General features: G+C 44.5%; 100 protein-coding genes, 4 tRNA genes and 1 pseudogene (1 of these 105 running past the window's edge). 55 read left to right on the top strand and 50 right to left on the bottom strand.

Going from position 1 to position 115,343, the window contains the following annotated elements; translation table 11 throughout:
* Positions 1-150, top strand: partial view of a GFA family protein gene (locus A3IE_RS0107615; RefSeq protein ID WP_020395011.1) — the end only. Its footprint begins 264 nt before the window's first position; only the last 150 of its 414 coding nucleotides appear in the window; the start codon falls outside the window, past its left edge; it ends in the stop codon at positions 148-150.
* On the opposite strand, the gene A3IE_RS0107610 is transcribed toward A3IE_RS0107615, so the two are convergent.
* Positions 147-947, bottom strand: a complete 801-nt coding sequence (locus A3IE_RS0107610; protein WP_020395010.1) for a DODA-type extradiol aromatic ring-opening family dioxygenase — start codon at positions 945-947, stop codon at positions 147-149. The genes A3IE_RS0107615 and A3IE_RS0107610 overlap by 4 nt on opposite strands.
* Before the next feature lie 81 nt (positions 948-1,028).
* Here A3IE_RS0107610 and A3IE_RS0107605 point away from each other — a divergent pair, with 81 nt between their 5' ends.
* Together A3IE_RS0107605 and mutS are read left to right on the top strand one after the other, a co-directional pair.
* On the top strand, positions 1,029-1,574 hold the full coding sequence (locus tag A3IE_RS0107605; protein WP_020395009.1) for a GNAT family N-acetyltransferase: 546 nt from the start codon (positions 1,029-1,031) through the stop codon (positions 1,572-1,574).
* Positions 1,575-1,758: 184 nt separating this feature from the next.
* Positions 1,759-4,335 (top strand): DNA mismatch repair protein MutS, encoded by a 2,577-nt coding sequence (gene mutS, locus A3IE_RS0107600; RefSeq protein WP_020395008.1) that lies wholly within the window; start codon positions 1,759-1,761, stop codon positions 4,333-4,335.
* Positions 4,336-4,337: 2 nt separating this feature from the next.
* On the opposite strand, the gene A3IE_RS20175 is transcribed toward mutS, so the two are convergent.
* From A3IE_RS20175 to mtnA, 8 genes are all read right to left on the bottom strand, one after another.
* The gene (locus A3IE_RS20175) at positions 4,338-5,231 is read right to left on the bottom strand and encodes a Rossmann-like and DUF2520 domain-containing protein (protein ID WP_020395007.1); all 894 of its coding nucleotides are present in this window, start codon (positions 5,229-5,231) and stop codon (positions 4,338-4,340) included.
* 88 nt (positions 5,232-5,319) lie between these two features.
* Positions 5,320-5,406: transfer RNA gene (locus A3IE_RS0107590), tRNA-Leu, on the bottom strand.
* Between the two features lie 19 nt (positions 5,407-5,425).
* A tRNA-Cys gene (locus A3IE_RS0107585) sits at positions 5,426-5,499 on the bottom strand.
* 14 nt (positions 5,500-5,513) lie between these two features.
* Positions 5,514-5,588, bottom strand: a tRNA-Gly gene (locus A3IE_RS0107580).
* Positions 5,589-5,649: 61 nt separating this feature from the next.
* Positions 5,650-5,724, bottom strand: a tRNA-Gly gene (locus A3IE_RS0107575).
* Positions 5,725-5,837: 113 nt separating this feature from the next.
* Positions 5,838-6,599 (bottom strand): DsbC family protein, encoded by a 762-nt coding sequence (locus A3IE_RS0107570; protein WP_020395006.1) that lies wholly within the window; start codon positions 6,597-6,599, stop codon positions 5,838-5,840.
* A gap of 182 nt (positions 6,600-6,781) precedes the next feature.
* On the bottom strand, positions 6,782-7,129 hold the full coding sequence (locus A3IE_RS0107565; protein ID WP_020395005.1) for a Rieske (2Fe-2S) protein: 348 nt from the start codon (positions 7,127-7,129) through the stop codon (positions 6,782-6,784).
* The gene (gene mtnA, locus A3IE_RS0107560; RefSeq protein WP_020395004.1) at positions 7,130-8,179 is read right to left on the bottom strand and encodes an S-methyl-5-thioribose-1-phosphate isomerase; all 1,050 of its coding nucleotides are present in this window, start codon (positions 8,177-8,179) and stop codon (positions 7,130-7,132) included. It abuts the gene before it with no gap.
* Between the two features lie 47 nt (positions 8,180-8,226).
* Between mtnA and A3IE_RS0107555 the strand changes: the two genes are divergently transcribed.
* From A3IE_RS0107555 to A3IE_RS0107540, 4 genes are all read left to right on the top strand, one after another.
* The gene (locus A3IE_RS0107555; RefSeq protein ID WP_020395003.1) at positions 8,227-9,540 is read left to right on the top strand and encodes a TRZ/ATZ family hydrolase; all 1,314 of its coding nucleotides are present in this window, start codon (positions 8,227-8,229) and stop codon (positions 9,538-9,540) included.
* Positions 9,537-10,235, top strand: coding sequence for a bifunctional 2-polyprenyl-6-hydroxyphenol methylase/3-demethylubiquinol 3-O-methyltransferase UbiG (gene ubiG, locus A3IE_RS0107550; RefSeq protein ID WP_020395002.1), 699 nt, complete (start codon positions 9,537-9,539; stop codon positions 10,233-10,235). Before A3IE_RS0107555 ends, ubiG begins: the two co-directional genes overlap by 4 nt.
* Before the next feature lie 4 nt (positions 10,236-10,239).
* Positions 10,240-10,860 (top strand): hypothetical protein, encoded by a 621-nt coding sequence (locus tag A3IE_RS0107545; RefSeq protein WP_211206805.1) that lies wholly within the window; start codon positions 10,240-10,242, stop codon positions 10,858-10,860.
* 109 nt (positions 10,861-10,969) lie between these two features.
* A complete protein-coding gene (locus A3IE_RS0107540) occupies positions 10,970-11,545 on the top strand; it encodes a hypothetical protein (protein WP_020395000.1) in 576 nt (191 codons plus the stop codon).
* Here the strand turns inward: A3IE_RS0107540 and A3IE_RS0107535 are convergent, their stop codons facing one another.
* The 8 genes from A3IE_RS0107535 to A3IE_RS0107500 form a co-directional block, all read right to left on the bottom strand.
* A complete protein-coding gene (locus tag A3IE_RS0107535; protein WP_020394999.1) occupies positions 11,546-12,313 on the bottom strand; it encodes an amino acid ABC transporter ATP-binding protein in 768 nt (255 codons plus the stop codon). It lies immediately after the preceding gene.
* A 25-nt stretch (positions 12,314-12,338) separates the two neighbouring features.
* Positions 12,339-13,439 (bottom strand): amino acid ABC transporter permease, encoded by a 1,101-nt coding sequence (locus tag A3IE_RS0107530; protein WP_020394998.1) that lies wholly within the window; start codon positions 13,437-13,439, stop codon positions 12,339-12,341.
* 1 nt (position 13,440) lies between these two features.
* Positions 13,441-14,649: an amino acid ABC transporter permease gene (locus tag A3IE_RS0107525; RefSeq protein WP_020394997.1), complete on the bottom strand. Its 1,209-nt coding sequence runs from the start codon at positions 14,647-14,649 to the stop codon at positions 13,441-13,443.
* Positions 14,650-14,776: 127 nt separating this feature from the next.
* The gene (locus A3IE_RS0107520) at positions 14,777-15,793 is read right to left on the bottom strand and encodes an amino acid ABC transporter substrate-binding protein (protein WP_020394996.1); all 1,017 of its coding nucleotides are present in this window, start codon (positions 15,791-15,793) and stop codon (positions 14,777-14,779) included.
* Between the two features lie 499 nt (positions 15,794-16,292).
* Entirely contained in the window at positions 16,293-17,369 is a 1,077-nt protein-coding gene (gene alr / locus A3IE_RS0107515) for an alanine racemase (protein ID WP_020394995.1), read from the bottom strand.
* A gap of 54 nt (positions 17,370-17,423) precedes the next feature.
* Complete coding sequence (locus tag A3IE_RS0107510; RefSeq protein ID WP_020394994.1) at positions 17,424-17,807, bottom strand: RidA family protein; 384 nt, start codon at positions 17,805-17,807, stop codon at positions 17,424-17,426.
* 14 nt (positions 17,808-17,821) lie between these two features.
* Complete coding sequence (locus A3IE_RS0107505) at positions 17,822-19,105, bottom strand: D-amino acid dehydrogenase (protein WP_020394993.1); 1,284 nt, start codon at positions 19,103-19,105, stop codon at positions 17,822-17,824.
* A gap of 203 nt (positions 19,106-19,308) precedes the next feature.
* The gene (locus A3IE_RS0107500) at positions 19,309-21,090 is read right to left on the bottom strand and encodes a SulP family inorganic anion transporter (protein WP_020394992.1); all 1,782 of its coding nucleotides are present in this window, start codon (positions 21,088-21,090) and stop codon (positions 19,309-19,311) included.
* 928 nt (positions 21,091-22,018) lie between these two features.
* On the opposite strand from A3IE_RS0107500, the gene A3IE_RS0107495 reads away from it, so the two are divergent.
* The 4 genes from A3IE_RS0107495 to A3IE_RS0107480 are packed head-to-tail and all read left to right on the top strand — an operon-like array spanning position 22,019 to position 34,776.
* Positions 22,019-25,207: a BRCT domain-containing protein gene (locus A3IE_RS0107495; RefSeq protein ID WP_020394991.1), complete on the top strand. Its 3,189-nt coding sequence runs from the start codon at positions 22,019-22,021 to the stop codon at positions 25,205-25,207.
* A gap of 9 nt (positions 25,208-25,216) precedes the next feature.
* Complete coding sequence (locus tag A3IE_RS0107490; protein ID WP_020394990.1) at positions 25,217-31,663, top strand: HEAT repeat domain-containing protein; 6,447 nt, start codon at positions 25,217-25,219, stop codon at positions 31,661-31,663.
* Positions 31,660-33,483 carry a hypothetical protein gene (locus A3IE_RS0107485; RefSeq protein WP_020394989.1) on the top strand — a complete coding sequence of 608 codons (1,824 nt, stop codon included), beginning with the start codon at positions 31,660-31,662 and terminating at the stop codon, positions 33,481-33,483. The genes A3IE_RS0107490 and A3IE_RS0107485 overlap by 4 nt, the downstream gene beginning before the upstream one ends.
* A gap of 3 nt (positions 33,484-33,486) precedes the next feature.
* Positions 33,487-34,776: a reverse transcriptase domain-containing protein gene (locus tag A3IE_RS0107480; RefSeq protein WP_020394988.1), complete on the top strand. Its 1,290-nt coding sequence runs from the start codon at positions 33,487-33,489 to the stop codon at positions 34,774-34,776.
* Positions 34,777-34,856: 80 nt separating this feature from the next.
* Here A3IE_RS0107480 and A3IE_RS22820 read toward each other — a convergent pair whose 3' ends face one another.
* The 3 genes from A3IE_RS22820 to A3IE_RS0107465 all read right to left on the bottom strand — a co-directional run bounded on the left by A3IE_RS22820 (position 34,857) and on the right by A3IE_RS0107465 (position 36,778).
* Entirely contained in the window at positions 34,857-35,357 is a 501-nt protein-coding gene (locus A3IE_RS22820; protein ID WP_020394987.1) for a DUF333 domain-containing protein, read from the bottom strand.
* Between the two features lie 76 nt (positions 35,358-35,433).
* Positions 35,434-35,628 (bottom strand): Alvin_2107 family globule sulfur oxidation protein, encoded by a 195-nt coding sequence (locus A3IE_RS0107470; RefSeq protein WP_020394986.1) that lies wholly within the window; start codon positions 35,626-35,628, stop codon positions 35,434-35,436.
* A 37-nt stretch (positions 35,629-35,665) separates the two neighbouring features.
* Positions 35,666-36,778, bottom strand: coding sequence for an anthranilate phosphoribosyltransferase (locus tag A3IE_RS0107465; protein ID WP_020394985.1), 1,113 nt, complete (start codon positions 36,776-36,778; stop codon positions 35,666-35,668).
* Positions 36,779-36,982: 204 nt separating this feature from the next.
* On the opposite strand from A3IE_RS0107465, the gene A3IE_RS0107460 reads away from it, so the two are divergent.
* Positions 36,983-37,960 (top strand): hypothetical protein, encoded by a 978-nt coding sequence (locus A3IE_RS0107460; protein WP_157832849.1) that lies wholly within the window; start codon positions 36,983-36,985, stop codon positions 37,958-37,960.
* A gap of 337 nt (positions 37,961-38,297) precedes the next feature.
* Here the strand turns inward: A3IE_RS0107460 and rraA are convergent, their stop codons facing one another.
* The 3 genes from rraA to mqo form a co-directional block, all read right to left on the bottom strand.
* Positions 38,298-38,786: a ribonuclease E activity regulator RraA gene (gene rraA / locus A3IE_RS0107455; RefSeq protein WP_020394983.1), complete on the bottom strand. Its 489-nt coding sequence runs from the start codon at positions 38,784-38,786 to the stop codon at positions 38,298-38,300.
* Positions 38,787-38,897: 111 nt separating this feature from the next.
* Positions 38,898-40,205, bottom strand: a complete 1,308-nt coding sequence (aceA, locus tag A3IE_RS0107450; RefSeq protein ID WP_020394982.1) for an isocitrate lyase — start codon at positions 40,203-40,205, stop codon at positions 38,898-38,900.
* Positions 40,206-40,571: 366 nt separating this feature from the next.
* Positions 40,572-42,068 carry a malate dehydrogenase (quinone) gene (gene mqo, locus A3IE_RS0107445; protein ID WP_020394981.1) on the bottom strand — a complete coding sequence of 499 codons (1,497 nt, stop codon included), beginning with the start codon at positions 42,066-42,068 and terminating at the stop codon, positions 40,572-40,574.
* A 445-nt stretch (positions 42,069-42,513) separates the two neighbouring features.
* On the opposite strand from mqo, the gene A3IE_RS0107440 reads away from it, so the two are divergent.
* Both A3IE_RS0107440 and A3IE_RS0107435 read left to right on the top strand, forming a co-directional pair.
* Positions 42,514-44,088 (top strand): hypothetical protein, encoded by a 1,575-nt coding sequence (locus tag A3IE_RS0107440; protein ID WP_020394980.1) that lies wholly within the window; start codon positions 42,514-42,516, stop codon positions 44,086-44,088.
* 50 nt (positions 44,089-44,138) lie between these two features.
* Positions 44,139-44,555: an FUN14 domain-containing protein gene (locus A3IE_RS0107435; protein WP_020394979.1), complete on the top strand. Its 417-nt coding sequence runs from the start codon at positions 44,139-44,141 to the stop codon at positions 44,553-44,555.
* A 48-nt stretch (positions 44,556-44,603) separates the two neighbouring features.
* Here the strand turns inward: A3IE_RS0107435 and A3IE_RS0107430 are convergent, their stop codons facing one another.
* The 10 genes from A3IE_RS0107430 to A3IE_RS0107390 form a co-directional block, all read right to left on the bottom strand.
* Complete coding sequence (locus tag A3IE_RS0107430; protein ID WP_020394978.1) at positions 44,604-45,215, bottom strand: 2OG-Fe(II) oxygenase; 612 nt, start codon at positions 45,213-45,215, stop codon at positions 44,604-44,606.
* 51 nt (positions 45,216-45,266) lie between these two features.
* The gene (locus A3IE_RS0107425) at positions 45,267-46,304 is read right to left on the bottom strand and encodes an HD-GYP domain-containing protein (RefSeq protein WP_020394977.1); all 1,038 of its coding nucleotides are present in this window, start codon (positions 46,302-46,304) and stop codon (positions 45,267-45,269) included.
* 2 nt (positions 46,305-46,306) lie between these two features.
* Positions 46,307-46,828, bottom strand: a complete 522-nt coding sequence (locus tag A3IE_RS0107420) for a Rab family GTPase (protein ID WP_020394976.1) — start codon at positions 46,826-46,828, stop codon at positions 46,307-46,309.
* A 29-nt stretch (positions 46,829-46,857) separates the two neighbouring features.
* Complete coding sequence (locus A3IE_RS0107415; RefSeq protein WP_020394975.1) at positions 46,858-48,558, bottom strand: OmpA family protein; 1,701 nt, start codon at positions 48,556-48,558, stop codon at positions 46,858-46,860.
* A gap of 12 nt (positions 48,559-48,570) precedes the next feature.
* The gene (locus A3IE_RS0107410) at positions 48,571-49,134 is read right to left on the bottom strand and encodes a hypothetical protein (RefSeq protein ID WP_020394974.1); all 564 of its coding nucleotides are present in this window, start codon (positions 49,132-49,134) and stop codon (positions 48,571-48,573) included.
* Between the two features lie 306 nt (positions 49,135-49,440).
* Positions 49,441-49,854: a trimeric intracellular cation channel family protein gene (locus tag A3IE_RS21625; protein ID WP_020394973.1), complete on the bottom strand. Its 414-nt coding sequence runs from the start codon at positions 49,852-49,854 to the stop codon at positions 49,441-49,443.
* A 30-nt stretch (positions 49,855-49,884) separates the two neighbouring features.
* Entirely contained in the window at positions 49,885-50,070 is a 186-nt protein-coding gene (locus A3IE_RS21975; protein WP_020394972.1) for a TRIC cation channel family protein, read from the bottom strand.
* A gap of 118 nt (positions 50,071-50,188) precedes the next feature.
* Entirely contained in the window at positions 50,189-51,007 is an 819-nt protein-coding gene (locus A3IE_RS20160; protein WP_020394971.1) for an ATP-binding cassette domain-containing protein, read from the bottom strand.
* 2 nt (positions 51,008-51,009) lie between these two features.
* Positions 51,010-52,062 (bottom strand): ABC transporter permease, encoded by a 1,053-nt coding sequence (locus A3IE_RS0107395; protein WP_020394970.1) that lies wholly within the window; start codon positions 52,060-52,062, stop codon positions 51,010-51,012.
* A 116-nt stretch (positions 52,063-52,178) separates the two neighbouring features.
* The gene (locus A3IE_RS0107390) at positions 52,179-53,195 is read right to left on the bottom strand and encodes a sugar ABC transporter substrate-binding protein (RefSeq protein WP_020394969.1); all 1,017 of its coding nucleotides are present in this window, start codon (positions 53,193-53,195) and stop codon (positions 52,179-52,181) included.
* Positions 53,196-53,389: 194 nt separating this feature from the next.
* On the opposite strand from A3IE_RS0107390, the gene A3IE_RS0107385 reads away from it, so the two are divergent.
* The 17 genes and pseudogenes from A3IE_RS0107385 to A3IE_RS0107305 all read left to right on the top strand — a co-directional run bounded on the left by A3IE_RS0107385 (position 53,390) and on the right by A3IE_RS0107305 (position 70,221).
* Positions 53,390-54,664 (top strand): ROK family transcriptional regulator, encoded by a 1,275-nt coding sequence (locus A3IE_RS0107385; RefSeq protein WP_020394968.1) that lies wholly within the window; start codon positions 53,390-53,392, stop codon positions 54,662-54,664.
* A gap of 111 nt (positions 54,665-54,775) precedes the next feature.
* Positions 54,776-55,654, top strand: coding sequence for a glucose-1-phosphate thymidylyltransferase RfbA (gene rfbA / locus A3IE_RS0107380; RefSeq protein WP_020394967.1), 879 nt, complete (start codon positions 54,776-54,778; stop codon positions 55,652-55,654).
* The gene (gene rfbC / locus A3IE_RS0107375) at positions 55,651-56,199 is read left to right on the top strand and encodes a dTDP-4-dehydrorhamnose 3,5-epimerase (protein ID WP_020394966.1); all 549 of its coding nucleotides are present in this window, start codon (positions 55,651-55,653) and stop codon (positions 56,197-56,199) included. The genes rfbA and rfbC overlap by 4 nt, the downstream gene beginning before the upstream one ends.
* Positions 56,196-57,083 carry a dTDP-4-dehydrorhamnose reductase gene (rfbD, locus tag A3IE_RS0107370; RefSeq protein ID WP_020394965.1) on the top strand — a complete coding sequence of 296 codons (888 nt, stop codon included), beginning with the start codon at positions 56,196-56,198 and terminating at the stop codon, positions 57,081-57,083. Before rfbC ends, rfbD begins: the two co-directional genes overlap by 4 nt.
* Positions 57,080-58,147, top strand: coding sequence for a dTDP-glucose 4,6-dehydratase (gene rfbB, locus A3IE_RS0107365; protein ID WP_020394964.1), 1,068 nt, complete (start codon positions 57,080-57,082; stop codon positions 58,145-58,147). The genes rfbD and rfbB overlap by 4 nt, the downstream gene beginning before the upstream one ends.
* Positions 58,147-59,103 (top strand): methyltransferase domain-containing protein, encoded by a 957-nt coding sequence (locus A3IE_RS0107360; protein ID WP_020394963.1) that lies wholly within the window; start codon positions 58,147-58,149, stop codon positions 59,101-59,103. The genes rfbB and A3IE_RS0107360 overlap by 1 nt, the downstream gene beginning before the upstream one ends.
* A 2-nt stretch (positions 59,104-59,105) precedes the next feature.
* On the top strand, positions 59,106-59,558 hold the full coding sequence (locus A3IE_RS0107355; RefSeq protein ID WP_020394962.1) for a glycosyltransferase family protein: 453 nt from the start codon (positions 59,106-59,108) through the stop codon (positions 59,556-59,558).
* Positions 59,555-60,031 (top strand): glycosyltransferase, encoded by a 477-nt coding sequence (locus tag A3IE_RS0107350; protein ID WP_020394961.1) that lies wholly within the window; start codon positions 59,555-59,557, stop codon positions 60,029-60,031. The genes A3IE_RS0107355 and A3IE_RS0107350 overlap by 4 nt, the downstream gene beginning before the upstream one ends.
* Positions 60,028-61,302, top strand: coding sequence for an oligosaccharide flippase family protein (locus tag A3IE_RS0107345; protein ID WP_020394960.1), 1,275 nt, complete (start codon positions 60,028-60,030; stop codon positions 61,300-61,302). The genes A3IE_RS0107350 and A3IE_RS0107345 overlap by 4 nt, the downstream gene beginning before the upstream one ends.
* Before the next feature lie 59 nt (positions 61,303-61,361).
* Complete coding sequence (locus A3IE_RS0107340; protein WP_020394959.1) at positions 61,362-62,567, top strand: O-antigen ligase family protein; 1,206 nt, start codon at positions 61,362-61,364, stop codon at positions 62,565-62,567.
* An 18-nt stretch (positions 62,568-62,585) separates the two neighbouring features.
* Positions 62,586-63,005: pseudogene (locus A3IE_RS0107335) on the top strand (acyltransferase); the annotation flags it as partial.
* A gap of 62 nt (positions 63,006-63,067) precedes the next feature.
* Complete coding sequence (locus A3IE_RS0107330) at positions 63,068-63,991, top strand: glycosyltransferase family 2 protein (protein WP_020394957.1); 924 nt, start codon at positions 63,068-63,070, stop codon at positions 63,989-63,991.
* Positions 63,992-64,831, top strand: a complete 840-nt coding sequence (locus A3IE_RS0107325; RefSeq protein ID WP_020394956.1) for a glycosyltransferase — start codon at positions 63,992-63,994, stop codon at positions 64,829-64,831.
* 307 nt (positions 64,832-65,138) lie between these two features.
* Positions 65,139-66,530, top strand: a complete 1,392-nt coding sequence (locus tag A3IE_RS0107320; protein WP_020394955.1) for an undecaprenyl-phosphate glucose phosphotransferase — start codon at positions 65,139-65,141, stop codon at positions 66,528-66,530.
* Positions 66,531-66,547: 17 nt separating this feature from the next.
* Positions 66,548-67,642: an acyltransferase family protein gene (locus tag A3IE_RS21970; protein WP_020394954.1), complete on the top strand. Its 1,095-nt coding sequence runs from the start codon at positions 66,548-66,550 to the stop codon at positions 67,640-67,642.
* 122 nt (positions 67,643-67,764) lie between these two features.
* Positions 67,765-69,714, top strand: coding sequence for a GumC family protein (locus A3IE_RS0107310; protein ID WP_033406672.1), 1,950 nt, complete (start codon positions 67,765-67,767; stop codon positions 69,712-69,714).
* Positions 69,715-69,720: 6 nt separating this feature from the next.
* On the top strand, positions 69,721-70,221 hold the full coding sequence (locus A3IE_RS0107305) for a hypothetical protein (RefSeq protein WP_020394952.1): 501 nt from the start codon (positions 69,721-69,723) through the stop codon (positions 70,219-70,221).
* 58 nt (positions 70,222-70,279) lie between these two features.
* Here the strand turns inward: A3IE_RS0107305 and ilvN are convergent, their stop codons facing one another.
* The 4 genes from ilvN to A3IE_RS0107285 all read right to left on the bottom strand — a co-directional run bounded on the left by ilvN (position 70,280) and on the right by A3IE_RS0107285 (position 73,828).
* Positions 70,280-70,795: an acetolactate synthase small subunit gene (gene ilvN, locus A3IE_RS0107300; RefSeq protein WP_020394951.1), complete on the bottom strand. Its 516-nt coding sequence runs from the start codon at positions 70,793-70,795 to the stop codon at positions 70,280-70,282.
* 3 nt (positions 70,796-70,798) lie between these two features.
* Complete coding sequence (gene ilvB / locus A3IE_RS0107295; RefSeq protein WP_020394950.1) at positions 70,799-72,499, bottom strand: biosynthetic-type acetolactate synthase large subunit; 1,701 nt, start codon at positions 72,497-72,499, stop codon at positions 70,799-70,801.
* 95 nt (positions 72,500-72,594) lie between these two features.
* Positions 72,595-73,503: an AEC family transporter gene (locus A3IE_RS0107290; RefSeq protein ID WP_020394949.1), complete on the bottom strand. Its 909-nt coding sequence runs from the start codon at positions 73,501-73,503 to the stop codon at positions 72,595-72,597.
* A 55-nt stretch (positions 73,504-73,558) separates the two neighbouring features.
* On the bottom strand, positions 73,559-73,828 hold the full coding sequence (locus A3IE_RS0107285) for a hypothetical protein (RefSeq protein WP_020394948.1): 270 nt from the start codon (positions 73,826-73,828) through the stop codon (positions 73,559-73,561).
* 131 nt (positions 73,829-73,959) lie between these two features.
* Here A3IE_RS0107285 and recJ point away from each other — a divergent pair, with 131 nt between their 5' ends.
* The 9 genes from recJ (at position 73,960) to A3IE_RS0107240 (ending at position 81,128) form a co-directional block, all read left to right on the top strand.
* Positions 73,960-75,690 (top strand): single-stranded-DNA-specific exonuclease RecJ, encoded by a 1,731-nt coding sequence (gene recJ, locus A3IE_RS0107280; protein WP_020394947.1) that lies wholly within the window; start codon positions 73,960-73,962, stop codon positions 75,688-75,690.
* 104 nt (positions 75,691-75,794) lie between these two features.
* Positions 75,795-76,457 carry a lipoprotein intramolecular transacylase Lit gene (locus tag A3IE_RS0107275; RefSeq protein WP_020394946.1) on the top strand — a complete coding sequence of 221 codons (663 nt, stop codon included), beginning with the start codon at positions 75,795-75,797 and terminating at the stop codon, positions 76,455-76,457.
* Positions 76,458-76,527: 70 nt separating this feature from the next.
* Positions 76,528-77,634 carry a bifunctional 3,4-dihydroxy-2-butanone-4-phosphate synthase/GTP cyclohydrolase II gene (ribBA, locus tag A3IE_RS0107270; RefSeq protein ID WP_020394945.1) on the top strand — a complete coding sequence of 369 codons (1,107 nt, stop codon included), beginning with the start codon at positions 76,528-76,530 and terminating at the stop codon, positions 77,632-77,634.
* A gap of 10 nt (positions 77,635-77,644) precedes the next feature.
* Entirely contained in the window at positions 77,645-78,121 is a 477-nt protein-coding gene (gene ribH / locus A3IE_RS0107265; RefSeq protein ID WP_020394944.1) for a 6,7-dimethyl-8-ribityllumazine synthase, read from the top strand.
* Positions 78,122-78,138: 17 nt separating this feature from the next.
* Entirely contained in the window at positions 78,139-78,636 is a 498-nt protein-coding gene (nusB, locus tag A3IE_RS0107260) for a transcription antitermination factor NusB (RefSeq protein ID WP_020394943.1), read from the top strand.
* A gap of 93 nt (positions 78,637-78,729) precedes the next feature.
* Positions 78,730-78,942, top strand: a complete 213-nt coding sequence (locus tag A3IE_RS0107255) for a hypothetical protein (protein ID WP_020394942.1) — start codon at positions 78,730-78,732, stop codon at positions 78,940-78,942.
* A gap of 14 nt (positions 78,943-78,956) precedes the next feature.
* On the top strand, positions 78,957-79,751 hold the full coding sequence (locus A3IE_RS0107250; RefSeq protein ID WP_020394941.1) for a thymidylate synthase: 795 nt from the start codon (positions 78,957-78,959) through the stop codon (positions 79,749-79,751).
* Between the two features lie 3 nt (positions 79,752-79,754).
* Positions 79,755-80,375: a LysE family translocator gene (locus A3IE_RS0107245; protein WP_020394940.1), complete on the top strand. Its 621-nt coding sequence runs from the start codon at positions 79,755-79,757 to the stop codon at positions 80,373-80,375.
* Between the two features lie 39 nt (positions 80,376-80,414).
* Positions 80,415-81,128, top strand: coding sequence for a DUF3581 family protein (locus A3IE_RS0107240; RefSeq protein ID WP_020394939.1), 714 nt, complete (start codon positions 80,415-80,417; stop codon positions 81,126-81,128).
* 43 nt (positions 81,129-81,171) lie between these two features.
* Here A3IE_RS0107240 and A3IE_RS0107235 read toward each other — a convergent pair whose 3' ends face one another.
* The 4 genes from A3IE_RS0107235 to A3IE_RS20150 all read right to left on the bottom strand — a co-directional run bounded on the left by A3IE_RS0107235 (position 81,172) and on the right by A3IE_RS20150 (position 85,635).
* Positions 81,172-82,803: a DUF945 family protein gene (locus A3IE_RS0107235; RefSeq protein WP_020394938.1), complete on the bottom strand. Its 1,632-nt coding sequence runs from the start codon at positions 82,801-82,803 to the stop codon at positions 81,172-81,174.
* A 43-nt stretch (positions 82,804-82,846) separates the two neighbouring features.
* Positions 82,847-84,403 carry a murein biosynthesis integral membrane protein MurJ gene (gene murJ, locus A3IE_RS0107230; protein WP_026154830.1) on the bottom strand — a complete coding sequence of 519 codons (1,557 nt, stop codon included), beginning with the start codon at positions 84,401-84,403 and terminating at the stop codon, positions 82,847-82,849.
* A gap of 81 nt (positions 84,404-84,484) precedes the next feature.
* Positions 84,485-85,081 carry a glutathione S-transferase N-terminal domain-containing protein gene (locus tag A3IE_RS0107225; protein WP_020394936.1) on the bottom strand — a complete coding sequence of 199 codons (597 nt, stop codon included), beginning with the start codon at positions 85,079-85,081 and terminating at the stop codon, positions 84,485-84,487.
* A gap of 71 nt (positions 85,082-85,152) precedes the next feature.
* The gene (locus A3IE_RS20150) at positions 85,153-85,635 is read right to left on the bottom strand and encodes an RDD family protein (RefSeq protein WP_020394935.1); all 483 of its coding nucleotides are present in this window, start codon (positions 85,633-85,635) and stop codon (positions 85,153-85,155) included.
* A gap of 199 nt (positions 85,636-85,834) precedes the next feature.
* On the opposite strand from A3IE_RS20150, the gene A3IE_RS0107215 reads away from it, so the two are divergent.
* Positions 85,835-87,055 carry an argininosuccinate synthase gene (locus A3IE_RS0107215; RefSeq protein ID WP_020394934.1) on the top strand — a complete coding sequence of 407 codons (1,221 nt, stop codon included), beginning with the start codon at positions 85,835-85,837 and terminating at the stop codon, positions 87,053-87,055.
* A 35-nt stretch (positions 87,056-87,090) separates the two neighbouring features.
* Here A3IE_RS0107215 and A3IE_RS0107210 read toward each other — a convergent pair whose 3' ends face one another.
* Genes A3IE_RS0107210 through A3IE_RS0107195 form a run of 4 tightly spaced genes read right to left on the bottom strand, consistent with a single transcriptional unit; the run spans position 87,091 to position 91,778 of the window.
* Positions 87,091-87,846 carry a helix-turn-helix domain-containing protein gene (locus tag A3IE_RS0107210; protein ID WP_020394933.1) on the bottom strand — a complete coding sequence of 252 codons (756 nt, stop codon included), beginning with the start codon at positions 87,844-87,846 and terminating at the stop codon, positions 87,091-87,093.
* Positions 87,847-87,879: 33 nt separating this feature from the next.
* A complete protein-coding gene (locus A3IE_RS0107205; protein ID WP_020394932.1) occupies positions 87,880-89,892 on the bottom strand; it encodes a transglutaminase TgpA family protein in 2,013 nt (670 codons plus the stop codon).
* Positions 89,885-90,856 carry a DUF58 domain-containing protein gene (locus A3IE_RS0107200; protein ID WP_020394931.1) on the bottom strand — a complete coding sequence of 324 codons (972 nt, stop codon included), beginning with the start codon at positions 90,854-90,856 and terminating at the stop codon, positions 89,885-89,887. The genes A3IE_RS0107205 and A3IE_RS0107200 overlap by 8 nt, the downstream gene beginning before the upstream one ends.
* Positions 90,837-91,778 (bottom strand): AAA family ATPase, encoded by a 942-nt coding sequence (locus tag A3IE_RS0107195; RefSeq protein WP_020394930.1) that lies wholly within the window; start codon positions 91,776-91,778, stop codon positions 90,837-90,839. The genes A3IE_RS0107200 and A3IE_RS0107195 overlap by 20 nt, the downstream gene beginning before the upstream one ends.
* A gap of 151 nt (positions 91,779-91,929) precedes the next feature.
* On the opposite strand from A3IE_RS0107195, the gene moeA reads away from it, so the two are divergent.
* The 5 genes from moeA to modC all read left to right on the top strand — a co-directional run bounded on the left by moeA (position 91,930) and on the right by modC (position 96,155).
* On the top strand, positions 91,930-93,174 hold the full coding sequence (gene moeA / locus A3IE_RS0107190) for a molybdopterin molybdotransferase MoeA (RefSeq protein ID WP_020394929.1): 1,245 nt from the start codon (positions 91,930-91,932) through the stop codon (positions 93,172-93,174).
* A 61-nt stretch (positions 93,175-93,235) separates the two neighbouring features.
* Positions 93,236-93,577 carry a winged helix-turn-helix domain-containing protein gene (locus A3IE_RS0107185; RefSeq protein WP_020394928.1) on the top strand — a complete coding sequence of 114 codons (342 nt, stop codon included), beginning with the start codon at positions 93,236-93,238 and terminating at the stop codon, positions 93,575-93,577.
* A gap of 41 nt (positions 93,578-93,618) precedes the next feature.
* Positions 93,619-94,398 carry a molybdate ABC transporter substrate-binding protein gene (gene modA / locus A3IE_RS0107180; protein ID WP_020394927.1) on the top strand — a complete coding sequence of 260 codons (780 nt, stop codon included), beginning with the start codon at positions 93,619-93,621 and terminating at the stop codon, positions 94,396-94,398.
* Positions 94,399-95,082: a molybdate ABC transporter permease subunit gene (gene modB / locus A3IE_RS0107175; RefSeq protein WP_020394926.1), complete on the top strand. Its 684-nt coding sequence runs from the start codon at positions 94,399-94,401 to the stop codon at positions 95,080-95,082.
* Positions 95,079-96,155 carry a molybdenum ABC transporter ATP-binding protein gene (modC, locus tag A3IE_RS0107170; RefSeq protein WP_020394925.1) on the top strand — a complete coding sequence of 359 codons (1,077 nt, stop codon included), beginning with the start codon at positions 95,079-95,081 and terminating at the stop codon, positions 96,153-96,155. The genes modB and modC overlap by 4 nt, the downstream gene beginning before the upstream one ends.
* A gap of 1 nt (position 96,156) precedes the next feature.
* Here modC and A3IE_RS0107165 read toward each other — a convergent pair whose 3' ends face one another.
* The 5 genes from A3IE_RS0107165 to A3IE_RS0107145 all read right to left on the bottom strand — a co-directional run bounded on the left by A3IE_RS0107165 (position 96,157) and on the right by A3IE_RS0107145 (position 103,287).
* Positions 96,157-98,667 (bottom strand): sugar-binding protein, encoded by a 2,511-nt coding sequence (locus A3IE_RS0107165; RefSeq protein WP_026154829.1) that lies wholly within the window; start codon positions 98,665-98,667, stop codon positions 96,157-96,159.
* A gap of 207 nt (positions 98,668-98,874) precedes the next feature.
* Positions 98,875-100,101, bottom strand: coding sequence for a TFIIB-type zinc ribbon-containing protein (locus A3IE_RS0107160; RefSeq protein ID WP_020394923.1), 1,227 nt, complete (start codon positions 100,099-100,101; stop codon positions 98,875-98,877).
* Between the two features lie 21 nt (positions 100,102-100,122).
* Positions 100,123-101,208: an SPFH domain-containing protein gene (locus A3IE_RS0107155; RefSeq protein ID WP_020394922.1), complete on the bottom strand. Its 1,086-nt coding sequence runs from the start codon at positions 101,206-101,208 to the stop codon at positions 100,123-100,125.
* 1 nt (position 101,209) lies between these two features.
* Positions 101,210-102,385, bottom strand: a complete 1,176-nt coding sequence (locus A3IE_RS0107150) for a toxic anion resistance protein (protein ID WP_020394921.1) — start codon at positions 102,383-102,385, stop codon at positions 101,210-101,212.
* Between the two features lie 41 nt (positions 102,386-102,426).
* Positions 102,427-103,287 (bottom strand): 5-bromo-4-chloroindolyl phosphate hydrolysis family protein, encoded by an 861-nt coding sequence (locus tag A3IE_RS0107145; protein WP_020394920.1) that lies wholly within the window; start codon positions 103,285-103,287, stop codon positions 102,427-102,429.
* Positions 103,288-103,535: 248 nt separating this feature from the next.
* Between A3IE_RS0107145 and A3IE_RS0107140 the strand changes: the two genes are divergently transcribed.
* From A3IE_RS0107140 to A3IE_RS0107100, 9 genes are all read left to right on the top strand, one after another.
* Positions 103,536-104,546, top strand: a complete 1,011-nt coding sequence (locus A3IE_RS0107140) for a hypothetical protein (protein ID WP_020394919.1) — start codon at positions 103,536-103,538, stop codon at positions 104,544-104,546.
* A gap of 38 nt (positions 104,547-104,584) precedes the next feature.
* Positions 104,585-105,751: a nucleotide sugar dehydrogenase gene (locus tag A3IE_RS0107135; RefSeq protein WP_020394918.1), complete on the top strand. Its 1,167-nt coding sequence runs from the start codon at positions 104,585-104,587 to the stop codon at positions 105,749-105,751.
* A 77-nt stretch (positions 105,752-105,828) separates the two neighbouring features.
* A complete protein-coding gene (locus A3IE_RS0107130) occupies positions 105,829-106,650 on the top strand; it encodes a tyrosine-protein phosphatase (RefSeq protein WP_020394917.1) in 822 nt (273 codons plus the stop codon).
* A gap of 95 nt (positions 106,651-106,745) precedes the next feature.
* Positions 106,746-107,429 carry a polysaccharide biosynthesis/export family protein gene (locus tag A3IE_RS0107125; protein ID WP_169333052.1) on the top strand — a complete coding sequence of 228 codons (684 nt, stop codon included), beginning with the start codon at positions 106,746-106,748 and terminating at the stop codon, positions 107,427-107,429.
* A 27-nt stretch (positions 107,430-107,456) separates the two neighbouring features.
* Positions 107,457-110,126, top strand: coding sequence for a polysaccharide biosynthesis tyrosine autokinase (locus A3IE_RS21965; protein ID WP_020394915.1), 2,670 nt, complete (start codon positions 107,457-107,459; stop codon positions 110,124-110,126).
* A gap of 78 nt (positions 110,127-110,204) precedes the next feature.
* Positions 110,205-112,427, top strand: a complete 2,223-nt coding sequence (locus A3IE_RS0107115; protein ID WP_020394914.1) for a serine/threonine-protein kinase — start codon at positions 110,205-110,207, stop codon at positions 112,425-112,427.
* Complete coding sequence (locus tag A3IE_RS0107110; RefSeq protein ID WP_020394913.1) at positions 112,417-113,733, top strand: tetratricopeptide repeat protein; 1,317 nt, start codon at positions 112,417-112,419, stop codon at positions 113,731-113,733. Before A3IE_RS0107115 ends, A3IE_RS0107110 begins: the two co-directional genes overlap by 11 nt.
* Positions 113,726-115,102 (top strand): O-antigen ligase family protein, encoded by a 1,377-nt coding sequence (locus tag A3IE_RS0107105; RefSeq protein ID WP_020394912.1) that lies wholly within the window; start codon positions 113,726-113,728, stop codon positions 115,100-115,102. Before A3IE_RS0107110 ends, A3IE_RS0107105 begins: the two co-directional genes overlap by 8 nt.
* 45 nt (positions 115,103-115,147) lie before the next feature.
* Positions 115,148-115,343: IS1/IS1595 family N-terminal zinc-binding domain-containing protein (locus A3IE_RS0107100; protein WP_020394911.1), on the top strand; the 196-nt coding region annotated here is incomplete at its 3' end.

Raw genomic sequence — 115,343 nt, 5'->3', positions numbered from 1 at the left:
TCAGATCATCAACTGGTTGAATTTTCGCTAGGCACGCTCGACACAGCTATCGAACAACGCCCTGATGCGCATATCTACACGAGTTACAAAGCCGACTGGAGCAGTATCTGCGACGGCTTAAAGCGCTATCCGGAAGAACGCACTGATTAGCCAAAACGAAAACTGGATACAGTAATACCGCCAAAGAAATCATTTTGGTAGTAAACACATTGCCCTTTATCGTGCTCGGCCGCACCAACCGCCACCATTAACGGCACTAAGTGGTCTTCACGCGGATGCGCTAAGCGTGCTGCGGGCGCTTCTTGCCAATGTAATAAACGTTTTGTGCGTTGCTCTGGCGCAGTATGCAATAGCGTCTCTTGTAGCCAATCATCAAACTGGCGCGAAGGCTGCTCTGCATTGCGATTGAATTGACGCAGGTTGTGATAACTCAAGCCGCTGCCAATAATCAATACACCCTGTTCGCGTAAGGGTGCCAATGCGCGTCCCATCTTGAGATGAAAGTCAGGATCATAGTTCTGCTGAATCGAGAGCTGCACGACCGGAATATCCGCCTCCGGATATAGTGGATACATCAAACTAAAAGTGCCATGGTCAAAACCACGTTCAGCGTCCAATTCAACTTCAAAGCCAGCAGTTTTTAGCAAACCTTGGACTTCAAGCGCTAAAGCTGGCTCACCGGGCGCGGGATACACCACATGGTAGGTATAATCTGGAAAACCATAATAGTCATAAACCATCGGTGGATTGGCTGAAGCGGAAAGCTTGAGCGTATCAGTTTCCCAATGCGCCGTAACCACTAATACAGCCTTGGGACGTGCCCCTAATTGCTGTGGAATCGCCTTGAGCGACTTCTCTAGCGCATCATAAGTCGTGCCCATTTCAGCTTTCATATAAGGCCAAGGACCACCGCCGTGGGAGAGAAAATAAGTAGGTAAACGCTGCATCACCAGCTCCAAAATATGGATTAGATTAATCCGCTAATATGGGGTAGTTTCTTGGAAAAAGTAGAGAGCACTCAAATTTTCATGCCAATTATTCAAACCCAACGTCTCATCCTACGGCCATGGCAAACCCGCGATCACTTAGCTTTTGCTGAACTTAATGCTGATCCTGAGGTTATGCGCTTTTTTCCCAAAACCTTATCCTCTCAGGAAAGTGCTAGCTTACTTGAATACATTGATAACCACCTAACGAGCCATGGCTGGGGCATTTGGGCGGTGGAACTTAAACAAACACAATCATTTATTGGCTGTGTTGGTCTACATAAAACGAGCGCAACACTACCCTTTCCACCCAGCATTGAAATCCTGTGGCGCTTAGCAAAAGATTATTGGGGATTTGGCTATGCCACAGAAGCCGCTCGTGCAGTCATGAGCGTTGGCTTTGACTCCTTGAGTTTAGCTGAGATTATAGCGTTTACTGCGTTAGTGAATAAACCATCACAAGCAGTCATGGAACGTTTGGCAATGCAGCGTGATGAAAATACCTTTGAACATCCTAGCCTAGTTGAAGGACATCCTTTGCGCTCGCACTGTTTATATCGCATGGCGCGAACTGCTTGGCTGCTTTAGTTCATTAAAAAACCATGCTTACTCTCAATCCGGTAAAACTGCCCCTCCTAAACCACTGCAAACCAGCACTTCATGAGATTCAGCTCAATTACTTGAGAAGGGCGAAAAGCGCTAGGCATTAGTATATAATATTCCGCTCAAACCGCCCTGACGCCGTTCTGACTACAAACCACAGCCCTCGCACATGACTGATTTAAACACTATTGGCCATCACACCCCGATGATGCAGCAATACCTGCGGCTTAAAGCCGAGTACCCTGAAATTCTGCTGTTCTATCGCATGGGCGATTTTTACGAGATGTTTTATGAGGATGCGAAGCGGGCAGCGCAATTATTGGACATCACCCTGACCGCGCGCGGCAATTCAGCGGGCGAACCTATTCCAATGGCGGGTGTCCCTTATCATGCGGTGGAGCAATATTTAGCGCGTTTATTAAAGGCTGGCGAATCGGTGGCGATTTGTGAGCAGATTGGTGATCCGGCGAAATCAAAGGGGCCAGTGGAACGCAAGATTACCCGCTTACTCACCCCAGGGACGCTGACTGATGATTATTTGCTGGAAGATCGCCGCGATAACCTATTGATTGCGCTACATCAAGATAGAGAGCAATTCGGGTTAGCAGCCATTGATTTAAGTAGTGGACGCTTTACGGTACAGCAAATTGATAGCTTAGCTTCATTACAAAATGAAATCGAGCGCTTGCAACCGGCTGAAATTCTGCATCAGGAAGATTGGCGTTTGGATTTTATTCGCGGGCGAGTCACGACAGCGCGCCCCCTATGGCATTTTGATTTAGAAACTGCCACACGCTTATTGCTTAAGCAGTTTGCAGTGCATGATTTAAGTGGGTTTGGCTGTGAAAATCTCCCGTTAGCCATTGCTGCTGCGGGGGCTTTGCTCAATTATGTGCAAGAAACCCAGCGCACAACCCTGCCCCATTTGAATAACCTTAAAGTCGAACAAAGCGAGGATGGGATTATTCTGGATGCGGCGAGTCGGCGCAATTTAGAACTGGAACATAGTTTAAGCGGTGAGCATAAAAATACCTTGGTGTCGGTGCTGGATAAAACCTCCACTAGCATGGGCAGTCGTTTATTGCGCCGTTGGTTGAATAAACCGCTGCGTAATCGTCATGAATTGCGCCTGCGCCATCAGGCTGTTGGCACACTACTCGACAATTATCGCTACGAAGCTATTTTAGCTACGCTACGCAGCGTGGGTGATATGGAGCGCATTGCCTCACGTATTGCCTTAGGTACGGCGCGCCCACGCGACTTATCAACCTTGCGTGATTCGCTTGCCGTCTTACCACAACTTCATTCAGCCCTTGTACCCTTGGACGATCTAAAGCTCGCGCAATTACAACGCCAACTCGATACGCACCAAGCACTGCATGAGTTATTAAAACGCGCCATTATTGAAAATCCGCCCGTGGTGATTCGCGATGGTGGCGTAATTGCCGACGGTTATGATGCCGATTTGGATGAATTGCGTCATTTAAGCGAGAACGCCGATCAATATTTATTGGACTTGGAAACCCGTGAAAAACAGCGCACCGGCATAGATAAACTTAAAGTCGCCTACAATCGTGTGCACGGATATTATGTGGAAATTCCACAAAGCCAATTGCATCGCATCCCTGCAGATTATATTCGCCGCCAAACCTTAAAAGGGGTGGAGCGATTTATTCTGCCTGAGCTAAAAAAGTTTGAGGATAAAGTCTTGTCGGCGCGTGAACGTTCCTTGGGGCGCGAAAAAGCTTTATATGAATTGTTGTTACAGCAATTAGCGGAGCATCTGATTCCCCTGCGTCAAACCGCGCAAGCCGTCGCTGAATTGGATGTACTCGCCAATTTCGCCGAACGTGCCAACACCTTGAATTACAACTGCCCAAAATTGGTGGAAGGTGCGGGTATTGAAATCATTGGCGGCCGCCATCCAGTGGTAGAGCGCACGCTGGATGCTCCTTTTGTACCAAATGATCTGTACATGGATGCACGGCGCCGCATGTTGATGATCACCGGGCCGAATATGGGCGGCAAATCCACCTATATGCGCCAAGTCGCGTTAATTGTACTGATGGCGCATATTGGCAGTTATGTGCCCGCCGAATCCGCGCGCTTAGGCAATATCGACCGCATTTTTACCCGCATTGGCGCACATGATGATTTGAGTACGGGACGCTCCACCTTCATGGTCGAGATGACTGAAGCGGCAAATATCCTGAATAACGCCACGGCACATAGTCTAGTCTTAATGGATGAAATCGGGCGTGGAACCAGCACCTTCGATGGCCTATCACTCGCTTGGGCTTTTGCTGATTACCTCGCACGCGAACGCAAAGCGTTTACCCTATTCGCCACCCACTACTTTGAACTTACTCACCTTGCTGAACAGATCAGCACGATTGCCAATGTACATATTGATGCGGTCGAGCATGGCGACAAAATTGTATTTTTACATGCAGTAAAAGACGGTCCGGCTAATCAAAGCTATGGTTTGCAAGTCGCACAATTAGCCGGTGTCCCCAAAACGGTCATCGCACAGGCCAAGAAAAAGCTTATTTCACTCGAAAAAAACTCAGCGAATACACCCCAAGTCGGACAAAGCTTAGCATTGCAGTTCGGTACGCCAACAGAACTGAAAGATGAAATAGCGTTAAAAGTGAAAGCGGCTTTGCAAGCACTGGAGCCAGATGAAATGACGCCACGACAGGCTTTGGAAGAACTTTATCAGTTGCATAAATTACTAAAAACCTAAGCTTATTTTTTGTCAGCTAGTATTTGTTGCACTTGCTGTAAATAGCTTTCTGGTGTTTTACCACGCTGATAAGCCAAACTTAATGCTTCCAAGCCGAGCAAGCGATAAAGCTCGGCATCTACGCCATTCTTAGCCTGCAGGGCTGCTAATTGCTTAGCCACTACTGCCGCATCGCCACGCGCAATCGGCCCTGTTAAGGCTTTGGCAGGTCCTAGTGTAAATAGATTAGCTAGCGTTTCTTGCACCATCGGCTGAATAATTTTAAGTGCTAAGTCTTGCCCAACCCCAGCCTCATTAAAAGCTCTTAGGCTAATACTTTGCAAAGCCACCACATAATTACAAGCTATGACGCTGGCGGCGTGGTACAAAGTTTTCTGCTTGGCATCAAGCGCAAAGCAAATTCCACCAATCCCCTCGAACAAAAGTTTAAGCAGCTCTAAGGCAACTGGGTCACCCTCGACACCACAATAAGTAGGTTGAAACGAGTGAATAGCACGCATTGGATCAGCAAAGCTTTTCACGGGATGCACACTGGCAATCAATGCTCCTTGCACTTTGAGTGACTTAAGGATTTCAGAGCTAATCGCCCCACTACAGTGAAATACAATATCATTTTCACGTAATAAATTGGCTGAGGCTAAGGCTGCACTACATACTTCCAAGGCTTTATCGGGGCAAGCTAATAAATAAATATCGGCGACTTGCATGTCATTAATGGAACTAATCGCTTGCCCAGCCCCAATAAACTCCACAGCAGTTTGGCCACTCGCTAAAGAGGTATTTAGTACCTGAGCTACTTCAACTGAACCCTGCTTAGCCCACAAATACGTTAGAGTTTGGCCAACGTGACCGCAGCCGATGATGTTTAAGCGTAGTTTGGATAAAGACTGACCCATCACCATACCTAGAGTTGGAATACAAATAGTGAATATGAGGGTGAAGTAAAAAAAATAGCTTAGAAGAAGTTTATAGGGAAAATATAAGTGGTGCCCAGGGCCGGACTCGAACCGGCACAGTATTACTACCGAGGGATTTTAAGTCCCTTGCGTCTACCAATTTCGCCACCTGGGCAGGTGGAATAGTTTTAAAATGGAGGCTAGGGTCGGAATCGAACCGGCGTAGACGGATTTGCAATCCGCTGCATGACCACTCTGCCACCCAGCCTAAACCTAAAACATTGGAGCGGGAAACGAGATTCGAACTCGCGACCCCAACCTTGGCAAGGTTGTGCTCTACCACTGAGCTAATCCCGCTCTGTCGGCATGTTGCCGGATAAAAAAAGCCCCACAGGATTTGGAGCTTTTAGCAATTTTTTGGAGCGGGAAACGAGGCTCGAACTCGCGACCCCAACCTTGGCAAGGTTGTGCTCTACCACTGAGCTATTCCCGCGTAACAGGCTGCGAATATTAATAGCGCTGCTAAGTTCTGTCAAGCATAAATCTATAATCCTGTAAGCGAAGATGATGACTTTATCAAATTGGCCGATAAAGCCATGCGACAACCTAGTTAACGGCGGTTGCTGCGCTCTTATCGCCCGCTTTAATATCATCAAGAATCTTCACTAACTCCGCCGCTGTGCGATAGCCCGGAATCATAATCCCAGCATCGGTCACTAATGCGGGCGTTCCATTCACGCCAATGCGTTGGCCTAACTCAAACTCTTTTGCCACTGGATTGTCACAGTCTTTTGTGGCAACCGTTTCGCCACGCTTAGCTTTGGTCATGGCCTCTTGGCGATTATCGGCACACCAAATATTGACTAACTTTTTATAGCTAGCGGTGCCAATACCAGAGCGCGGATAGCCAAAATAACGCACTGTAATACCAGCTTCATTTAGCTTAGGAACTTCGTTGTGAAGCTTAACGCAAAACGGGCAATCAACATCGGTAAAGACACTTAATACATGTTTTTCTGTGCCCTTAGCCTTAAACTCCACCGTATCACTAGCATTGACCTTAGCCATCTCTGACTTGCGACCTTCAGTACGGGCATTTTCGGTTAAATTTGTGCGTGTTTGACCATCAATCAAGTCACCGCTGAAGAAATAACGGCCATCTGCACTCACATACAATGTTTCAGGGCCAAAATTGACCTCATAAATACCAGCCACGGGGCTTGGTTTAATACTGTCCGGTTTGTCACCAAAAATCGGTTTCAACTTGTCACCCAAAGCAGCTACCTCGGGGGAAGCTGCGGTTTCAGCGAAGCTAGAAGTCGCAAATACAGCGCTAATCAGTGCGCCTAAGATAATTTTTTTATACATGACTACAGGATTTCCCGATTAATAACATAACAATACGCTAACATTAGCGCCTATATTGCACTAAATACGCCAATTTTTTAGACAATAGCATAAAAAGAATTATACGCCCATTGCCCACACTGGGTGAGCCAAGTGCGTGCTCTTAGCATTAGAAACGAATTGAATCAGAAAGTTGCTAGGTATTAAGCGTTAGTAGGGTCAAACCATACCTGTACCTGCTCAGCCTCAAGACGTATGGGTAGGCCTTGAAGGCTTTGGCCACGACAAGGGCCATACATACAGAGTCCATTTTGGGGCTGAAATAAAGCACCGTGCATTGAGCACATTAAAAATTCACCTTTAATATCCCAAAACTGATGCGGCTTCCAATTTAGTGGTGCATCACGGTGTGGGCAGTGATTTTGGTAAGCGTAAAGCTGTTCTTCTTTAGCCACCACAAATCCTTCTAAAGCTTCATCTTGGTACTCTAAAACGAAACCATAAGCACCTTGTTGCTTAAGCGCTTGCCAAGCAATCAAGCTATGCCACATTTAGATCACACCCTGCATCAAAGCGGCCAGCTTTTCTGCGTCAGGCCGTAGAATAACGCCCTTTTCGGTCACCAAGACATCGACTAATTTAGCCGGTGTTACATCAAAAGCAGGATTCCAAGCTTGCACATTTGGTGCCGCAATACGGTGATTATTGACACTTAATACTTCGTCCTGCGCACGCTCTTCGATCGGAATAGCAGCGCCTGTAGCGGTCTTCATATCAATCGTACTGGTAGGTGCAACAACCATAAACTTTACGCCATGGTAGCGTGCATTCACGGCCAAACTATAAGTGCCAATTTTATTGGCAACATCGCCATTAGCCGCAATCCGATCCGAGCCAACAATCGCCCAAGAAACTTTGCCGGACTGCATTAAATGTGCAGCGGCGCCTTCGCATAATAGTTGCACAGGAATTTTGTCACGCTGTAATTCCCACGCGGTTAAGCGTGAGCCCTGCCACCAAGGACGCGTTTCATCCGCATATACTTGAGTGACTTTACCTTGCGTAAACGCACTGCGAATAACCCCTAAAGCCGTACCATAACCACCCGTTGCCAAGGAGCCAGTATTGCAGTGGGTAATAATGCCATGCGGGACTTTGATCAAGGCACTGCCAAGCTTGCCCATTTCATAATTCGCTTCAATATCTTCTTTATGAATGCGATCGGCTAAAGCACTCAGCAAGGCAATCGGATCTGCTACTTCCTCATGCGCTGCGCGCATCATGCGCTCTAAAGCCCAATGCAAATTGATGGCGGTAGGGCGAGATTCGGCAAGCACATTCTTTTCAGCAATCAGACGGCTACGCCAATCATTCGGATATTGTTTATAGCATTTGCGTGCTGCCATCAATAAGCCGTAAGCAGCGGTGATGCCAATAGCAGGTGCTCCTCGCACTACCATGTTGCGAATGGCTTCAGCGGTATCATCTGCACCATAAAGCTCAACATATAGCTCAGCTTGTGGTAATTTGCGCTGATCTAGCAACACCAGATGATTGTCTTTCCATTGTACCGCACGGATTGTATCGTGTTGGCTCATCATGTGATTCAGGCTTATTGTGTTCAAATTAACAATTTTACAGCACTCTTATGAAAATTGAATTATTAATTAAACCGCGTTGGATCATTACCGTAAATGCCACGAATCAAGTGCTTGAAAACCATGCCATCGTGATTCACCAAGGGCAAATTATCGATCTATTACCCGCCACAGACAGTCAGCGCTATCAGGCTGAACAAGTCGTGGAGTTAGCCGATCATGCGTTGATGCCCGGCCTGATTAATGCCCATACTCACTCAGCTATGGCTTTATTAAAAGGTTTAGCCGATGACCTGCCGTTGATGGAATGGCTGCAAGAGCATATTTGGCCTGCGGAAGCGCGCTGGGCCGATGCAAACTTTGTGTATGACGGAACCCAACTTGCGATTGCCGAAATGATTCGCTCCGGCACGACCTGCTTTAATGATATGTATTTCTTTACTGACGCCAGCCTCAAAGCGGTACAAAAAGCGGGAATTCGTGCTGCTTTAGGCATGATCTTGATTGATTTCCCTACAGCTTATGCGAATGACCCTGATGAGTACCTTGCTAAAGGTCGCGCCTTACACGATAGCGTACAGGATTTACCCTTAATCACCACCCTCTTCGCACCCCATGCCCCTTATACCGTTTCCGATCAGCCTTTATTAAAGCTACACGCGCAGGCGCAAGCGCTAAATGTACCGATTCATATGCATGTCCATGAAACTGCGCACGAAGTGATGCAGGCGCTGACTGAACAAGGTGAACGTCCTTTAGCACGCTTAAACCGCTTAGGCGTACTGGATAATCACTTTCTCGCCGTACACATGACACAATTAGACACCAGCGACATTACACTACTCGCTAACAAAGGTGTGCATGTGATTCATTGCCCTGAATCCAATTTAAAGTTAGCCAGTGGTTTTTGTCCGGTCGCAGACCTGCTAGAAGCAGGTGTGAATGTGGCCTTAGGCACGGATGGGAGTGCCAGTAATAATGATTTAGATATGTTAGGCGAAATGCGTACAGCTGCTTTAATTGGCAAAGCAGTGGCTCACAATGCTAATGCGGTTTCAGCCACACAAGTCTTGCGTATGGCCACCATTAATGGAGCAAAAGCCTTGAACTTAGCTGAGGTTACTGGCTCTTTAGAAGTAGGCAAATCAGCCGATATGATTGCGATTGATTTAGGCAGTATCGAGGCTTTGCCCGTCTACGATCCAGCCTCACATATTGTCTACTGTACCACTCGTGATCAAGTACGCTCGGTTTGGGTAGCTGGAAAATGTCTTATGAATGAGCGTAAACTGCTGACCCTTAATGAAACTGAGCTTAAAGCAACTGCCAAAGCATGGCAGCTTAAAATTGGAGAGTTTGCATGATTAATGCTGACCCACAAGAATTACGCAAATTTGAAGCCATTGCGCATCGTTGGTGGGATACCCATAGCGATTTTAAACCGCTCCATGCGATTAATCCATTGCGCTTGAATTACATTGATGAACGTGCCGCCTTGCGCGGTAAACACGTGCTGGATGTTGGTTGTGGTGGCGGCATTTTGTCAGAAAGTATGGTGCGACGCGGTGCAAATGTACTAGGTATTGACTTGGGCGAAGCTCCCTTATCGGTCGCCAAATTACATGCTTTAGATACACAAATTGACATCCACTATCGTTGCATTAGCGTAGAAGATTTAGCGCAAGAAATGCCAGAGCAATTTGATGTCGTCACTTGCATGGAAATGCTTGAGCATGTGCCTGACCCAAGCTCTGTCGTACGGGCCTGTGCTAATCTAGTCAAGCCTAATGGGCATGTGTTTTTTTCTAGCATCAACCGCAATCCCAAGGCCTTTCTGATGGCCATTGTCGGTGCAGAATATGTGATGAATATGTTACCGCGCGGGACACACGAATACGCGAAATTTATCAAGCCCTCCGAGCTAGAATTTGCCGCGCGTCAGGCACAACTCACAATCCGTGACGTTAGTGGCTTGACTTATAACCCGATATTCCAGAATTATCGGGTCGGTAAAGATATTGATGTTAATTATATGATGCATTTCACAAAGGAAGCTTAAAACAATGAATCTTTCGGCACGACTACTCATGACTGCCAGTCTTGCTTTAGTGCTTGCGGGTTGTACCGTACAAACTGCTCCGGTCATGATGCGACCCGATGGCCGACCACAACTCTATAGTATGAAGCCAAGCATGGATCGTGACATCCAAACTTTAGCAGCAGCTTTAATGACGTTGGGGCCGAATATTAATCGCCAAGAAGCTATTGATGTGGCACATGATGCTTATGTCTATCCCCTGTATTTAGCTAAACAGTGGAATTTAACATGGCCGCCTTTAATGCATAATGTACTGCGCAATGCCAAGATGCGCCCCAAAGGCTTATGCACGGACTGGGCCAGCGCTATGATTGAAATCATGCGTCATAAGAGCTTGAAAAGCTTCGATCTTTATTGGGGCGTATCCAATAAAGGGAATCCTTGGCGTGAGCATAGTACCTTGGTGGTGACAGCCAAAGGCTCTCCCTTTGAAACCGGTATTATTCTCGATCCATGGCGTAATTCTGGCGAATTATATTGGGTGCGTCATCTCGAAGACCCTACCTATAAATGGAACTATCATGCAGGTCCGTTTGGCCCCCTACCTCCCATAAAAGCGCCCTTCCAACGCTTACCGGGGTATTAAAAAATACTGCACCTACTAACAAACTTAGTAGGTGTATCCCCTTCGCCTAGTCGTATTCCCCACGCAGCGTTTTTATACTAAGTCTTGCTTGATCAATAAAGGACACGCGATGCGCATTCGTCTCAAAACTAAATGGAATAAACAAGAACGCGAGGTTTCATTGGAAGATACTGTCAGCGTTCTCGCGTTTAATGCGTGGAAAATTGGCATGCAAGCTCTATTAGAGATTGAAAAGCAGAATTTCCAAGTCGATACCCAACTGCAACGGGTTGCCATTATTGAAGAAATTATGGCCTTCTTAGTCCATGTTTTAGACCGTATTAGCTACGAAGCCTTAAATGAAGCAGATCGCGGCCAATTAATTGCTAGTTTTGCTTTAAAGCTTGCGGATCATGTACAGGACAATGCGCGTGATTTTGCAGGCGCGGGCGACTACCGCAACCCTTTCATTAATAAGCTCAATGCCCGTATGGAAAATTACGCGGAAGATGGCTGGACTAGCATCGAACAAGAACCCGCTTTTTCCATGAGCTTAAATTTTGGTAACTTTATTGCGGCTGCCTTGGGGCCTCGCGATCAACAGTGGGTATTAGATTATATCCAGCGCGTATTGATGCCCGAGATTTTAAAAACGTATAAAAGCGTGCTGGGGCGCTTAGGATTTTTAGCGCCCCGTGCAGCGTGATTAATGTCCCAAAATCTGACTCAGGAATAGTTTTGAGCGCTCGTGTTGTGGATGATTAAAGAACTCATCCGGCGTATTCATTTCAATAATTTGACCCGCGTCCATGAAAATCACGGAGTCGGCTACGGTTTTCGCAAAGCCCATTTCATGCGTCACGCACAACATGGTCATACCACTTTCGGCCAACTCAATCATGGTATCCAAAACCTCCTTGATCATTTCAGGGTCAAGGGCTGAAGTGGGTTCATCGAACAACATAATCCGTGGCTTCATGCACAAACTGCGCGCAATCGCCACGCGCTGCTGTTGACCGCCGGACAGTTGCCCTGGATATTTCTTAGCTTGATGCGGAATTTTAACCCGCTCTAAGTATTCCATGGCAGTCGCTTCCGCCTGCTTACGTGGAATTTTTCTGACCCACATCGGCGCTAAACAGCAGTTTTCCAACACGGTTAGGTGCGGGAATAAATTAAAGTGCTGAAATACCATCCCCACTTCACGGCGGATTTGGTCGATATTTTTCAGGTCATTATTTAACTCAATGCCGTCCACAATAATCTGCCCCGCTTGGTGTTCTTCCAAACGATTAATGCAGCGAATCATGGTGGACTTGCCTGAACCGGAGGGGCCGCAAATAACAATCCGCTGCCCACGCTCTACATCAAGATTCACATTTTTCAACACATGAAATTCGCCATACCATTTGTTGACATCACGTAGGCTGACCGCAATTTCTGGTTTTGCATTCGTAGCGTTAGCGTTTTCCATACAATTCCTCAATCTGTTAGGCTGGTTAGTGAGTGGTTTTCAGACTGCGTTCTACATGTTGGCTGTAACGTGACATGCCAAAGCAGAAAATCCAGTAAACCAACGCGGCGAATAAATACCCTTCAATCGCATAACCTAACCATTTCGGATTAGAGAATGCGCCTTGAATAGTTGCCAACAAATCAAACAAGCCAATGATTAATACTAAGGAGGTATCTTTAAATAAAGCGATAAATGAATTCACAATACCTGGGATAACGATCTTTAGGGCTTGTGGCAAGATGACCTTATACATGCCTTGCCAATAGGTTAAGCCTAAGGCATTGGCAGCTTCAGTCTGGCCTTTAGGAATGGCTTGTAGACCACTGCGCACCACTTCCGCTAAATAGGCCGCTTGGAATAAAGTAATGCCGACCAAAGCCCGCAATAGTTTGTCGATTTCCATCCCTTCCGGTAAGAACAGCGGTAACATCACCGACGACATGAATAACACGGTGATTAATGGCACGCCGCGCCACACCTCAATAAACACCACACAAATTGCTTTCACAATGGGCATGGAAGAACGCCGCCCTAAGGCTAACAAAATGCCTAAGGGGAAAGCAGCCACAATACCTACAATCGCAATCACCAAGGTCAACAGTAAGCCGCCCCAGAAATTAGTTTCAACATGCGGCAAGCCAAAATAACCGCCTGACAGTAGAACATAGGCCACGATCGGGAAGAAGAATAAAGCGAAGATTTGAATATACTTTTTGAGGGGAACACCCTTAATCATTAAACCTGCGAGGGTAAGCACGAGAATGCCACCGACTAGCAGCGCACGCCATGTTTCAGCCTCTGGGTATAAACCCAGCATGAATAGCTTAAAATGGACATAAACGAACACCCAACAAGCACCGCCGCTGGTGCAATCATCACGGCTCGTACCGACCCAATCGGCCTTGATGAAAGCCCAATTCACAAAAGGGATCAACGCAGCCAGTATTCCAATCACCAACACTACGGTGATAGTGCCATTGATCCAATTGGAAAAAAGATTTTGGCGCATCCAAGCAGCAGGGCCTTGTAGCCCTTTAGGCGGTGGTAAGCTAGGTAATGTTTCCGTATTGACATAGGCAACCATATTAACGCTCCACCAACGCCATGCGTTTGTTGTACCAGTTCATGAACATCGAAATCACCAAGCTGATCACTAAATAAACCAACATGGTCATAAAGATAATTTCGACCGCTTGGCCGGTCTGGTTCAAGGTTGTTCCGGCAAAAACGTTAACTAAATCTGGATAACCGATTGCCACGCCCAAAGAGGTATTTTTCGTTAAGTTCAGGTACTGGCTAGTGAGTTGGGGAATAATAACGCGCATGGCTTGTGGAATAACTACCAACTGCAAGGTGCGGTTGGGACGTAAACCTAAGGCTGAGGCTGCTTCCGTTTGACCCTTATAAACCGATTGAATCCCTGAGCGCACAATTTCCGCAATAAAAGCAGCGGTATAGATACTCAGCGCTAACAATAAAGCCGTCAGCTCTGGAATCACGGTTAAGCCGCCTTGGAAGTTAAAGCCTCTCAAAGCGGGAATATCCCAATTTAACGGACTGCCAGTCAAGAAAAAGACTAGCGTTGGCAGGCCAATAATGACTACTAACACTGTCCAGAACACCGGAAATTGCTGACCTGTCGATTCGCGACGATATTTAGCCCAACGTGCAATGAGAAAAGCTAGCACTAACGCGCCCAACACAGCCCACAGCGTCCACACAAAAGCAGGCTCAGTTAAAGGTGCTGGAATCGTTAAGCCCCGCTTGTGTAAATAAAATAACTCCGCTAAGGACATACTGTCTTTAGGCCCTGGCAGCAAGGGTAAAATCGCACGATACCAAAAGAGAATCTGCAGTAAGGGCGGAATATTGCGAATGGTTTCAATGAATACTAGGGCAATGCGTGAGATCAGCCAGTTCGTGGATAGGCGTGCAATACCAACGGCAAAACCCAATATAGTGGCGAAAATGATGCCCAGTCCCGCGACGAGTAAGGTATTTAATAAACCAACAAAGAAAGTACGTCCGAAAGTACTGGCTTCCGTATAAGGAATGAGGGTTTGGGAAATACCAAAGCCTGCTGGACGAGATAAGAAATCGAAACCGGTTCTAATACCGCGTTTCTCTAGGTTGTGTAGGGTGTTACTAAAAATAAACCACAACAGTATGCCAATACCAATAACTAACAAAACCTGAAACACAAGCGCGCGCTTTTGTGGGTCGTTCCAAAATGAAGGTTTGCTAGGCACGGTAGACAGAGTTTGTGGTGTAGCAGAGAGGTTTGGATCTGTCATAAGCCAGCCTTTCTATCGAAATTTGCTAAGGTGGTGATTGACAGTTGCTAAGCAAACCTAACAACTGTCTAAAAGCCAGACCTAGCCAGTAAAACGTGCTAGGCCAGTTAAAAACTCAGTTCTTGAATTAACGGAAAGGCGGAGAATATTGCAAACCACCATCTTTCCACAGCGCATTTAAACCACGCTTAATTTTTAAAGGTGAACCTTCACCTACGCTGCGCTCGAATGACTCAGCATAGTTACCGACTTGCTTAACGATGTTATAAGCCCATTTTTTATCCAATGGCAAATTCGCATCACCACCTTCTTCTAAGCCTAAGAAGCGCTTAATGTTAGGATCAGTTCCTTTGGCTTTTTCATCGATATTAGCTGAGGTAATGCCTAAATCTTCGGCTTCCACCATGGCATAATAAGACCAACGCACAATCTTCATCCACTCATCATCACCTTGGCGAACGAAAGGTCCTAAAGGCTCCTTAGAAATGACTTCTGGCAATACCGTGGCAGAAGCTGGATCTTTCAGAGTAATACGATTGGAATAAAGTTGAGATTGGTCAGAGGTTAAAACATCGCAACGGCCTTCGTCGAAAGCCTTAGTAACTTCGTCGAGCTTTTCATAAGTGATAGGCTCAAACTTCATATTGTTAGCGCGGAAATAGTCAGCTAGGTTCAATTCAGTAGTCGTACCAGATTGGATACAAACAGAAGCCCCATCTAATTCTTTAGCACTTTTAACATTCAGTGAGTTTTTAACCATAAACCCTTGGCCATCATAATAGTTGGCACCAATGAAGGTTAAACCCATACCTGTATCGCGTCCCAATGTACCGGTTGAGTTACGTGACAGCAGGTCAACTTCACCCGATTGCAAGGCAGTGAAACGCTCTTTTGCTGTTAATGAAGTGAATTTAACTTTGGTAGCATCGCCAAAGACTGCAGCAGCGACTGCACGGCATACGTCAATGTCTAGACCGGACCAATTACCTTTTTCATCCTGATTTGCAAAGCCCGGGAATGGTGTGTTGATACCGCATTTTACCGCACCATTTTTCTTGACAGCATCTAGCGTAGTACCTGCATAAACGGCAGAAGACGCTACCATCGCTGTCAGCACGGCGGCTGAAAGTAGTAGTTTTTTCATAGACTCCCCTTCTCTCTGATTTAAGACATTTTCAATGTTGGAAAACAAACTTTAACTTTTAATGTAATGCCATCATTAATAAAGCTGTTTCAACCAAGTTAACTGAATGCTTCAGAAAATACAACCGTCAGGCTTGGAGGCACCACGGATAAACCAATCAACTTTCAAAACCCAACCTATAAGTAAAACTTGAACATTCAAAACATACTTTGCTAAGCACAGCCGCTAGTGATCACTAAGTGCGCATCAAACCGCCATCCAATAACATACTGCTACACGCTTCTTGCAAACCACTGGCAAACCTAACATAAGATTTACCGAACCCTACTAAGGCGTGGCATAAAGCTTGGTAAGGTTTTCAGAAAACACTAGCTTAATGACCAGCTCTCTAGTCAAGCTTGCTAAGCTAGTATGCAAATTAGTTGCCAATCCGTCGAAATCGTGCGTTAAAAGCTCAGTTGCGTTTAGGGAAAACCCCACACAGTTTTAGCACTAAACATTAGGTTTGATAAATTAAAGGAACGCGGCGGGTAATACCTGTGAATAAAGTATAAGCAATCGTACTGCTATGGGCGGCGACTTCATTCGCGCTAATCATCTTGCCCCACAACTCTACGCGGTCACCTAGCTTAATCTCTAGTCCCGTGACATCAATCATCATCATATCCATCGAGACACGCCCAATAACTCGAGTACGCTGGCCGTTCACGGCGACTGGTGTTCCATCCACAGCATGGCGTGGGTAGCCATCCGCATAGCCCATCGCTACCACCCCTACTTGTGTTGGCTTATCGGTAACAAAACGCCCACCATAGCCAATGGGCTCTCCCGCAGGCAAACTCCGGATAGCAATCAAAGCAGACTCCAAGCTCATAGCTGGCTGGAGCTGTAAGGAGTGAGCGTTCTCGTGATCCAAAGGCGATGCGCCATACAACATAATACCCGGCCTTACCCAATCGTGATGCATCGCGGGCCAAGCTAAAATAGCAGGTGAATTTGCCAAACTACAGCTTGCATTTAACCCTTGGGTTGCACGCTGGAAAATTTGGTATTGCTCAGACGTTCTAGGCAATTGGGTTTCATCGGCACGTGCAAAATGCGTCATGCAGACAAGATCGCCGACATGCGCACAAGCGCGTAAACGCTGATAAACCTGTTTCACTTGCTCAGGGGCAAAACCTAAGCGATGCATGCCCGAATCTATTTTCAGGAATACCTCTAATTTTTGAGCGATACGCGCCTCTAATAGCCACGCTAATTGCTCCTCACCTTGCACCACAATTGTCAATTGCTGCTCAGCAACTGTGCTTAATTCATCCGGCGTAAATACACCTTCCAACAGCACAATACGATTTTGAATACCTGCTGCGCGTAATTCGAGCGCCTCCTCAATACAAGCCACCGCAAAGCCATCCGCCTCTGGCGCTAAATGCTGCGCAATGCGCACAGCACCATGCCCATAAGCATTAGCCTTAATGACAGCCAAGGCTCGCGAGTTTGGCGCGCAGGCTTTTGCCAAACGATAGTTATGTTGGATAGCATCCAAATGAATAATCGCACGCGCTGGTCTTGCCATAATGCCTCTGCTTACTAATTATTTTTATTAAAAAATTTGGAGTCTGTCTTGCATTTACAACGCAATAATACCTTCAATCTCTACCATCACATTTAAGGGTAAAGAAGCAACGCCAATCGCGGCACGCGCCGGAAATGGAGCAGAAAAATAACGTTTCATGACTTCATTCACAGTAGCAAAATTGCTTAAATCAGTGAGAAAAATATTCAGCTTTACAAAGTTTGCACAAGACCCACCGGCTGCCTCTGCCACCGCCTTCAAGTTTTTGAAGACTTGCTCAGCTTGCCCTTCAAAGTCTTGCGCTTCAACCTTCATGCTAGCGGGATTGAGCGGTATTTGACCTGAACAATAAACCATATTGCCTACTCGTACCGCTTGCGAATATGGACCAATCGCAGCCGGGGCGTGTTCAGTATTAATAATTGTTTTTTCTGTCATGAGATTATCCTTTTTCAACTATCAAAACGGGTTTTATTGGCGTAACGATAACGCTCCATGCCTAAGCCTTCTAAATCAATTTCAGGCGGGCGTCCACTGATGAGATCGGCCAGCAACTTGCCTGAGCCACAGGCCATCGTCCAGCCTAAAGTACCGTGACCGGTATTGAGGAATAAGTTACGATAAGGCGTTTTACCCAGTACGGGCGTACCATCGGGTGTCATCGGACGTAAGCCCGTCCAGAAATTATCCTCAAGCAAATCCGCAGCTTTAGGAAACATATCAGACACCACAAAACGCACGGTTTCACGCCGATCCTGACGTAAACTCAGATCAAAACCGGTTAACTCTGCTGTGCCCGCCACTCGCACCCGATTACCTAAACGGGTAATCGCGACTTTATAAGTTTCATCCATCACCGTCGACACGGGTGCGTCAGCTTCACTAATAATCGGCACAGTAATCGAATAGCCTTTCACAGGATAAACCGGAATATCAATCCCTAAAGGTTTCAAAAGTTGTGGCGAATAACTACCTAGCGCACACAAAAATTGATCCCCTTGAATCAAACCTTGGCTCGTTTCAACCCCAGTGATTTGATTAGCTTGGTATTCCAGCCCCTTGACACTGGTGCCATACAAAAACTTTACGCCCTTGTCCTCGCACAACTTGGCTAAGACTTGGGTGAACATGAGGCAATCTCCTGTTTCATCCAAGGGTAAGCGCAAACCACCTGCCAATTTTTCACGAACATTTTTTAACGCAGGCTCAGCCGCAATGCAGCCTTCGACATCCAATTTTTGATAAGGAATTTGACAAGCATCGAGCACATCCGTGTCTTTTTTAGCATCCTCTACCTGTTTTTGGTTACGAAACACTTGAAGTGTGCCTTGGGTACGTTGCTCGTATTGAATGCCCGTTTCTCGACGCAATTCATCAATCGTCTTACGACTATATTCTGCCACACGCAGCATACGACTCTTATTCAGGTCATAACTTTTAACATTGCAATTCGCCAACATGCGCATCATAAAACGCAACATCGGCAAATCCATTTTTTCGGCGCGAATCGCCAAAGGAGAATGTTCACTCATGAGCCACTTCATGGCCTTCAGGGGCATTCCTGGACCAGCCCAAGGCGCAGAATAACCAGGGGAAATTTGTCCCGCATTAGCAAAACTGGTTTCTAAACCAGACTGGGTTTGCCGTTCGAGAACCGTAACTTGATGACCTAACCGTGCTAAATAATAGGCTGTTGTTGTGCCTATCACGCCACTACCAATAATAACGACGTGCATATTGCCACTCCTTCCTTAAATTTTTTGGTGGGCTATTGTTGTTCATCGGCGAACTATCGCTCACCTAAGAGGAGATGTTAAGGGAGAACGGGGATAGCGTGCTTGCTTTTTTTAAACAAAAACGTAAAAGCCCTTGAAAAATCAAAATCTACTTGGTTTTTCAAGGGCTAATGCAACTGAAATACTAGCCTAAACTTTTATAGCTACGCAGCAGAATCTGGCTTAGTACCTAGTAAAGGGGGATGATAACACTCTTCAAATACCCGTAGAGGGCATTCGTGGCATTGGCGATGATCGAGTACAGTAGTGGTAATGCGATGAATCGCTTCTTTTTTGGCGCTAAAGAAATATTCTGCGCCAATATGCTCATCAAAATGACCTTGATGAATAAAGCTATTTACTTTTTTCTTTAGCTCAGCGAAATACAAACCACCGCCTTTGGCTTTTAAACGATCTGACTCTTGCTCTAACATTTCAGCCCCGGTCAAATCGACAAAATTGACCGCCGAGCCAATCAATAAAATGTGCTTTATGCCCTGCTTCTCACTCACATCATGCAAAGTATTTTGAATATGCGTTGATGAGCCAAAATAAATCGACATATCCACGCGCAATATTTTGAGCTGCGGGCATTCTTTCAAATCCTTAGCGCTATTTTCTCGTACTAAAGTATGCTTGCCCGTTTCAGGATCCCTATCAGGCGCTAAGGTCACAACATCGGGTGTAGAGGTTCGCGCCAAAAATAAGACTAATGAAAGGAGCACGCCCAAGTAAATTGCAAACTCCAGCTCTAAGAATAAGGTAGCAAAAAATGTTGTTAGTAAAATACTGGTTTCAGCTTTACTGGTTTGAATAATTTTTCGAATGTGTTTTTGATCAATTAAATTATAAGATACTAAGAGAATAATCCCACCCATAGCTGCCACGGGTAAATAAGCGGTTAAAGGTGCAACCAGCAAAACAATTAAGGCTAGTAAAACGGCTGCAAAGATGGCTGAGAAGGGTGTTTGTGCACCTGCTGTATAATTTACTCCAGAACGGGTAAACGAGCCAGAACCGGCATAACTAGAGAAAAAACTACCTATAACATTCGACAAACCTTGACCGAAAAACTCCTGATTGCCATCAATTCGCTGATGTGATTTTGAAGCAATCGCACGACTAATAGAAACTGCTTCAATTAAACCTAATAATGCGACTGCAAAAGCCTGTGGTGCTAATTGCTTAATCGTTTGTAGTGAAAAATCCGGACTAGAAAAAGGCGGTAGATGTGCCGGAATCTCACCAACAAACTTAATTCCTCGACTTTCGCCACCCATCAATACCGCAATAGCGCTACCTATAATCAGAGCAATCAACATATTCGGCAAACTGGGGCGCCATTTTTTTATCAGCATCGCTATTGCTAAAGTTAGCATGGCGATTAGAAATACAAATCCATTTATATTGGGCAAGTGCTGAAATATATTGATCCAAGTACCAATAAAGGACTCACCACGTGGAATATCAATACCCAAAACCTGCTTCATTTGGCTGGTAGCAATTAATAGCGCCGCACCTGCTGTGAAACCTATAACTACCGTATGAGACACAAAATTAACCAATACCCCAAGCCGTGCAAAAGCAAATACTAATTGGTAAACACCGGCTAAAAAGGTAATGGTCAAAGCATATTCAATAAATTCTTTTGAGCCGGGATCGGCATGACTACTTACCGCAGAAAAAATCACAATAGAAATAGCGGTGGTTGGCCCCGATATTAGATGCCACGACGAGCCAAAAATTGCCGCAATAATCGGCGTAATCATCGCGGTATAAAGTCCATATTCGGGCGGCAATCCGGCAATGGTAGCAAACGCGACACCTTGCGGTAGTACGATGACCGCTCCAGTGAGTCCGGCTAGCAGATCAGCACGCAAGGTCTGCCGATTGACTTTCGGCCACCACGTCAGGAAAGAAAATAGGTATTGAGTAAAAAAGTGCATAACCGCCCTACTCTACGTCTGCTATGCAGGCGAGGCATGAAATTGTTATTGAGGCGCCATAGTATAATTTCAGCTAACAAAATTATAACTGACCAAGAGAGATAAGGCATAAGTAATGAACTGTGCACTCTTAGCTCCACGGTCTTTCCTTATAAATTTATTTTATCGAAATAACTTGCTTTTATAGAAGGCAGTGCGTAAATTTTCACGCTGAAAAGTCTAGCGTTTGATCTTCGGATCGGGTTGGCGTTGCGCCAACTATGAATTAAACCAAGCATTGCAACACAAGGAAGACTGTTTCAGCCTCGCTATTGCCCTAGCTAACGTCCCTGCAGGGGTACGATCTGGGTCAATCGCGCCTTCGCAATTTCGTACCCCCGCAGGGACGTTAGCTAGGGCGCGAGTCAGTGAGTCTTCCATGTACCAGGTAGTCAGGTAGATTTTTTATGTAAACAAGGCGTTAGTAGTTAACGCCTTGTTTGCTCATAGAGTCATAGAAAAAATAATGAGTTTTGTTCGTATTTTGTTTGGTTTTTTCTAAAAATTGGTCTATAAATAGCTATAAGAAAAGTCTAGCGTTTGATCTTCGGATCCGGTTGGCGTTGCGCCAACTGTGCGTTAAACCAAGCATTGCAACACAAGGAAGACTGTTTCAGCCTCGTTTATGCACTCAATTTGTTATGGAGAGTGCTACGAGCTGGGACAATTGCACCACTGCAATTTCGTAGCACTCTCCATAACAAATTGAGTGCACGAGTCAGTGAGTCTTCCATGTACCAGGTAGTCAGGTAGATTTTTCTGCAACACTGAAGGGGATAAACATCCCCTTAATTTTCAAGCTTTAAAAGAACAACAATACATGCGGCTTAGTTCATTAACTCTCTAAAATTCTTACAACTTTACTTAAATAAAGCAGGGGTCAATATCCATGCAACTCACCCTTTCTGATATTGAAAAAGCTTGGGCGTTAAAAGACCCTGCCTTAGTGGATTATATTGTGGCACTCGCTAGCCAGCCTGACCCCCTTCCCGATACGCCGCTTCGTGCTGAAGCACCCACGTTCCAAAAATTTCTTGCTACAATTTTTAGCCCTAATTTCTTACTTAAAACACCTGAAGAGCAAAAAGCTTGGCGAGTTGAGCAATTACGTTTGTTAGAAGCGCCGGATGCAGAAGTGCCCTTAGCCGAGCGCTTAAAAGTATACAAAATTATCCTACTGCTCTGGACTGATAAGAGTTTTTATGCGCGGCATGTCTTACTCGAAGTGATTGCCAAAGTTCCTTTGGTTTATGGCCCTTGGCGCGCCCTCAAACACATCTTCAAAGCGGCTGAGGCTGACAATGACTACCCACTTTTAGGCGCAATTGCTGCACACTGCGATATGGCGACCAAGCCTGAATTTAGTCTAGCGACTTTGTTTTATATACGCCGTCGCGCTTGGCGTTATTTGCGCAAGCTGGGGCAAACCCTGCCCGCTGTGTATCCTGAAGCCGCCACCCATTTTCTAGCAGCCTATACCGATGACACCCCGTGGCAACAAACATGGATTGCGAATCATATTTTCTATCATGAAACCCAAGCTTACGGTGCAGCCCAGTTTGGCTATGTTTCGCCAAAAACCAATTTATTAGAAAAACGTGCATTTAAGGCGACGTGGCAGCGTTCGCCTGAACCTTTATTACGTTTACTGAGCATGGCGCGTGCTGAATACATTCGGAAATTTGCTTGTGACGCACTCAAAAGCGACTTTGCCGTGATATTGCGTGATGTCAACGCCCAATGGATTATCGACCTAGCACACTTACCAACGCGCAGTTCGGCGATTGATAATTTTATAGTTTGGCTGTTACAGAACTCCCCCAAGCTTGAGCAACAACAATTCCGCCCACTCGGCTTACACACCGTCGTGATTGGCCTTTTGGAATCAAATGATACCGAGGCACTCCATTACGCGATTCAATATGTAAAAACACAGGCACGTGATTTGCCCGTCAGTGAGCTTTTACGTTTAGTCTTTAAGCCCAATGTCGAACTGGTCAAGTTGATTCGCCAATTAATCAGTGAACGTGATCCACGTACGGAAATTGGTTTGGAGATGTGGGGGCAATTATTAGCACTACCTAACTATTATGAGTTCGCCGAAGCCGCATTACGCAAGCATTTTGGACGCAAAGAATTAAGCCCCCTCTGGTTTCAGCAACTTTTGTTAAATGCCAACACAGGCTTAACATTTGCTAAGCAATATTTACTGGAATTGCATCCGCTTAAAACCTTAGATGCCGCGTATTTTCAAAGCATTTTAGAACAGCTCGATACGCATAATGACGCGCATCGGGAGATTGCGCATTTTGCCTTGACGCAATTAGCGCAAATGGATTTAAAAGCACTATCACCAGAATTTATTCAAACCGCCCTTTTTCATCCTTTCTTAACCACGAGCTTCCGCGAGTGGCTGCAAAATGACAGCATCAAAACCCAGCAAGTGCCGCTCGATTTTTATCAAGCGCTTGCTTATGAGCCAGATTGGTATGCACATCCGTTTATTCACCGTTTGCGCCAATCCCATTTACCGTGGACTAAGCATCTGAGTTTTGATGCAGGTCTTGCGGAACAAGTACGCGGGTGGTTGTCGGATGTAAGGCGCTTTTCGCCTGCGGATATGGGCTTTGAGTGGTTGATGAGGCTAGTAAATCGTGAAGAAGCGGCTTATCACGATTTCGCAGTAAAATTAATGATTAAGGCGTTTACTCCTGCCGATTTTGCACCTAAACCAGCGACGTTACCCAGCGCAAATCCAACAACTTCTGCTGATACTGATACACCCATCGACTTGGCTAAACAAACTTTCTTGTTTACCGGTAAGCTGAGCACCATGACCCGTGCTGAAGCCGAAAACAAGGTCACGGCTGCGAATGGTAAAAATGCGGGCAGTGTAACTGCAAAACTCGATTATTTAGTGATCGGTGATGAAGGTTCACCTTTATATGGCAATGGGCGCAAAGGCAGCAAGCAAGTTAGTGCAGAAAAACTTATTGCGGATGGCGCAGGCATTAAAATCATTTCTGAAACCGCTTTCCTACAAATGCTGGCGGGCAAGCAACGCGAGTTTTCAGAAGATAGTTTATTCGAAGGCTGCAAAACGCTTTGGGCAATGGCCGTAGAGAAACCCGATACCCCGATGAGTAAGTTCGCGATTCAATATCTGCGTTATCACCATCCGGAATTGTGCTTAAAGCTTACTGATCGCCCCGTTGATCCCGGCTCAGAAATTCCTGATAGCTTCGCGACCTTCGAGCAATTTAAGCCACTTTTTAATCACCCTAATCTGCTGCTGCGGAATATGGCCTTGGATTATGCACAGTATGAATTTGCTCGTTGGAATCCCAAGGTAGCGGATTTGCTGGCGTTAACCGAATCCAAATACAGCGCTATACGCGAATTTGTTAGCAAAGCGCTTACGGAAGAAGCGAGTCAAGAAAATCGCCATTACCGCTTAGACGCTAGTTTATTACCCGCAAGCGATGTTTATACCTTCTGCGAAGCACGTTCCGCGCAGACTCGGCAACTAGGTATGCAATTGATTCAGCATCATGAAAAATTCCAATTGCCTGAAGCACTATTCCAACTCACTGAAAGCCCTGATCGTGAATTACGTGGCTTTGTGGTGCGCATCTTATGGTCACTGTATCGCCGCTACTCCACCACCGCGCATTGGAAACCGAGTTTACCAGTGATGGCAAACTTAAGCAGTGTAGATAAAACCAAGCGTGACGCCGCTTTGAAAAAATTGGGGACGGGTTTACCAAAACATCCGGAGCATTTACCTGCGGACAAAGAAGCGTTACAACAGTTATTACGCCGTTGGCTATACGAAATTCCGCCCGCACGCATGGGGACTGAGCGCTTGACGACGCGCCTAAAACCGTTGTCGGCCAGTCAAGCAAAGAAAGCTTTGATTGAAACTTTCCGCGATGTGGCGCTGGATGATGTGGAATTTGCACAGTTGGTGCTCCCCCTGTTTAAACATTTCACGCGTTCAACTGGACGAATGGAACAAGCAGCCTGCTTGGTTGCGGTCACTCGTTTACAAACTGCCCATCCTGCTTTGGCCGTATAAGGAAGCGTCATGATTAATTTACTGCATACCTATCGCGGTCACATTCAGGGGCTTGTGTGCGTCGGAAACCACAGCGTTTTTGTGACGAAACATCCTGAAAATCAAGCAACCGAACTGTATCGCTTAAATACCAGCACTGAATATACTAATTTACAGGCTGAAGCTTTGCCTTGTGGCGCGACGGCTTTAGTTGGCAATACCGAGCAGATTTGGCTCGCTGGTACGGATGGCAAACTCTACAACAGCGGAGTGAAAGACGGCAAAGCTAAAGCGGTAGGCAATGTGGATTTTAGCCCAAGCGAAGTCTTAGCACTTGCACTATTAGCGCACAATCGTTTAGCCGTCTTGCAAGCCAAGCAGATACAGATTGTTGATTTAACAAGTAATAGTATTACGCAAAGTTTTGAGCACACGGATACTGCGACCACCTTAGCCAGTAGCCCGGATGGCTTATGGTTTGCAGTGGGTTTCCGCCAAGGAAAGGTGGCGGTTTATCACGCTGAAACGCCTGCTAGTGAATTTGCGTTATCAAGCGAAGGTGCAATCCATCAAGGCCAAGTAAGCGCTTTATTATTTTCCCAACATGAATTGCAATTCTATTCTGCGGGTGCAGACAAAAAGCTGTTTCTAACGCACGCACGCGGCAGCTTACAGCCGCTGGATAAGAGTAAAAGCAGCAATCATGAAGCGCCGATTACTGCCTTATTACTTGGTAAAGAGCGTTTATTTACCGGCGCGTCGGACAAAAGTATCAAAGCGTGGGCCTATAGCGGGGGGCAGCCGACTAGCCTAAAACAAGGTTTGCCAGATATTGCTTATTTAGGCTTGATTCAATACTTGGATAAGCCTGCACTCTTGGTGGCTGGAACGGATGCCTCGCTAACCATAGTCGGCTTGAGTGAAGAGGAAAAATTCACTGAGATTAAAGCCACGATTCATGATGGCTATGCGTGGGCGAAAAACTTTGCTGGACGTACTGACCCATTGGAGCGCGAAAAAGCCTTAGCGTTGCTGGCACATTATGATGACAAACGCGCTTTTGATTTATTGGATAACCAGCTTAAGAATGAGCAGGATCGGGGTTTGCGCGAGCAGCTCATTAAGCTGGTGGCTAAAGCCAAACATCCACGTGCTTTAAGTTTATTAGAAGCCGCTACCAAAGATACACGCCACGACACGGTACGCCAACAAGCGTTCAAGGCTTGGGAAAGTAAAGTACCCGCCGATGATTTACGCCCCTATGAAGTGGCACTTGCAACCAATCAGCTTGATATTGGCAAAGAAGCGCTAAAAGTTTTGGCGGTACTGGCAAAAGATCAGCCCCGTGCTGAGCAACTGCTGGTGCAAGCACTGGGGCATAAGCAGGCCACTTTACGTTTGACGGCTTTGAGTTTGTTAGAGGAAGTGTATGGCGCTTCGCCGAAAGCTTCCTTACAAGCATTAATGCTGGAACAAGCGGATTTGCAACGGGCGGCTCTGATTCGTTTATATCAGCGTCAGCTGCTGCAAGATATGGAGGTGCAACGTGCGCTATTGCTGGCGCAATCCGCTAATGATGTGAACTTGCGCCATACCGCTTTTTTGGTTGCGATTTTAAGTCAAACGAACCTGACCCAAGCTTTAAAAGCACTCGAACCCGATCTCGCCCGTCAATTGCAAGAATTAGAAGATTTTGAATTGCTTGGCGACGGAACGGTGCAAACGCCCAAGGCGAGTAAGACTTCCAGTAAGGATAGAGCCAAACTCCTTAAAGCCTTGGAATTCGCAGATTACAATGTGCTCTTGCAAGGGATGAGCAATCGCCACGCGGATATTAGTTTCTTGGCAGCCTTTGCCTTAGCGGTGCTACAAGATCAGCGCGCTTTTGGCATGTTATTAGTGCTAAGCCAAGAGCCGAATAAAGCGATTCGCGCGGGGGTTGGACGTGCTTTTGCATGGCTTAATCAGGCCGATAGCATTCCTAGTTTAGAAATTTTACTGAACGATAAAGAGCCAGAGGTACGCGATGCTGCTTTCACGGCTTTAGAGAAACTGCAAGCCAATGCCTTGCTAACGACAGAACGTGGCTTTTCCTCCCAGTATCAAGATATTCATGCGCGTAGTTTAAAAAGCCTATTGGATATTTTGACCGCCCCCGAAACGGGCGATAAACCGCAAAAATCCTTATTAGGCTCACTAAAATCAGCGTTATTGGGTACACAGGACTCTAAAGCTACTCCCACTAATGATGCTGAACACGCCCAGCATTTATTACAATTAGCCCTGAATGATCCGTTTGAGCCAATTCGCCAAGAAACCTTTAAGGCTTGTTTGAATCGCCAATTGGGTGGTTCAGAGCTAGACACCCTGCGCTTATTACTCACCAGCCGCTACGAAAATCTGCATCGTGAAGTGTTGATGGAGGTGTTAGCCAAAGCCCGCGTTTTGCCGCCTTTAGCATGGGTTGAGCCGCTGTTATTGGAATTATTCAATAATCGCTTTGCTAAGATTCGCCTGCAAGCCTTACAGTTCGCGTTAACAGAAAAGACGCGCATTAATACCCAAGCGGCCTTGGCTAGCGCAGTCAAAAGCGCCTTTACGGATGTCAAAAGCGAAGCCTTGTTGTATATTCAAAAGAATGCCAGCAAAGCGAATCAAGCGCATTTACCAGTATTGCTAAATGATGAGCACGAATCACTACGCCATTTAGCGATTAAGTTATTAGTGGATGCCGATCAGCAAAGTGTTTTAGTACAAGCCTTAACTAGCACTTATGCGGATGTTCAAGTCGCTGCTGCTAATGCTTTGGTCAAATGGGGGCATCTAGAGGCGTTTAAAACCTTAGAATATCTACTGGCTCGTCCCGAACCAAGTCTCAAAGCCGAACAAGATCAATGGCTACAGATTACGGCACAAGCTTTATCAGGCTTAGCGTCTACCGGCCAAGCACAAGCCTTCTCAACTATTCAAGGCTATTTACAGTCAAAACACCCCTCACTGGTGGAGGTAGCAGCCAAAGCGTTACCTTATGTAGTGAGAGCTGAACACCTGCCGATTTTATTGGATTTACAGGCCGATGAACGTCCAGTGGTACGCGTAAATGCAGGCTTAGCTTTAGCTTTATTAGCAGAGCCCCAAGCTAAAGTAGTCTTGGCAGAAACTAAATTAGTCGAGCAACACTTAAACATCCAACAGCGTTTGGCTGCGCAATTAGCTTTGGAAACCGCTACACCGCTTAACCTGCAAGGCTTCCTGCAGAACCCACAAACTTTTATCCCAGCAGTGTTAGCACTGGCGAGCCACGAATTTCTCTTATATGGCACTGAGCCTGAATTAAGCACTTGGGCTTTGAGTTTACATCAGCCTGAGTTGCAGCAATTCTGTGCGGATTTGTTAGTACGCTATAGCGATGAAGCTGCACGCTGGACTTATGTAGAACGATGGCTGCAACAGCAACAAGGCACCGAGGCTAAAGATCATGATAAACGCTGGAATATCAACACGGCGACACTGCAACAGATTGCCGCGATTTTGGTGTATGGCAGTGGTCATTTAAAAGCTTATCTACTTGATATTTTAGTGCACTTACCCCGCATGACCGGCAAAGAATGGCTATTGCATTTCGAGGCTTTCGATAAGCGTTTTGCCACTGAGATCAAGGCGGCTGAAGCAAAAATGGTCAAGCCTGCGACGGCGAAACCTCAACAAACAATCTGGAATCAATGTGCTTTTGGCGCTTATTTAGGTTTGGTGCGTCAAGATAACTCGCCAGCCACACGGCTAAAAGCATTGCGCAGTCTGCACGATTTGGCTCAAGGTGATAAAGCTCTGCATGAGAGTGTCGTCAGTAGCTTTCTGACCTTACTTAATCATGAGCAAGTCGACATACGCTTATTTGCTTTCGAAACCCTGCAAACGATGGGGGTGGATGTGGCTGTTTTGGGTAATACCGCCACCACCTCACCGCGTACTGATATTGCGCGCAAAGGTTTAGAACTGCTGATTCAGCATTATCCGCTTAAACAATCACATCAATTATTGCAAAACCTGATCGCTAGTAATCACGAAATTCTCGCGCCTGAAGCATGGAAATTGTATAGCAGTGATGTCGGTTTGGTGAAAGCCGCACCCTTTGCCCTGCACTCGAATTATCAAGCTTTACGCTTACAAGTAGTGGGGGACTTAGCGGCGCATTATCACGATGCAGGCGTGCAGCCTTTGTTAGTGGAAGCTAGCAGCAATAGTGTCTTAACAGTCGCCTTGAAAGCCGCAGAAAGCTTAGCCCAACACAACCATCCTCAGGCCTTCAATGCCTTGCTGGGTTTATTTAAGCGTGGCAGCGATGCCCAAAAACGCACTGTCTTACAAGCGATGCGCTTATTAGCGACTGCAGAACCTGCCCAGTGGTTAGTCCATTATCTCAATACCGAATTCATGAGCGCTGATTTGCTGAATCACGCTTATGAAGTCATTGCCAGCCAACGTCCGGTCGAAGTATTTAAGCCACTCTTGAAACGCTTAGAGCAGCAGCCGAAAGAAGCTAAAGCGATTATTAAAACCTTGCTTAGTATTACAGGCTTCGATCAGCCGATCGAAGACTATCAGGATGAGTCAGCCGATAAACGTTGGCTAACGTTACAATTCCCGCGTCATGAAGATTTGTTGATTCAGCTATTTAACCATCTGATTCGTTTGAATCATTTAGATGATGCGACGCGCTTAGCTTATGCACTGGGTTGGGTGCAAAGCAAAGACGCTGATAAAGCTTTAGCGGATGCTTTGCCAGTTTTGGATACCACCCAAATCACGCCCGTGTTACAAGCGATTTCACACCGCGCCCTGAAACGCGAGGGTCGCGTGAATGGCTTACTGACCATGCTTACGCATAAAGATTTGAATGTACAGTTCTTGGCCGCCGAAGGTTTGGCGAATAGTGGTCATCAGCAAGGCTTTAGCATTCTGATGGCAGCATTGGATTATCAGAAAAATGATGAATTCCGTAAGCGCGCGGCGCTCGCTTTAGGAAAATCTGGCGATGAGCGCGCCTTAGATAAATTGCTGAAATTGGCCGAAGACAAGGAGCATTTCTTACACGAAGCCGCCATTGAAGCGATTGGTCATTTGGGCAAAGCCGAGCAAGGGGAGCGCATCTTTAAGCAGATTAAATCGCGTTTATTGAATGCCGACTATTATTCAGACTTGGCTAAACATGCTTTGAATGGCTTGCGCTGGTTTAATACCCAAGACGCTTGGACGCTGATCCAAGATTATGCTGCGGATAGCGCGCGCTACAGTGAGTATCGCGTACATGCGGTAAATTTGCTGCAATACCACGATACCGAAGCCACACGCGCTTTCTTACTGAAAATCTTGCGTGAAGAAGCTAACGAGAGCGATGTCGTAGAAACAGCCTTTAATACGGCGCGTTTGCTATGGAAAGTTGATCAAGATGCCGCCAGTGAAGTGGATTATGCCTTGCTCCAAGGTTTCTATCCAGAAATCGATGATAAACTACTCAAGCGTATTATTGAGACAGCACCAACCACCATCTTGCTGACATTGATTGGCGTGGATTACTCGCATCAGGATGAGGAAGCCCTGCCTACGATTATTGCTCAATTAGGGCAAGGTTTACTCAGTCGTAGCGATTACCAGATCACTGATTTAGAGCATTTATTAGCAGCGAATAAGCCAGAAGTCGTTGAGTGGGTAGCACGCTTGATTGGACGTATGGATAAGATTCCCAAACCCTTGAGCACTCGTTTGGAGCAAACGCTAGAAATCTATTTTGTGCGTTGGCAAACCGCTTATCAGTATTTAGAGCAAAATCCCGCTGATCAGAACCGTCAAGCAGCTGAAGCGGCCTTAGTGAAAACCCTCGATCAGCTGTTATGGACTTTGGTTCAACACCAGCAACAAGCCTCGCGTTTACTACAGTTACTGACGACCACACAGCAAGCGAAACGCCACTTCCAAATCCAAATTCTGACCGCACTCTTAGCTGTCGATAAGCTTAGTGATCCTTCGCTATTAGAAAGTTTAACTAGCTTACAAAACTCACCGGTCTTACCCGTTAACACCTTAGCCAATCAGTTACTCGCCAAACATCAGCCCAAAGCCAAGATTGATTGGCAACGTTTAGTCGCCCAGCCGGACATTTTATTACAAGAGCATTTTGCCAATACCTTATCGGAAGCCGCTGCCAGCTCAGCACATCAAGCGCAAGTATTGCCGATCTTGATTGCAAAACAAGAAGTGCAAACCTTGGCACAAATTGCCAAGGATAAACAGCAGCAAGAAGCTTTGCGTTTGGGTGCGATTGAAGGTCTAGCACGGATGATGACACCGGAAGCTGAAAGCGCTTTACAGGCCATTAAAGACGCCGCGAATACGGCGGATATTAGCAAAGCAGCCTATCGTGCCTTACGTCGCTGGCAACGGAGCCAAACCAAGGCCACTACTGGAGCATCTGCATGAGTACTGAAACTAATCCCGTGCCAGCGACTGAAAGCTTTACTCTGCGCTATCAGCAGCCGAGCGATTTTCACCAAGACGCGGTGGAATTATTCACGCATTTAGAGCGTGATGCAGTGCAGTTTGCCGGAAAGGTCAAACAGCCTATTGCCTTTCGCGAAGGTTTAGCCACTTTATTTGCAGTTGTGAGTAGTGATTATCGCTATGTGCCAAAAGATCGCGCCGCTTATACCGCATTCATGCAAATGCGCCGCAGCTCACAAAATCAAGGCTTAGCCAAAGCTTATCGGGCTTATTTCGATTGGCTCTTACGCAATGACCCGCAAGCATGGTTAATTCTCGACCCGATTATTAGCGTGCATCCCGATGGTTTATTGCTCGAAGTCTTCAGTAAAGACGAAGGCTGCTATGCTGCACTTGCCTTAGATAATGCGTTTTTCGAGACCCAAGGCCAGACTCAGTTTGGTACAACGCATATCGATTTCAGCCAAGAGCTCGCGCAGGGCATTGAGCAGATTCGTAGTTTTCGCGACACACATTTTACCGTGGGTAAAGACGCTGTAAATTTTAAAACGGAAACCGCTCCTGCTTTGCCCGATACCGAAGTCATCGAAAAACGTATTCAAGTCCCACACACGTGGATTCGGGGTTTGTTACAAGTCCAATCCGCCTCACAACTACCAAGCGACACCTTTTTCCTAAAGCCGATTGATCTGTATAACGCGTTACGCCATTTACGCCTACACGCGGATATTAAAGGCAAGAAACGTGGCTTGCGCATTGAATTAGTCCCCAATCAGCCGCCCCGTTTAGTGTTAGAGCCGAAGGATGTGGTAATCGAAGGCAGTGCTGAGCCTTATCAAGGCAAACAGGCAAAAGTCATTCGTTTATGGGGGCGGCGACGTTTGAGCTTATTGAAGCGCTTTTTACCCTTTGCTGAAACGATTGAAGTACAAGTGTTGGGCAATGGGATGCCAAGCTTCTGGATCTTAAGTGGTGCAGGGATGAGCTTAACCTTAGCTGTAACAGGTTTCACTGCCAGTAACTGGTCACAGGCTTTGAATTTTGACTTACTTTTACCGCGTCGGACTGAAACCCTAAAAGAACTAAAAACGGTCGTTGCCGCTTTGCAGAAAACCTATGTAGCCACTTTAGAAGATTTAGCGGCAGACACGCAATTATCAGAACAAGTGTGTCGTACCGCTTTACAACAGGCCAGCCAGCAAGGTTTGGTGATTTATGATCTGGCACATGATGTCTACCGCTATCGTCCGCTCACCCAAGAGCCTTTGGATATGGCGCATTTCCAATTCCGCCACTCGGCTGAAAAACTCGCTTATGATTTAGTAGCACGTCAAAAAGCGATCCGTCCGTTGCAATTAAATGTGATTCCACTGGAAGGCACGGAGATCGCGGCAGACATTACGGTAAAAGAAGACAAGCGCGATTATTTAGCCAAACTCAAACTCACCGAGGAAGGTCAAATCAGCAAAGCCTCTTGCTCGTGCCATCAGATCATGACCCACGGTTTGAGCCAAGGTGCTTGTAGTCATTTGATTGCGCTGCGTATTACTTATGCCCAGCAGCAAGCTAATCGCAATTTGAGCATTATTACCCACGAAACGCGCCTACTTACGCGTCGCCATAAGCAACAACAAGAACAAATTCAAGTCACTTTAAATCAAAAGCGTTTGTTGATTAGCCGTGAGTTAAATCAGCAAAACAAACAACAGCAATTCGCCTTCAATTCCGTGCAGGAAGCGCGCCATGCGTATCTAGGCAAAATCGCACAATTGGAACTAAGCGGCTTTATTGAGGGCTGAAGCATGAGTGAATTAAGTCGTTACGAACAAGTTTGGCAGGCGATTGAAAAAGCCGGCAGCGTGAATGCCTATGTGCGCGAGCAGATGCAGAAAAATGGTTTCATGGTAGCGCGTCGTCCCACCGATAACATGAACAAAACGGAACTAGAAAAATACCGTCAAGAGCTGAAAAAAGAAGCGGCTGAGCAGCGCCGTCTGAATAAAGAGGCATGGCAAGCTTACAAAGCCAAGCATATTGTCCATTTGGGCGAAGGCATTTATTGGACAGATGATAGTAGCGAAGACCAGTGGGATGTGCCCAATGCTAATAAGCGCCTACTGGAAAATCAATTGCCCGCCATTACCAAGGTGCCGCAATTATGTGAAGCCCTTAAGCTCTCGGTGAATGAATTGCGTTGGCTGTGTTATCAGCGTGAAGTCGCCGATAAAAGTCATTATACCCGCTTTGAAATTCCGAAGCGTTCCGGTGGGCTGCGCGCGATTTGGGCACCGTTGCCGAAATTAAAACAAGCTCAGCATTGGATACTGCATGAAATCCTCGACCGTTTAGTCGTACACGGTTCAGCGCACGGTTTTATTGCTGGGCGCTCGATTGCTACCAACGCGGCTGAGCACACGAATAGCCAAGTCTTAGTAAAAGTTGATATTAAAGACTTCTTCCCAAGCATTAGCTGGAAGCGTGTGAAAGGCGTATTTCGTAAAGCAGGCTATCCAGAACAAATCGCGACACTGCTGGCGTTGCTCTGTACCGAATCACCCCGTGAAGTTGTTGAACATGCAGGTAAGCAAGTGTATGTGGCTCTCGCGGATCGTTGCTTGCCACAAGGTGCGCCAACCAGCCCCGCATTGACCAATGTACTGTGCTTGCGTTTGGACCGGCGTTTGACTGGTTTCGCACAAAAAGCGGGCTGGCGTTATACTCGCTATGCCGATGATTTAAGTTTCAGTTTGCCTGCAACTAGCAAAAATCCCGCTGAGATTAGCCGTTTATTGGGAACCTTAAAACGTGTACTAGGTGAAGAGGGTTTTGATTTAAACGACAAGAAAACACGAGTCATTCGCCAAGGCGCTGTGCAAACAGTAACGGGATTAGTGGTAAATGGCGAACAGTCTCCACGTGTTAGTCGTGTGTTGAAGCGACAAATGCGGGCGGCTGTTCATAACCTCAAACAAGGTAAAGTTTTGCCAGAAGGAGAAAGCCTCCAGCGTTTACGCGGCTATGCCGCTTATATTGCAATGACGGATAGGGAATTAGGTCTAGGTTTGTTGGGGCAATTGCAACAAGAACAATAACCATAAACGCTGAGACTTGGAAAAAAATCGTAGAATAAGCGCTAAGCGATGCACTTATTCTACTTTTAAGATTTTGCTATTTAATGTGCCAATTGGTTAACGGAGCTGAGCTGTAAGGGGCGATTACCTAAAGGCTTAAAAACAGTCACCGCATAACGGCCACCATTACTTAAGTCTATTAGTAAGCGATAATTCTTGCCAGCCACTACTTGGGACTTGGCTTGAATAACACGCTTGACTGTAGCTTTCCCACGGCTGATTTGTTGTGCTGCAAAATTAGCGACTTTACGCACTTCAGGATCACTGGTACTAATATTGTTAAAACTGCCCGGTTGGTTAGGTCTAACCGGCTTAGACTTAGCGGCAGGACACTGGCCACGGAAAAATGCCCATTCTTCACATACCGTTTTATCAGGCAAAGTACAATAACCTACTTGGCCCTGCGGGGTGTCGGCAATCTTAAGTGTGCCACCTTTGTTGATACAATGAGTACTCGCTGGGTTTGCTAAAGCATAAGCGGCATTAAAACTCATTAATAAACTTAACGCAGCAATAGTTTTTACAAATAAATGAACACGCATAAACTGTTCCTTCAATAAAAGGCCCAGTTTAAACGCTTAGGCACTCTTGCGTATAGACGTTTACTCTAATCTCAGATTATTCCAACCATTCCTTATACGCATTGGTATCGCGGGACTTTCCGGCTTCATAGCCCGCTTCATAAGCCTCATTTAAACGCTGTTCTTCGCGCATAGGGTTAAATAAATAACCATTTTGCCACCCTTGCACAAACTCTGGGTTGGCGCCTGCTTTTTCCATTGCTACTACAGCATCATAATATTGCTGATTCATAATTTCCTCTCTTAATTCATGAAATGGCTTGATTTAATTAAGCCGCCGCTCGAAATAGCTTTAAAGCTTTACCGCTATCTAAAACAACACGTACTGCATTGGCAGCTTCTAATAAAGTTTCATAGTGCTGTAAGTGTAATAAACCAATAGCACACACATAAACTAAACTGTCATACATTAATCCGCGCTCACCTGCCAAAGCCGCAAGTCCTTGTTTAGCTGAGGATTGAGCCAGTGCGGCACTATCCACCATACTAGCAATTTCATCACTAATCATGGGGGCTGCTGGTAAATTTTCTGGCAAAGGAATAGCACGAGTAGTGGCTTCAATACCAATGGTTTGTGGATCGATATTTAATTGCTGTAACGCCTCGTCAGGATTCCGATAGTAGAATAATTTTCCAGCTTGTTGTAAAGAAGGAATAACCCCACCTTCTACACCCCGAATAAAAGCAGCACTAGCAAAACCGGCTTGTTTCGCTAAAGCGGCATAAATGGGCGGATAAGCTTGATGCACATAACCACTAATATAATGGGTTTTTTCGCTCCCACGAATAGGTGCTAATAAGGTCTCAACAGTCGTTAAGACTTGTCGTTTAATCATACGCTGTCGTAATGGCACCAGAGCATATAATTGAGGTGCAAATTGTGCCTGATCAATATAAGTCCAACCAATCTTTTCTAATTGCTGCTGAGCCTGATCGGGTGTTAAATCTACACTTAATCCAGCAGCTTTTAGAATCAAATGGTGGGTCGCACCATATTTTGGCCCCACTTGTTTTAAACCATGCAATACCGTTGGAATACCTAAAGCTGCAAATACGGCAGGTGCAAAACTAGAAGCTGGAACGCCACGCGCATAACCATCATAGGGATCGGATAAATCAATGATTTCCGCGACTTTCGCAATTCTAATTTCAGCCGTATCAATTAATGCCTGAAGCGTGCCTCGATTTTCTTCATCGGTTTCACGTTTCATGCGTAGCGCAATTAAATAAATAGCTGCCTGAACCGGATCAACCTCGGGATCAAGCAAATGACGCATCGCATAATAAGCTTCATCATAAGTTAAATCTTTGCTGTATTCGGGGCCAGTCGCGACCTTTTGAATACATTGGCGTAGATGTAATTTTAAGTTTGTATCATTCATTACTGAGTCCATAGGCAGGCAGTTTAAAAATCAAGTCTCTAATAAAAAATACCTCTGTTGAGGTACGACTTGACTAAATTTCCTTTGATCTTAACAAGCACACCGACAATCTTTCCCAGAACACCTTATACAGTATTAATAGCCGTATGCTGCACACACGAACGCTGGATGTTCGCCCCTTTTATTTTAAGGACACAAACCACTATGAGCACTTACTATACAGAACAACCGCGCCTATCTCGTCGTTACGAGTTAGGCGAGCCTTCTCGTTATTCAAGCCGCGAACTGCCTTCCAGATATACTGGCCGCTCTAGTAGTCTTTTTGACGAAACCCCTGCGTCAAGCTCGCCTAGCAGACAAGAATTAATGGGCATTATTCGTGAGCTAGTCCAAAGATTGCGCTCTGAACAATCTAATAGAGAACAATATGCTAACCAACTCCGTGCATTACAAGGGCAAGGTGGCGCTCAAGATATGGATCCGCGTCAACTGGCTGCGATGATGCAACAACAAGGTGGACCTCAAGGCATGGATCCTCGCCAAGCTGCCATGATGCAAGAACAGGGGCAAGGTGGCGCTCAAGATATGGATCCGCGTCAACTAGCTGCGATGATGCAACAACAAGGTGGACCTCAAGGCATAGACCCGCGTCAAGCTGCCATGATGCAACAACAAGGCGCTCAAGGCATGGATCCACGTCAAGCTGCCATGATGCAAGGGCAAGGCGCTCAAGGCATGGATCCACGTCAAGCTGCCATGATGCAACAACAAGGTGGACCTCAAGGCATGGACCCTAGCCAAGCTGCCATGATGCAAGGGCAAGGTGGTCCTCAAGGCATGGACCCGCGTCAACTGGCTGCAATGATGCAACAACAGGGTGGCCCTCAAGGTATGGATCCACGTCAAGCTGCCATGATGCAAGGGCAAGGTGGCCCTCAAGGCATGGACCCGCGTCAAGCTGCCATGATGCAAGGTCAAGGTGCTGGCGCTCCTCAGGGTATGGATCCTAGTCAAGCTGCCATGATGCAGAATCCTATGATGATGGGAATGGGGATGATGAATCCTATGATGGGAATGGGGATGATGAATCCTATGATGATGGGAATGGGTATGATGCCTAGACTTCGTCCTTATCCCATTTATGTTCCTATTCCACCCGCTACCCCTACAACAGCAGGTTAGAGTCTCATTGATAGAATTGGCTTGTTGACAGGATGCATCAGGGTAGCTTGTCATGAAATTACTGATTAAAGCCGGATATAAAATATATCAACGCCTACATGGCAGAAATATATTAAATCTCGTGCCCACCTCGTTTGGCTGGCGCTACCTATTGAGCAATACTAAGCTAATCTTAGTACATATCTAAAAATGATGAGATTATGTAGATAGATTGATTGTAGGGTCGGAGTTTTTAAGTAGATAATTTTCAGGAGTGCAAGTCGAGAGGGACTTAGCTTGCACTCCTAAAGTTTTTAAAGCCTTACTTCAGACTAACTTATTTTTAAGAACGACGACTTTAATCGACCAGTTTAACAGGCGACACAATAATCCCATCTTCATCCGAATAGATGTACTGACCCTGTGTAAAGGTCACATCATGAAAATGCACAGGCTCACCCTTCACGCCAAAACCACGCTTTACGCTTTTTAATGGAATAGTACCTAACGCTTTCACGCCAATATCCATTTGGCTGATATCGACGGAATCACGGATTAAACCGTAAACAATCACGCCTTCCCAACCATTTTTGGCTGCTTTCTCAGCCAACATATCGCCTAATAAAGCACAACGAGTTGAGCCACCACCATCAACTACTAGTACTTTACCCTTGCCTTCCATTGCTACGAATTCACGGACTAAGGAATTATCTTCGTGAATTTTAATAGTAACGATTTCACCCGCGAACTTATTGCGTCCACCAAAGTTATGAAAGCCAGGTTGCACTACTTGTAGTGGTTTATCTTCGTGATCGTCTAATAAATCAGCCGTTTTAAAATCTGTCATAGTCAATCCTTTAAACTTTTAGCTTAGGGGTAATAAAAAAGCCCGACAGTGAGCCGGGCTTTTTTCACAGCGAATGCTTATTCAAACCGGCTTGGCTTGAATGTAGGCATTTTAGTGGAATTGTTCTTCTTCAGTAGAACCTGTTAAGGCTTTAACGCTAGAAGAACCACCTTGGATAACGGTTGTTACGTCATCGAAGTAACCAGCGCCAACTTCTTGTTGGTGAGATACGAAGGTGTAACCTTTGTCACGAGCCGCAAACTCTGGTTCTTGAACCATGTTCACATAGTGTTTCATACCTTCGCCGCGTGCATAGTTGTGCGCGAATTGGAAGGTGTTGAACCAGTTGATATGGATACCAGCTAAGGTAATGAATTGGTACTTATAACCTAACGCTGATAATTCATCTTGGAATTTAGCAATAGTTACGTCATCTAAATTCTTCTTCCAGTTGAAAGAAGGTGAACAGTTATAAGATAACAATTTACCTGGGCAAGCAGCTTGAACGGCTTGAGCAAACTCACGTGCAAAACCTAAATCAGGTGTACCTGTTTCACACCATACTAAGTCGGCATAAGGCGCATAAGCGATACCACGACTGATGGCTTGCTCTAAACCGTTTTTCACACGGTAGAAGCCTTCTTGTGTGCGCTCACCCGTTAAGAATGGTTTGTCGTTTGCATCGTGATCAGAAGTTAACAAATTAGCTGCTTCAGCATCAGTACGCGCTAAAACGATAGTAGGAACACCCATCACGTCCGCTGCAAAACGTGCAGCAATTAATTTCTCAACCGCTTCATTGGTTGGAACTAATACTTTACCGCCCATGTGACCGCATTTTTTAACAGCGGCTAATTGGTCTTCAAAGTGAACGCCCGCAGCACCTGCCGCGATCATGTTCTTCATTAATTCAAAGGCATTTAACACACCACCGAAGCCCGCTTCAGCGTCAGCCACGATTGGTAAGAAGTAATCAACGAACTCTTTATCGCCTGGGTTAATACCACGAGACCATTGGATTTCGTCAGCGCGTTTGAACGTGTTGTTAATACGACGCACCATAGTAGGTACGGAATCGTATGCGTATAACGATTGGTCTGGGTACATGGTTTCAGAGGTATTACCATCGGCGGCAACCTGCCAACCAGAAAGATAAACCGCTTCTAAGCCAGCTTTAGCTTGTTGCATCGCTTGACCCGCAGTGATCGCACCGAAAGCATTCACATAACCTTTCTTAGCTTCACCGTTAACACGCTTCCATAATTTTTCAGCGCCTTGCTTCGCTAAAGTATACTCTGGTTGCATAGAACCACGTAAGCGCACGACGTCAGCCGCACTGTAACCACGCTTAACGTTTTTCCAGCGTGGATTGGTTGCCCAATCTTTCTCTAAAGCAGCGATTTGCTCTTGACGATTCATGATGCAGTTCCTCAAATCAAACATTCAAAAATTTATCTACTTGCTGAATAGTATGTGAGTTAGATTATGTCGACAATCAATAAAATTCGATTGTATACATAAGAAAATTCTATTAAGAGAAAGTTTCACTAAGAACTTAATTTAAACCATTTAAATTATTGATTAATATATTTATTTTTTTTGATAATTCTCAATTTGTGTGATGCAGCAAAAAAATAGCTTAAAAAAAATTGTAGTACACTTTAGAACTTACTAATAAATGAATACACTAATTCAGGCAAGTGGTTAACATAAAAAAAAGCCTTGCTAAACGTTTCAGCTAGCAAGGCTACTTTAAAAACAATAAGTTATAGAGTAAACATCTCCTTAGATAGGCTGAACCGGCGCTAACTTTAGAGTAGATAAGGTGTATTGACGTACAGTCTGCAACAAGTCTTCATCATCTACCAAGGACTTGCCATAGGATGGCACTAATTGATGAAGCTTATCCTGCCACTCAGGTGTCGCCAAAGAGGCTTTGAAACAACGCTCAACAATTTGCATCATGGCTTGGACGGCAACCGATGCTCCTGGCGATGCCCCCAGTAAAACCGCCAAACTATTATCAGAAGCAGTCACAACTTCTGTACCGAATTCAAGTTTTCCACCTTTTTTCGGATCTTTCTTAATAATTTGTACCCGTTGACCCGCGATTTCTAATTTCCAATCGTCGGCTTTGGCACTAGGGTAGTACTCGCGTAAGGCATTGACACGAGCGGCATGGGTTTGCATAACCTCTGTCACCAAGTATTTGATTAAATCCATACTGGTCAAACCTACGCGCACCATCGGCACGACATTGGAAGGACGAATGGATGCAAATAAATCAAAGATCGAGCCTTGTTTAAGGAATTTGGTGGTAAAACCCGCAAATGGTCCAAATAAAAGTGCGCGCTTGCCGTCAATGATGCGTGTATCTAAGTGTGGGACAGACATAGGCGGCGCGCCAATAGATGCTTTGCCATACACTTTAGCATAATGCTGAGGGACGATGTCCTCACGATTACAGACCAGCCATTGCCCACTCACTGGAAAACCGCCGTAGCCTAAGCCCTCTTCAATGCCAGACATTTGTAAAAGATTCAGCGCAGCGCCGCCGCCACCTAAGAATACAAATTTCGCATTAATCGAGGCAGGAGGCTCGGCACTGTTACTCCGTGGCCTGATCAACCAAGAACCATCGGCTTGTTTATCAATACCTTGCACTTCATAATTCAGATGCAATTGAAAGTCGGGTGACTTCTGAAGGTTTTGTACCAAATAGCGCCCAACAGCACCAAAATTCACATCTGAGCCATGATCTATGCGCGTCGCAGCGACTTTCTGATGGGGATCACGCCCCTCCATCACTAACGGAATCCACTCACGCAACACGGCTGGATCGTCGCTAAATTCCATGCCCTTAAATAAAGGATGTTTTGATAAATGCTCGTAGCGCTTGCGTAAGAAGGCTACATTTTCCTCACCCCACACAAAACTCATATGTGGTACAGGGTTAATGAAATTGGATGGCTCCGGCAAAGCTTGTTGCTTTACTAAAGCAGCCCAAAACTGCAAACTCATCTCAAAAGCACTATTAATAAAATAGGCTTTGTCATAATTGATTGAGCCATCGGCAGCTTGTGGGGTGTAATTTAATTCGCAATAAGCCGCATGACCGGTTCCCGCATTGTGCCAAGCGCTACTACTTTCCTGCATAATGTCGGCCATTTGTTCGACCATGGCCATTTTAAAGGAAGGATTCATTTGCTTGAGTAAGGTGCCTAAGGTCGCACTCATAATACCAGCACCTACAAGCAAAACATCTACATGATTAGTGGTCATGGTTGGGGATATCCTAGCCGACGAAAGTCCAAATAATAATGGCCTAACACCTTAATTTCTACTGATAGAACCATTATTTTTCAATAAATTGTCGACAATAATAATGCATCTTGACAAGAACCTGTGTAGAATGCGGCATTGCAGCATTGCCTCTTTAAAAAACCCCTCACTTCCTAAGAGCTTTATTGGTCTAGCAATGCCTGCTTGACTTTATAAAAACCTTAGCATTTTTCGGAAAAATCCACCCACCCTGCTTAGACTCCAACTTAAGCTAATTGTCGACATTAAAGACATGCCACACTGAGTCTTTAACAGTAGAGCCTCCGATGGATTTATGATTTATTTGATAAGCGAATCAAGAAATTTTAGCCAGCTACAGGGTGAAACTGCTGAGTATTGTTTGCCATAATGACGCCCTTCATTGATAACGGTTTGGGCTAATCTTATGTTCACGCGTTTGCTGCAAGTTCTGAGCTTATTGCTCGTCATCTCCTCTGCCAATGCCACCACCCCGTATGTAGGAATGAATACCAACGAGGCAGTTCACTTTGACTCAAGCCTGCCCTTTGCTGATTTATTTCGTACCGCTGAGCCTTTTAATGAAAATAAAGAATTTACCCGTGGTGGCATAGTCTACGATGCGCAAGGTTGGGTAAAAGATTTGCGGGGTGGTCAGGCGGGAACTTGGTTCGTGCGTTGGATGCCAGCGAATGCCTTACCTAAAGGTGAATATACCGTGAGCTATGAAGGCTCTGGCAGTATTCGCTATGAAGAAGGCGCTACTTTAGTTAAACAAAGTGCAGGACGCGATATTATCACCTTGCGCCCTACTGACAAGAATGAGATTTCTGGCGCTTTAGTAATTGAAAAATCTGATCCCAAAGACCCCATCCGCCATATTCGCGTCACCATGCCGGGCGGAATTTGTGCCAATAATCCTTTTCAGCGTGTCGAGTCCGCTAATCAATGTGGCGGTGGTCAATATCGCTCTTTTGCCGATCACTCGGATGAGATTGTCTTTAATCCCGACTACTTAAACTTCATGCGCCAGTTCAAAACGATTCGCTTCATGAATATGTCGGGCATTACGCGTAACCCCATACAATCGTGGAATCAACGTCCACAAATTGATCAGGCGACTTGGGGCGGCTCAGAAGGCAAACGTGGTGTACCGTTAGAAATTATGGTGGATTTGGCAAACACCTTAAATGCCGATGCTTGGTTTAATATTCCCCATCGTGCTGATGATGCTTTTGTTCAGCAATACGCTCAATATGTAAGCACCAATCTCAAACCTAATTTAAAAGCTTATATTGAATATACCAATGAAGCATGGAATACAGTATTTAGCCAAGCGCAATATGTGCAACAAATGGGGCAAGCCGAGCGGCTTGATCCAGTGCCATTAAATGCGGGTTTAAAATATTACGCCAAACGCAGTAAGGAAATTTTCCAAATCTGGGATCAAGTTTTTAATAATCGCCAGCGTTTAGTGCGTGTCTTAAGTGGCTGGTCCGGTAATCCAGCAACTACCCCTTTAATCCTTAAATCCTTCGACGTTTATCAATCAGCGGATATGTTTGCGCTCGCACCTTATTTTTATGCGGATCAAGCTTCATTAATGCGCGTAAATAGTGTGGATGATATTTTTGCCTTATTAAATAGCAATCAACGTTACTCGATAGAACAAACCTTGCGCCAAGTCGATCAGCACATGCAATTCCTCGATACCTATCGTCTAGGTTTAATCGCTTATGAGGGCGGACAACATTTAGTCGTGCATGGAACTAAATCGCGTGACCAATATCCTAACCCCTTAATTATTGAAGCGAATCGTGACCCACGTATGGAGCAAGCCTACAGCCAACTGCTAAAAGGTTTCCGCCAAGCGGGCGGTCGCTTGTTTATGGCTTTTTCTTCGCCCCGCGCACCCGCTCACTACGGCTGCTGGGGAGTGAAAGAATACATTACACAATCACCTGCTGAAGCGCCGAAGTATCGTGCTTTGACACGTTTTTAATCATCCGCTAGTCTAAGTAAAATTTATTAATTAATAAGGATAAAAAATAGATGGGCAATGCTAATAATTCACTAGCACCACCACCAGCGTGGAATGACACTGCTAATACAGGCATGGGGGCAACACAAGGTTTTGATCCTACCAGCCTTGCACCAGACTTTTTGTCTGCGCCTTTCCTGCTGGGTAATGTTGGTGCGCCCTTTGTGATTGGCCTAGCAGTGGGCTATTTTGCTAAAAAGGTGTTGAGAATGGCCTTATTTTTGGCTGGTGGCGCCATTGTCCTGCTTTTTATTAGTGAATATTACGGGATCACCCAGGTCGCTGACGCGCAACTGCAACACGCTGCTGAAACTGCCACGACGATGGCGCGTGACTATGGCTCTGCCTTACAACACCGCTTATCCCAAATCACCAGCAAAGGTGTCAGCGCTACCGCTGGATTTTTGGTGGGATTAAAATTCGGTTAAACGCCAACAATCTACTAACACCTTTAATGGCTAGTGATTAAAGGTGTTTTAACTCCTGCGCCGCAGCCAGCCTGTCACACTCAAACGCTCACGCTGTGCGGGTAAGACTTCATGCGAAAAACGCTCACTTAAGAAAACTACTAAACTCCCAGCCTCTGGTGCAATGTCTATAAATGCCGCATTACTCGTATAAAGGCGCAATTGTCCGCCGTCTTCTGCTTGCCAAGCATGGTTTAGATAAGTAATTACTGTCACTAAGCGTGTTGAGCGCCCCCGAAAATTATCAAGGTGTTTTTTATAAAAACTCGCACGAGGGTAAACCGCAAAATGCGCTTCGCTTTCAAAGACGCCTAAAAATAACTCACTATTGAGCGCTAAACGTAATTGCTCGAGGAAATCCAGATAGTACGCAACCGCCTCACCTTGCGCTGACTCCAGCCACAATACCGAATCGTTACGAATATCAAAATTTTGTAATTTATTAGCCCCCTGCCCAATCGCGGCTGGGTGAAACTCTCCTGCTTGCCAAGCACTTAATGCTTGAGCACGCAAAGCTTGAACGTGGTTAGTCGGAAAAAATTTTGGCAACACCAGCCAGCCTTGCTCGGCCAAAGCTTGAGTGATCTGAGTTAAGGCAACTTGCAGGGAAAAATCGGGCATGGTTTGGCTTTGTTAAACAAAATGCCAAGCTAAAGTTCAATCCGCTACTTGTCAACCTGTGAATTCAGACACTTCTTGACGGATTTGGCGCATGACGGGCAATAAACGCTCGAATAGCTTAAATAGCTCAGGGTCAAAATAACGTCCTGCCATATCGCGCATCATACTAACCGACTCGTATTCGGGAATCGCTTCTTTATAAATGCGTTCGTGCAATAAAGCATCATACACATCGACAATCGTCGTAATCCGCGCGGGTAAGGGAATCGCTTCACCTTCTAAGCCTTCGGGATAACCGGTACCATCCCAACGTTCATGATGACTACGCGCAATTACTTGTGCCATTTGTAACACTGGAATCGTCGAGCCACTCAACATACGTGCACCAATTTCGGTATGCTGTTTCATCACAGTAAATTCGGCATCGTTTAAAGAACCATTTTTTCGCAGTACCCGATCAGGAATCCCGATTTTGCCAATATCATGCATGGGCGCGGCAATACGAATAATATCAATCTGCTCTTCACTCCAATTGAGCGCCTTTGCCATCGCCGCTGCATACAAACCAATACGCCTGACATGCGTGCCCGTTTCTTGGTCACGATAACTGGTCAAACTCACTAATTTAATTGCCAGCTCTTCTTCACGGCGCCGAATCGCTAAGGTTCGCCGCTGTACTTCTGTTTCGAGCATTTCCTTAGTCAGCAAACTATTACGTACTTGCTGATAGCGTTCCAACTCTTGGGTATAGCGCTTACCTAGATTTTGAATCAATAAAATACGCTTACCTTGGCTACATAAAGCACTGGCCTCAAAAGCGATGGACTGCTCCAAAGCATCAATTTCAATCCAAGGGCCAGAGGCCAAAGGCTCGGTCTTGGCTTCTTGCCAATGAAGCTCAGCATCTTCCTTAAAACAACTGAGATAGGCAAAACTATCAAATAAAGGATAGCTATCATTTTCAACATGCCCTAGAAAAAATAATAACCAATCCGGCATATCAGATAATAATTGAAATTGCTGGTCGGCTTCATAACTAAAGGCGACGATATTTAAGGAATTATAGATATCCTCCAAAATGCTACTCATGCTTAAGCCCCTATATGAGCAGTTACTAACTGTCTGGCTAGATTAGTAAATATATTCTCGACACCCTCACCTGATAAAGCGCTCGCCTGCACTACTGGAAATCCCAAATTAATCAGCCGATGTAAATGCTCGGGTGTTAAGCGCCATTGGTCTTGTAAATCGGATTTATTTAAAACAAATACAGTAGAAAAAATGCCATAATCACGTTGAATGCGTAAATGAATATCTAAAGCAACATCAAAGGAATTCGGGCGCGTTCCATCAATAACCACAATATAACCCGCTAGCCCTCGCAAATGCGCGGGGCGAATTTGGGTAAAATCGTCCTCACCTGCCACGTCCCAAAGCATTAGATTTAATTGTGTATCGTCCACCACCACAATTTTCTTATCGATTTTTACACCAACGGTGGTTTGGTATTTCTCACTGAATAAGCTATGTACATAGCGCTGAATCAGACTGGTTTTACCTACTGAAAAAGCCCCCACTAAACAAACTTTTTTTTGTAACACTAACTCATTCACGTGCTTTGACTCATGCTGCTGAGCCTCTCTTAATAAAATTGAATCTGATAATGCACACTGCGTTCATTGCGTGTCACATTAGCTTGAGTGGGTAAACTATTGATTAATGCCGCTGGCACACCATTTTTAATTAAAGCTTGAGTCACCGTTTTAACACGCTCAGTGATTAAACGATTATTAGCTTCCACCGTTCCCGTATCATCTGCATAGCCTGATAAATTTAATTGAATATTTTTTTGATTCTGCCGTGCCAAACTAATTAATTCCAGCAAGCTGTCGCTAGTTTTTTTAATAGCGCTTGGGTCAGTAATTTGGGCATCATTATTCGCAAACTTTAACGGTGTCTGCTGAATCTGATCGACTAAATGGTTAAGACGCTGCTCGCGCTCCAGTGCCTCATTATCATGAATAGTCAGTGCTTCACTGTCCAAAGCTTGTACATTGGGTAATAGTGACCAAGTAGTCATCAACTGTTGTTGCCACAGCTTATCGGTCGAGCCACTCACGTGTAATACGCCCGCTTGGTAGTCTAGTTTTACACTAGGCGGTGGTTTTAAGAGTTGCTGGGCGCGCGCCAAACTTAACGAGTCATCCAAAGACACAAAAGGACGCTCGTTCACTTGAATAGTCAGTGGAATGGCACTGAATAAGCTATTGATTCCTCGCGCTAAAGGATCACGCAATACCTCGATGTGATAATGATTGGCGTGCGCTTGTGTCGCTGTCACCACCACACCAGGCTCTTGTTGTAATAACTGAACGGCTGTTTGGAAGATTTGGTAATCACGATAATACTGATAAGTCCAAACGCCAATACCAGCTAACATTCCGGTTAGGACAAGCATAGCCAGCCATGGAAATCGGCGTTTTTGCACCTGCGATTGACTTTGTAAGCACTGCGTCAATAAGGGCTGGGTGCGGTCAAAGGCTTGTACATCACCTTGATAAGCCTGCAATTCATCATGCAACTGACTATGCAATGCCGCTAAAGTATCCGCTAATAGAATGCGCAAATCCGCCGGTGGATTGCCACGTACTACCGCGGCTAATACCGCATAAGGCCCTTGTTCAATAAAAACACTGACATCACCCAGACTCAGCTGATTGAGCGCCTCATCTTTCTGCACTTCAAACGAGTCGCGCACGAAATCTTGAATCGCTGTCAACATTCCAGATACTAAATCAGGATCTTTAGACACGGCATTGGGTGACACCACATGTTGTAACAATAAACCGGTTTCACGATGAATCAAAAAGACCTGTTCAACACGATAAATCAGGGTTTTTAATAACAAAACCTCGGTATAACTACGTCCAGTGCGCCACGCATCAAAACGCCACAATAACGAACGTGGCGACAAACTCTGCTCTAATAATTGATTAAAGGTTTGTAGGGTTTGCGCTAAGACTTCGTGGATGGATTTACGAATCGCTGGCCCCATTACAGGATAAAGTGCATTCGCTAGACGTTGTGGGTCATTATCAATCGACTGGGTGAGAACCTTCTCAACCGTGGGGGCTAGTGCTGAGACCAGAGCCTGATCTTGACCAGCGCGGCGTTTGATAGCCTCTGCTAATACATTCGCAGTATGCTCAGTATGTGCCTCACGATCCAACACTAAACGCTGCAAGCGCGACCAGCTTGCCTCATCAACCCCCAAGAGTAGCGCACGCAACTGCACTAACTGTTGGTCATTGAGAGAGGATGTTGAGGCAAGCGGCGCAGTCATAGGCTTATGGGTTTACACCTGTTCAGGATCAAATAGTTGCTGTGCCATACTATTGAGTAAGCCCGCAACCGCTTTACGATCCGCCTTATCGTGGCGCAATTGATCGCTAGCTTGTTGTAATTGCTGCAGTAAATCCGCACGCCATGTTTCTATCTGGCTAGATAGCATTTCGACTTCGCGTGTCACACGCTCATGAATTTGGGTTTGCTGACTTTTTGCACGCTTACTAAGCTCATCCAATTGTTGGTCGTGTTGATCTAAACGCTTACGCAGCACGGTTTGATCTTGACTACGTAGGCGCACTTCTTCGGCTAATTGATCTTTCAGCGCCAATAACTCTTGGGTCACGCCATCAAAACGTTTTTGCGTATCAGCACTTAATTGACTCAAAGAAACACGTAATTGACGATCTAAGGCCGCTTGACGGCGCTCTAACTCACGAAATTGCTCGCCAAATAAAATATTACGCACGGTATCCATATGCGTGTCAGTGGTAGGCAATAAACTAGCAACCAACGCAGCATCTGCTGCATCATTCGCTTCTAGGACAGCCGTATCTTGGGTTTGTGCTTGCATAGCTTGGGCTCACATTATTATTAGCATTACTCTACCCTATTGGGATTTAAGACATTTTTTCTAATAAGGGCAAGTCTTCAGTACAGTCCCTAGCCTAGCACTTATGGATTAAGCGCTATAATTTTTCGGATAGGAGGAAGCGGCGTTTTTTCTGGAAAATCAGGCCTAAATGCCATCTTTCAGTTACCCTTACGCAAGAAAGACTAGTCTTTATTAGACCAAGCTAGTATGGAAACTGGTAAACTTTTCCGCTACCAAACGAGGCTACTCTTTACTAAGACTAGCCCTAACTTGCTATTAAGGACGCTAAAACTTTATCCGCAATGAGGGAAATTTGAATTGCCAGTACAGCGCTGCCATGCGTAATGCGAAAATCGTGAACATTCCAATACACATGGCTAACACCTCAGGTAAAAACGCTCGGATAATCACATAGAGCACAGCGCCAATAATAACCGCGCTCGCGTAGAACTCACCGCGCATTACCATGGGTGTCACCGGCGTTAAAACATCGCGAATCATGCCGCCCACCACGCCAGTAACCACCCCCATAATCGGTGCAATACTCACTGGCACACCATATTCGAGCGTTTTTGATGTCCCTAAAATACCAAATAATGCCAAGCCAGCAGCATCGGCAATATTTAATAGAGCGCCTAGATGTTTTTGCGGCACGGTAAAAAAGCGCATGGCAACTAATGTGATAAAGGTGGTAGCCAAAATTATCCAAGGATAACTAAGGTCGTTAATTCAAAAGACGGGAATCGCGCCAATCAATAAATCGCGCACACTGCCGCCGCCTAAAGCCCCCGCAAAGGCCATCACCAAGCCACCAAAAAAATCCATTTGATAATGTGCTGCCTGCAAGATAGCGCTAATCGTAATAGAGACCACCGCCACTAAAGTGACTGCATCTATAAACGTCTGGAAATTCATACGAACAACCTTGCTGGCACCATAAAGCAGCGAGTATAGAGAAATATTGCCAAATTAGAGCTAAAAAATAAGGCTCAGTGGGTGTTGAGCCTTTCAAAGCTAGTGAGTGACAAAATGCTTAAACTGCCACGCCTTTAGGCGTTGCATAAGCCCCCGCAGGATGGTCATTGGGATCCATTGCGCCAGTCATAATCGCAACCCCTTCAGACATGGTGTGTGTATCCGGTTTAATCACCGCATGGCGCTTGCCCAAGCGATGCACATGAATACGATCAGCAACTTCCCACACATGCGGCATATTGTGGCTAATTAACACTACCGGCATCCCGCGATTACGCACATCTTTAATCAAATCCAACACACGGCGCGATTCTTTCACACCTAAAGCGGCGGTAGGCTCATCCATAATCACCACCTTGCTACCGAAGGCTGCTGCACGTGCTACCGCAACGGCTTGGCGTTGACCACCGGATAATGATTCAACCGGCTGGCGAATCGTCTGAATCGTTAACAAGCCTAATTCCGACAGTTTTTCGCGAGCAATCCGCTCCATTTCTTTATGATCTAGCATCTTAAGCCATTTGCCTAAAAAGCCGGGCTTGCGTAATTCCCGTCCCAAAAACAAGTTATCCGCAATATCCAGCGAAGGCGAAACCGCTAAGTTCTGATAAACCGTTTCAATCCCCGCCATTCGACCATCCATAGGGTTCTTGAAATCGACTTTTTGCCCTGCTAAATACACTTCACCCGTATCCGGCGGTGCAGCTCCGGTGAGCGCTTTAATCAAAGATGATTTACCCGCGCCATTATCACCAATCACAGCCAAGACTTCGCCCGGATACAAATCAAAATCCGAATGATCTAAAGCCGTGACACGACCATAACGTTTAACTAAATTACGCCCTGCTAGAATGGGTTCGAGTTGTGTTGCTGCCATGACTATGCCCTCCGAATCCATTGATCAGTTGCAACAGCAATAATGATCAATAGGCCAATCGCAAATTGCTGCCACAATACCTCAACACCAGCTAAGGCTAGACCATTTCGGAACACACCTACCACTAACGCACCAATCAAAGTACCCATAATCGCACCGCGTCCACCAAACAAACTGGTGCCCCCAATAACGACGGCGGTAATACTATCAAGGTTTTCCAATTGGCCGGCATTCGGACTAACCGAACCCACACGACCGATCGAGGCCCACGCCGCTAAGGCACAAATCAAGCCTGCGACCACATAAACGGACAAGAGAACTTTATTGGTATCAATACCCGCTAACTGTGCTGCTTGTGGATCGTCCCCTGTCGCGTAGATATGCCTTCCCCATGCGGTATATTTGAGCATGTACCACATGAAGACAAAAAGCAGGAGCATGGTCACTGTACCGAGTGTAAGACTAGCACCCCATATTTCGAATTGATAACCAAGGAACTTTAGGAATGGTGCTTGAGCATCGATGTCTTGTGAGCGAATAGACTCGCTCTTGGAATACCAAAGATTCAAGGCTAAAAAGATATTGAGTGTACCTAAGGTAGTAATGAAGGGTGGCAAACGAAATCGTGTAATCAGAAAACCATTAATATAGCCACAAATAAAACCTACCATAAACCCAAGCATAATGGCGAATACAGCGGGCACGCCCCAATGAATCGCCATCCTGCCCATCACGACCGAACTCAATACCATAATCGCGCCGACCGACAAATCAATACCAGCCGTTAAGATCACTAAAGTTTGTGCAACACCGATAATACCGACTACCGTAATCTGTTGCAGAATCAAGGATAAGTTAAATGGGCTTAAGAAGCGTGGTCCAGCGGCTATATAAAAACCCAAGATAGCAATAATCAAAACGAAAGTGGGTGCAGCAGTAGGATAATGGTGTAAAAAACGTTGCAACTTTTCGAGAAAACTTAGTTGTTTCTGTTCAAAGGACGCAACTGGCCCTGTGGCGCGTGCGGCGACGGCCTCAAAATTATCGCTAGCCATGACAGAATCTCCTCACAAAACTGCGGCGCAGTTGTGCTGTTTTGGGGACGTGGAAACTGAGCGGAATAGCCCGCTCAGTCATTTAACAGTATAGGAAAGTTAGTGGGTGTGGTGGCTTAGCCCCAACATTTTTTCAAGCCATCTTCAGATGTCATAGACTTAATACCACCAGCTGGTTTATCAGTAATTAACTCAACACCGGTATTGAAAAAGTCTAAACCCTCGGTATTAGCTGGTTTTTTACCAGATTTAGCGAATTCAGCAATCGCTTCAACCCCCATCGAGGCCATTAACAGTGGGAACTGCATCGAAGTTGCACCAATAACACCTTCTTTGACGTTCTTAACACCTGGGCAACCACCATCCACTGATACAATTAAGACATCCTTATGTTTACCCGCGGCTTTCAATGCCTCATAAGCCCCAGCAGCAGCCGGTTCATTGATGGTGTAAACCAAGTTAATGGCGGGATCCTTCTGCAATAATTTCTCCATTGCAGTACGCCCGCCCTCTTCATTACCATTCGTACTATCACTCCCCACAATACGTGGATCCTCTTCATCGCCCATTTTCTTGGCATCTTTCAGGTCAATCCCAAAGCCTTTTAAGAAGCCTTGATCACGCGCTACATCGACTGAAATTTGATTAGGATTTAAGTCCAATAAGGCAATTTTTGCATCTTTCGCTTTGTCGCCCATGGTTGCAGCCGCCCATTGCCCGATTAACTCGCCCGCTTTGAAATTATCGGTTGCAAAAGTCGCATCCGCAGCTGTAGCTGGCTCTAATGGCGTATCCAAAGCAATCACTAAAATGCCTGCTTTACGTGCCTTTTCAATAGTAGGAACAATCGCACTAGAATCATTAGGGGTAATTAAAATACCTTTTGCGCCCGCAGAAATCAGGTTCTCTACAGCTTGCACTTGGGAGTCATTGTCGCCGTCAATCTTGCCTGCAAAACTTTGCAACTCTAAACCTAATTCTTTAGCTTTGGCTTCTGCGCCCTCTTTCATCTTTACGAAGAAAGGATTGGTATTAGTTTTAGTAATTAAGCCCACGATATCTTTCGCTTGCGCCAGTGCAGGAATCATAAAGCTTGCTGCAACAGCAGCAACGATAGCGGTTTTCTTGAACATAAGTCAGTCTCCTCCAAGGGTGAATTAGGTCGCACACGTGTTAGCTAAAGGGTTCTGCCTCAACACTCTAGCACTTGTATGCTGATAAGCTTAGGTGCTAAATCTGATACTGTCAATAATTAATTCAAATTGATTTATTAATTATTTGCAGCTAGTCTTCAACGTATCAACTTAGTAGGAAGGAGTGGCAAAACATGGCGATTAAACCCGTATCAGCGAGTGGTGGCAGTAATCTCACGGGTATTGCGCAATACAATGAGCGCCTCATCCTGCAACTGATTCGCCGCAGCGGGAATCTCACCAAAGCCGAAATTACACGCCTAACCAATCTGAGTGCACAAACCGCCTCGGTGATTATTAATCGATTGATTGATGAGGCGTTGCTGTATAAGCAAGAACGGCGTTATGAAACGGGCAAAGTCGGACAGCCTGCCGTACCGATTGCGTTAAATCCTGAAGGGGCTTACTCCATCGGCGTAAAAATTGGGCGACGCAGTTTGGATATAGTGCTGATTGATTTTATAGGCACGATTTTAAAGCGCATGACACATGCTTATAGCTATCCTGACCCGAATTTTATTTTTCCCCATATCCATCAGGCCATTGATCAACTCACCCGCGCACTCACCGCTAGGCAATTAACACGTTTAAAAGGTATTGGCGTAGCGGCACCTTATGGATTAGGTGGCTGGCAACAAGAAACCGCAACCCCCAGCAACATTACCCAAAGCTGGAATAGCATCGACATCCGCCACACCATTCAACAAGACCAGCCCTACCCTGTTTGGTTGGTGAATGATGCAACAGCAGCTTGTATTGCTTCACTCGAACTCGGCAATCCCCATAAATTTGATAATTATTTGCACATCTTCGTGGGCACCTTTATCGGTGGTGGATTAATCATGAACCACACGCTTTATACGGGCTGCTTTAATAATGCGGGCGCGATTGGTTCCATGCCTTTACCGGCTGATTATGCGGCTGACCCCCAACGTACTGGCAAAACCGTGCAACTGATTAATTGTGCTTCACTCTATCTCTTGGACAGATCGTTGCAAACCCTAGGCACCAGTACAGAACAAGTCTGGCAACTCCTCCTTAAGGAACGAGCTTTAGACAAGCGTATTGAACAAGTGCTCAGCGCTTGGATTAACCAAAGTGCTCATGCCATTGCCTATGCCATTACGGCCACGATTAGCGTCATCGATTTGGAAGGAGTTATTATTGATGGTTCCTTACCGGCCACAGTAGCACAGCAATTAACCGAAGCCGTACAAGCTGCACTTTTGCATCACAATACCGAAGGGCTAATCCTGCCTAACCTTGTTGCTGGCGACATTGGCAATGATGCTCGCGCGTTAGGTGGGGCTTTTTTGCCCTTTTATACTAACTTTGCCCCTGAGCGAAGTTTATTAATTAGTAGTGCTAGCAATAGCTTCGACCACTTCAATACGGCCTCTATTGTCTAATGAAGCGGAATACCTTGCTAAATTCATGCGTTATTCGCCTGAAAACTTGACGTTTTCACCACAAAATCGACTACAATCTGCGCCGTAGCAAAACTAGGCAAATTTTAATAAATGATGTCCCCAAGACGCAAAGGTATTATCTTAGCAGGTGGCAGTGGTACACGCTTATACCCACTCACGCAAGCGGTTAGCAAACAACTGATGCCGGTTTACGATAAACCAATGATTTACTATCCCTTAACCGTGCTCATGCTAGCAGGAATTCGGGATATTTTAATTATTACCACGCCACATGACGCCCCACAATTTCAACAATTATTAGGTGATGGCACACAGTGGGGTATTAATTTGCAATACGCCGTACAATCTAAACCAGAAGGCTTGGCTCAAGCGTTTTTAATTGGCGCTGATTTCTTAGCTGGTTCATCTTGCACTTTGATTTTGGGTGATAATATTTACTACGGTGAAGGTTTATCCTCACGTTTACAAGCAGCGGCTAAGCAATCAGCAGGTGCAACTGTTTTTGCCTATTTTGTCAAAGATCCTGAGCGTTATGGGGTAGTAGATTTTGATGCGCAAGGCAAGGCGCTAACTATTGAGGAAAAACCTAAAAAACCGCGCTCGTCTTATGCCGTAACGGGTTTATATTTCTACGATCATACAGTGGTTGATGTCGCACGGCAGGTTAAACCCTCCGAACGGGGTGAACTCGAAATCACCACCGTGAATCAACTGTATTTAGAGCAAGGTCAGTTACGCGTGGAAATCCTTAAGCGCGGTACAGCTTGGCTAGATACCGGCACGCACGCGTCTTTATTGGATGCCTCTAATTACATCCGTGTGATCGAGGAGCGCCAGGGTTTAAAGATTGCGTGCCCTGAAGAGGTCGCTTGGCGCATGCATTATATTGATCATGAACAATTATTACGCTTAGCCGAACCACTCAAGAAAAGTGGCTATGGCGAGTATTTAGCAGGGCTATTACCGTGAATGTGATTACTACCGCCTTAGCAGGCGTCGTCATTTTAGAACCACGGGTATTTGGTGATGAACGTGGTTTTTTTATGGAAACGTGGAATCAGAATACCTTTGCTAAACTAGGATTAGACTTGTCTTTCGTACAAGACAATCATAGCCGTTCGCGCCAAGGAATTTTACGTGGCTTGCATTATCAATTACAAAACCCGCAAGGCAAATTGGTTCGTGTTACCCAAGGCAAAGTTTATGATGTAGCAGTCGATATCCGACGCAGCGCAAAAACCTTCGGCCAATGGGTTGGTGTAGAGCTTTCTGCCGAGAACCATCGCCTGTTCTATGTGCCACCCGGCTTTGCACATGGCTTTTATGTGATGAGCGAATCGGCAGATTTTCAATATAAATGCACCGATTTTTATGCGCCTGAACATGAACGTTGTATTCGCTGGGATGATCCAACGCTCAAGATCGATTGGCCGTTGGTCAATAATGAAATGCCGCTGGTATCTGCTAAAGATGCTCAGGGCGCCTTGCTACCCATGGCTGAGGTATTTGCATGACCCCTACTACAGTTTTGCTCACCGGTGCGACCGGACAACTCGGTTATGAGCTAAAACGTTCTTGTCCAGCGCATATTCGCCTCATCGCGACCAGCAATGATCAGCTCGATATTACACGCTTGCACCAAGTCCAAGCGGCCATAACCGAATACAAACCCGATTGCATCATCAATTGCGCCGCCTATACTGCGGTTGATAAAGCTGAAAGCGATCAGGCCGCCGCTTATGCCGTCAATGCTAGTGCAGTACATCAATTGGCGGAAGCCGCTTTGGTGCTCAGCAAAAAACCGCCGCTTATCATTCATATCTCTACGGACTTTGTCTTTGATGGCCAAGCCAGCACACCGTATAGCGTCGATGCTGATACAGCGCCCTTAAGTATCTACGGTGCTAGTAAACTGGCGGGTGAACAAGCTTTAAAAGATTATCCACGGGCGTTGATTGTACGGACATCGTGGCTTTATTCTGCGCATGGCGCGAATTTTGTTAAAACCATGCTGCGCTTAATGAATGAGAAAGATGCACTCAATGTCATCTATGATCAAATAGGTTCACCCACTTGGGCCTATGCGTTGGCTGAAAGCTTGTGGGCCTTACAGGCGGCAAATACTACCGGCATTCTGCATTGTTCTGACAATGGCGTAGCCAGTTGGTACGATTTCGCCCTAGCTATTCAGGATGATGCGTTAACCCTCGGCTTATTGACACGCGAAATTCCGATTAAACCGATTCGCACCAGTCAATACCCGACACCCGCCAAGCGTCCCGCTTATAGTGTGATGGATAAATCATTAACGGAAGAAGCCTTGGGCAAAACCTTGCCTTATTGGCGCGATAGTTTACGTATGATGTTGAATGAATTGAAACAGGCGCAAACCGCATGAGTACTTACCATCCCAAACATGTATTAGTCACTGGTGGCGCTGGCTTCATTGGCACTAACTTTGTTCATTATTGGCTTAAACAATATCCTGAAACACGTGTTATTGTCTTAGACGCTTTGACTTATGCGGGGCGCTATGAAAATCTGCAAAGCTTAGAAAAACAAAGTAACTTCCGTTTTATAAAAGGCGATATTTTAGATCAAGCCCTCGTTGAACAATTATTGCGTGATGAGGCCATTGATACCTTGGTACACTTTGCTGCCGAGTCACATGTTGATCGCTCGATTTATGGGCCTGATGCATTTTTACGTACTAATATTGATGGCACGCATAGCTTATTAAAAGCAGCGAAAGCGGTTTGGTTGAATGGCCAATACCAAGTCCAACACCGTTTTCATCATGTTTCTACGGATGAGGTCTACGGCACACTAAGCGCAACCGATCCTGCGTTTACCGAAACAACGCCCTACGCTCCCAATTCGCCTTATGCGGCTAGTAAAGCAGCCTCCGATCACATTGTGCGGGCTTATCAGCACACCTATGGCTTAAATACAACCACTAGCAATTGCTCAAACAATTATGGCCCTTATCAGTATCCAGAAAAGCTTATTCCATTAGCGATTTCACGCTTATTACAAGGTGAGGCGGTACCGATTTATGGCGATGGTCAACAAGTACGCGACTGGCTCTATGTCGATGATCATAATCGCGGCATTGATCTCATTATTCGCCACGGTAAAGTGGGTGAAACCTATAATATCGGCGGCAATAATGAGCAAACTAATCTTAATCTCATTCATACCTTATGTGCTTTATTGGATGAGCGCTATCCGAACTCGCCGCATGTACCCCACCAACGCTTGATTACTTATGTGACGGATAGACCAGGACATGATCGTCGCTATGCGATTGATAATCGTAAGATTTGTACTGAGTTAGGCTACCAACCGGCGGAAACCTTTCAGTCTGGACTAGGAAAAACCTTAGACTGGTATTTAGCCAATCCAGAATTTTGGCAAGCACAAGGTATTAGTCTATTTGGTCATCATGCGGAGAAAGCTTAATGCCAATTTGTCGGATTTGTTCAAGCGAGGCTGAGCATCCAAGCTTTCGGGTACGTGAAATGATGTTAGGTATGCGCGATGAGCATTTGTATTTTCAGTGCACATCCTGCGGTTGCCTACAAATTACGGAAATACCCGCTCAGCTCGCGGACTACTATCCGACAAATTATTACTCTTATGTTCCACCTAAAACCGATACCGGCTTAAAAAGTCGGCTTATTCAAGCCCGTGATCGTTATGCCGTTAGTGGCAAAGGTCTCGTAGGGCGCTTACTGCAGGCCGTTATGCCGAATGCTAAACTAGCTACTTTGCGCTCACTCACTTTAACACCAGAATCACGTATTTTAGATGTAGGTTGTGGCGCAGGCTTGCTGCTGCACGCTTTACGCGATCTTGGTTTTCACAAGACCTTGGGCATTGATCCTTTCAATACTAACACCATTCGCTACCCTAATGGATTGGTGATTGAAAAGCGCGATATCTTTAGCGAAACCGGTCAATGGGACTTGATTATGTTTAATCATTCCTTCGAGCATCTGGTGGAGCAGCAGCAAACCTTGCAAAAAGCCTTTACGCTGTTAAGTCCTCAGGGTAGCGTCATGTTACGTGTCCCTACCGTATCTTCATACGCGTGGCAACATTACGGGGTAAATTGGGCGCAATTGGATGCACCGCGCCATTTATTCCTGCATTCGGTAGACAGTATTAACAAGCTGGCTGAACAAACCGGTTTCACAGTATACGACTTGCGTTATGATTCAAATGCTTTCCAATTCTGGGGCAGCGAGCAATACGAACAGGATATTCCGTTGCGTGCTGAACGTTCATGGGCGGAAAATCCAGATAAATCCATGTTCAGTGCCGCACAGATTAAAAATTTTGAAAAACGCGCCCGCGAATTAAATGCGCTCAATCAAGGCGACCAAGCCGCGTTTTATTTGAGAAAGGCAAGTTAAGCATGACCATACGCCGCAAAGTTCTAGCCATCTCGTCCCCAGGCGGACATTGGATACAATTAACGCGTATCTGTGCTGGCCTTGAGGCATCACATGACTTGGTTTATGCGATGCCCGACAAACTCTTTAAAGCACAAAAAAATAAAGTTTACTCTGTCCCCGATGTGAGTGCAGACGACAAATGGAAATTGCTCCCCTGCGCTGTAAAAGTAGCCTATATTTTACTCCGCGAACGCCCACAAGTCATTCTATCTACAGGAGCAGCACCGGGTGTTGTTGCTGTTTTTTTGGGTAAATTATTGGGGATTCGTACGATTTGGGTCGATAGTATTGCCAATGTACGAAAAATTTCACGCTCAGGGGAAATGGTGCAAAAGCGCGCCGATATTTTTTTAACGCAATGGGAACATCTGGCACAAAGTAATGAGGTTCGCTATCAAGGATCAGTGTTGTGATCTTTGTGGCAGTGGGAACACAATTTGCTTTTGATCGCTTGGTACGTTGTGTTGATGAATGGGCAGCTATAAATCAAGTGACGGTGCAAGCACAAATTGCAGAAGGTGAATATATTCCGAAACATGCGCAGTGGGAACGCTTTATGACCACTGCGGTGTTTAATCAACACTTGGAAGCTGCTAGCTTAATTGTCTCACATGCGGGCATGGGCAATATCATTACCGCTTTAGAAAAGCGCAAACCTATTATTGTCATGAACCGCCAAAGTGTACTAGGCGAACACCGCAATGATCATCAAAGCGATGGCCTAGAATGGATGTCCCAACTCCCCGGCGTTTTTACCGCACGCAGTTGCGAGGAGTTACGCAGTTTATTAAAACAAGCCAGCACCCTAACCGCCTCTGATGCTGCAACCAGCAATGAACGTCGCGCTCGCTTAATTAGCTTTCTTGATCAGGCCATCCGGTCATGAAACTCAATAATCCATCACTCCTCTGGCAAACCGCATTTTCGACTATTGCACGTTTTGCTGGGGTTGGATTAAATTTTTTAGTCGCCATTATTATTACGCGCAATTTACCCGTCAATGAAGCGGGTATGTTATTTATGCTAATGACTCTAGTCACTGGCGTAGCCTTATTTAGCCGCGTAGGTTTAGAGCAATGGATCGTAAAAGAGGTTGCCAGTCTGCCCGAAGACAATCTAGCAGCCACACAGTTGTATTATCTAAAAAGTGCCTACCGACTACTAGCTATTACTACCTTTATCAGCGCCTTATTATGGTTAATAGCCAGTCCTATTTTCAAGCCTACACTATTTGATAATGAAATTCATTTAAGCCTATTATGGACAGCTGCACTAGGGGTTGTGTTTTTTAATATTGTTATTATTCACTCTGCTTTTTTAAAAGCAACCCATCATATTTCAGAATCATTAATTGTGCAGAATGCACTACCTGCTGTTACTATGCTTATTAGTATAGGGGTATTCTGGCCACTATTTGCTAAACAGCAAAACTATTTATGGATTTACACTATTTCACTCATTTTAGCAGGCCTTATTTCTTGGTATTGGCTGCGTCAATGGCGACCGGTCATTAGCCAAAGTCCTAGCTCACAAGCAATTAAACAGGTTCTCGTAAAGTCTCTTCCTTTGGCGCCTGTTTCCATGTTTGCTTTTTTAATGCTTTGGGCAGACACTCTGATGACAGGCTTACTCCTTAAGAATGAGGATGTAGCCCTTTATAATGTGGCTGCACGTTTATCCTTCGTTAGCGCTTTCTTTTTAGGGGCCCTAGATGCCACTATCTATCCACGCTTATTAAGACTACATAAACAAAATCCAGCAACACTAAAGGCATTTTTCTGGAAGGCTACTTTATTAGTCATAGTTATTCTAAGTGCAGTAACACTCCTTTTGATTATCATTGGCAAACCAATTCTAGCTATATTTAGTGAGACTTATATAAAAGCTTCACTGACTTTAAGCATTTTATTAGTAGCTCAATTAGTTCGCGGTTTTAGTTTGACTTTTTCTTTCATGTTTATTATGCAAGAAAAAGTTAAAATTCTAAATGTTTTATTATTTCTAGCTTTGCTTATTAATATAATAGCTAATTTATTTTTGATCCCTCATTACGGTATAGAAGGCGCAGCAGCGGCAACCCTACTAGCCAACATGGCTTTAACGGGTTCTGTCATTTTATTTTTTACTAAACAGCGATTGCTGCATGAAGCCCTATGATTAGAATTCTGGCTATACTTTTTATTATCTCCATTTTCATACCCGTTGAATTCTATTTCATGATCGGCACAGTACGTATCGAGACTTATCGAATCGTATTAGCATTAGTTATTATTTATGTCATATTCAATCTGAAAGAAGTTTTGGATAGAGCAAATATTACTGACTTATTGTTATTTATCTTAGTTACTATTGCATTTTTTAGCTTTCTCTATAATCACAGTTTGCAAAAAGCCATTCAATCAACGGGCATTTATCTATTAGAAACCCTAGGTGCTTTCTATCTAGCTAGACTTTACATTATTACGCCCCAACGATTCTTTAGAGTTAATATAGCCTTTATCACGATAATTACTTTATTATTAGGCTTCACCATTTATGAGTCTTTGTCACAACACCGAATTTTACATGAGTGGGCTGAAAAAATTACTGGAAATAAGTCTTTAGATTATCGCTTATATACCGACTACTATATTCGAAACGGCATTATGCGAGCAACTAGCCTGTTTGCCCATCCAATTTTATTTGGCACATTGGCTGCCATGTTCACACCCTTTGCCTTAATGCTAATGTGGCGATTTCGTAGGCCCCTCTATATCGTTAATGTCATTGGTCTTGCTATTTCTATGCTGATGACTTTATCTTCTGCCCCATTATTATCCCTAATTTTTCAAGCAATAACCGCTGTATTAGTAAAATTCTGGAATAGTGCGCGACGCTTATGGGTAGGTATATTCTTTGGTGGTTTGGCTAGTGCCATGTTAATTGAACTGCTTTCCAATCGTGGATTTTTCGGAATACTTATTTCTTATCTAACCTTTAACCCCAACACAGGCTATTTCCGCATGCTACAATGGGAAAATAGCATGGATGATATTATTGAACATCCTGTCCTCGGTATCGCTCATAATGATTGGACACGCCCTTACTGGATGGATTGGATGAGCGATAGTATTGATAGTTTTTGGTTATTGGTCACCTTACAATATGGTGTTTTTGCTTTCTTAGTTTTATTTACAGCCTGTATTTATGCAGTCTTTCACGTACTTAACCATATTGATCAACATAGTGATGAAATACGTTGGATGGTAACTTCATGGATATTATCCATGATGTCATTAGTATTAATCGGCTTTACTGTTCATTATTTTGATAAATTACAACCCATGTTTTTCTTTATGCTCGGCGCTTGTGGATGGGAAGTTTATTATCGAGTTACACAAACTTATATCATAGATAATGACTCATCAAATAATATCTCATAGATACATGGAGAGATATTTATGAAACCTCGTTTTGTTAGTCCAAAAGTTTTTCTAGGCATTATTCACTTACGACATAGTATCTTGTGGATATATAACTGGTATTTACGTAAGTTTTACGGCATGAAGCTAGCACCTGACGTGCGTATTTCCTTAAAAGCACGTATGGATAAAACTAATCCAACGCATATTGATATCGAGAGTCAGACATTAATTGCTTTCGATGCGATTATTTTATCTCATGACTACTCCACACAACGTCATGCAGGCAATTATACTACTACTACTAAGATTGGTAAGCGTTGCTTTATAGGCTGTGCGTCTATCATTATGCCTGGCGTGCAGATAGGCGATGAATGTATTATTGCCGCTGGCAGTGTCGTTACTAAAGATGTACCAGCTCATTCTATAGTCGCTGGCAATCCTGCCAAAATTATCCGGAGTGGTATTCATACCTTAGCTTATGGCCGACTCATTCAAGACACTCCTACACAAGCACATCCATGAACGCCCCTACCTTAAGCATTATTTTAGTTTCTTACAATACAGCACCTTATACTATCCGTGCGCTTGAATCTGTTTACAATCAAACCAAAACTAATTTCGAACTTATCGTAGTCGATAATGCCTCAAGTGATGATTCAGTAGCACAGATTAAGCAATATTTTCCACAATCGACATTAATCGAATCTAAGATAAATAAGGGTTTTGCAGGTGGGGTTCAGCTAGGTGCTCAGCTAGCTAAGGGACAGTACTTCCTGCTACTTAATCCAGACACTATTGTATTAAATCAAGCGATTGATCGCTTACTGTTATTTGCTAAGCAATATCCTAATAACGGCATTTGGGGTGGGGTTACTTTAAATAATGATTTATCTATTAACACCCAACATGCTTGGTCCAAGCCCAGTTTTAGAAACTTACTATTCAGCGCTTTTGGTTTAGAAAAAGCATTTAATAAGAGTTGTTTCTTTAATCATTCGAATTATGGTTGTTGGCAGCGTGACTCCATTAAAGAAGTCGATATTTTATCCGGTTGTTTTTTCCTTATTACCCGTGAACTGTGGGATAAACTAGGTGGTTTAGATACTAGCTTCTTCATGTACGCAGAAGAAGCTGATCTTTGTTTAAAAGCTAAAAACCTAGGCTACCAGCCCATTGTTACACCTGAGGCTCGTATTATTCATCACGGTGGCGTCAGTCACTCCCATTTCTCGAGCAAGCAGATAAAGCTGTTAAAAGGAAAAGTTGAGCTTATTAATCGACATATTCCAGCTTGGAAACGGCCTATATATAAATTCCTGTTATATATTTACGTATTCAATAAACATATCTCACACCTGCTACTAAAGCGTGGTAGCGAACAAAGTGTAGAGTGGAAAAAAGTTTTTGATCAGCGCCACCAATGGATGAAAGGGTATTCGTAAATGGCAACTATTATTGTACCCGCACATAATGAAGCTACAGTGATTAGAAAGTGCTTAGATAGCTTAAAAAAACAAGCTGGCGTTGATTGTATTATTGTGGCTTGTAATGGTTGTACTGATAACACAGCCGCTATTGTGCAACAAGAATATCCCGATCTAATTTGCTTAGATATTGCCACACCGTCCAAAGTTAATGCCTTAAATGAAGCCGAAAAGTATATAGTCTCTTGGCCGGTTTTTTATATTGATGCTGACACACAGCTCTCTGAAAATGCCATTCAGATCATTACGCGCGCCATGCAGATTGGCCCATTACTGTTGGCCGCCCCTGAACCTGTGATTGATACGAGCCAATCGTCTTGGTGGGTGAAACAATACTACAGAATCTGGCTATCACTTCCTTATATTCAAGCCGGTGTCGTAGCCACTTGTAGCTTTGTAATCGCTGAACAAGGCCGCAAACGTTTCACTGAATTTCCACCTGTTATTAATGATGATGGTTTTGTACGTTGCCAGTTTAGCCCTCATGAGCGTGGTAATGTGTCTGGCGCAAAAGTCTACATCAATGCACCTCGTACCCTAGCATCACTCATCAAGATAAAAACGCGTGCTCGTCTAGGTAATATGCAGTTAGCCGCTTCTAATCTGTGTACTCGTCCTGATGCTAAACCTTATTCCCGCATTTTGAAGCAAAAGCTCTTTAGTCGTGAATGGTTAGCCGCTGGGGTATATATCGCTATTGCCAGCCTAATCCGCGTGCGAGCATGGCATCAGTACAAGAACTTGAATCAGTACCGATGGGAAGTAGATAAGACTTCACGTCAGTCAAGCTCTACTTAAATTAAACAATTATCGTGAAAATAACGACAGTTGTATTTTTTTTGCGACAAAATTAATAAAATTACGCTATATTTAGTGAGCAAAAGTAGAACTCTTGAGTGTCAGACTAACCGTCTAAAGATTTTTTACTTTAAAAACATGCAAATAAGAGTCGTCCTTACTCTAAGCAATCTCAACTTAGGCAAGGGAAATCTGTTGCTTTTACGCTAACTAAATACAGTGGTGTAATGCCGCATGTTTGACAATAAAGCTTTTGAGCACAGTTCTGGTGCGTGCTAAAGCAATAGACTATGTAGATGGAATACTAATGGCAGATAATAGACTCAGCTCCGAAATCATCTATCGCTGTGCTGACACGGTAATGATTCTTAGCGTTGTTTTAATAGCATTACTCTATACTAGCACTTATAACCTTTCTGGTTACTTAGCAGCAGGTTTAGGCGCTGCCTTGGTTTTTGGTTTAGTTGGCCGATTTACCGACATTTATACCTCTTGGAGCGGCCGTCCATTTTTGCGTGACGAGGCTATGCGCACCGTTGTCACGTGGCTTGCAACATTTTTCATCTTAGTCTTTTTAATTTTTATTTTTAAAAGCTCGACTAAATTTTCACGTATTGTCTTATTGAGCTGGTTGTTTGTAACCCCATTCTTACTACTCTCTAGTCGCTACTTATTACGTGCTGCTTTAGCACACATTAAGCGTTTAGGTATTCGCAATCATCAAATTGCCATTGTCGGTGCGACAGAGGCTGGCATTAAATTTGCGGATTCTTTAGAGCAACAACCTGAATCTGGTTTCCAATTAGCAGGGTTCTATCATATAGATGAAGATGACAAAGCATTAAATCCCTTACCCTCAAAATACAGCTATATTGGCAACACACAAGATGCCTTAGAGGCAGCTCGTAAAGGACTTTGGGATCAACTCTACTTAGCGCTGCCAGCGGATCGCAAAGAATTTACTGCTCGTTTAATTAGTCAGTTTGCTGACTCCTTAAGTCCTGTGCGCCTTATTCCAGATAATTTAACACATTCTTTATTGAATGCGCGTTTTGTGGAAATCGTAGATACACCCGTACTCTGCCTTTATGATGCTCCCTTATCATTAAAAAATACTTTGGTGAAACGGATAGAAGACTTAGTGATTGGATCTATCCTTTTAATGCTTAGTTTACCCGTCATGGCAGTGATTGCCGCTGCGATTAAATTAACGTCACCAGGGCCGATACTATTCAAACAGTCGCGTCATGGATTAAGAGGCGAAACCTTTTCTGTCTGGAAATTCCGCACGATGACTGTGTGTGAAAATGGTGACTCGATCCGCCAAGCAACCCGTAATGACATGCGCGTTACCAAAGTTGGGGCTTTTCTACGCAAAACCTCTTTAGATGAACTGCCTCAATTCTTTAATGTCATACAGGGACATATGTCTATAGTTGGCCCACGCCCCCACGCAGTGGCGCACAACGAAACCTATAAAGAGCTTATTCCAGGATATATGATGCGCCATATGATGAAACCTGGCATTACCGGTTGGGCACAAATCAATGGCTGGCGCGGGGAAACCGATACCTTATACAAGATGCAAAAACGTGTTGAATGCGACATGGAATATATTCGCTCATGGAGCTTATGGTTAGATTTACGCATTATCTTTGTGACCGCATTCAAAACTTTACATGATAAGAATGCTTATTAAGCAAGGTTAGTGCGCTTTTGAAACTCGAGCAAATTACTTTTACCCGTTTTATAGCTGCATTAACGGTTGTGTTCTTTCACTTCGGTACTTTAAATCAGGCTAGTCCTACTACTCACCCTTTTTGGGGATCAGTGATTACGGCCGGCCCAATCGCAGTGAGTTATTTTTTTGCACTGTCTGGCTTTATTATGGCCGTTGCTTACTACGGCAGTACTCGCTCAATAGATGCCAAACAATATTGGGTAGCTCGTTTTGCTCGTATTTACCCCGTGTATTTAGTAGCACTATTATTGGTCTTAGCCTTTGCTATGCTGAAAAAGCAGAGTGTTGGCCTTAGTACCATTGCATTTAATGTATCGATGTTACAGGCTTGGCTGCCCCCTTATGCCATGACTCTAAATACGCCGGGCTGGTCACTCTCCGTTGAAGCCTTTTTTTACTTATGCTTTCCTTTTTTATTAGCCCTGCTCCACCGTCAGTCTAGGCGACAAATGCTACTGATATTCAGTATTGTGCTGTGGTTTAGTACACAATTATTGCAAATTTATTTGGTTCAATCGTCTTATTACACCCACCCATCAGCATTCCATAATTTCATTTTCTATCACCCACTCATGCACATAAGTACTTTTTTATTAGGATTACTCGCTGGTGCTTATTTTTGTGATGGAGCATTTAATCGCTTCCAAGTAGTTTGGAATGGCGTTGCCATTCTCATTTTATTAGGCTTAGTGATTTTTGCCTTAGCCTATCAAGCTAAGTTAAGTGCATGGCTAGGATTCACGGTGCACTACGAAAATGGCTTAATTGCCCCTTTGTTCTTAGCCATTATCATTTTATTAGGGCTCAATACGGGCTGGACACAAAAAGTATTAAACCTGCCTTTGTTGGTACTCTTAGGTGAAGCCAGCTACTCGCTTTATATTTTACAGCGCCCGATCTACGGTATTTATGATCGGCTAATTGGACAGGCCCTACTCAATTCGAACCTACGTTTTTATCTGTTCCTTTTCATATTAGTCGGTATATCAATAGCATCCTTTTATCTGCTAGAAAGCCCATTAAGACGTTTTATCAATCGTTCTTACTTTTTATCTAAAAAAAATGGCTAGTCTTAATCCAAGTGGGCAGACTAAGCGACAATGTATTGAAGTTTGTTAACGTAGCGGTAAAGAACTGCTAGAATCCGTAACCCAATTGTCTCATGAAAAATTAGCCCCAAGAATTTAGGACTATGCCAAACACATATACAACACCGCCTACATCAGCATCCGGCAAAAATCTTTATGTTAATGTGGCTAAACCGCAAGACAATCTGGATTTGCGTGAATTTTGGCGCGTAATAACTCGCTGGAAAAAAACCATACTTGGAACCTTGTTGGGGGCTTTATTGGCATCTCTGCTATTGACCCTGCTGAGTAGCCCAACTTATCGTGCAACCGCTACTTTACAAGTCGAACGCGAAGTTGCCAGAGTAATGAAAGATATCCAAGTAGTCGAAACCGGTGATATCCGTGATACCCGTGACTTCTACCAAACGCAGTTTGAATTAATTAAAAGCTCTAGCTTAATTGAACGAGTAGTTGACCAACTCAAACTTCAACCCGATGTAGTACGTACTTCTTTGTTTAAGCGCGCTCTGAATGCCCTAAACCTTGGAACGGCTAAAGATAAGAAAGCTGAGTTAGTTAATGATATTACTGACAATCTTACTATTGAGCCGATCATGAATTCGCGCTTGGTAAAGATTAATTTTGATGGTTCTAGCCCTGAAAAGGCGGCTGAAGTTGCCAATGCAATTGTTGATACTTTTACCAAAATGAACTTGGAGCGCCGCTTCCAAATTAGTGATAAAACACAAGATTTCTTGCGTACTCAGTTGGAATCCGCCAAAACCAAGCTCCAGGAATCTGAGAAAACTCTGAATCAATACGCGCGTGAGAATGGCATTATCATGCTCGATAATAAGGATACCACCAGCACTTCACATGCTATCGTCAGTCTGTCTGAAGAATTAGTTCGTGCGGAAAGCGAAGTAGTTCTTATCGAAACTGACCCTAAACGCAAGGGTGAACTGAAACAAGCTCGCGAACGTGCTGAAAAATTGCGAGACCTTATTAGCAAGGAAGAAGAGAAAGCGCTTCAATTACAAGACAAATCAAGCACTTATAATACACTAGAACGCGAAGTTGCCACAAATCAAGCCATCTACCAAAGCTTATTGCAGCGTATTAAGGAAATTGACGCGGTTGGTGGTGGCGAGACGAATAACTTGATCGTGATTGACCGCGCTAAACCCCCTCTCCAAAAGTACAAGCCTAATTTGCCGACTAATTTAGCATTTGCAGGTTTATTTGGCTTACTCCTAGGCGTTACCTTAGCTTTTATTAAAGAGTTTTTGGATGATAGCGTGCGTGATGTTGCCAAAGTTGAACAGAATACCCAACTCCCTGTTTTAGGTTTAATACCTGCTAGCCAAGATAATGATGCACGAAAACTAGCACAATTGACCTTGAATGCACCCAAATCGCCGATTGCTGAAGCATTCCGATCGTTACGCACTACCCTACGCTATAGACTAAAGGATGATAATAATTCCAACATTATTTTCATTACCAGCTCGCGCCCTAATGAAGGAAAAACGACCACCGCGATGAATCTCGCCAGCACCTATGCTAATAGCGGTAATCGCGTCTTATTAATTGATGCAGATCTTCGTAACCCCTCTTTACATCAATTGATGGGCGTAAGACCGCAGCGTGGTCTGGTAAGTTACTTATCAGCAGAACATAGTTTGGATGGCGTTATTCAAGCCTCTAATGTACAAAATTTAGATGTGATTCTGGCAGGCAATCCACCGCAATCACCTTCTGAACTATTAGGCAGCCCTAAAATGGAGGCCTTACTCCAAATTGCAGCCCGTAATTATAATATCGTGATTTTGGACGGCCCGCCGGTACTTGGCTTAGCCGATGCGTTAATCTTAGCGTCTTTAGCTAATATGACTATCTTAGTTGTACACGCGGGTCAGACTCGTATGGTCACGGTAACCCACGCGCTCAAACGCCTACGTGAATCAGGAGCGACCATTGCTGGTGTATTACTGAATCAAGTTAAAGATACGGCGCGTTTAGGTTATGGAGAGGATTACTACCACTATCCTAGCCGTAAAAATGCCGCTTAAGCGCTTATGGCGTTAGAAAGCTCCGTTCTCTTAGTTGAAGCCCTATCTAGAACAGGGCTTCATGCCTTATTAGCGGCGTATGGATTAAAACTAGAATGGATTGAACTAGGACAAGAGATTCCGGGGAGCTATTGGGGTGAGGCTGAGGCAGGCATGATTGGCCAGACACTCTATGTTCGTTCTGATACCCCTATCCACTCTGCCCTTCATGAGGCCTGCCATGTGATTTGCATGGACGACGCAAGGCGTTCTGTTTTACACACTGACGCAGGTGGTGACTATGCTGAAGAAGACGCTGTCTGTTATTTACAAATTATTCTCGCTGACCAATTACCTGAGTTTGGGCGTAAACGTGCCTTGATAGACATGGATCGTTGGGGCTATACCTTTCGTCTAGGGTCTGCTAAGCGCTGGTTTGAGGAAGATGCAGAAGATGCACGCCAATGGTTAATTCAGCATAGCTTACTCACAGAAACGAACCAGCCTATTTACCGTTTGCGCGCCTAACACAACAACGGCAGCCTAAGCTGCCGTTTGTGCGTCTATGCAAGATGATTGCGGAAAATTATTTTCCCGGCGAGCTGAGCGATGCCGTACCACGAGCGATACCCATGCTGCCTGAGCGCACCACTTCTATAATCCGAGCTTCACTTAAAGCTTGTAAGAAGCCATCTAACTTGGAACGACTCCCTGTGACTTCAATTGTATAAGTTTTATCACTGACATCAATGATACGTGCACGGAAAATATCTGCTAAGCGCTTTACCTGATCGCACGAACCTTGCTTATGAACATCAACCTTGACCAGCATCATTTCACGTTCAATGTGTGAATATTGATCTAAATCCATCAACTTCACCACATCGACCAACTTATGCAGTTGTTTCATGATTTGCTCGACAATATCGTCATTCCCAATCGTCACCAAGGTTAAGCGCGACAAGGTATTGTCTTCGGTAGGCGCTACGGTAAGCGATTCAATATTGTAGCCACGCGCTGAAAATAAACCAGAAACCCGTGACAGCGCACCTGCTTCATTTTCCATCAAAATGGAAATAACATGCCGTTTTACTGTACTCATGGCTTACACCAGTATCATTTCATTGTGGCCTGCATTGGCAGGAACCATGGGATAAACATTCGCCTCGCGCTTGGTAATAAAATCCATAAACACCAGACGGTTTTTCATGGCCATCGCTTCTTTCAATGCACCCTCCACATCCGAAGGCTTTTGAATGCGCATCCCCACATGACCATACGCTTCAGCCAATTTCACGAAGTCTGGCAAAGCATCCATGTAAGACATCGCATAACGTCGTTCGTAGAAAAACTCTTGCCATTGCCGCACCATGCCCAAATAACCATTATTCAGGGTAATAATCTTGATGGGTAATTGATATTGCATACAGGTGGACAGTTCTTGAATATTCATCTGAATACTGCCGTCACCCGTTACACAAGCTACTGTTGCATCAGGATGAGCGATTTGTACGCCCATGGCTGAAGGCAAACCAAAGCCCATGGTGCCTAGCCCACCCGAATTAATCCAGCGATTCGGTTTATCAAACTGGTAGAACTGGGCGGCCCACATTTGATGCTGACCCACGTCAGAACAAACATAAGCCTCACCACCAGTTACTTCCCACAACTTTTCAATAACATATTGCGCACGAATTTCTTGGTCGTCTTGCTCGTACTTCAAACAATCTGTTTTACGCCATTCATTGATCTGATCCCACCACAGTTTCAAAGCAGCGGGTTCAGGCCGCTCCGTGCGACTACGCAACTCTTCTAATAAATCCTGCAAGACATGCTTCACATCGCCCACAATCGGCACATCAACCTTAATGTTTTTCGAAATGGACGCAGGATCAATATCAACATGAATGACCTTAGCATAAGGGCAGAATTTTTCGATCTTGCCCGTAACACGGTCATCAAAGCGCGCTCCAATGGCAATAATCAAATCGGATTCATGCATCGCCGTATTGGCTTCATATGTGCCATGCATCCCTAACATGCCGATAAATTGCTTATCAGTAGCAGGATAAGCCCCCAAACCCATCAAAGTATTGGTAATGGGAAAGCCGATTTCACGTGTAAATTCGGTTAATAAAGCGGGAGCACCATTCGCTAAAATTACGCCACCGCCGGTATAAAGCACAGGACGCTTAGCTTCGAGCATTAGGTCGATAGCGCGGCGAATCTGACGCTTATTTCCTTTGACGGTAGGATTATACGAACGAATGTGAATGGTCTCTGGGTACGAGAACTCACATTTCGCCGTGGTGATATCCTTAGGAATATCGACTAATACCGGGCCGGGGCGGCCTGTACTGGCGATGTAAAACGCTTTCTTAATGGTGTTTGCTAAATCGTTAACATCGGTCACTAAGAAATTGTGTTTTACACAAGGCCGCGTAATCCCAACAATATCAACCTCTTGGAAAGCATCATTTCCAATCAAATGACGTGGCACTTGTCCGGTGAATACCACTAAAGGCACCGAATCCATATAGGCGTCTGCAATTCCCGTCACCGCATTGGTAGCACCAGGACCTGAAGTCACCAGCGCCACGCCGGGCTTATTGGTTGATTTTGCATAGCCTTCGGCAGCATGTACTGCGGCCTGTTCGTGTCGGACCAGAATATGGTTGACATGCTCGGCTTCTTTGTAGAGCGCGTCATAAATGTATAACACCGCACCACCCGGATAGCCGAAGATGGTATCAACCCCTTCTGCCTTCAGACACTCGACGAATATCTCGGCACCGGTTAGTTCCACACTAAACTCCTGATTAAGGGTTCATAAAGAAAAGAGACGAATCATAATACGAAATGTCGGTCAATACATCACTATTCCGCAAGGCTGGCATAATTTTAAGAAATCCATAGGAGAATCAAGGGCAAACTCATCATCGACAATACGGTTTGTCCCGTGATCATGGCTGCCATCAGGGGTGCATTGCCACCCAATTGGCGTGCCAAAATATAACTGGAGGACGCAGTCGGCAAGGCTGAAAATAAGATCAATACACTACTCGCTAGCGCGTTTAGTCCTAATAGATAGGCCAACGCAGTCGCTATCAAAGGCATAAGACTTAGCTTTAGCATAGCGCTCAGCGCAAAAGCAGTTCCCGTTTGGCGCAAACCCTGAAATTGCAAACCAGCGCCTACGGCCAATAAGCCTAAAGGCAAACCCATGTGCCCCAGTTTTGCTAATAAATCTAACAAAGGGCTGGGTAAACTCCACGGCAATACATTTAAAAAAATGCCGATCATACAGCCCAGAATTAAGGGATTTTTTGCCAACGAACGTGCAATGGCTATCGGGTGAATCATACCTTGGATAAATACAGCAAAAACTAAGATACACAGCACATTAATTACCGGAATCATCACCGCAAAGACCACCGCTGCATAAGTCAAAGCAGGTTTAGGTAATACAGCAGCTAGCGCTAAACCTATGTAGGTATTGAAGCGTACAGACGCTTGAAAAAAGGAGGTCAAATCAGGCGCATTGAGCCGCAATAAGGGTTTAAAAGATAGGCTAAGCAGAGACGCCACTATCGGCAATAAACACGCACCCAGCATCAGAGGCAAGGTGTTATGCCACTCCAATTTAGCTTGCACCAATTGCGAGACTAAGAGGCAAGGAAACAACACATAATAAGTAGCTTTTTCAGCCTGCCCCCAGAACGCATCATTCAGAAACTCGCTACGATGTGCCCAATAACCCAATAATAACAAAGCGAAAACCGGAAAAACTGCACCCAGAATAATAGCCATGAGCCATTAACCCAAAATCAGCCACTTTAACATAGGGCGGTTCTTAGTGCTGTCATCACAGGTAGCTGATACCTTTTTTTAAAACCCACAATCCAAGCAAAGCCGGTAGCCCAAAATTTAGCGCCAAAAAAGGCAATTCACTTTGTAAGGAATAGCCGTGTTGTAGACCAACCGTTAAATGATAAATGCAGTAAGCCAACCAGATAGGGAAAAAAATAAAAATAGCATTACGAATACCTTTATGCCCCGCCGTACCGCGCCCTAGAAAAACAAAAGCACCTAATACCGCTAAGCCAATCAAAATCGTTTGCACCGTGGGGAACATAACCGCTCCTTCGCTATAAGAAAAGTCCATAGCGTCGATAATAGAGGAAGCGCTATGAACTGCCTAGTATGACACCCTGAACACTTTAGCAGTATACTGGTTGACTCTTTAAACGTTGACAGCGCTGTTGAATGCACATACAAACTCGCCCCTTGCCCGATAATTTCGCCGAACTTACTACGCTGCCAGAATCAGCGCTGATTCAGCGTGTCTTGGCAGCGCGTGGCATTTTTCATGCGGATGACTTGCAATATGCTTTAAAACAATTGCAACCGGTGCGTAGTTTGCGGGGCGTCTTGGAGGCAGCGCGTTTACTGGCCGATACGATTGAAGCCAAGCAAACTATCTTAATTGTGGGTGATTATGATGCGGATGGCGCAACGGCTACGGCGGTGACTATTCGTGCCTTGCGTATGATGGGGCACGATGCCCATTTTCTCGTACCTGATCGTTTTAAATATGGTTATGGCCTAACACCAGAAATTGTCGAGTTAGCTAAAGCCTACCAACCGCAGTTGCTAATGACGGTCGATAATGGCGTGTCCAGTATTGAGGGTGTAGAAGCAGCACGGGCTTTGGGCTATAAAACCTTGATTACTGATCATCATCTACCGGGGCAAAAATTACCTAATAGTGACGTGATGGTCAATCCGAATCACCCTGATGACGGCTTTCCATCTAAGCATTTGGCCGGAGTAGGCGTGGTATTTTATGTCATGCTGGCGCTACGCCAAGAGCTGATCAATCGCGGCTACTTCAAAGCACATGATCTGCCTGAGCCCAATCTCACCAGTTTATTAGATTTAGTGGCGTTGGGCACTGTGGCCGATGTCGTGCCACTGGATGCCAATAATCGTATTTTGGTGGAACAAGGCTTGCGTTGTATTCGCTCAAACCGTGGCAAAGCCGGTCTTGTCGCTTTATTAGAAGTGGCAGGACGCTCAACCCAGCGTGTCGTGAGTAGTGATTTTGGTTTTGCTTGCGGCCCACGTCTGAATGCGGCGGGGCGCTTGGCGGATATGTCGGTGGGTATTCGTTGTCTCTTGACGGATGACATGGAGGAAGCTCGGCGCTTGGCGGCACAACTCAATGCGCTCAATAATGAACGCAAGCGTATTGAAGCGGATATGAAAGATGACGCTGAAACCATTATGCAGTCATTAGGTCTCGAGCGCCGCCACAAAACCCTGCCTCCTATTATGTGTATTCATCATCCTGACTGGCACGAAGGCGTAATTGGCATTCTCGCTTCACGCCTCAAGGATCGTTATTACCGCCCAACCCTAGTATTTGCTAATAGCGAAGATGGATTAGTCAAAGGCTCGGGACGCTGTATTGAAGGCTTGCATTTGCGCGATTTAATTGATGAGGTCGCCTCCCAACATCCGGGGCTCATTCTGCGTTTTGGCGGTCATGCTATGGCGGCGGGTTTGACCTTAAAAGCAGAGTCTTTAGATACCTTCAGTGCGGCAATCACACAAGCTGTCGAACGCCAGCTCAGACCAGATACTTTTCAAGAAACTATCTTCACCGATGGCATGCTGGCAGCGGATGAATTTAATTTAATCAATGCCGAGCGATTGCGCGATCTAGCACCTTGGGGACAATGGTTTCCTGAACCTCAATTTGAGGGTGAATTTCAGATTATGCGCCAAACCATACTCAAGGATTTGCACCTAAAAATGGAGTTAATGCCCTTAGGGATACGCTTGCGTCAGACTTTGATTGCTATGGACTTTTTTGCACATTTTGATGAGTGGCCTCCGGTAGGTTCAAGCGTGCGATTGGTTTACAAATTAAGTGTTAATGAATTTCGGGGACAAAAAAGTTTACAATTATTAGTTGAGCATGTAATTAGCTAAATCATGGCAAGCTCTCCCAGACGGCGCTATAGTCTGCGCAAGGCATGACTAGGATACTCCGCAGCCGTGAAGGGACTCCCGACTGAGCAAGGATTAAATCAGCTATGATATTTTTACAGCGCATCAAGCGTGCATTCTTTCCCGTGTTAATGTTACTGTGGCTGTTTTATTTACCGCTCGCTTTAGTGGTATATACCCCCTACTCCTACTGGATTTATTGTCATTGGAACATTCGCTGTACCTATTTAGATGCTGCCACGCTCGACAAAACCCCCCGTGAACTCAGCGCGTTTTTCCGCCACCAACGCCCTAGCTTAAACCCACCATGGTCAGCTAAAGAGACACAACATATGCTCGAAGTGCGTAGCATGTACGATTGGGCTTTACTGGCTTTCGGCTTGATCAGCGTGATTTTCGCGCTCGACTTAGCAACATCCCGACGCCTCCGTGACTATCACGTCTACGCAAAATTCAGTTTGCGCTGGTTACTCGGCTTAGCCTTGCTCATGATCTTGATTGTGCCTGTGTTCGGAGTATTCTGGATGAAGGTGTTTCACCCGTTATTGTTTGCTAATGACTTATGGCGTACTGACCAAACGGACATTTCGTGGTATTTGATGCCAAAGCATTATTTTTTATCCGTGATTTTTGTTCTGTTTAGTCTAAGCCTGTTATTCAATGCCCTACTTTTACGCTTGCTAAGACCTAAGCTTGGCGTGAAAACGCCTGACACGGCACCGAGCTGCGTAAATATCCCCAAAGATTAAGTTAATTGTTGGGCAAGGCTCTGAGTTTTGCGTATTATAGCCTACCCCAAAATTGGTTGATCCGTCCCTTATGGCATTCAATACAACTGAAGAGATTATCCAAGACCTTGCCGCTGGCAAAATGGTCATCATTGTCGATGATGAAGATCGCGAGAACGAAGGCGATTTAGTGATGATCGCTTCGCTGGTGCGCCCTGAAGATATTAACTTCATGGTTAAAGAAGCACGTGGCTTGGTGTGCTTAACCTTAACTCGCGAACGCTGTAAACAATTAAATTTGCCCTTAATGGTATCCAGCACTAACGAGCAACAGACCACAAATTTTACACTTTCGATTGAAGCTGCCGAAGGTATTACCACAGGCATTTCGGCCTATGACCGTGCGCATACCGTGCGTACCGCCGTTGCACCAAATGCGCTGCCCAGTGATATTTCACAACCAGGTCATATTTTTCCTGTCATGGCACAACCCGGAGGCGTTTTAACGCGAGCGGGACATACCGAAGCAGGCTGTGATTTTGCCCGTTTAGCAGGGTTTGAGCCAGCAGCGGTAATTGTGGAGATTATGAATCAAGACGGTACGATGGCACGCCGTCCCGATTTAGAGCTTTTTGCTCAGCAGCACAAACTGAAAATGGGTAGCATTGAAGACTTGATTCGTTATCGCGTCCAAAATGAAAAAACCGTGGAGCGCGTGTTGGATCGTCCTATTCAAACCGAGTTTGGTGCGTTTCATTTATACGCCTATCAAGAATACGCCCGTCACGATGTGCACTTAGCCCTCGTGTATGGACAAATTGATAGCACGCAACCGATCTTAGTGCGTGTGCATTTAGAAAATGAGCTGTGCGATTTATTAGCCTTGCAAGAACCTCACTGTGGGTGGCCTTTGCGCGATGTCATGCGCCGGATTGCTCAACAAGGCTCCGGTGTGATTGTTATTTTACGTAGCCCAAATGCTCAAACGGATTTGTTAAAACAGTTAAAAGCATTTGAAACTCAAAGCGCGGTGCAAGAAAATAGACCCTCTTCGCCTGCCGAGTTAAAAACTTATGGGATAGGCGCCCAGATTTTGGCGGATTTAGGTGTACAACGCATGAGCGTAATGAGTGCGCCGAAAAAGTTTTTAGGCATAGCGGGCTTTGGCTTGGAAGTCGTTAATTATATTCAAGAGTAAGGGGAAGTGAATGAATAATGTGAAAGTGATTGAAGGCGATTTTGTTCCCCAGAAGGCTCGTTATGGCATTGTAGCAGCGCGCTTTAATGGCTTTATTGTTGAAAGCTTAGTCGCCGGTGCGGTTGATGCCTTAAAACGTCATGGCGTGGAATTAGACGATATTGAAATTGTGCGTGTTCCGGGAGCTTTTGAATTGCCTTTAGTGACACAGTCTATGGCGGTCAATGGCGATTACGATGCGATAATTGCCTTAGGGGCGGTGATTCGTGGCAGCACACCGCATTTTGATTATGTAGCCGGTGAAGCAGCCAAAGGCTTGTCTTCCATTGCTTTAGCCCATGATATTCCAGTGATTTTCGGGGTCTTAACCACCGATACTATTGAGCAAGCGATTGAGCGTGCTGGTACAAAAGCGGGCAATAAAGGCGCGGAAGCGGCTATTAGTGCTATTGAAATGGTTTCCTTGCTAGGCAAATTGCGCACTTAAGCGAGACAAATTACTCCATGTCCACCAAATCCTATAAAGCCCCGAATGAAATGCAGCAATTTATTGCGCGTCGCCGCGTGGCTCGCCGCCTAGCGATGATTGGTACTTACCAATGGCTCATCACTGGCAACTCCTTTCAAGATATTTATCTTAACTTTCAGCAAGATCCTGAATTAGCAGCAGATTTTCGTAAAAGTGATGCGGCTTTTTTCCATCAAGTCTTACGTTTTTCGATTGAAAATACCGAGTCGTTAGAGGCGGTCATTGCGCCCTATTTGGATCGTAAATTAGCGCAAGTGGATGTGATTGAACATGCAGTGATGCGGATCGCTACGACGGAATTGCTGAATCATCCCGAGACTCCCTACAAGATTGTTGTTACCGAAGCGGTCAACCTCACGAAGAAATTTGGTGCCGAAGAAGCGCACAAATTTGTTAATGCGGTACTCGACAAAGTAGCCAGTCAGACCCGTAAATCTGAATTTGAAGCCAGTCGTCCAGTGACTAAAACCTAATATTTTCCCTGTCTTTATACTTTAATAACTACCTATTTATTTAGCGGTAGCGGGTAGTTATTTATTTGATCAAAAAACCAATAAGGAATAGATATGCAAACTCATCAAGAACAACATCAAGCTACTCAGCAAGCACAACAAGCATTATGCTATCGTGCTACCTTGCACCACCAAACCGAGGGACACACGATTTATGCAGATAATGCAGATCAAACGCCTTTAGCACATAAGCAAACTTTAAAATTTGGCAAAAAGCGGGGTGAATCGATCCAAATAGGACAAAGCACTACGCAACAAGCCTCGTAATTAAGTATCAACTCATGCAGCCTTATCTTGAATTAATGCGTCATGTGCGCAACAACGGTTTTGAAAAATCAGATCGCACAGGCACAGGGACTTTATCTGTCTTTGGTTATCAGATGCGCTTTGATTTAAACCAAGGTTTTCCGTTGGTGACCACCAAACGTGTTCATTTGCGTTCGATTATTCATGAATTACTGTGGTTTCTAAAAGGTGATACCAATATTCGCTATCTGAAAGAACATGGCGTAAGCATTTGGGATGAATGGGCGAATGAGCAAGGCCAACTGGGGCCGGTTTATGGTGCGCAATGGCGCTCATGGCCGACCCCTGATGGTCAGCATATCGATCAAATCCAACAAGTTATTCAACAACTTAAACACAATCCTGACTCTAGACGGATTATCGTCAGTGCATGGAATGTGGCGGATATTGATAAAATGGCTTTGCCACCTTGCCATGCTTTTTTCCAGTTCTATGTGGCTGACAATAAACTCTCTTGCCAGCTTTATCAGCGCAGCGCTGATATCTTTCTAGGCGTACCCTTTAATATAGCCTCGTATGCTTTATTAACTATGATGATTGCCCAAGTTACCGATTTACAATTAGGGGATTTTGTGCATACTTTGGGTGATGCACATTTATATTTAAATCATTTAGAGCAAGCTGATTTGCAGCTAGCTCGTACCCCTTATCCCTTGCCACACATGCAGTTAAATCCTACTATTAAAGATATTAATCATTTTCACTTTGATGATTTTGAATTAAAAAATTATCACTATCACCCAGCGATTGCTGCACCCGTTGCTGTATAAATCATGACACTTGAAACCTTTGCTATTTTTCTGCCTACGGCCATTTTTGTTTCGATTACACCTGGCATGTGCATGACCTTATCACTGACACTCGGTATGTCAATTGGGGTAAAACGCAGTCTTTATATGATGTGGGGCGAATTAATTGGTGTTGGTCTGATTGCAAGTCTCGCTATGCTTGGTATGGCCGCTATTATGCTCCAATATCCCGCCGCCTTCTCATTTTTAAAAATCGCAGGTGGTTTATATTTAGCTTGGCTGGGAATTGAAATGTGGCGCTCACGAGGGCGCTTAGCTTTACCTGAAGAACTTGATAGCTCGGTTTCCGTAAAACCTTGGGATCTAGCTACGCGCGGTTTTATTACCGCCATTGCTAATCCTAAAGGCTGGGCTTTTATGATTTCTCTGCTGCCACCTTTTATTCAAAACAGTCAAGCATTGCTACCCCAAATTGCCGTTATACTCTTGATTTTATTAAGTGTAGAATTCTTAAGCTTAGTCATTTATGCCAGCGGTGGACAAGCCTTGCGCCACGTACTTTTACAAGGCAATAATGTGCGTTTATTAAATCGTATCGCGGGTAGTTTAATGATGGGCGTGGGTATTTGGCTCATGCTGAGTTAAGCAATTATTTTTTAGTTATTAGCTAATTGGATTAAGAAAATGTATTTGGAGGAGTTTCATCGCCGCTCAGGGGATTCAGTTCACATTAGTGCTGATCAAGCCAGCCGTTTCGCTAAAGAAATCGCGAATGATTTCAACCCTATCCATAATCCTGACTCCAATCGCTTTTGTATTCCGGGTGATCTTCTATTTGCCTTGGCTTTAGCACAATACGGCATTAGTCCCTCCATGACCTTTGTATTTACTGGCATGGTGGGCGATAACGAAACGCTAAATTTCCCAACAACCACTGCTGACACACTAGAAATCACTTTTCGCGATAAACCCTGTATGCGGATTGAGCGCTCTGGGATAATTAATCATGATGAAGCCTTAATTGAAGCTTTCAGCCGTCGCTATGTTGCCTTTTCAGGGCAGAACTTCCCCCATATGCTGCAACCGCTACTGGAAGCACAACAAGTCATGCTCAATCCCGAACGTCCTTTAGTGATTTATGAGCGCATGAGTTTTCACTTGGATTTAGACCAAGAAAACCTTGATCCAATCTTGGAAGTGGCTAAAGCAAAGCTGCAAGTGAATGGCAAACGTGGCGAAGTCAATTTAGCCTTTATCATTCAATCTAATGGAAAGCAAATCGGGCAAGGGTCAAAACGTTTAATAGTCAGTGGTTTACGAGCTTATGATGCAGTGATTGCACATCAATTAATGCAAGAATATTTAGACGCCAAGGCTGCTTATCAAAACAGACTTTAAGCGAAGGACCAGCTTAATACCCTAAGCTGGTCATTAATGGCTATTACTCCGCCTTAGGTTCTTCGTCTTTGGACGCTTCGCCTTGTTCTTTAGGCATATTTTGCAACTGCTTCAGCAATTCAATCGTTTCTGGGCTAATATCATCACTTTCTTCAATTTGCTGCATAATCTCAGGCGTCACACCTTTTTCTTCAATTTGCTTCATAATATCGGGTGGCAAACCTAAGCCATTATCTTCCGTACCTAAAGCAGGGCTGGACGGCATTTGTGGCATAAATTGCGCAGGAATCTCCGCAAAAGGAATAGCCTGACCATTAACTTCAGCTTGTTCGCCTAATAATTTTAGGCTTACTTTGTATTGATTGCCTGCATCCACTACCCCTTTCTTTTCTAAGGCATAAGCAAACATCATTTCAGAACCTGCTGGCAACGCTGCTTTATCGGCTGTTAAGTCGACAGTGCCACGCACTAATTTACCCCAATCATTAACTTGATAAGTCATCATATCGGTTAAAGTAGGCGGTGTTGCTGCCCCTGCATAGGTTAAATCTGCAACGCCATTCACCTTGCCTTTCTGCAACTCAACATCTATGACATATTTTAGCCGCGACTCATTAGCTTTTAAGACTTTAGCAAATAAGGTTTCTAGCATCTTTGTGCCAAGCTCTTGGGCTTCGACTTGTAACTGAGCCATATTTTGGCGGCCTTCAGGCACTTCGGTTTCATCCATATTCCAAAGCATTTGTGATTGCAGATTCTGTAATTTCTCCTGCAATTTCTTCATTTCTAATAAGCCGTCAGTATTAAAACCGGTATAGTCTAATTTTAGGGAAGCATTCTTAACTTCAGCACCAGGCCCTTGAATATTACTTGCACCTAAATTTATATTGCCTTCTAAACTTTTTTCTTTTTCATGTATATCGGTATTCATTGCTAAATCTAGCGTAATAGGCTGAGTAGCACCGGCAGTTAGAATCTGGATATTTGGCGCTTTAAGATCAACCTTCCCTACACCTAGCTCACTATGAACATCGCTCTGGCCTTCGGCTTTTATTTCAGGCACGGTAAAAGTCACTGCATTATCTTTAACCTCTAAGCCACTGAGATTAAAAGTACCAGGACTCATTTCACCCTTAGGTTTGACTGAGCCACTCGCCTCCACCTTAGCAATTTTGAACGTAGCGCCACTTTCTGCTTTAGAGGCAAGAGGATTCAATTGAAAATGATATTGCGCATTCCCACCAAAACCGACGTTTGTTTTTAAGCTACCCGGCTCTTTATTGGCAAAGGCTTCTTTAATCCAAGCTTGCTGCGGCTCCGGTAATTTGGCTGTGTCTAAGGTCGTAGTCCACTGGGAAGTCCCAACACTTAGACCGTTACCCAATAATAGTGGACCATGCTGAATAGTATGATTGAGCTGAATATCTTGGACTAAATCTTTCAGAATAGGCTGATCAGTGACAAATTTAGTAACGGCTTTGGAATGAAATAAAGAACGTTCATAACTCACTATTTCTTGTTTAAAATTCGCTGGCAAGACCGAGTTTTCTGAAGCTTTACTCAGTTGTTCACGCACAAAACTTTCTGTTTGCTTGCCTATCCACCAGCTTGCGCCTAGCCACACACCAATGAGGGCAATAACTAGCCCAAGTAGAGAAAATAGTAATTTTTTCATGAGATTCTTTACTCCGTGATAGGTTTAAGTATTTTTAAAATTATTAACGGCCTAGCATTTGGCGCAATGGCATTCCCGATAAACTCAGAGTGCTAAAATAACTTACCAACGAGGCGATAATGAGTGCGATGAGCCAAGCAACCCGCTCAGTGGTAGGAGCATCACGCCACCATAACCACTCTGGTTTAATTAACCATACTAGCACAACCATCACTAAGGATGCTAAGGCAATACGTGCAACATAAGCCCACCAACCTTGGCTAGCACTGAACATACCTTGGCGCCGTAAAGTCATAAATAACATTCCTGCATTAACATACCCCGCCAAAGCCGTTGCAAGTGACAAGCCTGCATGTGCACCGATAAATCCAGAAAAATACCAAGGCACGACGATAATGATATTCAATAGCATATTGGCGATGACAGAAATTACACCGATTTTTACGGGCGTTTTAGTATCTTGACGCGAATAAAAACCGGGCGCTAGTACTTTAACTAGAATAAAAGCGGGTAGCCCTAACGAATAAGTCATTAAACTCATAGCGGACATCTGTACATCGCCCCATTGAAACTGGCCATGCATCATCACCGTCGCTAAAATCGGCTCAGCAAGTAAAATCAAACCCAGTGTAGAAGGTATAGCAATCAATAAGGCTAAGCGCAGTGCCCAATCTAACGTTTTTTGGAATTCGCTACTATCCGCGCGAGCATGATCACCCGATAGTTTAGGTAAAATCACGGTGCCTAGTGCCACTCCAATAATCGCTAATGGAAACTCAATAAAACGATCGGAGTAATAAAGCCAAGAAATACTGCCTACTACCAAGAAGGAGGCAATAATCGTATTAATCACTAAATTAATTTGTGCAACCGATGAGCCAAAAATAGCCGGTAACATTAATTGCATGATCCGCTTTACGCCTTCATGTGCCTTTTTAAATTTGAATTTGGGCATTAAACCTAAACGAATCAAACTAGGCACTTGGAATAAAAATTGTGCGAGCCCTGCGAAAAATACTCCCCATGCTAGAACCAAAATGGGCTGTCCAAAATAAGGCGCAACCCAGACCGTAGCAATAATCATAATGATATTGAGTAAGGAGGGTGTAAAAGCTGGAACAGCAAATTTTTGGAAGGTATTTAAAATGCCGCCCGCCAAACCTGCCAGTGAAATAAATAAAATATAAGGGAAAGTAATACGCAACATTTCGGCTGCTAATTCGGGCTGTGCGCCTGCTTGCTTCGTAAAACCGGGTGCAAATAGATAGACTAAAATCGGCGCAGCCACCATGCCGATAAGACTAATGATTAAGAGTAATAAGCCTAGCGCTCCCGCCACATGATCAATTAAGTCACTTAACTCTTCGCGACTACGTTTTTCTTTGTATTCGGCCAACACGGGAACGAAAGCGAGGGAGAAAGCCCCTTCGGCAAAAAAACGACGTAATAAATTAGGGATTTTGAAGGCCACAAAGAAGGCATCCGTGGCACCGTCCACGGGAAAATAGCGCGCCACAATCATGTCGCGCACTAAACCTAGAATACGGGAAATTAAAGTCATTGCGCTGATCACAGCGCCAGAGCGTAACAGGCGACTCATAGTCACGAGCATCCGAAGAAAGAAGCCGCCGATTGTGCCTTAAAGCTGTGCAAAGGTCATGCAGATCACTGGGAAAATTTGTTAATTCACCGACCACAATCGCATTTTTTGGAGTATCGCTTGAAACAACTCCCATTCAATCAGTTGCGTTTGATAAGCGCCAGCTTGTCCCGTGAAGTGTTGACCATAACAATGCAAACGGTAGGCCATCGGGGCATAAAATGCATCCACCATGGTGGGTTTGCCCCAATAAAATGGTGTTTGCGCCTCGCCCCACAAACGTTCTAAGCGCTGCACTTCAAAGGACAAACGCTCCGAAGGCTTCGGTATTTTCCAATCACTCAGCTTAAAAGGGCACTCGGTACGTAAAGCCATAAAACCAGAATGCATTTCAGCAACCAAACTACGCGCTTGTGCCCGCTGCATAGCATCTTCCGGTAATAAGCGTCCCTGTACTAATTCATTAACATACTCAGCAATCGCTAAAGAATCATGAATTTTGACTTTACCAACTTTTAAGACTGGCACAAGACTTGAGTCTGAATAATCCGGCATGTGCATAATCGTATTGGGCACTAAACGCAGCATCAACTCATCAAAAGGTAGGTCAGCTAATTTTAAACAGATCCAAGCACGTGCTGACCACGAAGATAAATCACCGATAATGAGTTGATTCATACAGGCTGCCTCTAGTTAAGGACAATCTAAAATCATTTGTACCAATAAGCTCTTAAGCGTCATTAACATAGTTATTGACGCGTTTTTATAACATAAGTATCGCTCCATTTGTCATGCCAACCCCGACCGGTTGAACCCAAAAAGGAAAATGGCTCAAAGGGAACTATACGAGTTAAGGTGCGCCCTACAATTTGCATAAAGCTAGGTCTTTCACCATGTTCATTCACTAGCTTGGTGCCTGTGATTAACTTTCCTAAGGTTCTACCGGTGAAATATTCGAGAGGAATATAATAAAATGATATGACTACAATACCAATAATCCAATCTACCCAAGGTGCACCATTCTGACTTGATTCCACCTCCCCATCTAAAATCCCTAATAAGTATAAAACAATGCCCAGTGCAAATGCCAAAATATAATAACCCACCGTATCGATTAGCATATTAAAAAAGCGTTGTGATTTAGAGGACAACACAAAATTCTTATCATTTTCATCAGTAATATCTTTTACAACGCTTTTAGGTGGTGCATAAAGTGATTCTTGATTACTCATATCTCTTCAACTGTAAAATTACTAAAATAGCGTTATAGCACAAAGTATATTCATTTATAAAAATATTTTCCTTAATGGTAGTATCAAGAAAATAACCTTTATTTTCATAACGTTAAAAACTATCTAAGCTTCACATTCCCCTAACTCACAAACCCACCTATAATGCGCGCTTTCACACCGAATACTTGAGATAAGAATCATGACACCATCCGTTAAAAAAGTCGTCCTCGCCTACTCTGGCGGCCTCGACACGTCCATTATCGTTAAATGGCTACAAGAAAATTATCAATGCGAAGTGGTCACCTTCACGGCGGACATTGGGCAAGGCGAAGAAGTGGAGCCCGCACGTGCCAAAGCCTTAGCCATGGGCATTAAACCTGAAAATATTTTCATTAATGATTTGCGTGAAGAGTTTGTGCGTGACTTTGTATTCCCCATGTTCCGCGCGAATACGATTTATGAAGGCGAGTATTTATTAGGTACCTCCATTGCACGCCCTTTGATTGCAAAACGCTTGGTAGAAATTGCCAATGAAACTGGCGCGGATGCCATTTCACACGGTGCAACGGGCAAAGGAAATGACCAAGTGCGTTTTGAGTTGGGTGCTTATGCGCTGAAACCGGGCGTGAAAGTGATTGCCCCTTGGCGTGAATGGACCTTGAATTCGCGTGATGCGCTGATGGCGTATGCGGAAAAAAATAATATTCCAGTCGATTTCAAAAAAGCAGGCAAAAAATCGCCTTACTCGATGGATGCGAACTTACTGCATATCTCGTATGAAGGCGGTATTTTAGAAGAGCCGTGGGCAGAAGCCGAAGAGGATATGTGGCGTTGGAGTGTGTCGCCGGAGTCCGCGCCTGATCAGCCTACTTATATCGAATTGACCTATGAAAAAGGTGATCCGGTTGCCCTGAATGGCAAGCGTTTAAGCCCAGCCGACATGCTCACTACCTTAAATAAATTAGGCGGGGAAAATGGTATTGGTCGCTTGGATTTAGTCGAAAACCGTTATGTCGGTATGAAATCACGCGGTTGCTATGAAACCCCCGGTGGCACGATTATGTTGCGAGCACATCGCGCCATTGAGTCGATCACCTTAGACCGTGAAGTCGCGCATCTGAAAGACAGCATTATGCCGAAATATGCGGAGATGATTTACAACGGTTATTGGTGGAGTCCAGAGCGTAAAATGCTGCAAACCATGATCGACAAATCCCAAGAGCACGTGAATGGTGTGGTGCGCGTGAAACTTTACAAAGGCAATGTGATTGTTGCGGGTCGCAAGTCGGATGACAGTTTGTTCGACACCAAAATTGCCACCTTTGATGATGATGGTGGCGCCTACAATCAAAAAGATGCCGAAGGTTTCATTAAGTTGAATGCCTTAAGAATGCGTATTGCTGCATTGAAAGGCCGCTAACCAGAAATGGAGTAATGGGCACTAGAGGGTGCTCATTACTTGCGACGCGGATGTTTCCCAGAGGGGTCACTAAATAACTTTTCATAACGCCAATCGCGCATCGCAATTAATACAGTCGCCCCCTTCCGCTCCCCAATCGCAAGACTCGCATCTTCTCGACTCAAGGTATCAAATTCTTTAGCCAACTGCTGCATCTTGCGTTGAAATAATTGATTATTGGCATCGCTTAACATGCCGTTTAATACCAATAGTTTTTCACTCGATTTGCTAAAATTAGTATGAAAATATTCGCTTTCAATCCGCTCACGAAATAATTGCATAATCGGGCCATTATCACGCCATTTAAAGTTCGCTGCCACCAATAAGCGAATCCGATTCGAGGGTAAAAACTCAATGATACGCAAACGGTCTAAATGCGCTAAATGGCGAATGACTTGTGGCTCAGTAAACTGATAATGCTTTAATAAATCGGCCATGCTCCAACGATTGAGAATACAAACCGTAATCAGCAGCAAGTCCAAATTATCGGCAATTTCTTTTTCCTGCGCATGCGTTAATTCACTAATTGGTTGCGTGCGCTCAGCTTGCATTTCACGCACTAAATCAGAAATTTCCAACCCTACTAAATTACAAATGGCATCCAAACGTTGCAGCGACAAATTATTTTCTGCAAATAAACGCTTCACGCTAGCTTCCGATAAGTCCAAACAAGCCGCTACATCAGCATAAGTACGATTATGGCGTTTGAGCAATTTTTTTAAAGTTTGAATCAAATCAGAACTTTGTGGCATAACTTGGCCTTTTTGAGCTAATCCTAACTAGCATTATAGCTGGGTGCGCAAGTTCGCCCACTGCTGTTTTAGCGCCTTTAGTTGCTCCGTGCGATGCTGCGGTGGCTGATAACAAATGGCTTCATAGAGACGGTTAAAAGTATAAATGGCCTCCGCGTGATGGGGCAATTGTTGAGCCGCTTGTTGCGCAAATGCGCTCGGCACTTGCCCTGCTTCACGTTGGATACCGCGCTTGGCTAATAAAGCACAAAAATGCTGATAAATACGATGTTCTAGTGCTTCACGCTTTGGTTTGCGCCAAATACCTAATGATAAGAGGCTGATCATGAAAATAGCACTCACGCCCCCCATCAGCCAGAATGCAATTTTTTGCAGCGAGACCTCGCCCATTAAACGCTGCAAAATCTGCAAACGCATACTATCGTCATAATTTAATACCCAGCGTTGCCATTGGTACTGCATCGCATCCCAACGCAGTGCCATGCCATTTAGCCAAGGCAAATGTTTATCCACAAATTGCTGAGTGCTTAAGAAACCTTGCTCGCTGGCCAAGGCTTCGCGTGCACCTTTTTCGACACGCTCCGGTGCAACAGCGGCGGTAGGGTCAATTTGCACCCAACCTTTTTCAGGCAACCAAATTTCAGCCCAAGCATGAGCATCATATTGATGAACAAGCAAATAATTACCACGCTCATTCCATTCACCCCCTTGATACCCCACCACAATTCGCGCTGGTATTCCCGCAGCTCGCATCAAAAAGACAAAACTGCCCGCATAATGCTCACAAAAACCGTGGCGCGAATCGAATAAGAATTCATCAATCGTATTCGTACTGTTCAGGCGTGGTGGATTTAGCGTATAAAAAAATTGAGCTTCACGGTAATGATGCAGAACTTTTTCTAAATAAGCCTTGTCACTACCCACCTCCTTGCGCCAGCGTTGCGCTAAGGCTCGACTACGCTCATTATTCTTCGGTAATTGCAGTGCGCTATAAAGCGTTGAGCGCTTGATGCGCACTTCACGTAAAGCATCCGGATAACTGGTCGCTTTTAATAATAACGGTGCTTGTAGCGGATCAGATGCCATGACACGATAATCACTGATGCTTAGTGCTGTACCTTCAAAATGCGCGACGGGAGATAAGGTAAATAACCAAGGTTTACCGCTAGGCTCATAAATGGCCTCATACTCAATAGGCTCGCCCTGTATAGTCATTTGATCATCTTGTAAGGCCGAGGCCTCAAGCCGCGAACGCATATAAGGCATTGGCAGGTCTTCGTCAAACTGCCGCCATTCGCGCCCATCAAAATGATTTAACACCAAACCCCGCCAATATAACGTTTGCTGTGTGGGCCGTTTATTTTTGAAGCTGACCCGAAAAGCTAATTCGCTCGATTGACTTAAATTACCAATTTCCCCCGGTGCCATACGATCAGAAATACCGGTACGCGCCTGCCCCATAGTCATCGGCAGTGACCATAAAGGGGGTAAGCGTGGCATTAATAGGAAAATCACCAACATCAAAGGTAGGGATTGCAGCAGTATTTGCAAAGCAACCCGTAAATTAAAGCGCACTTGTTCAGCGGTATTAAACTCACTGACATGCTGTTGATTGCCAATGAGCGCTCCGACTAGAATCAATAATGATGCAAGGCTATATAAAGCAGCAAAGATGGTTTGATTATACAAAAAATATAAAGCCACTAAGAAAAAGCCAATAAAAACAATAATCAAAGCATCACGACGTTTGGCAGCCTCTAGGGCTTTAAATGCAAAGCCCAGTAATAATAAAGCAGCCATGGCATCCAAAGAGGGGAAGACTAAGCCACTCAGCAATAACACGCCCAAACCCAAAGCCAGCAACAAGGTTTTAAACAAAACGCTGGGAGGTGTAACACCAACTTTCAAAATACGTAAACGCCAACCTGCTGAAAACAACATAACCGGAATCAACCAAATCGGTAAGTGCATGGCAAAGGGAAGCATGACCATGCACTGCGCGATGAGTAGCCACCACATACCGCTATAGGTAATTTGATTAGGCATCGCTTAAACCATATAAGGCCAAGGCCCGCAAACAATGCAGCTTGTGCGCTTCACCCTTATCAGGTGAAATCGTGATTTGCGGAAGCCTCAAACCATAACTGTAATCGAGTTGATGTAGCTCCAACACACGTGTGCACAAATAAGATAAACGCTGTTCGGTATCAGAAAAAGGTGTGTTATCCCAATCGACCCAACGCTCATCGCTAGTCGGATCAACAAAGGTTTTGCTATGCAATTGACCGGTTTGCGCGTATTTTTTCCAATGCAATTGGCTCAAAGCATCACCGTCACGATAACTGCGAATCCCCGCAAAATCGCTCGTGCCTTGGGCTATATCTCGCCCATCCTCACTCACTTCGCCACTCGGTTTAGTTAAACCACTATAGCTATGCGCTAAGGGCTTAGGATATACCAAACCTTTCACATCAAATGCTACCAAGGACCAAGCGATGGCTAAGCCGGTTGGATAACGTGTACTGACGCGTAACCGTGGTGGGGTAAAATAACCACGTTGCTGAGCACTATGCGAAATAAATACGGTTTGCGGTGATTGACTTAATACATTCACTTGCACCGCATCTTCATCACGCCATTCGAGTTGCACGGCTAGCTTTTGCTGCTTGTTAGGGCAGGCTAAAGACAATTGCAAAACTGCTTTTTCACCGGCAAAACATGGCTCAAGTTGCACAGCGGTTATAGTCAGACCCGCTAAATTTTGATAAGTATGCAAAATATTAATCAGTATCATGGCAACGAGCCATGCACACACCGCATACACCAAAGTATTTTGGAAATTGACGCCCAAAATAAAGAGGATCAGCACCATCACCATTAAAGCTAAGGCGGTTTTACTGGGAATAATGAAAATGCGCTTACGATCTAGGGTGGTCGAACGTGCCCAAGGTAGACGTTTTTTTAGCCACTCCTCGGGCAATAATGAACGTTTAGCGCTGAGTAGTGCCACTGCCAACCACCTCAACACTCGATAAAATACGGCGCGCCAACTGATCACCACGACTATCTTGTTTGCCAATAATGCGATGCCCTGCCACGGCAATGAAAACCGCTTGTACATCTTCTGGCAGTACATATTCACGCCCTTGTAATAAAGCCCAACTTTGGGAGCTACGTACTAAGGCTTGTGCACCCCGTGGTGATAAGCCTAATTGACAAGTATCCGCTTGGCGTGTTTGCTCAATAAGACGCTGCACATAATCTAACAAGACATCCGTTACCGTCACTTGCGGCACAACCGACTGCAAGGCTAATAAACTATTCGCACTCAATACTGGTTTTAAAGCCTCCAAACTGGAACGGCCTTTGCCACCGCGCAATAACTCCCGTTCCGCTTGAGGCGTTGGATAGCCCATGGAAACGCGGAATAAAAAACGGTCAAGCTGCGATTCTGGTAATGGGTAAGTCCCCGACTGGCTCTGTGGATTCTGGGTGGCAATCACGAAAAAAGGTTTTGGTAAGGGATACGTGGTCCCGTCCACACTTACCTGCTGTTCTTCCATCGCCTCCAATAAAGCACTTTGCGCGCGTGGTGTCGCACGATTTAATTCATCTGCCAACAGCATCTGACTAAAAATCGGGCCTTGATGAAAACGGAAAGCACCTTGATTCGGTTCAAATATGGATGCCCCCACCAAATCGGCGGGCAATAAATCACTGGTGAATTGCACACGCTTATATTGCAAACCACACACCTTAGCTAAAGCGTGCGCCATCGTGGTTTTCCCCATACCAGGTAAATCCTCCAACAGCAAATGACCACGCGCCAACAAACAAGCAAACGCTAATTGTACCTGTTGAGGTTTGCCTAGAATCACCTGATTAAGTTGCGTCAAAGTGGCTGAAATAAGCTGCGGGGTCGCTACAGTCATGCTTAAAATCACTTATTGTTATAATTGGGTTTGCGGACTACTCTAGCGCAGAAACTAAGGTACAGCCACGAACACACGATGATTGGCAGCTTGTCATCCTGCTAGCGCTTATGTTGTAGCCCTTTATGCACACTACTGAGAGGAATCTATTATGCCCGCCGAAACGTTTTCCTGTGATAGTCTGCCATCAGGAACACTATCTGTTGAACAAGCCCAAGAGCGTATTTTACAGGCTATTGCGCCGATTACTGCCACCGAAACAGTAGCTTTGCGTGACGCTTTAGGGCGTATCTTGGCACAAGACCTCAGCGCCCCCTTGAATGTCCCCGCTTTTACCAATTCCGCGATGGATGGTTATGCTATTCGCCATACTGATTTAGCACGTCAGCCTTTGAAAGTTATTGGCACTGCCTTTGCGGGCAAACCATTTTTAAGAAACATTAATGCGGGCGAATGCGTGCGTATCATGACGGGTGCTGTCGTGCCTGATGGCGCAGACTGCATTGCAATTCAGGAAAATGTGCAACGTGAAGGCGATTTCATTCAGATTCGCGGCGACATAGCGTTACAAGAATATTTACGTTTTAGCGGCGATGATATTAAACAAGGCGAATTACTGCTAGCCAAAAACCGCCGTCTGAACGCCGCCGATTTAGGTTTATTAGCCTCTCAAGGCATTGCTCAAGTCCCTGTATTGCGTCGCCCTAAAATAGCGTTTTGCTCGACGGGCGATGAGCTAAAAAGCCTTGGGGAAGACTTAGGCTTAGGCGATATTTATGACAGCAATCGTTATACCCTCTATGCTCTATTAAAAAAATTGGATGTCGAGATCCTCGATTGGGGCGTTATCAAAGACACACGCGAAGCGGTGGAGGCTTTGTTCCAACAAGCTCGCCATGACGCCGATCTTGTCATTACGAGCGGTGGTGTTTCAGTCGGCGAAGCAGATTATATAGCCGATACCTTGGAACGCTTAGGCCAAGTCAATTTTTGGAAAATCGCTGTAAAACCCGGCAAACCCCTCGCCTTTGGTAAAGTCGGCAACTGCCACTTTTTCGGCCTCCCCGGCAATCCTGTCTCCGTCATGGCAACCTTCTTATTATTCGTGCGCCCTGCTATTTTGCAATTACGCGGTGAAGCGGTGACTGCTTTACCCGAATACACTGCGATCTGTGAGACCCCCATCAAAAAAGAAGTGGGTCGTAAGGATTATCAGCGTGGTATTTGCTGGCTGAATGAGCAACAGGAATGGCGAGTTCGCACGACAGGCGGGCAAGGCTCACATATCTTACGCTCGATGAGCCAAGCCAATTGCTTTATTCCGATTCCCTTGGAGTTGGGGAATCTCGCGGCTGGCAGTAAGGTGAACATTATTCCCTTTGAAAATTTGCTTTAAATCATTACGCTCTGTACAGTAGAGCGCTATGCTTTTTATAACATATCGAAAGGAATGTGATTTGGCTCAGCATTACCATCTTCGAGGGCGTTTTTGGATAGAAAGCCCACAAGGTACTTTTTTAGGTCAAGGCCGTGTTTTGCTCTTGGAGCGGGTACAAGAACTTGGCTCTATTAGTGCTGCGGCACGTTCTATGAAAATGTCCTATCGCCAAGCGTGGGGGCTAATTAGCCAAATGAATAGCCATAGCCCTGAGCCTTTAGTGCTTAGCTCAACCGGTGGACAAGGTGGCGGCGGCGCACAACTTACCCACGTGGGTAAACGTGCCATTCAGCTTTATCACGAGGTACTTATCGATTTTGAGGCATTTCTGAGCCAACGCGCTCAAACGTTGAAGCTGTAAAATTTTTTTAACTAGCGTTATGCTTAAAAAGGAATAACCCAATGAAATCATTTCAATTCGCCATAACTTTGTTATTAGCTGCAACCATCGCACAGCCCATTTATGCAGACCAAGTACAAATTGCCGTGGCCTCAAACTTCTCGAAACCCTTAGAAGAAATCGCTGTTAAATTCAAAACTGAAACAGGGCATGAAGCAAAAATTTCGGCGGGTGCTACGGGCAAGCTTTATGCACAAATCGAACATGGTGCGCCCTTCGAGATTTTTATTTCAGCCGATAGTAAGACACCTAAAAAATTAGTCGATGCTCAGTTAGCTCTCGCCGAGAGTCAATTTACTTATGCGGTGGGTAAACTAGCCTTATGGAGTAGTCAAGAAAATAGGGTCGATCAGAACGGTGAAATTTTAAAAAATGCGGATAAATTCACGCATCTTGCGATTGCCAACCCCAAAACGGCACCTTACGGAGCAGCCGCTATTGAAGTCTTAGAAAAGTTAGGTTTATTAAAAACGCTAGAACCCAAATTCGTGCAAGGTGAAAATATTACGCAAACGTTTGATTTTGTGTCGACCGGCAATGCTGAATTAGGCTTTGTCGCAGTCTCACAGATTGAAAAAGACAAGGTGCTTACAAACGGTGGCTCGGTTTGGTTTGTGCCGACTGACCTGTATAAACCCATTTCACAAGATGCCGTCTTATTAAATAAAGGTAAAGATAATAAGGCTGCTCAGGCGTTATTGGATTATTTAAAAACACCTGATGCGCAAGCTATTATCACCAGTTATGGCTATGCCTTGCCCCAAGCCGAGAAAACCCCCTAAATGTTTACGCCAAGCGACTGGTCAGCGATTGGATTAACACTCAAACTAGCCACACTCACCACGCTAATTTTATTAGTGCTGGGCACACCTTTAGCTTGGCATTTAGCACGGACGCGCGCTTGGTGGAAAGCGCCTTTGAGCGCTATTGTTGCTTTGCCTATTGTGTTACCGCCGACTGTGATTGGTTTTTATTTATTAGTCGCACTCGGCCCTAAAGGTGTGATTGGGCAATGGATGCTCAGTTTAGGCTTAGATACCCTACCCTTTACCTTTAGCGGTTTAGTGGTTGCTTCCGTGTTTTACTCCTTACCCTTTGTGGTACAACCGATTCAAAATGCCTTTGAGAGCTTGGATCAACGCTTGCTAGAAGCGGCTAGCACCTTACGTGCACATCCTTTGGATGTATTTTTTAGTGTTGCCCTACCTTTAGCGCGTTCTGGCTTGCTAACCGCCACGATTTTGGGCTTTGCACATACGATTGGTGAATTTGGAGTTGTCTTAATGATCGGCGGCAATATTCCCGATAAAACGCGCGTGGTTTCAGTGCAAATTTATGATCATGTGGAGGCAATGGAATATGCGCAAGCCCATCAGCTCGCCGCCTTAATGCTAGTATTTTCTTTCACCATTTTATTCATGATGTATCTCATTAACAGCCGCTCCCATTTCATGCAAAAGTCATGAACAACCTACACACACGCTTTCATTTAACCCTCAAAACCTTCAGCTTAGCGCTAGACTTACACTTACCCGCTACAGGAATTAGTGCTATTTTTGGGGTTTCGGGCTGCGGTAAGACGACGTTTTTGCGCTGTATCGCGGGTTTAGAAAAAGCCGCTCAAGGCTATTGTGCGATAGGTAATACTGTTTGGCAGGATAGTTCGCGCCATTTATTTCTGTCAGCTCACCAACGTGAAGTCGGCTATGTATTTCAGGAAAGCTGCTTATTTCCGCATTTAAGCGTGAAACAAAACCTGCATTATGGTTTAAGGCGCAGTTCAAAACATCCCAACGCAAACGTCCTTGCACCAATTATTGAATTATTAGGCATCGAACATTTATTAGATCGAATGCCAGCCAAGCTCTCAGGGGGCGAGAAACAACGCGTGGCAATAGCACGCGCCTTAGCAGTAATACCACGCGTCTTATTGATGGATGAGCCCTTAGCGGCGCTCGATTTAGCGCGTCGTCAAGAAATCCTACCTTACCTCGCGCGCTTGCCGCATGAACTCCAGATTCCGATTGTCTACGTTACCCATTCGCCGCAAGAAGTAACGCAATTAGCCGATTATTTAGTCGTACTGGAAGCAGGACAACTGAAAGCAGCCGGTCGTTTAGAAGAAACCCTAACCAATTTAGAGTCACCCTTGGCAGTCAGTCGGCAAGCCTCGAGCATTATTCAAGCTCACGTGAGCGGCCATGAAGCACATTATCATCTGACACTAGCAAGTTTTTCGGGTGGCGTCTTAAGCCTCCCCTACCAACAACAAAGGACAGTAGGTACGCCTTTACGTTTGCGGATTTATGCACGTGATGTGAGTTTAAGCTTACAAAAACCACAACAGACCAGTATTTTGAATATTTTGCACGCCACCATTGCTGGCATGATCCATGATGGCGAAGGCCGCACGATGGTACGCTTAAGACTCGGTGATAGTGCTTTATTAGCCCATATTAGCTATAAATCGGCTTGCGAATTGGGCTTACAGGTTGGGATGGCCGTGTTTGCGCAAATCAAAGCCACGGCCATTTTATAAGTTAAATTCCGGGTTGACCGAGCACCATTAAGCCCATACGACTAGGGTCACGCCAAGTGGTATCCGATTGGCTGGCCCATGCAAGCTTCCCATCACGCCCTTGCCCATCATCATCGTCATTCACATGCACATCAATGCCTAAAGTATGACCAGCACGGGGTTGGACACCGAGTGCAGTCCAAGGAATAGTGACATCCACCATGAACTTGCCATCGATGCGTTGACTACGAAACTCGGCTGGAACAGGCGCCGAATTGGGGCCGAGGGTCAGGCGATCATCTCCCCAACGGTACTGTAAGTGCAGATCATTACGACGATCATATTGAGGAGCTAAACTCGCATCGCCATCTAAGAAAATTTCAACGCTATCGTCATCCCACAAATTACGTGAATCGCGTTGATTTTGATCGTCGCCAACCACGACACGCAGATAAAGTTTATTACTGTCCCAACTGGCCTGCCATACAGCCGCTAAATCTTGCTTGCCATCCACCCGACCCAGCAAGAGCTTACGTAGCTGGTAAGTCGAAGCTTGGCGCAAAGGATCAGCTGGATTTAACGCTGGAAATGCAATGGCTTTATTACCAAATACATACTTTTCAGCCGGTGGATTAGTGACGGATACCAACAAAGGCCGATAGCTATCATTCCGATTGAAATTAGGTTCACGCGGAGTCTGCCCCACGCTTGGGGCTGTAGTAATAGGATCAAGATTGGGAATCTTGGGCACATTATTTAAGGCCGCTTTTTCATTCAAGCTATTCGGCAAGGGCACAGGCTGATCCCCATTTAACTGCGCTAATTCCACCATACTTAAAGCACGCGGTTTCTCACGCCGCGTTAAGGTATTACTGGAGCACCCTGTCCACCAGCAAGGATTTGCTTTGATAAAACTGGCAATGGCCTGTTGTTTAGGCGCTTGAGCATCCGGCTGAGTAATATATTCCTTAGTACCGACATAGCCAAAACGCCCATAAGTACGGGGTGAGGAAAAGTGCACAAACATCTTGCCACCTGCCTGCTTCCAGCCCGCTAATAATTGCTTATAAATACTACCCATTTGCGGATGACGATTCGCTTGCGCAAACAAAGGATTGGGGTGCTGTGTATCGGTCTTGGTGGCATCATCAATTAAATGCTGCCCCCCTTCATAGGCAATCAAATCCACGCCAAATTTTTCCGTTAAAGCAGACTGCTTGCCAATAAATTCCAAAACGCGCGGTAATGAATGTCCCGCCTTTTTATCCATCATGGCACGGAAAATATCATTCACATTTGTAGAGCGGCGCAAATCATTGATATTCCCCGTAATATAAGGCGCAATCGCAAAAGCATCCGTGTGACGGAAAGCATCTTTATGCGCCAGCATGGTTTGAGTCATTTCAGGATTTCCCGTTAAACCAGCCATTAAACGCACCAAACGCTCTTTTCCACCAAACACTTGCTCAAAAATCCCGAAAATTTCGACCGAGCGCTGGGAATAAAACTTATAGCCCGCCACGTGTGGTACGGGATCGAGATTCAATTGCTGTCCCCCTTGTTTCATATAGGCATGTTGGCTAAAAATCCCGTTCCATGTCTCATTACTGTATTCAAGATAGATTTTTAAATTAGGATTTAAATGAGCACGCACATATTCTGCATAACGCCGCACATAATCATTATCAGCCGCATGAGGAATATTAAACCAAGGATCAGCATTAAGGCGGTTAGCTAATTCCACCATTACTTCCAACGGTGCACCACGCACCCCCTCAGACCCGCCCCAAGTGGCTTGCTCCACTAAATTACGATCTGACCAAGCGCGTGTAGGATTGCGCGTAATGCCGCTCATATTCATAAAGCGAATGACTTTATAATCCTTCATAAAGGTTAAATAATCAGGATTAAAAATGATTTTGGCGTGGTTATGTTCAAAGGTAAGATAATCCCGACGCTCACATTGACTGGCACCACTTACGCGGCGGAAGGGATTGCTGGCGCAAATCCCACCTTCAGGAACCACGTGAATATTGCGAATATAGTTATTGGGGTTGGTGGCTTTGATTTCTAATTTGACGCTGTATTCATTATCCTTACCGGGATCAATTAAGATCACATCGCGCCCCGGCTGGGATTCGACTAAGGAGGCATCAAGGCCATACTCAATTTTACCTTCGCCTTGATAAAGCACAATATAATAGCCGCGCGGAATAGTACCCGCCGGTAAGCGATGTACTAAACGAGTACCTGCTTGTGCGCCGGGGGCAATATATTTAGGCCAGCCATAATCGTCGTATTCAATTTGCCCCTTCGTCAAAAAAGGCACAGACTCGCGAAAGGGTAATGAAGCCTTGAATAAGTCGATAAATGGTACACTGGAGTCATACTCCAACACCTCATTGGTATTACTTCCCATGGCTGAGTTGGCATTGTAATAGCCGTGCGCTGTTGTGCCCAATAAAGCTTGTAGCACTATCAGCACCATGGCAGCCGCCATGCGCCCCCGTTGGCTAATTCCCCTGCTTATCATTTTTATACCCTAAACGCTTTTTTTTAAGTTTGTTATTGCTTGTACCGCTACCGTGCCCTCTGTAGCAGAGACAGTTGTTCTAGCTTAGCCAGTCTAAAAGTCGCCAGCTTAGCCTTAGCTGAAACAGCTATGAACGGTCAGATAAAGCGTTAGAAATTCAATATCTTAATAAGTTCCACTTATAATTATTTTAATTAATTAGTAGGACTAATAGCGGGGGTTGTAGGGATAATAGTTAGGATTTTTGGGATAATAATAATCGGTGTTGATCTGAACGCCTTGCTGCTGCAAGTAATCCAAAGCACCACTCGCTTGTAAGGCATATGCAAAGATAATCGTTAAAATGATCGCCCCCAACACCGCGAAGATAATTTTCACCTTACTATAAGGACGCTGCCCCTGAGTTTTACCATTTCTTCCATTGATGACAAAGCGATAAGTTTCACCCTGATAGCGAAAGGCAGCCGACCAAACAGGCAATAAGATATGCTTATAAGTCGTGTCAGAATAACGCGTATTGACCGCATTAATTTGCTGCTGATCGCCGCCAATATCCATACGGATAGCACGATGAATCGCATTCTCCATTAATACCCGCGCTTGCTGAAAACCTTCATCAAGATCCACTTGATAAATTTCACTGCGAAATCCACTGAGGTACGCTTGGTTATAAGCGACCAAGTGATTCATATCCCAAGGCTCAAGCTCATCCAAGATACTACGCGGTAGCGAGCGGGTAGCGCCCACTAATACATCATCAAAGGTTTGATAAACACGTCCTGAAACGGGTGTCCAACGAATGCGCGGTACATTGATTTCACGTTGTACATACCGCCCATTTACCAGCTCAGTGACTACTTGGCGTTCATAATAAACGGTGCCACGCATTCCATCATAGTCACTGGCCGTATGGCTATCATAGGTCCAATAAGGCACATAAATGCCTAGCAAACGCTCGTCACGCTCTGCCTTATTTTTTAACGCCGATGGGGCAAACCATAGCCCCGTGATCCACTTGTCAAACGAAGCGCGGGCTTGTTGCTCAGTAATAGCAAAAGGCAGTAAAGCTTTAGGCTGGAATAAACGCTCTTGCTCAGTGCTCGATACCACGGGCGTGCCACAAAACGGACAATCCCCCGCGTGTTCATTGGTTTTTAATTCAAACGCCGCCGCACAATTCGGACATTTGATAACTTGTGTACTATCGAGCGGCTGGAGCTTGGAGCGCGATAAAGCTTTGAGTGCCGAATTAAAATCGTACTCACGAATCGTGACGGGCTCATCAATAATCGGATTTTCGTGCCCACAATACTCACATTTTAAAACGCGCACGCCGGGTTGATAGATTAAATCAGCCCCGCATTCTTGACAGGGAAAATGCTGCTGATTCACCTGTTCCACACGAAAAGGTGCTTTGCCCGGCGCTGCGTTCATAAACTTATTATGCCCGTTTTTTTAAGGTAAAGGTGGCGGCGTCACGGAAGCAATTAAAGTAGCCACTTCAGGAACAGTACTAGCGGCTTGCCAATTCGCCATCCCCGGCTGCCACACTAAGCTTGTCGCTTTCAAAACGCCGGTACGCACAAAATTTTGTAGATCACTTAAGGTATGAGGGCCGCTTTGCTCTTGACCATTCGCGATATGCCATGACAGATTAGGTAAAGGCGGCGGTGCTGGTGTTGGCGCTGCTGCGCTGGCGGTTTTGGTATTTAAAACCTCCGCCATTTTACCCGCTACCGCAAAACCCATACCCATGTCTAAGGAACTATTACCACCCGACTTCCCTAAGCTTTCAGCCGTCTGGTATTTCAGATAATTATCTAAATTCCCGACTACGCCCATGCTAGTACGCTTGTCTAAAGCCTCTTCCACATTTTCCGGCAAAGAAATATTCTCAACCAAAATTTGCGTCAGCTCTAAGCCATAAGCTTTGAATTCAGGGGCAATTTTCTGAGTAACAAACTGCCCTAATTGCTCATAATTTGAGGCCAAATCCAAGACGGGAATATTAGCTTGACCAATGACAGTGGCAAAACGCGACACGATCATATTGCGTAATTGATCGCTAATTTCATCTACCGTAAAGCGATTATCCGTCCCGACAATTTGCTGCATAAATTGGCGCGGCTCAGTGATACGCGTGGCATAAGTTCCGAAAGCACGTAAACGTACCATATCGAAATCTTTATCGCGCAACATAATCGGATTACGCGTGCCCCATTTTAGATTGGTAAATTGGCGCATATTGCAGAAATAAACTTCTGCTTTGAACGGGCTATTAAAACCGTGATCCCAATGCTGCAAGGTCGAGAGCAAGGGTAAATTACGCGTTTCTAACTCATATAAACCTGGGCCAAGCACATCGGCAATCTGGCCTTCATTGACAAAAATCGCCATTTGCGATTCACGCACGGTGAGCTTCGCGCCATATTTGATTTCATTGTTATAGCGTGGGAAGCGATACACCATCGTATCGGTATTGTCGTCGGTCCATTCAATGACATCGACGAACTCACCCATTAATTTATCCCAAAGACCCATATCAGACTCCTTTTATAGCTGAAACAGCGCCGCCCACTTTTGCCTTTGCCGCCACTAAGGTGTCGCGCAATTCTTTTTCCATGAGTTTAATTTCTTCTTCTGCACGCGCACGCATCGCCTTACCTTCATCGGCAATACGCAAGGAATCATTGATGGTTTCAATCAAGCTCTGATTCGCTTTCTTCACCGAAGCCACATCGAATACGCCACGTTCCATTTGCTTACGCACTTCCGCATTCCCCATGCGCAAGGTTTCTGCATTCTTTTCCAATAACTCATTGGTCAAATCCGTCGAACGCTTTACCACTTCTGCTGCATCATTCATGCGGAAAATTGTCACTGCTTGTGCCAGTTGGTTTTTCCAAAGCGGAACCGTATTAATCAAGGTTGAATTAATTTTGTTAATCAATGTTTTATCATTTTCCTGCACCAAACGAATGCTCGGTAAGCTTTGCATAGCCACTTGGCGTGTTAGGCGCAAATCGTGTACGCGGCGTTCTAAATCATCGCGTGCACTACGCAAGTCGCGCAAATTCTGCGCCAACTCCATATCTTCTTTATTCAAATCCGCCTTAGTGGCCAAGGCTGGAATATCTTCCTGATCTAAACGACGTAGTTTTTCTTCGCCCGCAGCAATATAAACCTCTAAGCGATGGAAGAAATCTAAATTCGCTTCATAAAGCTTATCGAGTGTTACCACATCCGTGAGTAATTGGGTTTTGTGACCTTCCAATTGATCAGTAATCGTGTCAATTTGCTTGCGCACATCTTCGTATTGACTGAGGAAGCGCACCACTGGTTCAGCCTTGCCAAATAATTTCTGCCACCAACTGAGTTTTTTATTGGGATTGAGCGCATCAATATCAAAACCGCGAATCGCTGTAATCATATTCGTGAGTGAGCCACCTGCTGCACCCACATCTTTATTCTTCACACCGTCGAGCATTTTTTCTGAAATTGACGTCATTTGCTCTTGGGTTTTGGTGCCAAAAAACATGATGCTGCTGCGATCTTTGAGATCAATTTCACCGATGGCCGCTTCGATTTCGCCTTTTACCTTAGGCTCAGCTTGGGTATAAGCTACAATTTCCTTAGCAGGCGCTGCTAATGTCACTTCAGTACCCGGCACGACCGCCAAAGCTGTTGTTGTCGCGGTTTGAGTAGCGGTATCGCTCATGGTTTCTCCTGAATTAAATTTTTGTTGGACTTAATGTTCAATTACACACCTTCACGTTTTAATTGCTGTTGTAACACGGTAATTTGCACATCAAGATCGAAATGATCGTTTTCTAATAATTTAGTATGTTGTTCGTCAAAAGTCTGCTCGATAGAGTTCAACACATTACCAAAATCCGTTTTCAGCGCCTCCGGCATCACTTGCTGACTATTTTGCCCTTTCACATAGCCTTCAGTTACTTTTTGTGCACCATCCAAATAAACTTTTAAGAATTTGCGTGCATTGGACAGACGCGTAGGATCATCTTCAATCGTGCCTAAGATTTCACGTGCTTTAGCGGTAATACGGCCGAGTTGTGCACTGTACTGTGGCTCGCGAATGGCTTGTTTGGCCTGATCCAAAGCATTAATGCGTACATTCGCAGCATCCAAAGCTTCTAAAACATCCTGCAAATCAATACCTAAGGTAATATTGCCCGCCTTATCACGACGCGGATCAAGACCATAGGATAAGGCATAGCCCAAAACGGCGGACGCACCTAATAAAGCGGATGCAATCAAGGTGTAATCAGCACCCCACCACGCTAATAGACCGGTGGTAATACCCGTGAATAAAGCGGCTACGGTTTTATAAGGAGTGCGCGGTGCACGAGCGAGTTTGCGCTTGAGATATTCACGCTCAACCAACAAGCCTTTACGGGTCATTGAGGCAATCAGCATATAAACCGCAAAAGCGCCGCCCGCCACCAAGGCTTTAGTCACATGACCTTCCGCCAACGCAATCAATGCACCCGGCAATAAAGGCAAGGGTAATAGGTAAAGCAGAAAACCTCTTAATCCTAATTTCGAGTTAGTAGAACCAGAACCTTGGGCTGGAGGATCATAACGCCGCACGTTAGCCATTGAGCTATCTCAAACCATTACGTTAAAAAAGGAGGACTTGCCAACTAATCAAGCCGATAGTGGTGCTTAGTAGCAAAAAACCAATGGTTCGTTTAAAGGATTCATTCATGCTATTTTAACCTTCATGTTACGCTATCAAGCTGGTAAATTTTTATTGTGTTTTGTCGCTATATAGGCACAAGTTATAAAGAATACTAGGTAAAGCGCCAAGAAACCACAAGCCTCTGTCTGAGAATCGCGATTATTTTATGAGCAATACGCCCAGCATCCATTTAGTTATCCCCTATTTACGCAGTCCATTAGCACTGTGGGAACATGACTTCGGCTTTAAGCCGCAATCTCAGTATTTACTACCATTTATTAACACTAGTGTAGCGCAAGCTGTTCCTGTGCAGGGTTTAGAAAAAACGTTACTTTATATTTCCGGTTATCCGGATCATGACAACCTACCGTGGGCAGCCATTCGCTATGCGTTTGATACCGGGATACGCCCTGAGTCAGTCACAGAGGCTTTATTGTGTGCTGATCCGGTCTACTTGGAAAGTCATTTAGAGGGTGTCAACTTAAAGCAAGTGCTTAAGGCAACACCCGAAGAAGCTAACGCACTATTAAACACACTCAATACCCATTTAGCGCAAGATAATTTACAACTGATTACAACACGTCCAGAACATTGGTATCTAAAGGCCTTAAGTGAGACTATCGACTTTCCTAAAACTAGCCCAGCTTCGCAAGCACTGGGACAAAATATCCGCGATTACCTCCCCCAAAGCACTAATCTCTATTGGCGGCGCCTAATCAATGAACTACAAATGCTACTTTATACCCACCCTATCAATCAGCAACGTGAACGACTTAAGCAAGTACCTATTAATAGTGTCTGGTTGTGGGGTGAAGGCAGCGTTCAAGTCTCGCCACCTTCCCTACGCCTGGTGCAAAGTGGTGGTATACTTGGACAGATTATGGCTTTTTATAATGGCTGTGCCAGACAGCCCGAACTTGGTCCGAGTGACGCCCTGAATCAATTATTGCTAGTCCAACAATTGACGGAGTTTGCTTTGAAGGATGATCTAGAAAGCTGGCAGCAAAGCCTAAATCAACTAGAGCAACAACTAGCCTGGCTGTGGGAAAAGACACAAAATAGTGCTTATCAAATTACACTGTATGATACCCTAGGAACTTGCTGGATCTCGCCACCTAAGCAGGCAGAACGTAGTTTTAGGCAAAAACTTGCTAGTTTTTGGGCACATAAACACTAATATTTCATACTATTATTTTAATTGAAAACAATCACACCATGAAAATTGCTATTGCGGGAACCGGATATGTGGGTTTATCGATTGCTATGCTTTTGGCACAGCATCATGAGGTAGTTGCTTTAGACATCATGCCTGAAAAAGTAGCTTTACTCAATGACCGCAAATCTCCCATCGCTGATGCTGACATAGAGGATTTTCTGAAAAACAAAAAACTTCATTTTCGAGCTACTTTAGACCAAGAAGATGCTTATCAGAATGCAGATTTTGTAGTTATTGCCACCCCGACTGATTATGACCCGCAAACCCACTATTTTAATACGAAATCCGTGGAAACAGTGCTCAAAGACGTCATTAGGATTAATCCGCATGCAACTATGGTCATTAAATCGACCATACCTGTGGGCTATACTGCCACTATCAGTCAACAGCTTAATACCCAAAATATTCTTTTCTCGCCCGAATTCCTACGCGAAGGAAAAGCGCTTTACGATAATCTTTATCCTTCACGGATTGTTATTGGAGAACGTTCTAAGCGCGCAGAACAATTTGCTAAATTATTACAAGAAGGCGCTTTAAAACAGGATATTCCTTTACTATTTACCGAGCCCACTGAAGCGGAAGCCATTAAATTATTTGCCAATACCTATCTTGCTATGCGTGTTGCTTATTTTAATGAGTTAGATACCTATGCAGCTTCACATGGCTTGGACACACGCCAAATTATTGAAGGCGTCTGTTTAGACCCGCGTATTGGTCAACACTATAATAACCCCTCTTTTGGCTATGGTGGATATTGTTTACCCAAAGATACCAAGCAACTACTGGCTAACTACCAACATGTACCACAAAATTTAATCCAAGCGATAGTGGCCTCCAATTCAACGCGTAAAGACTTTATCGCCGACAGTATTATAAAACACAACCCACAAGTAGTAGGTGTCTATCGTCTAATCATGAAAAGCGGCTCAGACAATTTCCGTGCATCCTCCATTCAAGGCATTATGAAGCGGATTAAGGCGAAAGGCATTGAAGTCGTTTTATATGAGCCAGAATTAAAAGAAAGCGAATTTTATCGCTCAAAGATCATAAATGATCTAGATGCCTTCAAAAGTAAAAGTGATGTAATTATTGCTAATCGCTTAACAACGGATTTGCAAGATGTTTTAGACAAGGTCTACACGCGAGATTTGTTTGGTAACGACTGAACAACCAATGAACCTTTTTCCTATCTTCCACGACTTATAACTAGACTCAGTTTTAGCTTGAGTTTTTGGAGCCATACATGATTGACCTACATAGTCATATCTTACCTAAACTGTGTGATGGATCACCTAATCTTGAAACGTCAATCCAAATGGCGCGTATGGCGGTGGCTGACGGTATTACCCACTTAGCCTGCACACCCCATATTTACCCACCTGTTTATAATAATAATACACATATTATCTCAACTGCTATTCAACAACTTCAAACTGAGCTCGATCAATTACAAATTCCGTTAAAGTTAATGATTGGAGCTGATACCCATTTATTACCAGAAACGATGCAGGGTTTAAAAACAGGATTGATTCCTACTTTAAATTACTCGCGTTATTTTTTACTAGAGCCATCACACCATGTGCCTGTGAACAATTTTTTGGATCAGATTGAAAATTTCCTTAATGCAGGCTATATACCCATTATTACTCACCCTGAGCGCTTAAAATGGGTGGAAAACCATTATAATAACTTTATTGAGGCTGCGAAAATGGGGGCGTGGCTACAATTAACCGCTGGAGCTATCACTGGACACTTTGGTCGAACGGCTAAACGATTTGCAGAACGCTTTTTACAAGATGGTTATGTGCATATTTTAGCAACTGATTCCCATGGCACTGACAATCGCCCAGCAATTTTATCAGAGGGCAAGCAAGCTGCCATTCAATGGGTCGGTACAACAGAAGCTGAACATTTAGTCTATACGCGCCCTCAAGCCATTATCAATAACGTAGCACCTGAGCAAATTGTCCAGCCACCTGCGCTAACCTCCCTAATCAGGGATACTTCATCTCAGAACGTATCTACAACAAAATCCAATTCTTGGTTGAAACGTTGGTTTAATTGATTTATTAAAAATATGCTAAAATCCCATAAGCATTCATAACCCCTACAGAGTCAGTATTAACTATGCTCAAAAACTCATTCACCAAACAAATACCTGTGTTATCACTAACACTAGTAATAGCAGCGTGTAGCTCGACAGGCCCAGCCCCAACTGGTGCAGCCAGTACTCAAACTCCCGATGGCAAATCTATTTTCTCTGATGTTGCTGAGCTTGACTTTAATCCGCCTAAGGAAGATTACCGCATTGGCGCGAATGACTTGATTGATATAAAAGTCTTCCAAGCACCTGAACTGTCTCAATCCTCCCGCGTAGATCCTCAAGGCAATATATCCCTACCTTTAGTAGGCACTATTAAAGCAGCTGGCCTCACTCCTTCAAGTTTAGAGCAAAACATTGCTAAGTTGTTATCAGCCAAATATTTACAAGACCCTCAAGTCACTGTTTTTATGAAAGAATTCACCACACAACGTGTGACGGTTGAAGGCGAGGTTCAAAAGTCAGGCGTATTCCCTATTCAAGGTGAAATGACGCTATTACAAGCCGTCGCACTAGCAGGCGGCATGAATCAATTGGCTGACCCTTCAAAGACCGTATTGTTCAGAAAACAAGGTAATGCTTTAAAAGCATACAATATTAACTTAAACTTCGTGCGTGATGGTAAAATGCGTGATCCTTATATTAGAAATGATGACCGTATTATTGTGCATCGCTCTGATACACGTTTCTGGCTCAGAGAAACAGGTTCTCTGCTGAATCCTTTGCGCGCTTTAATACCCTAATTAACTTGTAATACTGCAAAACTAACTATGACCAATCCTGCTGGGGCTATTCCTCACTTTGCCGAAAACAAAAATGACCATTTGCCCATGGTCATTAATAACTCAAATGCCTTGGCCACCCAAGACTATCGCGATTATAGATCAGACCCTGACTCGGATGGTGATGAAATAGATTTGCGTCAATTGTGGCAGATTATTATGCGCCGCAAATGGCTCATTTTAAGCATGACATTAATTGTATTAGCTTTAGCTATTTTAGCCACCTTGATGATGACACCCATTTATCGCGCTAGTACTACCATAGAAATCAAGCCTGAAGAGACCAAAGTACTGGAATACGATGTTAATACCCAGCAGCAAAATTTTAATAGTAAAGACTTTTATCAAACGCAATATGAGCTATTAAAAAGTCGTAAACTAGCAGATCGTGTTATCGCCCAATTAGGTTTGGAAACAGAGTTAAAAGGTGACAAACTCGCCAAACCTTTTTTCATTGAGCAACTGGACTCATTAAAAGAAAGTTTCAATATCTTGAAGTCAGACAATAAGCAAAATGAAAATAATATAGATCAGACTACCAATGATACAGAAACTCAAATACCTAGCCCCAATAAATCAGTACTGGGCGAAAGACCTCTAAGTCAGGGGTTCCTTAGTGGTCTTACTGTTTCCCCTGTTAAAAACTCACAAATTGTCACTATACATTATGACCATAAAAATCCAGAGCGAGCTGCACTTATTAGCAATGCTATTGCTGAAAATTTTATTGAAATGAATTTAGAGCGGCGTCGAAATGCAGCTGAGTATGCTGAGAAGTTTCTATCCCGAGAATTAGAAACTGCTAAGAGCAAGTTATTTGAAGCCGAAAATAAACTTAATAACTACGCTAAGCAAAAAGACATCATTCTCACCAAAGACGATAATTCTCTAGTCGCTCAACGCCTAGAAGACCTGAATAAGTCTTTAACTGAAGCCGAGAAAGACCGTGTGCGAGCCGAAAGTGATTTTCAACAAGCTGGGCAAACAGAAGGTGCCAGTAATACACTTAAAAATGCCACTATTCAGGAACTTAAAAAGAATCTGGCTAAACTGCAAGGCGAATATCAAGCTGAATTAAGCTCCTCACGTTCATTTGACAATCCAACTATTCAAACCATGAAACGGCAATTAGCTGATCTTCAGAGTCGTTTAAGTGGCGCCATGTCCTCCTCCGGTGCTTTTGACAATCCTACAGTGCAGGGTTTAAAACGAGAGCTAGCTACCCTAGAAGCAGAATACCGTGAGAAAGCACAGATCTATAAACCTGCCTACCCTTTGATGGTACAAATTAAACAAAAAATAGATAGTATTCGGTCTGAAATTAGTCAAGAAACCAAGGCTTTGAACACTAGTAATCAAGGTAACTTACGCCAACAAATTAACGAGCTACAAACGCAAATAGCGCGTGAGACACAAGCATTAAATGCGAATACTTCCGCCAATTTAAAACAGCAAATCGCTGAGTTACAAGCTCAAATAGCGCGTGAAACCAATACGATTAGTAATACGACAGCAGCCGACTTAAGAGCGAAATACCTAGCCGCCAAGCAACGTGAAGATACTTTACGTGCCCAAGTGCAAGCGCAGAAAACCGAATTTGAAAATTTGCGCGACAAAACGGTGGGCTATGGAGAGTTAAGACGCGAAGTCGAAAGTAACCGTAATATCTATGAAGGCTTGCTAAATCGCCAAAAACAAGTCGGCGTCGCGGCTGGAGTAGGCTCGAATAATATTTCGATCGTCGACGAAGCGACTATACCTTTCTCTGTCTATAAGCCCAATAAAAAGCTGAATGCAGCTTTAGGTTTAGTTGGTGGCTTATTCTTGGGTTTGGTATTGGCCTTTCTTTTAGAGTTTTTAGACGATCGTATTAAAAGCCCTGATGATGTTGAGCGTTTATTGAGCCTTCCTATTTTAGGCATTATTCCACGCTCTAAGAATAAAGATACTAAAAAACTAGCTATCATGACACAAAGTGACCCACGTTCAGCCTTCGCTGAGGCGTTTAGATCCTTACGAACTAATCTTATGTTTTCAACCCGAACAGGTGTACCTCGCACTTTGGCCATTACTAGTGCCTCCGCCGCAGAAGGTAAGACTACAACCGCTATTAATTTGGCCACTGTTTTTGCACAATCCGGTAAAACTATTTTATTAGTCGATACAGATTTACGGAATCCTTCTGTGCATAAGCGCTTAGGATTAGATAACTCTAAAGGACTCACTAACTATTTAACGGGACAAGATCACGCAGAAAACGTGACCCAAAGCTGTCAAATTCCAGACGTCTATGTAATTACTGCAGGCCCACTTTCACCCAATCCTGTTGAACTACTGTCTGGTGAACGTTTAGACGAGTTACTGACTTTAGCTAATCAAGGCAGTTTTGATATGGTGATTCTAGATATGCCACCAGTACTTGGACTTGCTGATGCCCTAATCGTATCCAATCGCGTTGACGCGACTATCCTCAGTGTTATTATGGGTGAATCTAAAAAGCAAATTTTGTCCGGAGCTTTCAAGCGCTTACGCCAAGCAAGATCCAATATTATCGGCGTAGTGCTGAGCAAAGCTAAACAAGGTAGTGGCTATGGCTATCACTATGATTATAATTATTATACTTATGGACATGATAACAAACTGCCTAAAGCAGTATAGTTTTATATTTGGACTTTCTATTAGGGAAAACATTTGCTATAAGCCAAATGTTTTCGATACTCAGGATCAACCATACTTATGGCCGCACTGTTAGCGCTTAAACAAGCTGAGAACTTTGATAACTATAACCATATTTTATTAGCTGATCGCTTCCAGCCAAATACTCTACAAAGCAGCACAGCACTAGCGGAGTTTTATTGGGGCCAAGATCTAAAAACCTTAAACGCTGATGGCTCCTCAAACGAAGTATTCATTGTTCTCATTCATAAACATTTAACCCAAACGCATGAGCACACTTTAGTATTTCAAAGAGTTCTCAATGAGTTTCACCAGCGAGAAGATCTTTCATTAAGCGTTCTAGAATATGGTCGGTATCAGGGACAATTTTGGTATGTCTTGCCTTCTCTAGAAGGAGAATTTTTAAGTGAAAAAATTAAGCGTGTCGGGAGGAATGGTTTAAGCCTCACAGAAACTTTTGATATTACTGAACAAATAATAACTGAGCTTAAGCACACACCTTTGAAACAAGCCTATGGCTATTTAGAAGCTGGTGCTGTTTTTTGTCAAGCCAAGCAGTGTCATTTACTGTCTACACCGATAGCCTCTGCCTTGTCCCTCATTACCTCCGTAAAGCGCAATACCATTGGCTCTTTCACTTTACAGTCCAGCTTTATTAGTCCTGATGCCGCGATGGGAGAAGCAGCAAGCTCAGCTGCTGATACTTTTTCAATAGCCGCGATTATTTATTACATGCTTAATGGGCATCTTCCTTTTGTTTTAGAAAGTAGTTTAGAAGCCGCTTATAAGCAAATTATACCTGCCACTGTATTAAAATTAGAGCCAGAGCATTGGGAACATTTAAAGCGAGCCCTATCCTTCAAAAAAGAAGAGCGTCACACAACACCAGAGGAATTATTATATCAACTTCAACAGCTCATTATTAATAAGCAGCGATTTAGTAGAACTACTATTTTACTAACTAGCCTAGTCATTAGCGTACTGACTGGCTATGCAGCGTATCAAGCTTTTAAGCCAGCATCTCGGACTGAGGCAGTCGAGAATCAGGCTAGTTCGATAGCTCCTAACAGTACAATGTCTACTGCAAACACATTAGAGCAATCGATGCTCATTAACGCTAAAGCGCTTGAACAACAAGCTGTAACAACTACTAATCCTGCAATACCGGATCAGGTTATAAGTAATAGCCCTTTGAATACTATACCGACAGTGGTAGGCGATGCGATTGCAAATCCTCCCTCCAAACTTATGCTGGAAGATCAAACACCTCCGCCTAATAATGAACTCTTAGCTCAACAGCAACAGTGGGCCGCAGAATTAGAAAAACAACGTCTAGAAGCCGAGCAAAAACAACGTGATCTTGAAGCCAAAAACAAAGCTTTAGCCGAAGCAGAAAAGCAGAAATTAGCCTTAGAAAAACAATTACAATTATTAAGTACAGCCAATACACCAGAGCCAATGCCGAGCAACTCATCTTCACGTGAAAACAATACAAATACAGCTCCCCCTCCAAGTTTGGTAGTACCACAAGCACCCATCACTAGACCGCAGTCAGATGCATCAATACCCAAACCATTAAATTCCTCAGACAACATAGTTCAGGTATCAGTCGGCCAAGCCCAAGCAAACAGAACAATTACCGCGTCAGTACAACGCCCCTCTAACAACCCAGCTATAACTCATAACTCCCAAACAGCTATGTTGACGCCTAAGGCAGAAAACATAGAGCCCGCTAAAAAACAAAGTGAATCCCCCATACGTCCATCGTATCCCCCTCCCCGAGCTATAGAAACAAGACAAGCTAGTAATAGTGTAACTGAGCCTCAACAGGAAATGGCACGGCTCATTTATAAAACCGTGGCAGGTCAAGCACGCTTTCCAAATCCAAGACTTTTTGGCCCTATTGCCCCCGAAGAGCAGGCTGATGCAGATCGCTCTTGTCGTCAATTAGGCGCTATTAATGCTATTGGTTATCATCCACGAGCTATTAATTTAGAAGGAAAACCCTTTTCCTCTTATTATTGCCATTTTTCTGATGCGCCAACAGATGAGATAGATTTAATTGGGAGTCAACCCTCAGCTACATCACCTAGGTTAACACAACGAAAACTCTTAGCTTGGGACAAGCCACATTTATTCGGCCCCATACCTGCTAACCTTCAAACGGTTGGTAATAATATTTGTCAAAAAGCAGGTTTTCGTTTTGCAACAGAATATTATCCGTATGCTCTTGATGAGAAAGGTCGCCCTATGCCACAAGGTGGATATATTTGTGATAATTAAAGCTAGAGTTGTGAAATTAATTAGGCAAATCCTTTGGATTATTATCGTCTTACTATTCTGTAGCGGTATCATCATCAGCAGTGTATCGCTGCGTACCATAGGCTTTGTGCCAAGTGACTTTATTGACGCTAACCCCACCCAATACCCAACTCAGTGGCAAACCCCTTCATCAGTCACCCTTCTAAACTTAGCTGAAGAAGCTATGATTGATAACAAATTAACGGCAAGTGAACCACTAGCCTTAAAAGCGTTAAGCCATAATATAACCAACGGTGGTACAACAACATTATTAATGCGCATCGCTAGCCAGCTCAAACAATCCGATAAAGAAAAAACATTGGCAAATTTTTCCGATAAACTTTGGCCTGCCCATGCTTATACACGTGCTTATCTTGCCGATTATTGGGTGAAACAAAATGACCTAGAAAAAGTATTACGTGAGTGGAATACACTATTAATTCATAATCCGGCTACTCAAGAAAAGCTTTTTCCTATTTTGCAGCAACTTGCTAATGATAGAGCTAGTGCAGAACTCTTAAAGCCTTATTTAAAAACTCCACCAAACTGGTGGAAAGCCTTCTTCGCCTATCTTATTAATAAAAATACCTCTATTGAGCCTATTGGTGCACTTTATCAAGCACGTTTAGATGCTGGAGGCACTATTGACCCATATGAAAGACGCCTATATGTCCAACGCCTGATTAAAGAACAGCGCTGGGAGGATGCCTATATAGCTTGGTTAAGTGGACTTAATGAACAACAAATTAGGCTAAGTGGTTTTCTCTATGATGGTGGCTTTGAAGATGGTGTATTAAACACAGGATTTGATTGGACTTTTATCAAAAATAGAAATATTACTCTAATAACCGAATCGACTATTGGCATGAAGGGGATGAAAGCATTACACCTTACTCTCAGTAATAGAGAGCCGGTGAATTTCGCTCACCTATTACAATACCTAAAGTTAGCTCAAGGTAAGTATCTTGTTAGATTTTCTTCACGGGTTGACAATATCCAAAATCCTGAAGGGCTAAAATGGCGAGTACGCTGCTACCCTAGTAACAAATTATTAGGTGAAAGCAGTGCTATTAAAGAAAAATCTCAATGGTCTAATAGTGAATTTAGTTTTAATTTACCTGATCTAGCCCCTAGTGAATGCGGTTTACAACTCTTACGCTTAGAAGCCAGTTCAACTTATAAACATCAACAATCTTTTCGAGGTTCACTATGGTTTGATAATATGTCTATAGTTAAAGCAAACCCTTCTGAAAACTCCAAACAAATACCTAATCAGCCTAGTGAATAAATCTCTTTTAAATTGGATGTGTGTCATCCTGATCACTTTATTATTTTTTTTAAGCCAGTATTTCTCTGGCGGTAAAGAATATAGCACTCTGCTGCTCATTGAAATATTAGGTAGCATACTACTACTTATAACACTGTCTTTAAGAACTTATCAATATCGACTCTCGAAAGCAATTTGGGTCTGCATAATCACCGGCTTTCTGATACCTATTTTATATTTGATACCAATTTCTTTAGAATTTTGGCAAAAACTTCCTTATCGCTCCCATTATCAGCCCATATTGGAATGGGTAATACAGCAAACTGGAGAACTACCTTGGCTTGGTCTTAGTTTAATTCCACAAAAAACCTTTCATGCCTTGATAGCTATCACCCCATTATTAGCAATTTTTTTAGCAACGACTGGTCTAGAGCGAAAACAATTAAAAGCTATCATCTACATATTCTTATTAGCCGCCGGTTTTCAAGCAGCGTGGGGCATTATTCAGCATTCTAGTGGATCAGCGGCATTCTATAGACTGGAAAGGAGCCCTATAGGAAGCGCGATAGGTGGTTATTTAAATCGCGATCATTTCTCCGTATTACTGTATCTAGCAACACCGATTAGTATGGGTTTATTGTTTAGCTCTTTTCAGCACCATGCCGATACAGATGACGATAAGAGCACGGCTCCTATGATTACTAAGCTCTTATTAAGCATTTTAATTATTATGCTGATTGCGACAACAATTCTTGCTGCGTCTAGAGCGGGTATTTTTCTAATCTTCTTAGCATTTATAATCTCGCTTGTTGTTTTTTCTAAGAATTTAAGTATTTTTAAAAGTGCTGGCATCGCATTTGTACTTGCTGGTATAGCTTCTGTTATTCTGTCTTCTATTGGCATTATCCCTGTTATTAATCGATTTATTGCCTTGGACCCATTTGAAGATGGACGCGCTATTATCTTCAAAACCACTATTGAAGGCATTAAAGCCTTTTTTCCTATTGGCTCTGGGCCCAGTACATTTCAAGAAGTGTTTCGAAATTTTCAAGCTTATGACGATGTAGGCTTTACTAATCATGCTCACAATGATTACTTAGAATTACTTTTTGAGACAGGTTTAGTTGGCGCTGTTTGGGGCAGTATGGCTCTAATTGTTTTTCTTTCGGGATGGTGGTTTATTCTAAAAGTAAAATGGGATGAGCTAAAATTTATAAAAATGGGTGCAGGGATAAGTACAACATTATTTCTACTACATGGGCTAGTTGATTTTAATTTCCACACCCCAGCAAATGCTTTGGCATGGTGTTTTTTAGCTGCGATTTTTTTAAGAAAAGAAAGTAAGCAATGGAACCTAGGTCGTGATTTAAGGGAGTTGAAAACGCTTTGATGGAGCTTTATCGTTAAAGGCATTTGATCTGAGGAAGAGGTGTGTATGGCCACCGTACCAGTCGACTGCCGCTACTGTCAAAGTGCATCGATTTACAAACACGGCTATGCGCGTAGTGGTGAACCGCGTTACCGCTGCCGTGATTGCCAACGTAGTTTTCAACTTTACTATCATAATGTGGGCAACCGCGACGGTATTCCCGAAAAAATTGTTGAGATGGCGATCAATGGTTCAGGGGTTA

The organism is Thiolinea disciformis DSM 14473 (assembly GCF_000371925.1).
Classification (GTDB): Bacteria; Pseudomonadota; Gammaproteobacteria; order Thiotrichales; family Thiotrichaceae; genus Thiolinea; species Thiolinea disciformis.
Note: the sequence above shows the minus strand (reverse complement) of the source record. Positions and strands in the feature narration are given on the sequence as shown.

What these genes read in the sequence shown, in the direction of transcription:
- A3IE_RS0107440 (WP_020394980.1), top strand. Translation starts at nt 42,514, where the DNA reads ATGTTCACGCGTTTGCTGCAAGTTCTGAGCTTATTGCTCGTCATCTCC.
- alr (WP_020394995.1), bottom strand. Translation starts at nt 17,369, where the DNA reads ATGGCAAGACCAGCGCGTGCGATTATTCATTTGGATGCTATCCAACAT.
- A3IE_RS0107160 (WP_020394923.1), bottom strand. Translation starts at nt 100,101, where the DNA reads ATGAACGCAGCGCCGGGCAAAGCACCTTTTCGTGTGGAACAGGTGAAT.
- A3IE_RS0107520 (WP_020394996.1), bottom strand. Translation starts at nt 15,793, where the DNA reads ATGAAAAAACTACTACTTTCAGCCGCCGTGCTGACAGCGATGGTAGCG.
- A3IE_RS0107235 (WP_020394938.1), bottom strand. Translation starts at nt 82,803, where the DNA reads ATGAAAAAATTACTATTTTCTCTACTTGGGCTAGTTATTGCCCTCATT.
- A3IE_RS0107310 (WP_033406672.1), top strand. Translation starts at nt 67,765, where the DNA reads ATGCCAAACACATATACAACACCGCCTACATCAGCATCCGGCAAAAAT.
- rraA (WP_020394983.1), bottom strand. Translation starts at nt 38,786, where the DNA reads ATGACAGATTTTAAAACGGCTGATTTATTAGACGATCACGAAGATAAA.
- A3IE_RS0107155 (WP_020394922.1), bottom strand. Translation starts at nt 101,208, where the DNA reads ATGGGTCTTTGGGATAAATTAATGGGTGAGTTCGTCGATGTCATTGAA.
- A3IE_RS0107495 (WP_020394991.1), top strand. Translation starts at nt 22,019, where the DNA reads ATGCAACTCACCCTTTCTGATATTGAAAAAGCTTGGGCGTTAAAAGAC.
- A3IE_RS0107210 (WP_020394933.1), bottom strand. Translation starts at nt 87,846, where the DNA reads ATGCCACAAAGTTCTGATTTGATTCAAACTTTAAAAAAATTGCTCAAA.
- mqo (WP_020394981.1), bottom strand. Translation starts at nt 42,068, where the DNA reads ATGACCACTAATCATGTAGATGTTTTGCTTGTAGGTGCTGGTATTATG.
- A3IE_RS0107275 (WP_020394946.1), top strand. Translation starts at nt 75,795, where the DNA reads ATGATATTTTTACAGCGCATCAAGCGTGCATTCTTTCCCGTGTTAATG.
- A3IE_RS0107330 (WP_020394957.1), top strand. Translation starts at nt 63,068, where the DNA reads ATGAACGCCCCTACCTTAAGCATTATTTTAGTTTCTTACAATACAGCA.
- A3IE_RS0107135 (WP_020394918.1), top strand. Translation starts at nt 104,585, where the DNA reads ATGAAAATTGCTATTGCGGGAACCGGATATGTGGGTTTATCGATTGCT.
- A3IE_RS0107385 (WP_020394968.1), top strand. Translation starts at nt 53,390, where the DNA reads ATGGCGATTAAACCCGTATCAGCGAGTGGTGGCAGTAATCTCACGGGT.
- A3IE_RS0107480 (WP_020394988.1), top strand. Translation starts at nt 33,487, where the DNA reads ATGAGTGAATTAAGTCGTTACGAACAAGTTTGGCAGGCGATTGAAAAA.
- A3IE_RS0107205 (WP_020394932.1), bottom strand. Translation starts at nt 89,892, where the DNA reads ATGCCTAATCAAATTACCTATAGCGGTATGTGGTGGCTACTCATCGCG.
- A3IE_RS0107325 (WP_020394956.1), top strand. Translation starts at nt 63,992, where the DNA reads ATGGCAACTATTATTGTACCCGCACATAATGAAGCTACAGTGATTAGA.
- A3IE_RS0107115 (WP_020394914.1), top strand. Translation starts at nt 110,205, where the DNA reads ATGGCCGCACTGTTAGCGCTTAAACAAGCTGAGAACTTTGATAACTAT.
- A3IE_RS0107540 (WP_020395000.1), top strand. Translation starts at nt 10,970, where the DNA reads ATGCGCATTCGTCTCAAAACTAAATGGAATAAACAAGAACGCGAGGTT.
- A3IE_RS0107425 (WP_020394977.1), bottom strand. Translation starts at nt 46,304, where the DNA reads ATGAGTAGCATTTTGGAGGATATCTATAATTCCTTAAATATCGTCGCC.
- A3IE_RS0107165 (WP_026154829.1), bottom strand. Translation starts at nt 98,667, where the DNA reads ATGATAAGCAGGGGAATTAGCCAACGGGGGCGCATGGCGGCTGCCATG.
- A3IE_RS0107470 (WP_020394986.1), bottom strand. Translation starts at nt 35,628, where the DNA reads ATGAATCAGCAATATTATGATGCTGTAGTAGCAATGGAAAAAGCAGGC.
- A3IE_RS20160 (WP_020394971.1), bottom strand. Translation starts at nt 51,007, where the DNA reads ATGGCAGCAACACAACTCGAACCCATTCTAGCAGGGCGTAATTTAGTT.
- A3IE_RS0107535 (WP_020394999.1), bottom strand. Translation starts at nt 12,313, where the DNA reads ATGGAAAACGCTAACGCTACGAATGCAAAACCAGAAATTGCGGTCAGC.
- A3IE_RS0107320 (WP_020394955.1), top strand. Translation starts at nt 65,139, where the DNA reads ATGGCAGATAATAGACTCAGCTCCGAAATCATCTATCGCTGTGCTGAC.
- ilvN (WP_020394951.1), bottom strand. Translation starts at nt 70,795, where the DNA reads ATGAGTACAGTAAAACGGCATGTTATTTCCATTTTGATGGAAAATGAA.
- A3IE_RS22820 (WP_020394987.1), bottom strand. Translation starts at nt 35,357, where the DNA reads ATGCGTGTTCATTTATTTGTAAAAACTATTGCTGCGTTAAGTTTATTA.
- A3IE_RS0107555 (WP_020395003.1), top strand. Translation starts at nt 8,227, where the DNA reads ATGAAAATTGAATTATTAATTAAACCGCGTTGGATCATTACCGTAAAT.
- aceA (WP_020394982.1), bottom strand. Translation starts at nt 40,205, where the DNA reads ATGAATCGTCAAGAGCAAATCGCTGCTTTAGAGAAAGATTGGGCAACC.
- A3IE_RS21975 (WP_020394972.1), bottom strand. Translation starts at nt 50,070, where the DNA reads ATGAATTTCCAGACGTTTATAGATGCAGTCACTTTAGTGGCGGTGGTC.
- A3IE_RS21965 (WP_020394915.1), top strand. Translation starts at nt 107,457, where the DNA reads ATGACCAATCCTGCTGGGGCTATTCCTCACTTTGCCGAAAACAAAAAT.
- A3IE_RS0107130 (WP_020394917.1), top strand. Translation starts at nt 105,829, where the DNA reads ATGATTGACCTACATAGTCATATCTTACCTAAACTGTGTGATGGATCA.
- ribH (WP_020394944.1), top strand. Translation starts at nt 77,645, where the DNA reads ATGAATAATGTGAAAGTGATTGAAGGCGATTTTGTTCCCCAGAAGGCT.
- A3IE_RS0107610 (WP_020395010.1), bottom strand. Translation starts at nt 947, where the DNA reads ATGCAGCGTTTACCTACTTATTTTCTCTCCCACGGCGGTGGTCCTTGG.
- A3IE_RS0107360 (WP_020394963.1), top strand. Translation starts at nt 58,147, where the DNA reads ATGCCAATTTGTCGGATTTGTTCAAGCGAGGCTGAGCATCCAAGCTTT.
- rfbA (WP_020394967.1), top strand. Translation starts at nt 54,776, where the DNA reads ATGATGTCCCCAAGACGCAAAGGTATTATCTTAGCAGGTGGCAGTGGT.
- A3IE_RS0107490 (WP_020394990.1), top strand. Translation starts at nt 25,217, where the DNA reads ATGATTAATTTACTGCATACCTATCGCGGTCACATTCAGGGGCTTGTG.
- recJ (WP_020394947.1), top strand. Translation starts at nt 73,960, where the DNA reads ATGCACATACAAACTCGCCCCTTGCCCGATAATTTCGCCGAACTTACT.
- A3IE_RS0107255 (WP_020394942.1), top strand. Translation starts at nt 78,730, where the DNA reads ATGCAAACTCATCAAGAACAACATCAAGCTACTCAGCAAGCACAACAA.
- A3IE_RS0107285 (WP_020394948.1), bottom strand. Translation starts at nt 73,828, where the DNA reads ATGTTCCCCACGGTGCAAACGATTTTGATTGGCTTAGCGGTATTAGGT.
- A3IE_RS0107305 (WP_020394952.1), top strand. Translation starts at nt 69,721, where the DNA reads ATGGCGTTAGAAAGCTCCGTTCTCTTAGTTGAAGCCCTATCTAGAACA.
- modC (WP_020394925.1), top strand. Translation starts at nt 95,079, where the DNA reads ATGAACAACCTACACACACGCTTTCATTTAACCCTCAAAACCTTCAGC.
- A3IE_RS0107250 (WP_020394941.1), top strand. Translation starts at nt 78,957, where the DNA reads ATGCAGCCTTATCTTGAATTAATGCGTCATGTGCGCAACAACGGTTTT.
- A3IE_RS0107435 (WP_020394979.1), top strand. Translation starts at nt 44,139, where the DNA reads ATGGGCAATGCTAATAATTCACTAGCACCACCACCAGCGTGGAATGAC.
- A3IE_RS0107150 (WP_020394921.1), bottom strand. Translation starts at nt 102,385, where the DNA reads ATGAGCGATACCGCTACTCAAACCGCGACAACAACAGCTTTGGCGGTC.
- ribBA (WP_020394945.1), top strand. Translation starts at nt 76,528, where the DNA reads ATGGCATTCAATACAACTGAAGAGATTATCCAAGACCTTGCCGCTGGC.
- A3IE_RS0107415 (WP_020394975.1), bottom strand. Translation starts at nt 48,558, where the DNA reads ATGACTGCGCCGCTTGCCTCAACATCCTCTCTCAATGACCAACAGTTA.
- A3IE_RS20175 (WP_020395007.1), bottom strand. Translation starts at nt 5,231, where the DNA reads ATGGGTCAGTCTTTATCCAAACTACGCTTAAACATCATCGGCTGCGGT.
- modA (WP_020394927.1), top strand. Translation starts at nt 93,619, where the DNA reads ATGAAATCATTTCAATTCGCCATAACTTTGTTATTAGCTGCAACCATC.
- A3IE_RS0107570 (WP_020395006.1), bottom strand. Translation starts at nt 6,599, where the DNA reads ATGTATAAAAAAATTATCTTAGGCGCACTGATTAGCGCTGTATTTGCG.
- A3IE_RS0107240 (WP_020394939.1), top strand. Translation starts at nt 80,415, where the DNA reads ATGTATTTGGAGGAGTTTCATCGCCGCTCAGGGGATTCAGTTCACATT.
- A3IE_RS0107410 (WP_020394974.1), bottom strand. Translation starts at nt 49,134, where the DNA reads ATGCAAGCACAAACCCAAGATACGGCTGTCCTAGAAGCGAATGATGCA.
- A3IE_RS20150 (WP_020394935.1), bottom strand. Translation starts at nt 85,635, where the DNA reads ATGAGTAATCAAGAATCACTTTATGCACCACCTAAAAGCGTTGTAAAA.
- A3IE_RS0107340 (WP_020394959.1), top strand. Translation starts at nt 61,362, where the DNA reads ATGATCGGCACAGTACGTATCGAGACTTATCGAATCGTATTAGCATTA.
- A3IE_RS0107500 (WP_020394992.1), bottom strand. Translation starts at nt 21,090, where the DNA reads ATGCACTTTTTTACTCAATACCTATTTTCTTTCCTGACGTGGTGGCCG.
- A3IE_RS0107195 (WP_020394930.1), bottom strand. Translation starts at nt 91,778, where the DNA reads ATGACTGTAGCGACCCCGCAGCTTATTTCAGCCACTTTGACGCAACTT.
- nusB (WP_020394943.1), top strand. Translation starts at nt 78,139, where the DNA reads ATGTCCACCAAATCCTATAAAGCCCCGAATGAAATGCAGCAATTTATT.
- A3IE_RS0107510 (WP_020394994.1), bottom strand. Translation starts at nt 17,807, where the DNA reads ATGACAGAAAAAACAATTATTAATACTGAACACGCCCCGGCTGCGATT.
- A3IE_RS0107145 (WP_020394920.1), bottom strand. Translation starts at nt 103,287, where the DNA reads ATGGCTAACGTGCGGCGTTATGATCCTCCAGCCCAAGGTTCTGGTTCT.
- A3IE_RS0107525 (WP_020394997.1), bottom strand. Translation starts at nt 14,649, where the DNA reads ATGACAGATCCAAACCTCTCTGCTACACCACAAACTCTGTCTACCGTG.
- moeA (WP_020394929.1), top strand. Translation starts at nt 91,930, where the DNA reads ATGCCCGCCGAAACGTTTTCCTGTGATAGTCTGCCATCAGGAACACTA.
- A3IE_RS0107465 (WP_020394985.1), bottom strand. Translation starts at nt 36,778, where the DNA reads ATGAATGATACAAACTTAAAATTACATCTACGCCAATGTATTCAAAAG.
- A3IE_RS0107395 (WP_020394970.1), bottom strand. Translation starts at nt 52,062, where the DNA reads ATGGCTAGCGATAATTTTGAGGCCGTCGCCGCACGCGCCACAGGGCCA.
- mutS (WP_020395008.1), top strand. Translation starts at nt 1,759, where the DNA reads ATGACTGATTTAAACACTATTGGCCATCACACCCCGATGATGCAGCAA.
- A3IE_RS0107355 (WP_020394962.1), top strand. Translation starts at nt 59,106, where the DNA reads ATGACCATACGCCGCAAAGTTCTAGCCATCTCGTCCCCAGGCGGACAT.
- rfbD (WP_020394965.1), top strand. Translation starts at nt 56,196, where the DNA reads ATGACCCCTACTACAGTTTTGCTCACCGGTGCGACCGGACAACTCGGT.
- A3IE_RS0107545 (WP_211206805.1), top strand. Translation starts at nt 10,240, where the DNA reads ATGAATCTTTCGGCACGACTACTCATGACTGCCAGTCTTGCTTTAGTG.
- A3IE_RS0107605 (WP_020395009.1), top strand. Translation starts at nt 1,029, where the DNA reads ATGCCAATTATTCAAACCCAACGTCTCATCCTACGGCCATGGCAAACC.
- A3IE_RS0107215 (WP_020394934.1), top strand. Translation starts at nt 85,835, where the DNA reads ATGACACCATCCGTTAAAAAAGTCGTCCTCGCCTACTCTGGCGGCCTC.
- A3IE_RS0107530 (WP_020394998.1), bottom strand. Translation starts at nt 13,439, where the DNA reads ATGGTTGCCTATGTCAATACGGAAACATTACCTAGCTTACCACCGCCT.
- A3IE_RS0107505 (WP_020394993.1), bottom strand. Translation starts at nt 19,105, where the DNA reads ATGCACGTCGTTATTATTGGTAGTGGCGTGATAGGCACAACAACAGCC.
- A3IE_RS0107345 (WP_020394960.1), top strand. Translation starts at nt 60,028, where the DNA reads ATGAAACTCAATAATCCATCACTCCTCTGGCAAACCGCATTTTCGACT.
- mtnA (WP_020395004.1), bottom strand. Translation starts at nt 8,179, where the DNA reads ATGATGAGCCAACACGATACAATCCGTGCGGTACAATGGAAAGACAAT.
- murJ (WP_026154830.1), bottom strand. Translation starts at nt 84,403, where the DNA reads ATGAGTCGCCTGTTACGCTCTGGCGCTGTGATCAGCGCAATGACTTTA.
- A3IE_RS0107225 (WP_020394936.1), bottom strand. Translation starts at nt 85,081, where the DNA reads ATGAATCAACTCATTATCGGTGATTTATCTTCGTGGTCAGCACGTGCT.
- A3IE_RS0107485 (WP_020394989.1), top strand. Translation starts at nt 31,660, where the DNA reads ATGAGTACTGAAACTAATCCCGTGCCAGCGACTGAAAGCTTTACTCTG.
- A3IE_RS0107460 (WP_157832849.1), top strand. Translation starts at nt 36,983, where the DNA reads ATGAGCACTTACTATACAGAACAACCGCGCCTATCTCGTCGTTACGAG.
- rfbB (WP_020394964.1), top strand. Translation starts at nt 57,080, where the DNA reads ATGAGTACTTACCATCCCAAACATGTATTAGTCACTGGTGGCGCTGGC.
- ubiG (WP_020395002.1), top strand. Translation starts at nt 9,537, where the DNA reads ATGATTAATGCTGACCCACAAGAATTACGCAAATTTGAAGCCATTGCG.
- A3IE_RS0107290 (WP_020394949.1), bottom strand. Translation starts at nt 73,503, where the DNA reads ATGGCTATTATTCTGGGTGCAGTTTTTCCGGTTTTCGCTTTGTTATTA.
- A3IE_RS0107430 (WP_020394978.1), bottom strand. Translation starts at nt 45,215, where the DNA reads ATGCCCGATTTTTCCCTGCAAGTTGCCTTAACTCAGATCACTCAAGCT.
- modB (WP_020394926.1), top strand. Translation starts at nt 94,399, where the DNA reads ATGTTTACGCCAAGCGACTGGTCAGCGATTGGATTAACACTCAAACTA.
- A3IE_RS0107140 (WP_020394919.1), top strand. Translation starts at nt 103,536, where the DNA reads ATGAGCAATACGCCCAGCATCCATTTAGTTATCCCCTATTTACGCAGT.
- A3IE_RS0107245 (WP_020394940.1), top strand. Translation starts at nt 79,755, where the DNA reads ATGACACTTGAAACCTTTGCTATTTTTCTGCCTACGGCCATTTTTGTT.
- A3IE_RS0107565 (WP_020395005.1), bottom strand. Translation starts at nt 7,129, where the DNA reads ATGTGGCATAGCTTGATTGCTTGGCAAGCGCTTAAGCAACAAGGTGCT.
- A3IE_RS0107390 (WP_020394969.1), bottom strand. Translation starts at nt 53,195, where the DNA reads ATGTTCAAGAAAACCGCTATCGTTGCTGCTGTTGCAGCAAGCTTTATG.